The sequence below is a fragment of the Streptomyces sp. NPDC041122 genome, assembly GCF_055592445.1.
Map to the genome: position 1 here is coordinate 499,203 of NZ_JBVIYQ010000004.1, position 108,257 is coordinate 607,459.

Genomic DNA, 108,257 nt, shown 5'->3' on the forward strand with positions numbered 1-108,257 from the left:
GTGTTCCTTCGGGGTCGATCTCCAGCGGACACTCCGAAGTCAACCGGCCGTCACCGTGATCGCCAAGTGGCACTAGTGACAGGTTTCAACGGGAAATCGCCACCACCTTCAGGAGGCCTGGGAACTGCCATGGGCGGAGCTGGGCATGTCCCGGGCCGGAGACGTCGCGTTGGCGGGGAGGTATGTTTTCGCCATGCACACCGTCGCCGTTCTCGCCCTGGATCAGGTGATCCCGTTCGACCTGTCCACGCCGATCGAGGTCTTCTCCCGGACCCGCCTGCCCGACGGGCGGGCCGGCTATCAGGTCCGCGTGTGCGCCGAGCGTGACGAGGTCAATGCCGGGGCCTTCGCTCTGCGCGCCCCCTGGGGTCTGGAAGGCCTCCAGGGCGCGGACACGATCATCGTCCCGGGCGTCGCCGATGTCGCTGCCCCACTCCCCGCCACCGTGCGTGACGCGCTGCGGTCCGCCGCTGCCGACGGCACGCGCATCGCCTCCCTTTGCGTTGGCACCTTCCCCCTGGCCGCCACCGGACTCCTCGACGGGCTGCGCGTCACGACCCACTGGCGTGCGGCCGGGCTCCTGGCCGACACCCACCCGGACATCGACGTCGATCCGGACGTCCTCTACGTCGACAACGGCCAGTTCCTCACCTCGGCCGGCGCGGCCGCCGGGCTGGATCTGTGTCTGCACATGGTCCGCCGCGACTACGGCTCGGCCGTCGCCGCTGACGCCGCCCGCCTATCGGTGATGCCCCTCGAACGGGAGGGCGGGCAGGCGCAGTTCATCGTCCACGACCACACCCCCACGCCGCGCGGCTCCGAGCTGGAGGCGCTGCTCGCCTGGCTACGGGAGAACCTGGCCCGCGACCTCACCCTCGCCGACATCGCCGAGCAGGCCGGGACCAGCACCCGGACCCTGATCCGGCGCTTCAGCGACCAGACCGGCGTCACCCCGCTCCAATGGCTCCACCGGGCCCGCATCCGCCAGGCACAGCACCTCCTCGAAACCACGGAGCACTCCGTCGAACGCATCGGCGGTCAGGTCGGCTTCGGCTCACCCACCACCTTCCGCGACCGCTTCAAACGCACCACCGGCGTCAGCCCGCAGACCTACCGACGCACGTTCAGCTGAACCAGTGATCCATCGAACCGGCGCCCCTTGAACCAGTGATTCGCTGGACCAGCGATTCGTTGGACCAGCGATTCGTCTCGCGCAACAGGTCGCTCAGGTTGGGGAGTTGCTCATCCTGGCCCTCCGCAGGTCCTTGAGCGCGCCCTGCTCAGCCGCGCCCGGACCGTCGCCACCCGCCAGAACCCCTGAGCGATGTGCGCCTCGGCAAGGGGCGATGGCGACGCCGTTGGCCCTGGACCTTCAACGTGGGCAGGTGGGCGGGGCGTCGACGACGGGCACGGTCAACGCAGGGAGCGGATGGCCGGATTCGCGACGACCAGACCCGCGCACGAGAGGACGGCACCGCCACAGACCAGGAACAACGTCGTCGTGCCGTACGGGAGCAGGACTCCGGCGAGGACATAGGAGAACGGGTCGAACGCCACTGTGGCCAGAACGACGAGACTGAGCACGCGGCCCAGCAGTTGCTTGGGCACCCTCTCTTGCAGCGTGGCCACGATGACCACCCCGAGGAACGCGGATCCCAAGCCGATGACGGAGAGGACGGCCGTTGCGGCGACGACATGAGTGACGGCGGCGAGTCCGGCCATCCCTGCTCCGATCGCCGCGACCCCGCCGATGACGGTCCAGCCGCGCCGCGCCGGCGGCCGCCACCCGGCCATGAGCGAGCCGATCAGTGAACCTGCACCGAATCCGGACAACACGATGCCCAGTGCCCCCGCGCCACCGAGACGCTGATCGGCCAGCACCGCACCGCCCACGAGCACGGGGCCCACGACCGCGATGTTGATCAGAGCGACAGCCGCCAGCATTCCTCGAACCAGCGGTTCCTGCCAGGCGTACCTCAAGCCCGTGCCCAGGGCACGTGTACTGCTGAGCTGCTCCCCGCCGGGGGTGTCGGGGCCGGTGTAGTCCTTGACGCCTTCGCCCCTTCCTGCTGCTTCGCCCCTTCCTGCTGTTTCGCCCCTTCCTGCTGTTTCGCCCCGCCCTACTGCACGAATAAGGGTGCTGAGGGCGACGGCGGCCAACGCGGCCATCGCCGTGATAACACCGAGCGTCGCCTCGAAGCCGATGACGGCAATGGCTCCGGCGGCCACCGCCGGGCCGATCAGATCGCCCACGGCCTCCGCGCCCTGCACCAGCGCGTTGACCCGGGGGAGTTTTTCTGTCGGTGCGACGGCAGGTATCAACGCCAGAGCCGCCGGGAAGTACGCGGCGTCAGCGGCGCCGAGCAGTCCGGCGAGCAGAGCGACCGTCGTCAACGACGGTGAGGTGAAAATGACCAGAGCACCCAGGGCGAGCAGGACGGCGAGCCGGAGCCAGGAGGCGACCGCCGCGATCCGCGCAGGACCGAGGCGGTCGACCAGAACCCCTGCGGGAAGTAGGAGCACCGCTCGCGGAAGCGCCACGGCCAGGAGAACCAGCCCCGTTGCGATCCCGGGTTCCGCCAGTTCCAGCACGAAGAGCGTGATCCATACGAGGAACAGCGCATCGACCACAGCCGCTATCCCCTGCCCTATGACCAAACGGCGCAGGTGTGGCTCCCTGAGCGGCCCCCGCTCATGGGAACGAGCGGTCGGCTCCGTCGTCATTGATTGCTCCCCGGGCCGACGAAGAGCCGGTTTCGGCCGGTGAGCTCGGCATCCGCGTCGTCACCGCCGAAGTGGTCGCGTCCCGTCACACCGGGACGGAGATCACCGCATCGTTCGCTGATCGACATCGTGAACACATCCGCTCGCGGATTTCGGGAAGTCGAGCTCGGTTTCACGCTGCGTGTCACTATGCGATGTGCGTGCCGCCATCGACCGTGAGCGTGGTGCCGGTGATGTAGGACGCGGCGTCGGAGACGAGGAAGACCAGAGCGGCAGCGAGTTCATCGGGCCGCCCGATGCGGCCCGAGAGCACCCGCGGCATGATCGCGTCGAGGTAGCCCTCGGCGTAGCCGTCGGTCATGGCGGAGGTGAAGAGTCCAGGCGCGAGGGCGTTCACGCGGATGCCCTTCGTGGGTGTCCACTGCTGGGCGAGGTCGCGGGTGAGCCCGAGGAGGCCGGCCTTCGACGCCGAGTAGGCCGCCTGCGGCAGGCCACCCGTGACCAGCGCGAGGATGCTCGACACGTTGACGATGGCACTGCCGGGCAGCATCACCGCGCCCGCGGCCTGGGCCATCCAGTAGGAGCCGTTGAGATTGATGTCGACGACCTCGCAGAACTCCTCCGGCGTCTCCTCCGTCGCGGGTATCTCCCTGCTGACCCCCGCGTTGTTGACGAGGATGTCCACCCGCCCGTACGCGCGCATCGCCGCGTCGATCAACGCGCGGCAGTCCGTCGGCTCGGCAACGTCGGTGGTCACAGCGACGGCCCGGCGGCCGAGCCCTTCGACGGCCTTGCGTGTGGCCTCCAGCCCTTCGGAGCGCCGCGCCCCGAGCACGACGTCGGCGCCGGCCTCTGCCAACGCGGTGGCGAAGGCCACTCCCAGCCCGGCGGACGCACCGGTGACGACGGCGACGCGATCGTCGAGCCGAAAGCGATCGAGGACGCTCATGATCGCCCCGCCTCAGAGGGAACCGATCTGCGCATGGCACATCTCCCGAAGTGAGTTCCGAGTAGGTCGTGAGTTCCGAGTAGGTCGTGAGCTCTGAGTAAGTCGTGAGCTCTGCGTGAGGTCTGTTCGTTCAGGTGAGGTCTGTTCGTTCAGGTGAGGTCTGTTCGGCAGGGGGCGTGGTCCCGTGGCAGCGGTCACCTGTGGTCGCTGATGAAGTGCACCGCGTCCCCGACGGTTCTCCACTCCGCGGTCTCTTCTTCGGGGATCTTCACCTCGAACCTGTCCTCGGCCACCACGGTGATCTCCACCAGCGACAAGGAGTCGATGTTGAGGTCATCCGCGAGGGTCTTATCGGCAGTGATCTCTGCTGGGTCGATACCGGTGACCTCTTCGACGATCTCGGCCAGGGTATGGAGGATTTCGGCGCGGTTCACCACGGGGTCTCCTTGTCGCTCGGTGGGTGTCATCAGAGCCCGAGGCGCTGTCGGTAGGTGGAGAGGGTGCGCAGGAAACCGTCCATTTGCTCCTCGGTGTGGCCGGCGTGTGGAAACAAGCGCAACAGCGCCTGGTTGCGTGCGACGGCCGGGTAGGAGAAGACGGGTACGAGGTAGCCGTCCTCGACGAACCACTCCCGCATCTGGAGGGCGGCCGCATCGTTCCCGATCGGCACCGAGAGCATGTACGACTCGGTCGAGGTCGTCGGGGTGTCAGCCTCGTGGATCTGTCGGCGAAGACGGGCAGCATGGGCCAGGTAGTCGTCGACGATCTTTGGATTCCCGGCGAGGGCGTCGATGGTGTACTTGGCGGCGTGGGCGGTGGGCGGCTGGATGGCGGCGGTGAACATCGAGGTGCCGGAGAGTAGTTCGAAGGCATCGATGGCCGCCGCGGGCCCGGCGATCGCGCCGCCTTCCAGGCCGATGGCTTTCGACAACGAGACCATGACGAAGTCGGCCCGCTCTCGAATCGCGGCGGCCTCTCGGGCGTACGGACGGGTCTCGGGACCGTAGACCATGAAGCCGTTCGCGTCGTCGATCATGCTGATGGCGCCGTGCCGGTCGCACTCGTCGAGGATCTCCACGATCGGTCCCATGGTGCCGTCGGCCGAGTACACGCTCTCGGCGATCACCACGGTCTTGCCGCGGCGGATCCGGCCCAGGACGCGTGCCAGGTCGGAGACGTCGTTGTGGCGGAACGCGTGTACGTTGCGGCCGTAATCGAGGCCCTCGACGCCTTTCCAGATACTCCAGTGGACATCCCGGTCGACGACGAAGACGGTGTCGTGGTTGCGGACCTCGATCCCGGCGTCGAAGTGCGCGGAACTGCTCATGGCGTGGACGAACCCGATGTTGGCCAGGAGCCCCGTGGCGAAGCTGATGGCGCGCTCCTTGCCGGTGTGGCGGGCGATCGTGTCCTCGAGGACTTGGTGGGGGCGGCAGATTCCCTGGGTCATCCTGGACCCGCTGGTCGCCAGGCCGTGGGCGAGCGCTCCCTCGGCGAAGTGCCGTCGTACCGGGACGTGCCGTTCCAGATCGAGAAAGCTGATGCTGGCGAAGTTGACCAGCTCACGGCCGTTGCGGACGATGGTCGGCCCGACGGGGCCGTCGACCACCGGCGGCCGGTACGCCGTCTCATGGGTGTTCGCTTCGACGAAAGCGTCGAAGGCCCACGGGGCCAGTCGGTCCGCGGACGCTGCGGGGGGCTGGGGCGCGATCATGTCGGTGTCTCTCCTCCACGGGGGGCGCGGTGCGGTAAGGGCTCCAGAGCTGCGGCAAGGTGGCCGAGCGAGGCCGCTCCGGCCAGCTCGTCCGACGCGACCCCCGTGAAACCGGCCTGCTGGAGCAGCGCCAGGAGGCGGGGAACGGCGACCAGGGTGACCCCGTGGTCGGCGAGGCAACGGTTCATGTCCACGGCGACAGGAACGTCGGAGGAGTGGATCGGCGTACACCCGAGTCCGACCACGGTCACTGCGGCGGCCAGAGCCCGTTCGGCGTCCGTCGAGGGCGGGCGGAACGGGATGTGCGGGATGGACGTACGGCCGGTGGTGGGGCGGGGCCCGCCGGAGGGGCGGCCTGACGCGGAGCGGTCGGAGGTCAGGACGTAGCGGCCCGGGGCCAGGAGACCGGGTACGTCACCGAGGTGGTCCAGGACGTGGCAGTGCAGGTCGCCGGGGGTGACGTCGGGGGTGGTGCGGGCGTACGCGACGAGATGGGGTTCGTCTCCCTCCTCGCTGGGCGTCACCGTCACGTCGAGTACGCCGGGGTGATCGCGTAACACGTCCTCGGCCCTTGGCACGCTCACCCATCCCTGTGGTGCGCGCCACCAGCCGGCGGCGGCCGGTGTCGGCGCGTGTGCCGGAAGCGGGCACGGGGTGCCCGCGGCGAGCGCGCGCAGGAGTGCGCACAGGCGGACGGGCAACGCCAAGGCCTGCTCGGTGTCGAGCAGATGGTCTCCGACCGTGACGTCGAGGGTGACGACTCCCCCGTCGCGGCTGAAGTCGACATAGAGCGTCTCGCAGGGCTCGTCGGGCGCGCTGCTGATCCAGGTGGCAGCTCCGCCCACCGGCGTGTTCCGCACGGGAACCAGATACTCGCGCGGCCACGCGTAGCAGTTGTACTCGATGGTGGGCACGGCCACCACACCGCGGCGACGGTCCATCCGGGCCTGGGCCGCGACCAGTTCCGGAGGGCACCACTGACCGTGCCGGTAGGCCGTGGCGGACGCGTCGGTGACCGAGGCGACCACCTCGTCGAACCCGGAACCCGGGCGGAGATCGATCTGCACCGGAACCGTCAGGGCCCGCACGCCGATGCTGTGGCGCAGAGCGGCCCGGGCCCGGTTGGAGACCACCACCGAGGCGAGGAACCGGTGCTCGCCGGTGCGGGCCGCGACATCGTGCGCCAGCGCGGCGAGCATGATGGTTTCGGGGCTGACCCGGTGGCGCCGGGCCAGCCGGTCGAGGTCGGTGTGGGCGGGCACCGAGCGATGCTGGAGACGGTGTCGACCATTGCCGTTCTCGGTCCCGCCGAACGGGAACAGGACGCCGGTCGGGTTGCTCGCGAAGCGCGTGAGCCACTCGCGCTCCGCCGCGCGGGCGCGTTCCGGGCGCTGGTCGGCGAGCGTGTCGAGCAGGTGGGTGGTCGCCTCCGTCGCCACGCCGTCGCCGCGCAGTCGCTCGTACAACTGGTTGATCAGCACCGCGAGGCCCCATCCGTCGATCACCATGTGGTGGGCGGCCAGCAGGACAGCACATGGCTTTCCCGCTTCGAGCAGCACCCTGGCGAGCCAGGGTGGACTGCGTACGGGATCGATCGGGACGGCGGCCAGTGACGCTGTGGCGGCCTCAAGGGTGCCGACGTCGACGGTGGGTACGTCCACGCAGTCGACCGGCAACGGGGCCCAGTCCGCGGGGCGGACATGCTGCACCGCGTGGTGCGGGTCGATCGTCGTGCGCAGTGCCTCATGGCGCGCGGTGAGTGCCGCGAGCGCCGCGTGGACGTCGGCGACGGTCGCCGTGGCCGGGACGTGGCAGTGGTCGGCGAGCGGGGTCGGGTTCACCCGCCGTGACGCGGGAATGGTGTGCTCGAACCAGTGCCACTGCTGAACCCAGGTCAGCGGCCCGCTGCGGATGACGGTGGCGGGGCGCGGTGGCGGTTGCGGTTGCGGTTGCGGTTGCGGTTGCGGTTGCGGCGAGTGAGTCATGGCGGGGGCCTCACACCGCTCGGACCACGAGAGCGGCATTGTGACCGCCGAAGCCGAACGAGTTGCTCAGGGCGACCCGCAGTCCCTCGTGGTGCTGTGGCTGGTGCGGCACGAAGTTGATGTCCGGCTCGATCGGCTCGTCGCAGTTGACGGTCGGCGGAACGTCACCCGTGCGCAGGACCTGGATGGAGGCCACCAGCTCGACCGCTCCGGCGGCGCCGATCATGTGCCCGGTCATCGACTTGGTTGAGCTGACCGGGATCCGGGTGACGCGATCACCCAGCACCTTGCGCAGGGCGGCCACTTCGGTGGCATCGTTCAGGACCGTTCCGGTGCCGTGCGCGTTGACGTAGTCCACGTCGGCTCCCGCCAGGCAACCGTCGGACAGCGCCGCCTCGACGGCGAGGCACGCGCCCTGTCCTTCCGGGTGCGGGGCGGTCCAGTGATGAGCGTCGGAACTCGCGCCGTAGCCGACGAGTTCGGCCAGGGCCACCGCCCCTCGTCCGGCGGCCGTCTCCGCGGCCTCCAGCACCACCACGGCGGCCCCCTCACTCATCACGAACCCGTCGCGGTGCGCATCGAACGGACGGCATGCCGTGCTCGGGTCGTCGTTGCGCCGGGACAGTGCGCGGGCGTTGTCGCTGCCCGCGAGGTCAATGGTGGTGACGCAGGCGTCGGCCCCACCGGCGAGAACGATGTCGGCCTCCCCAGACCTGATCATGCGCATGCCCGCACCCACCGCATCGGTGCCGCTGGCGCATGCCGTGCTCTGTGCACGGCTGGGCCCCCGTGTGCCCAGCCGCATGCTGATCTCACCGACAGCGCTGTCCATGGCGGTCGTGACCTGGGTGAACGGGCTGATGGCCCGTGGCCCCTTGTCGCGCAGTATGTTCGCGGCGCGGTAGATCGATCCCACCGGGCCGTAGCCACTGCCAATGATCACGGCGACCCGTGGTGCCAGCCGCTCGTCGACGACGAGCCCGGCATGCTCGCACGCCTCCAGCGCCGCGGCCAGGGCGTACTGCGCGTACGGGTCGGCGCGGCGGCTGACCGGCACGGGCATGTACCGGCCGGGAGTGAAACCACGGACTTGGCCGCCGATCCGGACTCCGAGACCCGTCACGTCCATCGCGGTCACGGTGTCGATGCCGCTGCGCCCGGCCAGCATCGCCGCCCACGTCTCGTCGACGCTATGCCCCAGCGGTGTCACGGCCCCATATCCAGTGACCACCACCCGGCGCCGGGCTCGGTCGCGGCCGGCGCCGGGCTCTCCTGTCCCCGTCACTGGGGGACCACCTCCGCGTCGAGGAGGGAGGGAAGGATGTCGTCGGCGGCGACCGGCACCATGAGCACGGCCGTGCCTCCCTGCGCGCAGAACCCTCGCGCGGCACGGATCTCATCAGTGAGCGTGGCCTTGTCGCGCAGCACCCGGCAGCGGATGTCCGGTCCGTCGACCGCGGGCGGCGGCGTACCTGGGCGGGTGAAGGCGTAGCGCTCGGCGTCGAGGCCGAGACGGGCGCGTTGGGCGTCCAGCCAGCCGTAGCCACCGTTGCACAGCACCACGTACAGCACGCCACCGTGGGACGGAGCCGCGGCGGCGATGTCCGCACGGGCCGCGAGGAACGCCCCGTCCCCGATGAACGCGGTCACCTCATGGCCCGGGGCGGCCCGCTTGACGCCGATGGCTGCGGCCGCTCCGAAGCCCAAGGGGGTCTGCTCCGACGGCACGATGGAGCCTCCACCGGCGTGGAAGGGAAAGCAGTACGACCACATGTCCTGCAGCCCGTTCTCCTGGACCAGCACGCGACGCTCGCCCGCGGTGGCGTCGAGCACGGCGAGCAATTCCGGGATGCGGATCTCCGGCAGCTTCGCCGCGCGGGTCAACTCCGCTTCCACAGCGACGGCCATGGCCCCACGGGCGCTCGCGATCTTGTCGACCCAGGCCTCGGACGCCTTCGTGTCCACGTGCTCAGCTGTGCCGGCCTCCTTCAGCGCGCGCGACCAGCCGAGCACGGCATGCCGGGCGTCTCCGAGCACGCGAGGGCCCGGGAATTCGGCCGACAACCCGCCCGGATCGATGTTCACCTGCACCACAGGGGCTGGGGGCAGCGGCGTTCCGCCCTCCACGACCGTCTCCTCAAGGCGCCCGGCGAGAGACACCACCAGATCGCAGCACGACCACAACTCACGGGCGGGGGCCGAGGCGTAGAGGCCCGCGACACCGCAGAACAGCGAGTGCCGCTCGTCGACGACGCCGCGGCCGGAGGCCGTGGTGAAGAGCGCCGCGCCGAGGTGGTCGGCGAAGCGCTCGACCGCACCGTCACCGTTGCGATGCCGCATTCCGCCGCCGACCAGCACCACCGGACGCCGACTCGCGCGGAGCGCCGCGAATGCCGGGCCCGCTATCAGGGGAACGTACTCAAGGGCCAATGGTTCGGGCGGCGTTGGCAGCGCTCCGGTGACGAGGATCTCCGCCGTGCGGACATCATCGGGCACCTCCAGGTACACCGGCCCGGACGGCGGCCCCAGAGCTCGGGTCAGCGCCGTCACCGTCGCGGGGACGACCCGGTCCGGGTGACCGACCCGGTACGCCCCTCGCACGAGCGGCGTCGTTACGGCGACTTGGTCGAGTTCCTGGAATCCGCCGCTGCCCCGGCGCCGTTCGGGCGCGCCGGCGGCGAGCACGAGGACCGGTGCTCCGGACTCCCGTGCCTCCAGCAGGCCCGTGGCCGCGTGCGTGACAGCCGGTCCCTTGCCCAGGGCGCAGACGGCGAGCCGACCTGATTGCAGCGCGTAACCGGTCGCCATGTACATCGCGTTGCGCTGGTCACGGCAGGGCACGAGGTCCACGCCCGCGGCATCGAGGGCGCGCAGCAACTCGAGGTCGTCGCCCGGAAGTCCGAAGCAGGTGTCCACCCCGTTCGCCACCAGTACGTCGACGATCGCGGACCAAGCGTCGGGGTACCGCTTGTCCACCCGGGTCATTCGCCACGCGCCGCGGCAGGGACCGACATCGGGACGTTCTGGGCCACGGCCTGTGACATGAGCAGTGGTTCGGCGTGCCGCTCGCCACCGTAGGAGATGTAATTCGCCCGCACCCCGAAGCCGCCGAACGGACGGTTGCCGTCCTCAGCCTCGAGCAATGTGTGGTTGACACAGGTCTGGTGGCGCTTGGACAGCACCTTCACCGTCTCCGGGTCCTCTCCGTAGACCATCGCCCCCAAGGCGCGTTCGCTGAAGAACGGGCTCGACAGCCGCTCGCGCAGCCGCCTCGCGCTGGGATAGGACACGACGTTGAACACCGGGGCGAACATCTCGTCCAACGGGAACTTGTCGTCGTAACCCCACAGCAGCACCGTCGGCTCGACCCTGCGGGAGGGCAGATCGATGCGTCCGCCGTGCCGGATGCGGCTCACATGACGCACCAGGTAGTCCGAGCAGTTCACCAGCGCCGAGTCGTAGCAGATCGGGCCGTAGTCGGCAGCAGGGTCGGTGTTCCGGCCGAAACGCAGCGAGGAGAGATGCGCCGACAACAGGTCCACGAACTCCTCGGTCCGGCCCTGCGGAGCAAACACGACGTCGGGCCCGAAGCAGTCCTGTCCGGAATTGTAGAGCCGGAGTCTCACGACGTCCCGTACGGCATGCTTGAGATCGGCGTCGGGCGCAATCACGACCGGGTTGATGCCGCCGCCGAAGAAGAGGAGGAGTTGGTCCTCGGACAGCCCTTCGCGCACAGTCTCGGCATTGGCGAATTTCCCGGTGAAGACGATGACGTCCGCCTCTCGCACGGGCCCCGTCACGAACTTCCGACGACTGAGTCCGGAGAGCTCGATGGGCAGTTCATGGACCGGCGCAAGCAGGGCGTGCAGGCGGCGCATCTGATCCTCGATCTCGGAGGACGGCCGAAAGACGATGCGGTCGGTGTAAAGGGAAGCCACGAGCATGTAGAGCGCGTAGGAGTAGAGCGGAATATTGGATGGCGTGAATATCGCAGCCCGAGGAACACAGCCCGGCTGAGACCGGCGGATCTCATCCTCTGCTCCGTCGAGGGTGGCGAGAAATAATCGGGCCTCCGCGGCTGCCGTGTGGTGGGGCGAGATGTCGGTGAGGATGCGTATCACCGCCTCCTCGTGGTCGGCCACGTACCTGCGCACTGCGCGCAGGGCATCGAGGCGCTCGGCGAACGGGATACGGTAGTCGGTCGCCCCGACGGTCGAGCGGAGCGCGGTTGCGCCGCTCACCGTGCGGGACGACGCGGGCAGCGAGTTCATGGCGATCTTCTCCAGGACGGTACGGTCGGGCTTCCCCCTGCTGGTGAGGGGCAGTGAGGGAAGCACGACGACGTGATCGGGCTGCTCGTAGCCGGCAAGCACAGAGCTCAGCGCCCGCTTCCAGTACGTGGGTTCGTGGGCATCCGGGTCGACGATCACGAACACCAGACGACTGCCCAGACGCTCGTCGGGGACGGCAATGACCTCCGTCTGTGCGCCGACCGACTCGGCCCGCTCGGCGAGGTGGTCCGGGTAGAGCGTGTGGCCGTCTCGGTGCACGGCGTATGTGCGCCCGACCACGAAGACCCGGCCGGTGTCGTCGAGCCGCCCGATGTCCCCCGTGCGGTACACGGGGTCAGAGACCGGGACGGTCTCACCGTCGTCGCTTAGGTGGCCGGTCATCAAGCCTTCACTGCGGACGACGAGTTCGCCGAGCTGACCGTGGGGAAGCGGCGCGCCATGGTCGTCGTGAATCTCGACGGCCACGCCGGGCAGCGGTGTGCCGCACCCGACCGGATCGGTGGGTGGCGCCAGCGCGATGTTCCCCACCTCGGTCGCTCCGTAGCCGTCGAGCAGATGCCGGCCCGTACGGGCATGGAACCGGGCGGCCAGGTTGCGCCCCAACGGCGCGCCGCCCACGCACCAAGCTCGTACCGTCTTCAGCGCGTCCGCGAGCAGAGGCCGGCGGTCCAGGAGATTCAGCAGGCTGTGATAGGTGGACGGAGCCGCGTCCACGATGGAGAGACCGTGCTCCACGCCGACCGCGAGCGCACGGTCCAGGCGCGTGGTCCGCCCGTAGACGATGAGCGTTCCTCCGCCCAGCCACCAGCAGAGGACCAGCGACAGACCGTATTGGTGGGAGTACGGCAGGACGGGCAGGAAGACGTCGTCAGGCCGGTATCCCATGCGTTCCGCGCTGAGCTCGAGGTTGCGCAGAATCGAGCGGCCGGAACGGACAATGCCCTTGGGATCGCCCGTGGTGCCCGACGACCACGAGATCGCGGCGTCCTGACGGCGCGCCCAGGCCTTGAGGTCGGGGGCGGCCGCCATGCCGGTGGGGGGCCGTGGCGCTGCGGCGTCGCCCGTACTTTCGTTGATTTCGAGTACCGCGCGTGCCTGGGCGCGGATGCGCGCTCTCTGTACCGGAGCGGCTCGATGGTCGGCCAGCACCACTGAGGCATCGAGATGAATGAGCGCGAGCAGATCGACGACCCAATGCGCGGAATTGACAGCGCTCACCATCACCCGCGAACCGGGTCCGATGCCGTTGTGTGCCAGATGCTCAGCGACAGCGAATACACGGGCCACGATCTCGCTTGTCTCCCAGACGTGCCCCTCGGGCGAGACCAAACGCCTGACAATGGCCAACTGATGCTCCTCGGGGCTATTCATGGCCTTGCTCGGGCGGGCTCCAGAAGGCTGTGCGATCCGTGGCGCCTAAGAAGAGGGGTGCCGGACAATGCCTCCTGGTATCGGCGGGCACGCTCGGCTCCCCGGTCGAACAAGTCAACTGAATGGCGCCTGTTTTGCTCGCGTAGATTCGTCGAATACGAATATGACACGCCCGCCCCGCCTCCGGCGAGATCGATCTCGCCAAATGACTTGGAGGCCAGAGAAAATGGTGGTGCGGAAGTTGACTTGTGGGAGGCGCGGGCTCGGCCTCCGGTCGCCCGGGGGGCTGTGCAGTTGCCAGCAGGGTCGGCGCTGGCAGGGGGCCCGGGCCGACCGGAGACCATGGCCCCGGGCAGGGTGCCGATCGTTGCTGCGGAACGCCAGTGGGCAAGGTGGCGACAGGTGGCCAAATACCATGACGCACTTGCCGCGAAACCGAAGCGGATGCGCATGAGAGAGCGTTCTCACACACTATTTTGCCCCACAATGCCGCTTTGACGAAGCGGTAGGCCGTTTCTTACGGATCTTGGTTCTGTCTGCGCTGTACCGCTGGTGGTACTGCTGTTGCTCGCATCGCGGTTGGCATGCTGTCGCTGACCGACACAGTGGGCCAGGAGGCAGACGCCGGCCCGGGACAGCGGCTGTGGGCGACGCTGACGCTGTGGAATCCCCGGTTCCTGGGCGGCGGTCTCGACTACGGCCTGTCCGCCTGGGCGTTCGGAAGAGCCAGTGCCTCGGGGCGCGACGTCGGCCCAGTGCCGACGTCCGGGAGTCGGCCGTCCCTGATCTGGCTCGATCGGTGATCGACAAGACGTCCGCCGAGACGACCGGATACATTGCGCGCGCCGACAGTTCGGCCGCTCAAGGAGGGAAAGCGTGACCGACACCAGCGAGACTGGCTCCGCCGAGGAACCGGCGCACGCGAACCGGCAGAGCCGGCTGCGCCGCCTCATGCGCTACCTCCCGCTCGTCGCCCCCGTGCTGCTCTGGGCCGTCCCCTGCTGGTCGCTGCTGTACGCAGGCCAGCACTGGCCGCTGCCCGTCACTCTCCTCGGCACCGTGCTCTTCGTCCTCGGTCTGATCGGAATGCCGCTGGCGATGACGCGCGGCCACGGCCGTCGGCAACAGGACCGGGCGGCGATCCTCGGGAGCACTCTTCTCGGGGGCAGCTGGGTGCTGTTCACCTGGTCCGTCCTGCTCGGCGTCCTGCTGCGCCTCGCCCTGGTCGTGGCCGGCGCGGGTGGCGGGCAGAGTCGGGCACGGATCGTCGCCTGCGCGACCCTCGGCGTCACCGCCGTGCTTCTCGCCTGGGGGTACGTCGAGGCCCGCAGGGTGCCACGGGTGCGGCGTCTCGACGTGGAACTCCCGCGCCTGGGAGCCGGGTTGGACGGCACCCGTGTCGTCCTCATCACCGACACCCACTACGGTCCGCTCGACCGCGCCCGCTGGTCGGCAAGGGTCTGCGAGCGGGTCAACACCCTGGAGGCGGATCTCGTCTGCCACACCGGCGACATCGCCGACGGCACGGCCGAACGCCGCCGCGCACAGGCCGAACCGCTCGGCACCGTACGAGCCACCGGAGCCCGGGTCTACGTCACCGGAAACCACGAGTACTACAGCCAGGCCCAGGGCTGGGTCGACCTGATGGGCGAGCTGGGCTGGGAGCCGCTGCGCAACCGTCATCTGCTGCTCGCACGCGGCGGCGACACCCTCGTGGTCGCCGGCGTGGACGACGTCACCGCCGAGTCCTCCGGCCTGGCCGGCCACCGCGCCCACCTCGCCGGAGCCCTGGACGGCGCCGACCCCGACCTGCCGGTTCTGCTCCTGGCCCACCAGCCCAAGTTCATCGACCGGGCAGCGGCAGGCGGCGTCGACCTCCAGCTCTCCGGCCACACCCATGGCGGCCAGATCTGGCCCTTCCACCACCTCGTCCGTATCGACCAGCCCGCTCTCGCCGGTCTCAGCCGGCACGGCGCCCGCACCCTCCTCTACACCAGCCGCGGAACCGGCTTCTGGGGCCCGCCGTTCCGCGTCTTCGCCCCCAGCGAGATCACCCTGCTCGTGCTCCGCTCCCCGCAGGGGCCCCTCGCCCCTTAGCCGCCCGGAGCGCCCCGGAGCAGCGCAAGGTCAACAGCTCCGCGCTGCGGCGATACCCACGGGGTATCAGCGCCGCGGAAAGGGTCTTGGACACCGGCAGGACCCCGGCGGTGCACTGGTGCGCATGACGGAAACCGCACTGATCAGCGGGGCGCCCGCGACACCCCGCAATGAGTACTGGATCGTCGCCGGTCTGCTCGCCGCCTTCTCCGTCTGGGCCGGCACACTGAAGGTCATCCGCACGCCCGATCAACTCAGACCGATGATGGCCTGGGTCGACCGCATACCCTTGCCCGCGCTCAGGGCGCTGGGCACGGTCGAACTGCTCGGCGCGATCGGCCTCATCCTGCCGCCGGCCACAGACATCGCTCCCTCACTGGCGCCGGCCGCGGCCATCGGATTCGTCCTTCTGCAGGCCGGTGCGATCGCGGTCCACCTCACCGGCGAAGACCGCAGGATCGCACTCAACGTCGGGCTCATCGCCACCGCGGCCCTGACCGTCTGGCTGGCCACCGGACTGTGAGCGAGCACAGCCCTTGGTGACGTGCCCTTGCCCGTAAGGGCAGCGGAGAGGCCGCGAGGGCACCGCCTGTGACAGAACGAAGACGGCGCGGAGGAGCCCCTGTAACTCGGTGCGGGCTACAAATAGTTACGACCACACGCACCACACCGCACCCGACACCGCACACGCCGGTTTCCTTCTGGGGGAAGACATGAAGAACACGCGCATCACCGCTCTCGCCGCCGTCAGCCTCGCCGCAGCCCTCTCGCTCACCGCTTGTGGCGGTGACGACTCCGGCACGGACACGTCGTCCCAGGGCTCCTCCGCCTCGGACTCCTCCGGCAGCTCCAAGGCGGGCGACAAGCAGGCGGGATCCGGTGAGGAACTCACCACCGAGGCGGCCGCGGGCGGCACGAAGAAGGGCGGCGGCAAGGTCACGTTCTGCACGACGCAGGATCTCGCCATCGACGCCCAGGACGCCGCCCCCGACGAGAACACCGGCCGCATCGACATCACCATGATCAACCGGGGTTCGACCACCTGCTCGGCGACGGGCTTCGCGGGCGTCGACATCAAGGACGCCGACCACACCAGCAGCCCGATCGAGCGCGGCCGGGCCCAGCCCCGGGTCACCACCCTCAAGCCCGGCGCCGCCGCCGTCTTCAACCTCGCCTACGACATCGACACCAGCGGCGAGAGCCTCGCGTCGCCGACCCACATCCTGGTGACGCCCCCGAACGAGACCCACACCGTGACCCTGAAGTGGCCCGCGGGCGCCGGAGACATCAAGGGCGCCTACACCGACGTGCAGGTCTACCCCACGCACACGACCAACTAGTCCGTGTCCTCGGCGTCATGACCTCCCTGACGGTGAGCGGGGTGCCGGGTCGGACGCCGTCGGGTCCGGGCAGGGCGACTCCTCTCCCGGTGGCGGCTGGTGGGACGCTTCGGTGCCCGGTGAGGGGCTCGGCGACTCGGGCGGGCAGTCCTGCGGCGTGGACGGGCTCGGCGTCGGTGTCGGCGAGGGAGTCGGTGTCGCGGAGTCGGACGGGGAAGGCTGCGGCGGACGGGTGGGGTCCGGGTCCGGCGTGGACGGTGTCGGCCTCGGTGACGGTGCCGAGTGCGACGGAGACGGGGACGGGGTGGGCTTGCCGGGGTCGGGGCCGATGATGATGCCGCCGTCGCCCTCGCCATCCTTGTCGCCCTTGCCGCCGCTTCCCCTATGAGCGCCCTTGTCGGCCGGCTCGGTGGCCGGGGTGTCGCCGCCGGCTCCGGGAGACTTCGGGATGACGCCCTTGCCGTCGGGCACGGTGTGCACGCCCCTGCGGTAGAAGTCCAGCCAGGAGCGGACCAGTTCCAGGTAGGAACGCGAGTTGTTGTAGCTGAGGACCGCTCGGTCGAGGTCGGCCGCCCGGCTCAGGTCGCGCTCCCCGGCGCACAGATAGTGGCCGGCCGCCAGCGCCGCGTCATAGATGTTGTTGGGGTCCTCGCGGCCGTCCCCGTTGCCGTCGGCGCCCCAACGTGCCCAGGTCGACGGCAGGAACTGCATCGGCCCCACCGCCCTGTCGTACACCGTGTCGCCGTCGTGGACGCCGCCGTCGCTGTCCAGGATCAGGGCGAAGTTCCGGCCGTCGAGTGCCGGTCCGGTGATCCGGCCCAGTGTGGTGCCGTGCCGGTCGACCGCGCCGCCGCGCGCCTGCCCGGACTCCACCTTGCCGATGGCGGCGAGCAGTTCCCAGGGCAGGGCACAGCCGGGGTCCGTCCGGCCGACCGACCGTTGGGCCGCTCGGTAGGCGCGCAGCACGGTCCCCGGAATTCCGGCGGCGGCTCGCGCCTGGGTGACCCTTTCGCGGTGCGCCGGGGCGTCCGGAGCGACCAGAGGCGGCAGCTCGGTGTGGTACGAACCGTCGTCGGGTGGGGCGAGTTCGGAGTACGGGAGGTCCGCGGCCGGGGCGGTGGCCCCGTCATCGGCCGCCGCGCGGGCGCTCTCCTTGTGCGGGAATCCGGGGGCCTGGGAGGCGGTGAGCGCCGCCACCGCGGTCACGGCGATGGCGGTGGCGCGCAGCCCCCGCCGGGTCCGGACGGGCAGGCGTCGGGCGCGGTGTTCGGGCATGAGCTGTCACTCCCTGGTGGTGACGCAGGCAGGGCGTACTCGGGGGGCTGGACGTTCAGCGGCTGAAGGTGTCGATGGCCGAGACGAGCCAACGGCCGTCGTGCCGCTCGACGTCGAGGGCGAACATCGCTCCGGCGTACGTGCCGTCGTCTGCTGCCTTCTTGTCTCCGGCCGTGCTGACGCTGCTCTGGTCGGCGTAGACGAGGACCCGGGCCCGGTCGCCGTCGATGCGCTCGACCGCGCTGTCGGTGACCGTGGTGGTGATCACCACCTTCTGCTTGCCGGCCCGCTGACGGAGGTCACCGAGCAGGTTCCGGTGCTGGGCGACGGCACGCCCCGTCAGCCATTCCTTCGCGGCCGCGTCGAGCGCACGGGGTTCGGCGTGGTCGTACGAGAAGAGCGCGCCGACGGCCTTGGACGACTGGCCCTTGATCTCGCTGGTCCGCGCGGTGTCGGAGAGGGCGGTGTTGCGTGCGGCCGGGGCATCGCGGAGGGCCTCCGCACGGGCGTGTGCCCAGCCCGCGAAGCCCCCGAGGACAAGGATCACGAGGCAGAGGGCCACGAGTGTGCGGCGGGGCGCGGGCCGGCGCGGGGGTGTCTCGTGTGACGGGTCCGCGGCCTCGGTTCCCCCCAGCGGTGAGGCCCTGCGCGAACTCGGCGTCGCGTCGGCGTCGACCGGGGCACGCAGGCCTTTGCGGGATTCAGCCGCGGGGGCTGCGTCGGTCGCGTTGGTCGCGTTGGTCGCGTCGGTCGCGTCGGTCGCGTCGGTCGCGGGTGGCGTACGCAGGGCTTCGCGGGACCGGGTCCCGTCAGCGGTAACCGGGCGCACGGCCTCCCCGGGCCTCGTTGCCCCGTACGTGACCGACGGGCGCAAAGCCTCGCGGGCCTCACGAGCCTGGCGGCGGCGGAGGTTGTTCAGGTGGTGGCGGGTCGTCGGCATCGTGTGTCGTCCTCTCCTGCGGCCGGTCAGCCGGCCGACGTGCCGCCGACCGGAGCCTGGCCCAGCGCGCTGAGCTTCCAGTCGCCGTGGGTGCGGGTCAGTTCGCCGAGCATGCGGGTGTCCTTGTCGGTGCTCGCGTCGCCGGGCGCCTTCACCGTCACCCGCAGGGCGACCAGGACGCGGGCCCGGCCGGCCCGGGTGTCGAGTTCGGTGAGCGCGCCGGACAGCACTTTGGCCTTGGTCACGGTCTTGGCGGTCTTCACCTGGGTGGCGAACTTGTCGCGCCCCGACACCAGTTGTTCGTGCAGCTCACCGGTGGTGGAGGACTCCCAGAGATCCAGGCCTCGGCCGACGCCGCGGTGGTCGAGGGTGTTGAGGTTCTGGACAGACTGTTCCCCGGCGGCGAGTGCCGCGTCGCGCTGCTCCGCGTAGCCCGCGGTGTCGTCGTGCGCCGCGTGGTACCAGCCCCAACCCGCCCACGCGGCGAAGCCCCCCGCGATCAGGGCGAGTGCGAGGGCCAGGGCCGTGACCGGCGCCGCCCCGAGCCAGGCCGTTCCCCTGGTCCCACGTCTCATCTGCGTTCCCCTTCCCCCGCGCCCGCTCAGCGGGTCCTGATGTCGACGATGCGCCACCGGTCGTCCTCCCACCGCGCGGTCACCGTGAGCTGGGCCGCAGCGGAGGTGGTGCGGGCCTTGCCGCGGTGCGAGATCTGGTCGAGGAAGACCAGCAACCGCGCGCTGTCGGCGTCGAGTTCGACGACTCCGGTGCGTACGGCCTGGGTGCTCAGGGTGATGTGCCGCGCGGCGAGGTCCTCGCGGATCCGGCCCATCAGTTCCGCGTACTGGCGTTCCGCCCGTCCGGCGAGGACCGAGCGGGCCGCACGCTCGGTGGTCTCCAGGCCGTTCGGCGTGTACGAGAAGACGCGGGCGAGCGCGTTGCCGACGTCACCGGCGACACGGGTGGTCGCCTCGGCGTCGGTCAGCGCGTGGTTCTCGGCTGACGGGGTGGACCTCAGCTGATGGGCCCCGTACAGGAAGCCGGAGCCGACGACGACAAGCAGCGCGGCGCATACCGCGGGGGCGAGGCGCCTGACGAGACGGCGAGCGTGCGGGGCGCCACGGGTCTGCGACGGCTCCTCCCGCGGGGCGTCCTGCGGGGCGTCCGGGTCACGCTCGGGTTCCGCGTCGGCGCGGGACGGTGCGTCATCCGCGCCGGCGCGGGCCCCGCGATCGTCCGCGCTGATGCGGGGTTGCCCGTCCTCTTCCGTCCCGGCGCCCGCGGCGGCCGCGTTCCGGGACCGTCCGATGTGCAGCAACCGTGTCATCGGCTCTCGTCCTCCTTCACCGGCCGCGTGAGCGGTACCGCGCTCAGTGCCTTGACCTTCCACTCGTCCTCGCCGGTGCGGACCAGCACCGCCTCCAGGCGCTTGCGGTCCGTGGTCGGCTTCGTCGTTCCGGCGGGCGTGACCTCGACGCGCACGGTGCCGATGATCTTCGCCGTACCGGCGCGGGTGTCGAGGCCGGTGAGCGCCGCCTCGGTGACCGTGCCCCGTGCCGAAGCCCCCTTCTTGGGAGCGGTGCCGCCCAGTTCGTCCCGCAGCGGTCCGGTCGAGGCGGCGCGCCAGTCCCGGATGCTCGCCTGCGCCCGCTGCCGGGACGAGGCGTCGAGGGAGTTGAGGACGGTGAGCCGGTCGCGCCCGTCGGACAGCGCCTCGTCGCGTTCGCGGCCGTACGCGAGGGAGTCGTCGCCCCGCGCCTGTGCGTACGTCCACACGCCGGTGCCGCAGAACGCGAGCGCCAGCGCCAGTCCCGCGCCGGTGAGGACGCGCGCCCGCCTCATCGGCCCGGCTCCGGGTCAGCCCCGAGCAGCTGCGGCATCCCGTTCGCTCCGGCGGTGCCCGTGTCCGGCAGGGCCAGGGCGCCCGGCAAGGGAGCGGCGGACTTCGACGGCGCCGACGCGACACCCTTGCCGCTCGTGTCGCCCGTATTGCGTGCACTGCCCGACGGCAGGGAGCCGGGCCTGGCCGGGTCCGGTACCGGGCCGCCGCGGGGCGCGTGGGCGGAGCCCCGTACGTTGACGCCGCTCGCGGCCGGTGCCGTGCAGGAGGCGCCGGTGTTGAGAGCGGGGGCGGTGCCGAGGTCGAGGCCGGTGCGGTACCGGGTGCCGCCATAACCGTCGGTGCAGGGCAGGGGTTTGAAGAAGGTGACGGCCAGGCCGAGCTTCATGGTTCCTCCGTCGACGGCGGTGGCGCCGGCCGAGACGGCCGCCGGGTACTTCACGAGGAGTTCCTCGATGCCGCGCTGCCGGGTGAGGGCCACCTCGGAGGTGGTGAGCAGGTTGGCGAGGACGACGCCCAGGCTGGGGTCGAGGTCCCGCAGCACCCCGCTGACCTGCGTGGCCGCGTCCGGCGTGACGGTGAGGAGCCGGCGCAGATCGGCGTCGGAGCCCTTCAGGGTGCGGGCGAGCTCCGTGGCGCCGTCGGCGAAACCCCGGATGGCCTTCGCCTCCTCGGCCTGGGTGCGCAGCACGGTTTCGCCGTCGCCGAGCAGGCGGGTGGTCGAGGGCAGGTTCCGGTCGGCGGCCTCGACGAAGGCGCTGCCGTTGTCGAGGAGCACCTGAAGGTCGTCGCCGTGCCCCTCGAAGGTCTTGCCGAACTCGTCGACGACCGTGCGCAGATCCTTCAACGGCACGGACCGGACGAGGTCGTTCACGCTGGTGAGCACGTCGGTGACAGGCGCGGGCACGTCGGTCTCGGGCTGTTCGATCCGGGCGCCGTCGGCGAGGTGGGGGCCGGAGTCACTCTCGGGCCGCAGGTCGATGTACTGCTCGCCGACGGCGGAGAGCCCGGCCACCACGGCGCGGGTGTCGGAGGGGATGCGGGGGGCGGACTTCTTGATGCGCAGCTCCGCGACCACTCCGTCCTCGGTGAGGTCGATCGGCCCGACCCGGCCCACCGAAACGCCCCGGTAGGTGACGTCGGAGTGGGTGAAGAGCCCTCCGGTGCGGGCCAGTTCGACCTTCACGGTGTAGTAGTCGGCGACGCCCACGTACCGGCCGAGGTCGGCGTAACGGATGCCGAGGAAACCGAGGACGAGGACGGCGATGAGGAGGAAGGCCAGGTTCTTCAGGCGTACGGCGAGGGTGATCATCGCTTGGCGCCCCCGTCCCCGGAGTGCTCGCCGGGTGTCGGCGCGGAGGTGGGTGCCGGCACGGACGGCGGTGTCGGTACGGAGGGCAGGGGCAGCGGCGCCGAGGGGGAAGCCGTGGCCCCGGTGCCGGGTCGCCGCTTTCCGGGTGCCACGCCCCGCTCGCGCCGGCCCGTGGGGGCGGTGGCCGTGGCGGTGGGCGAGGGCCTGCTCTGCGGTACCAGGGGCGGGATCACCTGGGTGCCGGGAGCGGCCGTCATGTGCAGGTACACGTTGAGGTAGTCGCCCTTGACCCCGTTCAGCACCTCGTCGGTGAACGGATAGGTGAGCAGCACCTGGAGGGAGTCGGGCAGGTCACCCCCCGCGTCGGCGAGGGCCTTGAGGGTCGGGGCGATGGCTTTGAGGTCGGCGACCATGTCGTCCTTGCTCGCTTCGACGGTGGAGACGGCGACACCGGACAACCGGTCCAGGGAGCGCAGCATGGTCAGCAGTGAGCCGCGCTGTTCGTCCAGGGTCTTCAGGCCGGGCGAGAGGTCGGACAGGACGGTGCGTACGTCGTCCTTGCGGCCGGCCAGGGTCGTGGCGAGCCGGTTGACGCCGTCGAGGGCGTCGGTGATCTCGCCGCGATGGTCGTCGAGGTTGCCCACGAGTTTCTCGACCCGTTTCAGTACGGAGCGCACCTCGGGTTCGCGTCCGCCGAGGGCCTTGTTGAGTTCCCGCGTGATGGTCTTGAGCTGGTTGACGCCGCCGCCGTTGAGCAGCATGGACAGCGCGCCGAACACCTCCTCGACCTCGGTGTTGCGGCCCGTGCGGGAGAGCGGGATGACACCGCCGTCCCCCAGCCTGCCCCCGGCGGACGACTTGGCCGGCGCGATGAGACTGACGTACTTCTCGCCGAGCAGGCTGGACTGTTCCAGGCGGGCGCCGGCGTCGCGGGGCAGCCGGACGTCGCCGTTGATCTCCATGGTGACCCGGGCCGACCACGCGTCACCGTCCAGGCGGATGGAGTCGACGCGGCCGACCGCGACGTCGTTGACCTTGACCGCCGCGTGCGGCACCAGGCTGAGGGCGTCGTCGAGTTCGGCGGTGACGGTGTAGGGGTGGGAGCCGAGGTCGGCGCCGCCCGGCAGGGGCAGGTCCTCGAGTCCGTCGAAGCGGGGGACGGTGACGGAGAACGCGCCGAGGGCCAGCGCGAAGCCGAGGCCGAGGGCGAGGAGTCCGCCGAGGCCCGCACCGGTGGCGGCCGAGGTGGTGAGCACCCGCCGCCGTACGACGCGCTTCACCGCTCGCCCTCCCCCGAGGACGGGGACGAGGGCGAGGACGGTGTGGATGTGGTTCCGCCGGTCGCCGGCAGGGGCAGCAGGGGGCCTCCCATGCTGATCTCATTGAGGTTGGCACGGCCGTCGATCCTGCCGTGGTCGGTGTCGTAGGCCCCGACGAGGTTGCCCGCGGCGAGCGGTGCGACGTCCAGGGCCTCGGCCAGCGCGGTGCGCTGACGGACCAGGGTCTGGGTGATCGGGACGAGCCGCTCGACGTTCTTCTTCAGCTCGCCCCGGTTGTCCTTGATGAAGGTCTTCACCCGGCCGAGGGCGGTGCCGAGTTCCTTGAGCGCGCCCGCGAGGTCGTCCTTGTTGTCGGCGAAGTAGCCGACGACGGTGTCCAGTCGCTCCTGGGCCGTGCGGACGCCGCTGTCCTTCTTCTTGAGCATGGAGGTGAAGCTCTGGAGGCCGCGGACGGTGGCGAACAGGTCGTCGCTGGACCCGTCGAGGGTCTTGGTGGCCTTGCCGAACTCCTCGATGGTGTCGCCGATCTCCTCGCCGTTGCCGTCGAGGTTGGCGGCCCCGGTCTTCAGCAGCTCCGACAGGGCGCCGGCGGAGTTGGCCCCGTCCGGCCCGAGCGCCTTGCCGAGGTCGGTGAGCGAGGCGTAGAGCTGGTCGATCTCGACGGGGGTGCGGTTGCGGGAGGCGGACAGTACGGCGCCGTCGGCGAGGGCGGGTCCGGAGCGGTAGGCCGGGGTGAGCTGCACGTAGCGGTCGGAGACGACGCTGGGCGCGACCACCAGGGCCCGCGCCGACTTCGGTACGCGTACGCCGTCGTCCAGCGACAACTCGACCCGCACCCGCGTGCCCTGGGGCCGGACCGACTTCACCTCGCCGACCCGGACCCCGAGCACTCGCAGGTCGGAACCGGCGTAGATGCCGACGGCCCGGTCGAAGTAGGCGGTGACGCGGGTGCCGGCGGAGTCGAGGACGCGCACCGTGACGAGTGCCGCGGCGACGACGGCGAGGGCGATCGCCGCGGCGAGGAGTTTTCTGCGTTTGCTCATCGCTCACCGCTCCCCCGGGCGGCCGCCGACTGCTTGGGCGGCATGCAGGATGTCTTGGGCTGGGACTGCGCGGGCAGATAGTCGCGCGGCACCACGCCGCACAGGTAGCTGTCGAACCAGTGGCCGTTGCCGAGGGTGTTGCCGACGAGTCGGTAGTAGGGGCCGACGAGGGCGAGCGTCCGGTCCAGCTGGGTGTTGTTGGCCTTCAGTACGGTGGTGACGCGGCCGAGCGCCTTGAGGGTGGGGCCGAGCTGTTTCTCGTTGTCGTCCACCAGACCGCTCAGTTCGGTGCCGAGGGCGCGGCTCCCCTTCAGCAGGGCGGTGATGGCCGTGCGCCGGTCCCGCAGTTCACCGAGGAGGGGCCCGGCGTCCTCGATGAGGGTCTCGAAGCTGGACTTCTTCTCCTTCAGCGTCTTGGTGAACCGGGCGCTGCCCTTGAGGAGTTCGGACAGTTCGCGGTCCCGCTTGGAGACGGAGCGCGACAGGTCGGAGAGTCCCGTGGCCGCCTTGCGGACGTGCCGCGGCGAGTTCTCGAAGGTCTCCGAGATCGTCTCGAAGCTCTTGGCGAGCTGCTCGGTGTCGATGGCGTCGACGGTGGAGCCGAGGTCCTGGAACGCCTGGGTGACGTCGTACGGCGAGGTGGTCCGGTTTCGCGGGATGCGCTCGTCCGTGTCCTGTTTCCCGGTGCCGAGCGGGTCGAGGGCCAGGTACTTGTCGCCGAGCAGGGTCTTGATGGCGATGGCGGCGGTGGTCCGGTCGCCGATCCAGACATTCTCCACCTCGAAGGTGACCTTCACGCGGTCGCCGTCGAGGCCCACGCCGGTGACCTCGCCGACCTTGACGCCGGCGACACGCACCTCGTCGCCCTCGTCGAGGCCGGCCGCCTCGGTGAAGTCCGCGCTGTAGGTGGTGCCGCCGCCGGTGAGGGAGAGCTGGTCGGCGTTGTAGGCGAGGACGGTGAGCAGCGCGAGCAGGAGCAGGCCGACGAGGGCCACGGTGATCGGGTTGCGCTCCCTGACGGGCTTCAGTCGCGGCCGGCGGGAGCGCCGGGGCGCGGGGGCGGGCGCGGCGGGGCGCCCGGGCCGTTGCAGCAGCGTCATGCGCCGCACCTCGCTTCGGTGACCGCGATGCCGGTCGGCGGCTTCGCGCCGGTGGAGGTGGTCACGCCGTCCACCCGGGCCTCGCAGAGGTAGAGGTTGAACCAGGAGCCGTAGGAGGACAGCCGGCCCAGGGCGGTCAGCTTGGCGGGGGTCCGGTCGAGGAAGTCCTCGATCTGCGGGGTGGCGTCGCCGAGGTTGTCCGAGAGCCGGCCCAGTTCGCGGATGTCCTTCTTCAGGGGCGCGCGCCCCTCGTCGAGGAGGTCGGCGGTCACGGTGGTCAGGTCGCCCATGGCCGTGACGGCCTTGCCCAGTGGCTTGCGGTCCGCGTTGAACCCGCTGACGAGCTTCTGGAGGGTGTCCACCAGGTCGTCGAAACCGGCCTCGCGTTCGTTGAGGGTGGTCAGGATCGTGTTGAGGTTCTTCACCACCTGGCCGATCACCTTGTCCTTGGCGGCGACCGTCGTGCTGACGGAGCCGATGTGCCGGATGAGGCCGTCGACGGTGCCGCCCTCGCCCTGCAGGATCTGCACGATGGAGCCGGCGAGTTCGTTGACGTCCTTCGGGGACAGCCCCTCGAAGAGCGGTTTGAAGCCGTTGAAGAGCAGGGTCAGATCCAGCGCGGGGACGGTCCGGTCGAGCGGGATGGTGTCGCCGGCGTCGAGGGCGCCGCTGACATCGCCGCTGCCCCGGTCCAGGGCGATGTAGCGCTGCCCGACCATGTTGAGGTACTTCACGGCGGCGGTGGTCGAGGCGGGCAGGGAGCGGTCGTCGCGAACGGTGAAGGTGACCTGGGCGGTGCGCCGGTCGACGACGCGGACGTCGGTGACCTCGCCGACCTCGACGCCGGAGATCCGTACGCTGTCGCCGTCGATGACGCCGGTGGCGTCGGTGAACAGCGCCTTGTAGGAGAGGCTGTCCTCGCCGACGCCGGTGCCGGAGACGCTCAGCCCGAGGACGGCGGTGGCCAGCGCGGTGACGACGAGGAAGACGAGGGACTTCAGCACCGGGCCGGTCAGCGGACGGCGCCGGGTGTGGGCGGTGGGCCGGGCGGTCATCGCAGGGTCACCTCCGTGCCGCGCAGGGCCGGGCCCGCGAGGAGGCTGCTCCACTCGGGCAGGGAGGTGGGTGCCTTGCCGGTGGCGGGTGCGAGGAGTTCGTTGACGAGGTCGTTCTCCTGGGGGGAGTTGGCGGGGCCGAGGTCCTGCGCGGCCGCCCCGGAGGCCTGCACGGCGGGCTTCGCGGTGACGCCGAGGTAGGGCACGGGGTAGCAGCGCGGGCCGCCGCCGGCGCCGTAGGAGGGGGTGTCGCGGCCGGGCCGGTAGGCGCCGCGGGAGGGCACGGTGGTGACGTCGACGCGCAGGCCGGGCCGGTCCGTGCCCTTGCCGAGCGCCTTGTCCATGGCGGGGACGAAGTCGGCGAGGGTGCGCAGGGTGCAGGGGAAGGCCGAGGAGTATTCGGCGAGCAGTTCCAGGGTGGGCCGGGAGGAGGCGGAGAGCCGGATGATGTTGTCCTCGTTCTGCCGCAGGAAGGCGGTCATGTCCTCGGCCGTCGTGGTGGTGGCGCCGAGGGTGGCGGACAGTTGGCTCTCCTTCTCGGCCAGGGTCCCGGTGGTGGTGGTGAAGTCGGTGAGGGCCGTGAGGATGTCCGGGGCGGCGTCGGCGTAGACGTGGCTGACCTTCACGAGCTCTTTCAGATCCCGGTTGAGCGTGGGCAGTTGGGGGTTGAACTTGCGCAGGTGGGAGTCGAGGACGGCGAGGGTCTCACCGAGCCGGTCGCCGCGTCCCTCCAGCGCCCGGGAGACGGCGGAGAGGGTGGCGGAGAGCTTCTGCGGCTGGACGGCGGTGAGCGTGGGCAGCACGTTGTCGAGCACCTGCTGGAGTTCGACGGCGCTCGCGGAGCGGTCCTGCGGGATGACCGCGCCGGCCTCCAGCGGCCGCGCGGCGGGCGAAGCGGGCGGTACGAGGGCGACGAAGCGTTCGCCGAACAGGGTGGTCGGCAGCATCTGGGCGCGTACATCGGCCGGTATGCGGGCGAGGCTGCCGGGGCGCAGGGCGAGGGTGAGCCGGGCGCCGTCGTCGGTGGCGTCGATCTCGCGGACCTCGCCGACGACGACACCGCGCAGCTTCACCTCCGCGCCCCGGTGCATCTCGTTTCCGACGCTGCCGGTCTCCACGACGACCGGATCGGAGTCGGTGAACTGCTTGTCGTAGACGGCGATCGCGAGCCACACCAGCAGGGCGGGGACCACCAGGAAGACCACACCGGCGAACCGGCGGCGCACCGTCGCGCCCAGGGCACCGCTCATGTCAGCCAGCCACCTTCACGGTCGTGGTGGCGCCCCACAGGGCCAGCGAGAGGAAGAAGTCGGTCACGCTGATCAGCACGATGGCGTTGCGCACCGAACGGCCGACGGCGACGCCGACGCCGGCCGGGCCGCCGGAGGCGCGGTAGCCGTAGTAGCAGTGGGCGACGATCACCATCACGCTGAAGATCAGCACCTTCAGGACGGAGAGCAGCACGTCCGTGGGTGAGAGGAACAGGTTGAAGTAGTGGTCGTAGGTGCCGCGGGACTGGCCGTTGAAGAGGACGGTGACGTAGCGGGAGGCCAGGTAGGAGGAGAGCAGCCCGATCGCGTACAGCGGGATGATGGCGACGACGCCGGCGATGATGCGGGTGGTGACCAGGTACGGCAGCGAGCGGATGCCCATGCCTTCGAGGGCGTCGACCTCCTCGTTGATGCGCATGGCGCCGAGCTGGGCGGTGAAGCCGGCGCCGACGGTCGCGGAAAGGGCGAGTCCGGCGACGAGCGGGGCGATCTCCCGGGTGTTGAAGTACGCGGAGACGAAGCCGGTGAAGGCCGCGGTGCCGATCTGGTCGAGGGCCGCGTATCCCTGGAGTCCCACGACGGTCCCGGTGAACAGGGTCATCGCGATCATCACGCCGATGGTGCCGCCGATGACCCCGAGACCGCCCGTGCCGAAGGCGACCTCGGCGAGGAGGCGCTGCACCTCTTTGAGGTAGCGGCGCAGGGTGCGCGGGATCCAGAGCAGGGACCGTACGTAGAAGAGGAGTTGGTCGCCGGAGCGGTCGAGCCAGCCGAGCGGGGCAGCCACGGACGTCAGCCTCCCTTCGGCGGTACGAGTTGGAGATAGACGCCCGTCATCACCATGTTGACGAAGAAGAGCAGCATGAAGGTGATGACGACGGACTGGTTGACGGCGTCGCCGACGCCCTTGGGGCCTCCGCGCGGGTTCAGGCCGCGGTAGGCGGCGACGACGCCCGCGATGAACCCGAAGACCAGGGCCTTGAGTTCGCTGATGTAGAGGTCGGAGAGCTGGGCGAGGGCGGAGAAGCTGGAGAGGTAGGCGCCGGGGGTGCCGTCCTGGAGGTAGACGTTGAAGGCGTAGCCCCCGAGGATGCCGACCACGGAGACCAGGCCGTTGAGCAGGACCGCGACGCCCATGGTGGCCAGGACGCGGGGCACCACGAGGCGTTGCACCGGGGAGACGCCCATGACCTCCATCGCGTCCAGCTCCTCGCGGATGGTGCGCGAGCCGAGGTCGGCGCAGATGGCGGAGCCGGCCGCGCCCGCGATCAGCAGGGCCACGATCAGCGGGCTGGCCTGCTGGACGACCGCCAGCACGCTGGCACCGCCGGTGAAGGACTGGGCACCGAGCTGCTGGGTGAGCGAGCCGACCTGGAGGGCGATCACGGCGCCGAACGGGATCGAGACCAGGGCCGCGGGCAGCAGCGTGACGCTGGCGATGAACCAGAACTGCTCCACGAACTCACGGAACTGGAAGGGCCGTCGGAAGATCGCACGGGCCACCTCCGTGGCGAGTGCGAAGAGCCGGCCGGTCTGCCGCAGGCCACCGGCGATCATGCGCCGCTCCCGGTGGCCGGCATCGGGAGCGTCGCCGCGGTGCTGCTGTGAGCACCGGGAGCGCCGCCCCCGGGCTCGGCGGCGTAGGTGCGCTCGATGGCGGTGCGCGCGGCGGGCGGCAGCCGGTCGAGCATGCCGAGGACCCGTTCCCTGCGGCGGGCGACGGCGCGGCGCGGCGGAAGTCCGGGGGACGGCTCCAGCTGCGGAATGATCTCGCGCGGACCGTCGGCGCCCCGCGCTCCCGCGGCCTCGGCCGCGAGGGTGGCCGCGTCCTTCTCCTCCGACATCCCGATCGGGCCCTCGCGACGGCCGGACAGAAACTGCGCGACGACCGGTTCCTCGCTGGTGAGGAGCACTTCGCGGGGCCCGAAGGTGACCAGTTCGCGCCGGAAGAGCATGCCCATGTTGTCGGGGACCGTGGCGGCGATGTCGAGGTTGTGCGTGACGATGAGCATCGTCGCGTCGATCTGCGCGTTCAGGTCGATCAGCAGTTGGGAGAGGAAGGCGGTGCGGACGGGATCGAGCCCGGAGTCGGGTTCGTCGCACAGGATGATCTGCGGGTCGAGCACGAGCGCGCGGGCGAGCCCGGCCCGTTTGCGCATGCCGCCGCTGATCTCCCCCGGCAGTTTGCCCTCGGCACCCAGGAGTCCGACGACGTCGATCCGCTCCATGACGATGCGCCGGATCTCCGACTCCTTCTTCCGGGTGTGCTCGCGCAGCGGAAAGGCGATGTTGTCGAAGAGGGACATGGAACCAAATAGGGCGCCGTCCTGGAACATGAGCCCAAACTTTTTGCGCGTCTCGTAGATATCCCGTTCGGGACTGTTCGCCATGTCGACGCCGTCGATGAGGACGCGGCCGCGCTCCGGTTTCAGCAATCCGATGAGCGACTTCAGAAAAACGGTCTTTCCGGTACCGGAAGGACCGAGCATGACGCTCACCTCTCCGGCCGGCAGGGTGAGGCTCACGTCCTGCCAGATCTTCTGCGTGCCGAAGGATTTGGTAAGACCCTCGACCACCACTTCTATTCCCATATCACCTCCAAGGCGGGTGAGGGCATGCCGACGGAGGTCCCCTCCCGGAGGGAGGGCAGAGCGGGGAGCGAACCATCCGTCACGCCTCCTTGGTGGGGGCCCACCTGGAGATCAGCGCCGTGACCGGCACGCTACGACCGAGTAACCTGAGCGGGCAAGAGAAGGATCCGAAATTCCCGAAGGTTTGAGTTCAGCCAGGGCGTGTTTATCACCGTGGTGACAAGGACCGGCTTTGCCCTTGTCACTCGGTGAGCAATGCGGGCCCCAGGGGGTGGCGGGAAGCGATATGCGACCTGTTCCCGGGGGGCCTCTCGGCGGCCCTCCTGCGGTATTTTTAGCAGCGGATGACTAAGCGGAGCCCCGGACTGCTCACCTGGGGAACAGGCATTTCAGCTTCCCCAAAGAATCATGGGCAACGCCATTGTTCGGCTAAGTTTCCCGCAAGTAACGTCGTGGCTCGCGGTCGAGGATTTTCCGAGCCGCGGACCGTCCGTTCTTCCGCTCCACGAGTACGGGCGCGTCCTCCGCTCCACGAGTACGGGCGCGGTCCCCCTCTGCCGGTCAATCCACAAGGGAGTCCCCAATCATGAAGAAGTCTCTGGCAAGAATCTCCGCCGTGGCGGGCGCGGGCGCCGCCGCGTTCGTCATCGCCGTCGCCCCGGCATCGGCCGTCCCCTCCACGGTGTGGACCGTCACGCCGTCGCCCGCCAGCTTCTCGGCGGCCAACAGCGGGAACATCGTGCTGACCGCCAACATCCCGATGACGTGTACGACGTCCAGCGCCTCCGGCACCATGGCCAGCGCCACCGGCAACCCGGCGACGGTGGGCAACATCAACGCCATCAACTTCGGCACCAGTTCCTCGCCGTGCACCAGCGTCCTGGGCAACGTCACGACCATCGCGACCACCCCCTGGACCGTCGTCGCCGAGGACTACACCGCCTCGACCGGTGTGACCAAGGGACACATCGGCAACGTCAAGGCCAAGGTGACCGCCGGCGCCTGCGTGTTCACCGTGCAGGGCAAGGCCACCGGCACCTACACCAACTCCACCGGCATCCTCGCGGTCGCCAGCGTCACCGGTGACCTGGCCGTCACCTCGGCCTCCGGCTGCGGCAGCGTGGTCACCACCTCCACCAAGCCCACCTTCAAGGGCAAGTACGCGGTGAAGGTCACGGGCACGAGCACCATCCCGACGATCGTCGGTTCCAACCCGTAGGCAGCGCACGGCTTACCGCCGTCCGGCCGGCGCCTCCGGCCGGACGTGCGGACCGCCCGCGCCGCGGCGGCCGTCGGCCGGCCGGAGGTGGGACAACCCGAGCGGAGTGACAGATGACAGGCCCCCGCACCGCCGTCCGACGGACGGCCCGCAGCCGCGCCAGGGGCGCGGCGATCGCCGCGTTCGTCGTGCTGGCCGCCACCGTGCCCGCGGCGGCCGGGGCGTCCGGCACGCAGAAGGTCGACACCGACCTGCCCTACGTATGCCTGTTCCCCTCCGGGAAGCACTCCGCGACGGTACGGATCTCGGCGGCCCTCCCCGAACGGGTGGCGGCCGGCGAGCCGATCGAGCCCGAGGACGTGACCACGACCGTCGACCTGCCGGAGCAGGCCGTGGCGGATCTCGCGGCGCTGCACGCGACCGGTGTCCGCGCGGTGTCCCGGCTCGGGGTCGGCGTCACTCAGGGCGAGGCCACGGCCGAGGCGACCTGGCGGGGCGACACCGAACCCACGGCCCTGCCCCCGACCGGGCCGCTGACCCTGACCGCCACGGGCGACGTCCCCTCGGTGACCGGGCGGAGCGCGGGTGAACTCATCATGAAGGCAGGTGACTTCGCCCTCGACCTCGCCCTGACCACCGCGGACGGCAGCGCCACCGACCCCGCCACGGTCACCGTCGACTGCACCCTCGCCGACGGCGCCCCGGACGGGGGCCGGCTGGCCGGCGTCCTGGTCGGCACGGACGAGGACGGGGGCACGGACACCCCGAGCGGATCGCCGTCCGGGCCGTCCTCCGGCGCACCCTCCGCCTCCGGATCACCCGGGCAGTTGGAGAAGGGGAAGGACCCGGTGGACCGGCAGGGCCGGCGCGCCCCGGAGGTCACCGCACCGGGGCCGGGCGGTGGCGCCGCCGCCCCGGCCGCGCCGACCTGCAAGTACGACGAGAAGCACCCGGCCGGGCCGATGTCGCTGAACTCCTATCTCACCGGCTTCTCCAACGTGAACAAGCTCGACGGCGCCGCGTTGATCCCGCCGTTCTGCGCGCTCATCACCCAGGGAGAGCCCGAGTTCGTGTTCTTCCCGGACGGCACCGGCGCCACCATCACCCAGAGCTCCACCGCCGACCTCTACCACCGACAGCGTCAGCGGACCCCGCCCTTCGAGGCCACCTTCCTGACGTTCGACTTCACGCCCACCACGGCCACGATGGTGCTGGAGCAGACGGGTCCGATGACCATCGACTCGCACGGCACGACGGACTTCATGTTCACCAGTACGGACACCTACGTGCGCGCCCCGCTCGTGCTCCGGGTGACGTCGCTGAAGGTCAACGGCACCCCGCTGGACGTCGGGAAGACGTGCCGCACCAAGACGTCCCTCGCCTCCCCGGACCCGGAACCGGCGAAGCACCCCGGCGACCACCTGGTCCTGCACGGCCGGGGTGAACAGGTCACCGGCGAGCCCGCCACCGGCTATCTGCTGCTGTCCGGCGGCCCGCTGACCGGCAAGGTCACCATCCCCGCCTTCACCGGCTGCCGCACCGCCGACGGCGAGAATCTCGACCGTCTGCTCACGGCCTCGGTCTCCGGCCCCGACAACTACGTCAAGCAGATCCAGGGGCAGACCTGCTTCGTCTCGGCCGACGAGCTCAACCCCGACGAGTGCACCGACGACGCCCAGCCCCGCAAGGTGCCCGTGGCCGAACGCTGACCCCCTCCCCTGCACCCCCTTTCCTGCACCTCCTCTCCTGTACTCCGCCCCGCCCTCAACTCCCCGACCCGGAAGGCCACATGATGCGCTTCTCCCCCGGCGCCAGAGTCGCCACCACCGCCACCGCCCTGGGCGCCGCCCTCGGCGTCCTCGCCTCCATGGGCACCGCCACCGCTGCCGCGCCCGCGCCGAACGGTGAGTGGGCACCCTTCACCCGCTGTCCCGTGGACGCCCCCTCGATGCTCGCCGCCGACGGCCTGGCCAAGACCCCGCAGTGCGTGGTCTCCAGTTCACTGACGGGCTCCATCAAGCTGGGCAAGACCACGGTGCCCACCGGCCGGACCAACCTCCAGATGGGGGTCGTCCAGAACGCGGACGGCACCAGCTCCGTCGTGGCCCCGTCCGGCGGAGCCCTCATCGCCGACTCCGCGACCGTTCCCGGCGGGCTGCTGGGGCTGATGTGCCCGAGCAACATCCCCGCGATCAGCGACATCTGCAAGCAGCTCGACAACAGCTCGCTCAACAAGATCACCGCGACGGTGGAGTCCGTCGGCACCCCCTACGACTTCGACCAGACGGCCGGCATCGTCACCGACAAGCCGATCGTCGCCATACCGGTCCGCATCCACCTGGAGAACCCGTTCCTCGGCGCCAAGTGCTACATCGGCACGGCCGCCAAGCCCGTCGTGCTGCGCCCGAAGAACCTCCAGTTCCCCGAGTTCGGGATGTCGTTCTTCCGTGGTGACGGCACGGCCGACGACGAGGGCGAGATGAGCCGGATCAACCTCACCAAGGCCACCCAGAACGACAGCGCCTTCGCCGTGCCGGGCGCCAGTGGCTGCGGCCTCGGCCTGTTCGGTCTGATCGACGCGGCGGTCAACGCCAAGACCGGGCTGCCCTCCGCCACCGGAAACAACAGCCTGACGCTCAACGACACCCAGACGTACCTCGCCGGCCTGAACGCCCCCGGCACCTTCGCCCCCGACGCGGGCAAGCGCCTCGCGCAGAACTGGCACTCCGCCACCGGCTGACGGACCCGACGGGACAACGGGCACTCCGCCGTCGATAAATGGCCGCGCGACGGCGGTTACCAGCCGTCCCAGCAGCGTCACCACGTCCCACCGCGCCGAAATGTGCACGGACTGTGTACGTCCCATGAAAGTTGACCTAGCTTCAACAGCCCAGACACGCATCGTCTCAAGTCCGGTCGTGTGCCTCCCCGTTGGCGTGCCGAAGCACACGACCGGTGCACCATGGGCACCGAAGAGCAAGGGACGGCACTCATGCCCTCATCCACGCGACCACCTGAAGTCGGTGAACCGCTGGAACCCCTCCCCAAGGAGTTCGCCGCCTTCATGAGACCGGAATTACCCGGCCTCATGAAGGAGATCGGCGCCGAGGTCACCCGGGCCTACCCGGTGTACGGGCGGCTGCTCAACGGCCCCAACGCCGAGCCCATCCGACAGGGCGTCGAGCAGGCCCTCTCCGCCTTCGTGGACCGTGTCGCCGAACCCGGCAAGAACGCCGTGCTCCGCGACGAACTGCTGCGCAAGTTCGGCCGCGTGGAGGCCTACGAGGGACGCGCACTGGAGACCCTCCGGGGCGCGTACCGGCTCGGCGCCCGCATCGCGCTGCGCCGGGTCAAGGCGGTGGGCCGGCAGTACCGGCTCTCCCCCACCCTGATCCTGGCGTTCGCCGACGCCCTGTTCGCCTACGTCGACGAGTTGGAGCAGATCTCCCGCGAGGGCTACGTCGAGGTGCAGTCACGCGCCTTCTCCGAGGTTCCGGCGCGGCGCCGGCGGCTGCTCCACCTCATCCTGGCCGCTCCCCCGCTGCCCCAGGCGCTCACCGCGCTCTGCGAGGCCGCCGCCTGGCACCTGCCCGCCGACGTCACCATGGTCGCCCTGCGCACACCGGTCCCGGGCCACCTGGAGGCGGCGCTGGCCGACGACGTCCTCCTGGACCTGGACATCCCGCAGCCACACCTCCTGGTGCCCGGCACCCTCACCCCGGAGCGCCTGGCGATGCTGGACGCCGCGCTGGCGGGCGGGCGTGCCGTCCTCGGGCCGACCGTGCCGCTGGCCCAGGCAGCCGACTCCATCCGCTGGGCGCGCCGCACGCTCCAGCTGATCGACGAAGGCGTGGTGGCCGACGCCCCCCTGATCCGCTGCGACGACCACCTGGTGACGCTGTGGCTGCTGTCGGACCCGGCCCTGGTGGCCCACCTCGCGGCCGGGGAGCTGGCCCCGATCGACCACCTGCCGGCCAACCGCCGCGACCGGCTCGTGGAGACCCTGCGCGTGCACGTCTCCACGCGGGCGCCCGCGGAGCAGGTCGGCGAGATGCTGGGCGTGCACGCCCAGACCGTCCGCTATCGCCTGCGGAACCTGGACGTCCTGCTGGGCGACCGCCTCACCGACCCCGACCACCGCTTCGCCCTGGAAGCCGCACTGCGCGCCCTGCATCTGCTCTCCCGCGACAACAGGGAGTAGGAAGGGGCGCGGGAACATCGGCCGCCCGACGCCCTTCCGGGGCACCGCGCGGGCAGAGCCGCCGGTGACTCAGGCCGCGAGCCCCAGCGCCTGCCGGACCACGATCGCGTTGAGCCTGATCGCGTACTGGGCGACGTCGGACGCCTCCAGCACCCCGACGTCCGCCTTGTCCAGGGCCACGCTCACATCGATGCAGAAGGCGATCGCGTACATGTGCTCGCCCGTCTCCTCTCCCTGGAGGGCGAAGAACAGATCGCGGTAGTAGCTGGTACGCCCGGGGGCCTGCTCGTAGTAGGAGAGGCCCGGCTTGCCCTCCTCGCCGTCGAGAGCGGTGAACGCGCCCACGAGCTCACGCTCGATCGCCTCCCAGAACGCGGCATCCGCGAGCGCGTCCGGCAGCGCCTGGCGCACGGCCTCCTTCAAGGAGATCGCCATGACCCCGACGGGGGCGGTCTCCTGAAGGCCCCAGCCGTGGACCAGCTTCACGATGTCCCCACCGGGAATGGCGGCGACGGCTTCGCGGATGTGGCCGAAGTCGTAGCCGACCGTCGCCGGGGCGATCGCATCCTGGAACACCCGGTCGATCTCCTGGGCCTGTTCCCGGTACGCCGGGTCCACCGCGATGACGGTTCTGAAGCTGGCGGCCATGACTCACTCCTCCTACGGCACCGGGTCGGTGCCGTCGCTGGTCGGTTCGGGACGCTGATCAAGAAGGGGCAGTATGCCGAGCCTCCTCGGCGGCGGGCGGAACTGTCCGCCGTGCGGACACGGCACGGCGGATCCCGCGGTGCACCCTCCGGCTCCAGCGCGCTCCAGGTGACAGCGTGCGTGGCCGTACCTTCGGCTGATGTCCTTCGGGTGATGCCCCCGCCGGGCGCCGGAGCGGGCGCGGCATAGAGTCGGGGCCGCGGGTGTCGGCTCTTTTCTCCCCCGGGAGGCGGGCCGCACGCCCTTACACACCAGAACTGACCACGAGGAGCAGCAGCCGTGACCGATCCGGCGTCCATCACCCTGCAGCAGGAGATCGCACGGGACCTCCAGGTGTCCGCGAGTTTCGACGCGGAGACGGAGATCGAGCGCAGGGTCGCCTTCCTGGCCGACCGGCTGACGTCCACAGGACTGCGCTCACTCGTCCTCGGCATCAGCGGTGGCGTCGACTCGACGACCGCGGGCCGGCTCTGCCAGCTGGCGGTGGAGCGGGTCCGGGCCGCCGGGCACGACGCGACCTTCTACGCCATGCGGCTGCCGTACGGGGTCCAGGCGGACGAGCACGATGCCCAGCTGGCCCTGGAGTTCATCCGCGCCGACCGGGTCCTGACCGTGGACGTGCGGCCGGCGAGTGACGCCGCGCTGGAGGCCGTGGTGAGCGGCGGGGTGGTCTTCCGGGACGCGCACCACCAGGACTTCGTGCAGGGCAACATCAAGGCCCGGCAGCGGATGATCGCGCAGTACGCGGTCGCGGGCGCGCACGACGGTCTCGTGGTGGGCACGGACCACGCGGCGGAAGCGGTCTCCGGGTTCTTCACCAAGTACGGGGACGGCGCGGCGGACGTCGTACCGCTGACCGGGCTGACGAAGCGGCGGGTGCGGGCGGTGGCCGAGGCGCTGGGGGCGCCGGCCGCGCTGGTGGGGAAGGTCCCGACGGCGGACCTGGAGACGCTGGACCCCGGCAAGACCGACGAGGCCGCCCTCGGAGTGACGTACGACGAGATCGACGACTTCCTGGAGGGCAAGCCGGTGGGTGAGCGGGCCTTCCAGTCGATCACCAGCCGCTACCACCTGACCGAGCACAAGCGTCAGCTGCCGATCGCGCCCTGAGTACCCGAGCCCGTCAGGGCGTGGTGCCGAACCGCCGCGAGGCCTCGGACCACGTCGTGGCGGGCTCGGTCGCGAGCGGGCCCTGCGAACTGTCACCCGCTGGGCGCTTCGCGCAGGACACAGTGCCGACCGACATGTACCCCACCCTTCGGCGTGCTCGATATCGTGCTGAACGTGCCCTTGGACACCCCGACTTGGCGAACCCGACCGCCGTCCCCGGCCGAGGCCCCGGGAGCGGACCGACGCCCGCCCCGCGGTGCCGGCCCGGCGTCCCGACCTTGCCCGGAAGGGACTTCATGAAGGCCACGACGCCCTCCCGCACCGTCGGCCTCGTCGTCGGCGCCGTGATCGTCATCCTGGTCGCCGTCGTCGCCGGACTCGCCGTGTTCGGTGGCATCACCACGCCCGCCTCCGAGTCACCTGCGACGCCGGACCCGGCCCCGAGCCCGGCGGCGAGCTGCCTGCTGTACGACTTCGAGTGCCAGGCCGAAGGGGGTTCCGCCGCCGTTCCCCGGCAGCCGTCCCTGCCGCCCGACAGCACGGTACCGCCCCACTCCTCCGGCTCGCCGACCGGCAGGTAGCCTCCTCGGAACATCAGCTGTGACCAGGAAGCGTCGAACCACCGCTGTCCCCGGCCGAGGCAGCCCGGGAAGAGGAACGAGATGCCGGACGAACCGGAGGGCTCCGACCCGGAGAGCCCCGGATCGGAGGCCTCCGGGGTGGAACCGGGCCGGATACGCCGGTTGGCCCGCGGCCGGGGTGGTCTCGCGGTCATCGGCGTGCTCGTCGGGGCACTGCTGGGAGCCGGAGTCATGGCGTGACGCTCCGGCGAACTGCCCTTCCTGGAGCGGGACATGTGCCGGGGCTCGCTCTCCCCCGACGTCGGCCCCGGGTTGTTCTCCGACCCGCCGAAGCTCCCCCGCGCCCCCGGAGGGCAACGAGGTGCCGGATGCCGACGCCGACCGGCTCTGCGGGATCCAGGGCGTCCGACTGCCCGGGTGGGCCCGGGGGCCCGAAACGAAGGCGGTCCGCACCACGCCGGGCCGGAAGCGGGGCGCTTCCTCGGCTGACGGGGTGTGGGCATGCGACGTGCGCAGCCCCTTCGGCCCGAACCGGCTCAGGCTGACGACCGTGGCGGAACCGGAGCTGGCCGGCGTCGTCTCCCAGGTGCTCGGAGACCGGGCCGCACGTCTCGGCGGTGACGGGCGGGGCGCCTCCGCGGGCGGCCTGAGCGTCTGCACGGCAACTGCCGTTCCGGTCGGGTCGCGTTCGTGGCACACGAACCGCAAGGAGGCGGCGGGGCTGAGGGAGACGGCGCCTCGGGGGGGGAGGCGGCGCGTCGCACGACGACCAGTCCCCCGCCCTCGCCGTGCTGCCGTCGTACGTCAAGGCGGAGGCGGAACGCGTCGGCTGCGGCGAAGTGAACGGGAAGGTGCCCGCCGACGCGGCGCCGTGAGGGTGACGGATCCGGAACGGCGACGGCAGCGGGTCACCGCCCCGGCGCCGACCGGGTCACGCTGAACCCTGCGTGAACGCGGCCGTGTTGTCGGTGGCCCATTGACGGAAGGTACGCGGCGCCGTCCCGAGGATGTCGGCCACCGTAGTGGTGACGTACGCGGGTTGTCCGACCGCCGCGTTCCAGGCGGCGAGCAGCATGTCGATGACCGAGCTGGGCGTCGTGGCCTCCGACAGGCTCCGGAACTCGTCCGGCGTCATCTCCTCGAAGGTGATCCGGCGCCCCAGTGCGGCTCCGATGGCGTCCACCTGCGCGGCGTGGGTCAGCGACTCGGGGCCGGTGAGGACGTAGTCACCTCCCGCGTACTGGTCCTGATGGAGTGTCCGCGCCGCGACGGCTGCGACGTCGCGCTCGTCGACCGGGGCCGCCTCGGCAGCGCCGTATGGCCACCGGACGACCTCGCCCGCCCGGATCGCGGGACCCCACCAGGCAAGCGAGTTGGACGCGAACATCCCCGGCCGGATCATCGTCGACTCGACACCGGTGGCCGCGAGGAGCCGCTCGATCTCGGCGTGCAGCGCCGCCATGGGATTGGGCTGCTGGAAGAAGGGGTGCGGCGTCCGATGCGGGGAGGAGAGGAAGACGACCCGCCGCGCGTGGGCCGCCAGCCGCTCGACGGCTGCCGCGGCGGTCCGCGGCGGGGCGGTCCAGACGAGGAAGACCGCGCCGACGCCCCGCAACGCCGGGTCGAGCGACTCCGGCGCCGTGAGGTCGCCGGTGAAGACCTCGGCCTTCGCCGGCAGCGTCGCCGCCGCCTCCGGGCGTCGGACGAGAGCGCGGACCGGCACGCCCGCGTCGAGAAGCCGATCGATGACGACGCGGCCGATCCGCCCCGTGGCCCCGGTCACGAGCACGGGGGCACTGCTTGTCTGATGCATGCCTCTAAAGAAACATTACCAAGTCAGAAATGCAACCTGGTTAAGCAATGCTCCCGCTGCCCTGAGCCCGACGGCTCAGGGTTGGGCAGAGGGGCCGGATGAGTCGGAGGGGGCGGGCAACTCGTCGTACGGCAGTTCCACCGTCGTCACCACGCGGGTCAGGGAAGGGCGGCGAGGGACCGAACCGAAGCCGAAGCGGACCGGAGGGTGCACCGCTCTCAGCCCGCCCAGATCCTCACCGTCCCACTCCCCTCGCAGCCACGTGACGGTGCGCAGATCCCGCGCCGCGTACCACTCACGGCGCCCCGCCCCCGCGCTCCCCCGGGTCCGCACCCCCGGCATCAGCAGACGAGCCGGCACATCGCACAGCGCCGCCCAGCCGGGGCGGGCCGCCAGACGGCCCGGAACCAGCCTCAGCAGACGGCCCAGAAGGGTGGAGCGCCCGGGCCCGAACACGGCCCGCAGCGGACCGGCCGTCACGGTCCAGCGGTCCGGCGCCGGTTCGACCCGCACCGGACACACGACGATCTCGTCGAACCGGTAGGTGGCGGCGACGAACCGCGCCACGTCCGCGGACGGCGCCAGCAACGACCGCCGGCCGTCGGCCCTCTCCACCATGACGTCGGCGAACGCGCCCAGGGGAGACACCGGCCAGTACCCGACGACCACGCGCACGCCCGCGGCCGTGCCGAGCCCCGCGATCCACCCGTCGAACCGTACGCGCCGGGTCGCGCTCATCGGCTCTCCCCTCACTCTCCTCGCACCACGCCGCGCGCCACGCGGACCGCTTCCGGGCACATCGTGTCACCGCGCCGCGGCGGGCGCGCCGTCGCCGACGGCACCCGGAGCACCGGGGCCACCGGGTGCGGCGCGGGCGCCGGGGCGTCGCCGTCAGCCGTGCCCCCGCGGGATGCCGCCCCCTGTTCGGTCTATCAGCCCGTGCCGTCGTGCCCGCCCCGTTCAAGAGTGGTCGCATGACGGAGCAGCGTTCACGACGTACCCAGGCCACCGCGCGCCGGTCCGCCGAGCGCGGTGCCGTGGACATGGGGGAACTGGCCCGCGAGGCCTGCCGGACGTTGAGCGACCTCATCGGGCACCCCGCCGAAGGGGTGTCCGCCGTCTGTCCGACCGAGAGCGACGGGTGGCGGGTGTGCGTGGATGTGCTGGAAGTCCCGCGCATCCCGGACACCACCAGTCTCCTGGCCACCTACGAGGTGGATCTGGACGCGCACGGCCGCCTGACGCAGTACCGCAGAGTCCGCCGCTACCGTCGCGGCTGGGCGGACAGCTGAGGCGTCACCGCGTGCGCCGTCACCGGGACGCGTGCGCCGTCGAAAGGAGCAGGGCCCGCCATGACCACCACCTACAGTGAGGACGTCGTCGCGTGCGCACCACGCGCCGGCACCCTCTACGACGTCCTCGAGCTCATACTCGACCGCGGCATGGTGATCGACGTCTTCGTGCGCGTCTCGCTGGTCGGCATCGAGATCCTGAAGATCGACGCCCGTATCGTGATCGCGTCCGTCGACACCTATCTCCGCTTCGCCGAGGCGTGCAACCGCCTCGACCTCGAACACGACTCCCGCAGCAAGACCGTCCCCGAGCTGTTCGGCGGCGGTGGCCCCGTCGGGGCGATCGGCAGGGCGGGCGCCAAGAGCGCGGCACGGTCCGTGGGCGACAAGGTCAAGGACACCTTGGGCCTCGGCTCGTCCGACGACGGTGACGACGACTACGCCTACGACCATGACGGCGCCGACCACGAGCGCGGCGAACGCCGGGAGCGCGACGACTCCCGCTCCCGCCGGCGCGCCCCTTCGCGTACGCCCGCCCGCTCCCGCAGTGGCTCCGGCACTCGCGGCAGCCAGCGGCCGCGCTCACGCCGCCGTGACGAAGACGACGAAGAGGACTGACCGTGCCCACTCCCCCCGCTCCGTACGGCCTGTATGTGTACGCCATCGCCGGCTCCGACACGGCCGCCCACGCGAAGCGCTGCCGTGCCGTCGGGGACGCGAACGCCCCGGTCTCCGTCATGAGCCGGGACGGTCTCGCCGCCGTCGTGAGTGCCGTGAGCGGCCGGCCGCGGGCCCGGCGCCGGGACCTGAGCGCTCACCAGGACGTGCTCCGCGTGCTCGCGGACCACGGAGCCGTCCTGCCGATGCGTTTCGGGGTCATCGCCCCCGACGCCGAGACCGTCCTCGCCGGTCTCGACGCCGCACGGCCGGCGCATCTCGCCGCGCTGGAACGGCTCGACGGCAAGGCCGAGTGGAACCTCAAGGGCGCTCCCGTACCCGATGCCCTGCCCGATCTCCTGCGGGAGGACGCGAGCCTGCGTGCCCTGCGCGAGAGCACGCGGCGGCGGCCGGGGTACGAGGCCAACGTGCGCCTGGGCGAGGCCGTGGCCGCGGGACTGCAGCGGCGGGCCGAGCGGGCCGCCGCCGACGTCGTGACGGAACTGCGGCCGCTGGCGGCCGAGTTCAGCGAGGGGCGGGACGTCGCGGGCGGGGCGCTCAACGCCTCCTTCCTCGTGCCGCACCCCGCCGCGACCGCCTTTCGGCGGGCCGTCGACGCGCTCGCCGACCGGCATCGGGGACGGATCACGCTGACCCTCACCGGCCCCCTGCCCTGCTACAGCTTCGTCCCCGCCGACCCCGTCCCCACGGCTGTCTGACATGGGACTCATCAGCGGCCTGCTCCTGCTTCCCCTGGCTCCCGTACGCGGCGTCGGCTGGGTCGCGGACCGGCTGATCGAGGCGGCGGAGGACGAGATGTATGCGCCGGACGCCGTCAGGGCCCGGCTCGCCGCTCTCAACGAAGCGCTGGACGAGGGCGAGATGGACCTCGACCAATTCGAACGCGAGGAGGAGAAGCTGCTCGATCTGTTGGAGCGGCGACCTCGCCGACCGGCCACCTGACGTCCCCGCGACGTCGTCCGTCATCGATCCCGTACAGGACTTCCTCATGAACGAAACCAGCAAGATCGCTCTCGGCGCCGCCGTGGCGGGCGGATACCTCCTCGGCCGTACGAAGAAGGCGAAGCTCGCCTTCGCCGTGGGCACGTACCTCGCGGGCCGGAAGTTCAGCCTCTCGCCGCAGGAACTGCTCAACCAGGGCATGCAACGGCTGCGCGACACACCGCAGTTCGCCGAGCTGACCGACCAGGTGCGTGGCGAGCTGATGGGCGCGGGGCGTTCGGCCGTCTCCGCCGCCGCGGACCGGCAGCTGGCTTCCTTCGCCGACATGCTGCACGCACGCACGCAGTCCTTGCGCTCGGGATCGGGCGGACGGGACGAGGACGAGGACGACGAGCCGGACGCGTACGAGGATGAGGACGCGGACGACGAGTACGCGGACGAGGACGAGGACGACTACGGGCCGGAGGACGCGTACGAGGACGAAGAGGATGAAGAAGAGGATGAAGGGGATGACGGGGATGACGGCGATGAGGACGTCGACGGTGACGTGACCTCGTCGAGGCGTCGTCAGCCGTCGCGCAGGCATGGCCACACCCGAGCCCGCAACGAGCGCTCGCGCCGGGAGCCGGACCGTCAGACGTCGTCGCGCCGGGACACGGGCCGGGAACGTTCGGCCGCCCGGTCGGCGGCGAAGCGGGGCGCGGCCAAGAGGACCGCGGCGAAGAAGTCGGCGTCGGGCAAGGCCGGCAGAGCGGGCAGGTCCGGCCGGCAGGCGTCCGGCCGCTCCTCGCCGTCCGGCCGGGCGGGTGAGGCGGAGCCGTCGGGCGCGGGCCGTGGGGGTTCCGGCAGCGGTGGATCCGCCTCCGGCCGGCGTCCTGCCGCGAAGAGGTCCTCGTCGCCGGCGAAGAAGCCCGCACCGGCGACCAAGAAGTCCTCCCCGCCGGCGAAGAAGACGGCCGCCGCGAAGAAGACCGGCTCTTCCACGTCGACGACGAGGAAGGCCGCTCCGGCGAAGAAGGCCGCTCCGGCCAAGAAGGCGACACCGGCCAAGAAGGCGACACCCGCGAAGAAGGCCCCGTCCAAGAAGGCCGCCGCGAAGAAGACCGCGCCGAGCAAGACCGCGGCGGGCAAGACAGCTTCGGCGAAGAGGACCGCGGCGAGCAAGAAGACCGCGCCGAGCAGGAAGAGCGCCGCGAAGAAGACCGCGACGCGGAAGTCCGCACCGAGCAGGAAGACCGCCCAGGCGAAGAAGACCGCCGCGAAGAAGACCACGACGAAGAAGTCGACCGCAAAGAAGACCACCGCCAAAAAGACCACCGCGAGGAAGACCGGCGCCGCCAAGAAGGCAGCCGGGAAGTCGACGCCGCGTTCGAGGCAGAGGAGCTGACCGGCCATGGCCGAACGGAAACACAGCGCCGGGAACGGCAAGAAGGGCGGCGGCCAGGGGGGCGGGGGCGGCGGCGAGTCCGGCATGGACCGGCTCCGCAGCGAGCTCACGGACTTCCTCGGCGCTCAGGCCCAGCATCTGTCGGACCGGGCGGGCGACGCGTTGGGCGGCCTCACCGACAAGCTGCAGGACGCCGCCGAGAACGGCGGCACGCTCTCGCGTGTGGGTGCCCGGGCGGCGAAGGGCGAGTCGCCGGTGAAGGCGGCCCTCTTCGAGAAGGCCAAGGACGTCAAGGACAGCGTCGTCGGCAAGGCGAAGGACCTGTTCTCGTCGGGTGGCGGCGGAGGCGGTGACGCCAAGGTCACCAACATCGTCGAAACCGTCGACGTGGGCGTCCCGCTGCGTACGGCGTACGACCACTGGACGCAGTTCGAGGAGTTCAGCGGCTTCACCAAGGGCGTCAAGAGCGTTTCCACGTCGGACGAGGTGAGCTCCGACTGGAAACTGAAGGTCGGCCCGTCCAACCGGAGTTGGAAGGCCACGGTGCAGGAGCAGCTGCCCGACGACAGGATCGTCTGGTCGTCCGAGGGCAGCAAGGGCAGCACACGCGGTGCCGTCAGTTTCCACGAACTCGGCCCGACACTGACCCGCATCGTCCTGATCGTCGAGTACTACCCGGCCGGCTTCTTCGAGAAGACCGGCAATCTGTGGCGCGCCCAGGGCCGTCGCATGCGGCTCGACCTCAAGCACTTCGCCCGTTACGTGACGTTGAACGCGGACGAGGAGGTGGAGGGCTGGCGCGGGGAGATCCGTGACGGCGAGGTCGTCCGGTCCCACGAGGAGGGGCTGGAGGACGACGAATCCGACGGCGACAACGGCGGCGGCCGCGAGGGCGAGGACGACTACGCCGAGAACGACGAGGACCACGACGCCGAGGAGGGCGAGAGCGACGAGCCCGAGGACGAGGACTATCCGGAGGACGCGGACGAGCCCGAGGACGAGGACGAAGAAGCGGACGACGAGTACGAGGACGACGACGAACGGGACCGTCGCCGTACGCGTCGGAGGCGGTGACCGGCTGTCATGAGCGATCTCGACACCTGGCGCACCCCGCAGGCCCCGCACGCGGTGGGCCCCGCCGACGGCAGTCTCGCGGACATCCTCGAACGCGTGCTGGACAAGGGCATCGTCATCGCCGGTGACATCAAGATCGACCTGCTGGACATCGAGCTGCTCACCATCCGGGTACGGCTGTTCATCGCCTCCGTCGACACGGCGCGCAAGGCCGGCATCGACTGGTGGGAGACGGACCCGGCACTCTCCTCGCGTGCGGCCCGCGACGCCCTCCGCGAGGAGAACCGCCGCCTGCGCGAACGGCTGGACGAACTGGACCCGGCCGGCGACCACACGGACCGCAAGGACCGCGAACTGCGCCGGGACCGCGACCCCCGGCAGGAACGCGACTCCCGCGAGGACCGCGACTCGCGCCAGGACCGCGACCCCAGGCAGGACTGCGACCCCCGGCAGGACCGGACGAAGGAGACTCGCCGCTGATGGCCGACACGACGACCGCCCCGCACGCCGTGTGTGTGTTCGCCGTCCGCCGGGGCCGCGGCCCGGACCTTCCGCCGGGGCTGTCGGGCCACGAGGGCGGCGGCCCCCTGCGTCTCATTCCGGTGGGCGCGCTGTGGGCCGTGGTCCAGGACGTTCCGGCGGACACGTACTCGGAGGAGTCCCTGCACGGCCGGCTCTCCGAGCCGGCGACCCTGGAACGCTGCGTGCGCGCCCACCACGCGGTGGTCACGGCGTTCGCCGCGCGGGGAGTAGCGGTCCCGCTTCCGCTGGCGACGCTCTTCCACTCGCAGGAACGGGCCCGGGCCGCGCTGCTGGCGCACACGCCCCGCTTTGAACGCGGTCTGAACCGGATCGCGGGCCGTGCGGAGTGGGCGGTGAAGGTCAATCTGCTCGCGGCCTCTTCCTCTTCCTCTTCCCCGGAACCGACATCCGCGTCGGCCCCGGCTTCGGCATCGGACCCGGCGCCGGGTCCGGCTTCGGCGCCGGGTCCGGCCACCGGCCGCGCCTACCTGGCCCGTCTTCGTGAGCGCGGTCAGGCACGGGAGCAGCGCAGGGAACGGGCCGTCGAGGCCGCCGAGTTGCTCGACCGGGCGGTCCTCTCCCTCGCCGACGCCACCGTACGACGGCGGCCGCACAGCGCCGAGGTCACCGGCCGCGACCGCGCCCAGATCATGAACGCCGCCTACCTGGTCCCCGAAGGCCGCGAGACCGAACTCCTGGCACTCGTGGCGGAGTTGCGGGCGGCGCCCGAGTTCCGGGACTCCGAGGTCGAGGTCACGGGCCCGTGGGTGCCGTACTCGTTCGTGGACGCGGCCTCCTTCACCGAGGTCGTGGGTAGTCCGGGCGCTCGCCCGACGGCCCCTGCGGAACCGCGCGACGAAGGCCCGCACGAGAGCGTCCCACAGAACGCAGCGGGGAGCCGCGCATGAGCCCGCACACGACCGCCGAACCCGTCTCCTGGCAGGGGCCGGACAGCGGCGCCCCCATCGGCGTCCCCCTGGTCGACCTCCTCGACCGGGTTCTGGGCACCGGCGTGGTGGTCAGCGGGGACCTGGTCATCGCCATCGCCGAGGTCCCCCTCGTACGTATCTCGCTGCACGCCCTGCTGGCGTCGGTGAGCGAGCGTGTTCCCGCGCCGTGGTCGGACGGGGGCCCGTTGTGACACCTACCGCCCGCGTGGACCTCGATGCCGAGGAGGTCGGGCGTGACCTGGCCTCGCTCGTCCTGACCGTCGTCGAACTGCTCCGTCAGCTGATGGAGCGCCAGGCGGTCCGCCGGTTCGACGCCGGTGATCTGACCGCCGAGCAGGAGGAGCGGGTCGGCACCGCGCTCATGCTCCTGGACGAACGCATGACGGAACTCTGCGAGCGCCACGGTCTGCGCCGCGAGGACCTGAACCTCGACCTGGGACCGCTCGGGTCACTGCTGCCGTACGACTGACCTGCGTCGTCGCCGCGACCCACCGGAGCCCCCTTCTCTTCTCTCTCCATTTCGCTTGTAGAAGGTCTCCTCCAGACAGACGGCGTCGTGCGGCTGATAGGGCTCCTCCAAGTAGACGGCCTCGTCGCCGCCGCGTTCAATGTCCGCGGCGGCGACCGCGTCGGCCAGTTGGGCCGCGGCGCTGTACCCGTTGGCGGTGTCAGGGAAGGTAACGCCGACCTCAAGGGCTTGCTTGATCATGTCCCGGCTGGCGTCGGGGCCCACCGACCAGGGCCCGCCGCCCCGGCCCGGCTCACCGGAACTCATGAGCCCACCGACTCGGGGCTACTCACTGCCATGCGGCCCTTCCGCGGACACGGATGACACCACTCGGGCACTCCCACCGGCCCCGCCCGTTCGCAGGCCGAGGTACTGACCGGCACGCAGACGGACTCGGTCGACACGAACCCGCCGCAGCGGCACAGCCCCACACCCACTCACCCCGGTGCCTTGTTTCGCTGGGATGGGGGTACTCGGAAGGCCACACGCTGGAAGGAGGCGTATGGCCGACATGTCGATGAGGGCCGTGGGCTGGGCCCGGTCGTTCCCCGTGTCCAGCGGGGCGCGGGAGGGGCGGCGCTGGGCGCGCGAGCACCTGGACTCCCTGGAGTGGACCGCGCACGCCCCGGACACCGTGGACGACGTACTGCTGACCGTGTCGGAGCTGATCACCAACGCTCACGTGCACGCGCAGAGCGCCGCGCAGCTGATCCTGACCTGGGACAGCCAGTGTCTGCACGTGAGCGTGCACGACTCGGATCCCGGTCTCCCCGCGCCTCGCGCCCTGGACACCACCTCGCCCGGCGGACGCGGTCTCGCGCTCGTCGACGCGCTCGCCAGCGACTGGCACACGCACGAGCAGCCGGACGGCAAGACGGTCACCGCCTGCTTCACGCCGCCGGCCGAAGCGCTGGCAGGGCGGTAAGCCTGGGCCACCCCCACGCCCCCCAGCAACCCCCAAGTAGCCGGCACCTGACCCCGCCGGGGCCCGCCGGGGCCCGCATCCGTCGGCGCGGATATGAGACTTGACTCTCACAATATGTGAGAGGACCCTCTCACGTCATGGACACCGGTAACCCTTTGGGCGATGTCGAGGTCACTGATCCCAAGGCGATGCGGGCGCTGGCGCACCCCGTGCGGCTGGCGATCCTCGAGCGCCTGCAGCGGCACGGCCCGGCGACGGCGACCCAACTCGCGCCCGACGTGGGGGCCACCCCCTCGGTGACCAGCTGGCATCTGCGCCATCTGGCGGGCTTCGGGCTGGTCCGTGACGCCGAGCCCGGCCCGGACCGTCGCCGGCGGCGGTGGGAGGCGGTGGCGCGGGGCTTCCGGTTCGAGGCCCCGGCGGATCCGGACGACGAGGAGGGCAGGTCGGCTGCGTGCGTCCTGTCCCAGGAGATGTTCCTGCGCTCCGGAGCCGTGCCGGACCGGTGGGCCGCCGAGATCGAACCCACCCTCGAACCGGAGTGGCGACGGCTTGCAGGTCTGGCGGACACCCGTGTTGTCGTCTCCGCCGACGAACTCGCCGCCATCGAGGACGCGATCGAACGCGTCCTGGCCCCTTACGTGACGCGCGACGAGGCCGCGCGCCCGGCCGACGGCCGTGGCGTCCGGCTGTTGCGTTACGCCCTGCCGGAGGGCGCAGCGGAGCAGACCGGCGGGACGGCATGAGCGCCACGGACCCGTCCTTACCCCTCTCGCTGTGGCGTGACCGGCCATTCCGTCTCTTCTGGGCCGGCCAGTCGATCTCGCAGTTCGGCGACCGGATCACCGAACTCGCCCTGCCGCTGATCGCCGTGGGAGCGCTGCACGCTTCGGCCGGTCAGGTCGCGTGGCTGACAGCGCTCATCTGGACCCCGAACCTGCTCGCGATCGTCCTCGGCGCCTGGGTCGACCACCGGGTTCACAAGCGGCGCCTGATGGTTATCGCCGACTTGGTACGGGCGGCGGTACTGCTCTCCGTACCGGCCGCCCACCTTCTGGGGGAGGTGACGCTCGGTCAGTTGTACGTCGTCGCCCTGCTGGCGGGAGCGGCCGGGGTGTTGTTCAACAACGCCTATCCGCCGTTCTTCGTCCGCCTGGTCCCCCGGTCGTCCTACGTCGACGCGAACAGCAAGCTCAGTACCAGCCGTTCCGCGTCGTACGTCGCCGGACCGGCCATCGGTGGCGCTCTGGTCCAGGCGTTGACCGCTCCCGTCGCCGTCGTCGTCGACGCCCTGACCTTCCTGGCGTCCGCGGTTCTGGTCGGACGGGTCCCGGTCGACGAGTCGCCGGCCGCCCCAGAGCGAGCGGCAGCGACCTCACTGCCGAGGCGCGCCCGGGAGGGACTGGTGTTCGTCGTCCGCCACCCGGTGCTGCGGGCGAGCCTCGGCTGCGCGGCAACCGTCAACTTCTTCACCTTCGTCGCGGGCAGCGGACTGATCGTGCTGTTCGCCGACCGCAACCTCCAACTGACCGCGGGCGCCATCGGGGTGGCGTTCGGAGTCGGCGCCACCGGCTCGCTCCTCGGTGCGGTAATCGCTCCGAGGGTCTCGCGAAGATTCGGCGTCGGCCGCAGCATCGTCGTGGGCGTCGTGCTGTTCCCGGCACCGATCGCTCTCGTCGCTGCCGCGGGCGGCCCCCTCTGGGCTCGCGCCGGCGCCTTGTCCGTGGCCGAGTTCCTCTCCGGAGTCGGCGTCATGCTGTTCGACGTCAACCTCAACTCCCTCCAGGCGGAGGTGATCCCCGACGGGCTGCGCAGCCGGGTCGCGGGTGCGTACAGCACGGTCAATTACGGCGTACGGCCTGTGGGTGCCGTGGTCGGGGGCCTTCTCGCCACCGTCATCGGCCTCCGGCCGACTCTCCTCATCGGGGCCGTCGGTGGAGCGCTGTCCCTGCTGTGGCTCCTGCCGTCGCCGATACCGCGCATCCACGCCCTGTCCTCGGCGACAGCCGCCTCGGTGCCTCGGTGAGGACCAGAAGCAACGCATGACCGATCATGGATGTGGCGCGTCGCCCCTCAACTCCCAGGAGATTGCCCCATGTCCGTCACCGCTGACCCCACGAACCTCCACCCCATGCCCGAACAGCCGCGGGTGGTCCTGCTCAAACCCCTGGTGAAGTCCCCGCTGATCGAGGTCGGGGAGTATTCCTACTACGACGACCCGGACGATCCCACCGCGTTCGAGACCCGCAACGTGCTCTACCACTACGGCCCGGAGAAGCTGGTCATCGGCAAGTTCTGCGCGCTGGCGACCGGCACGCGGTTCATCATGAACGGCGCCAACCACCGTATGGACGGCCCCTCCACGTTCCCCTTCCCCACCATGGGCGGCTCGTGGGCCGACCACTTCGACCTGCTGGCCGGGCTGCCGAGCCGGGGGGACACGGTGGTGGGCAACGATGTCTGGTTCGGCCACGGCACGACCGTGATGCCGGGCGTGCGGATCGGGCACGGCGCGATCATCGCCTCCGGAGCCGTGGTCACCGGGGACGTACCCGACTACGGCATCGTGGGCGGCAACCCGGCCCGCCTCATCCGCAAGCGGTACGAGGACCGGGACATCGCCCGCCTCCTCGCCGTGGCCTGGTGGGACTGGCCCGCCGAGCACATTACCGAGCACGTCCGCACGATCATGTCCGGCAGCATCGAGGACCTGGAGAACGCGGCGCCCGCACGCCCGCTTGCTTGATCGGCCGCACTCGTACGGGGGCCGGCGCCCCAGGCCCCGACTGACCGTCCCCAAGGGTCCCCCTTCGATACTCGGACGCATGCCCGAAACCTGGAGATCGGACGGCCGGGCGAATGACCACGGCTGTACCTCTGTTTCAGGAGGACGTAGTCCATTCCCGAAAGCGCCCGCGCTGTCGCGAGCATGCCCATAATGGCAAGACGGGGGACGGCATCGGGGGGCCTACGTGGATGCACCTGACCTGGCGGCGATGGCTGCGCAAGCTCTCTCCGCCGCGGCGTCAGGCGCCGCCAATACGGCGGTCTCGGATCTCGTACGCGGCAGACTGAGCCGCTCCCCTCGCGGGCAGGCCGCCCTGGACGAGTTGGCCAACGCACCACGTGATCCCGAGGCCAGCAGTAACCTGCAAGCCACCATTGCTGACGAGATCGGCAGCGACGCCGAGTTCGCTGGACGGCTCGCAGTGCTGCTCCACGCACCCTCACAACAGCACACTGGCAGCGTCGTCATGACAGGCAGCAAGGTGACGCGCAGCCAGATAGCGCTCGGCCCGCTGACCATCAACAACACCCGTGTCGGGCGGCTGTCTTTCGCTGCCGGCGTCTTCTTGGTGGTGCTGATCGTCGCGCTCGCCGCCTACGGAAGTGTGCGGTTGCTCGACGACTCCGACGGCTCACCACCCCATGCGTCGTCGGAACCCGGCACTACACGCTCTGCCAGTCGCGCCGCTGCCCTTCCGCCCACGACCGATACGGTCCGCCAGATCCTGCCGGGTCGAAGCAGTATGGACGCCCATGACTACCCCTGGGCCGGGACACCAGAGGTGCGGACGTCAGCGGCTGGTGTCGCCCTCTGCCGGGCAGCACCTGCATGCGAGCGGGGTGCCACCGCGGCCGGCGCGGTGGAGTTCGGCCGGGGCGAGAACAAAGGGGAGAACCGTGCCGAGTTTTTGGTCCTGGCGTTCCCGGACGCTGCTGCCGCCCACCGGGCCTACGGCGACATCGTGCAGGACCTCGAAGAGGCCGACCGCGGGTTCAACGACTTCCGCAAGGTAGCGCTGGAGCGACGCGGCGAGGAGAGTCAGGGTTTCGATGCGGACGGCACCGATACCAAGACCAACCCGGCACCGCCACTCATCAATCGCGAGCTGATTTTCCGGCGGGGCGCCTTCATCGGAGTAGCGCACCAGCTGGACGATCCGACCGAGCAGCGGAGCACCCGTATCCTCCGTCTGTCCGCCATACTTGCCGACCGCATCGCGAAGGCCGACGCCGGATCGACTCTGTAGGTCTGCGCTGCACGGCCGCCGCTGTCGCGGTGACCCGCGTGATCCTCTTACCTCCGAGGTAATCGCCTCCGCGTTCCCGTGCGGTCAGAGTTGGCGATGTCTCCGCGTCCGAGGGCACGGACCGCGACGGAGACACGGACCAGGACGGAGAGGACGGCCATGTCCATAGCCACACCCACGCATACGCGCGCCGTGGTGGAGGAGTTGCTCCGCAGAATCGGCGAGGGCGACCCCGAGCGCATCGCCGAGCTGTATGCCGAGCGGGGCGACTGGAAACTCGACTGGCCGGAGGCCGAGCACGGGCGCGCCGCCACGCCGTGGATCCGTCACCGCTCCACCAGGGCCGACGCGGCCGCCCACTATCGCGAGCTGGCCGAGAACCACGTGCCGGAGCGTGTGGCGACCGCGGTCGAGCGGATTCTCGTCGACGGAAGCGACGCCGTCGTGCTGGGCGAGATTCGTCAGACCGCCCGGCCCACCGGACGTGCCTACAAGGCGCGATTCGCTCTGCACCTCACCGTCGCAGACGGCCTTGTCACCCGGCACCACGTCTACGAAGACAGCCTGGCCGTCGCCCAGGCTTTCGAACCGGTGGATCAGTGAGGGGCCACCGGCAACTCGCGAAGGCGACGGGCCTCTGTCCCGTCGGTCACCATGCCGACCGATGAAGCGGGCGGGACGGCTGTGGCCAAGGCGTGACACAGGCATGCACATCAAGTGACGAGTGTGGACGGCGTAACTTCGGCTCCGCGCCGATACCTCAGGGAGTCTCCCCATGACGCGTTCCACCCTCAGCACCCACCGCCGCATGGCGGATTGGCCACCGCCGCCTCACTGTCCCTGGGACTGCTGACCGCGTGCGGATCCGAGTCCTCGGACGCCGACACGTCGGGCGCCAGGTCGTCCCAGAAGACCGAGTCACCTGCCAAGCCGTCCCACGACGGCGCGAAGGGCGACCGCAACGGGAAGAGCGGCTCCCAGCTTTCCACCCGAGCCGAAGGCCTCCCGGGCGGCGACTCCCTCACCTCCCACAACTTCCAGTTCAACGTCGACGGCGGCTCCGAGTACCTGGCCGAGGTCACCGCACTGCAGGTCGACCAGCCCATGGAGCAGACCCCCTCGAACAAGCTCATCCCCGGTGGGCAGCAAGCCGGCACGGTCACCGTGGTCCGTGGCACCGAGCAGTCCCAGCAGTTCACCGACCTGATCAACGGCGCCACCCAACCCGCGACAGCGTCCCTCAGCGTGTTGGACTCCGCGGGCAATCCGACGAAGCAGTACACCCTGCAAGAGCCGAGGGTCATCAAGGTCGACAACTCCGTGGCATGCGACGCCCAGAGCGTCACGGTCAAGTTCACGAACCTGACGATCGGAGAGGGCGTTTCCGCGGGACACTGGGACGACCCCCGGCCGGATCAGGGCGGCGGCGACATCGCAGGCCGGTACGGCCGCAGCACCGCCAGCCCCTCCTCGGGTCCGACCCTCATGGCGAAGTCGAACCGGTCCACCTCCACGCACAGTTCCACGTCGTCGGGGTGAGTTCCCCTGCGGCGCCCCACCCGCAGATCGTCCGCGGCTGAGGAGGTGCGGGCCCGGTGCAGGTAAGGGCCGGGGTCCGGCCGCTCCCCCGCGACGCAACGGTCCAAGTACTGGGCGCAGGCCAGATCTTCGACGGCGTGACCCTCCTCGCCGGTGGCCACGAATGTCACCGATTCGGCGCCGGACTCCATCAAGGCCCGGGCCGTGGCACCGGCCACGGCGAAGCTCGCGCACAGTGCCAGCTCCGCCTCGACGACCGCCAAGGCGCCGACCGTTCCCGCGGTGGTCTTCTGGATCACCGTACGACCGGTGAGATCGGCCTCCCGGATCCGGCCGGGTGAATTGACCAGATCGAACCCGCTGGCCGGCGCGCCGTCCTTGAGCGCGAGCGAGCCGGGGTGACTCGCCTTGATCGCCAGCGCCTCGTCCACGTCCGCGGCGAGGACGATCTTGTCCGCGCCGCGGTGGAAAACCCACGCGGCGGTGGTGAACGCCCGCATCACGTCGATCACCACGACCACCCGCTCGGCGCCGTCCACCTCGGGTATTCCGATCGTCCGCGAGTCCATGCCGGAGATGATCGCAGCCCGCCGAAGCCGCCTACAAGGCGATTTGACGCGCCGGAGCGGACGAAACGGTACGTATGCGGGGAGGGGCGAGCGCGAAAGGGGCGAGCCAGGATCAGCGCCGCAAGGACGATCGCAAGGCGGGCCCCGAGCAGGGTGTGCTGCGGCTCCGCGCACGAGGCGGTGGTCCAGGGCCGCCGGCGAAGTCTCGGACTCCTCCGGATGGCAGCGGGCCTCCTTGCAGCCACCGCCCAAGGCCGCCAACTCGGCCTCCTGTTACGCCATTTGGTGCCGATGCCGTGCCGCGCTGAACTCCACCCGTCGCGCGCCAACTCCACTGCTCACAGGCAGGCCAGGATGACGCACTGCGTCCCAATGCGCCGCGTACGTGAGGACATCGGCTGCGCGACGGGGGGACTTCGGGCCGACCAGGGCCCGTACGTCCTCGAAGACCTCTGCGGGGCGGACATCGATGCTCATGGCCGCAGAATGTAGCGCCACGGCTGGCGCAATGTAAGTGCGACGCCCTGAAGAGTGGGCGCAGCGTTTGCAACCCCTCCGCATTTCGCCGCAGAGCCAATGCGGGAGGGCCCCTTTTTAACAGTTCCCTTGCTGTTCTGTTAAAAGCTCCCCTGGTCACGGGCCTTGTCCAAGGGAACGGCGCTGAGCCAGAGTTCATGCCGCGGCGAGCCCCACGCTCACCGCCGGGCAGGAACCCCACCTTCGGCGATACCTCACGTGGACACGCCCCACGTGTTTCCCCGTATTACCCGAGAGTTCCCGCCTGCCATCCGGAAGGAATGAATGTGTCGCATTCTCGTAGATACAGATTCGCCGCCGCGGCCGCCCTGCTCTCGGCATCAGTGGTCGTGGGAACCCAGGCCACGGCGCAGGCAGAAGCACCCGCCAAGGACGCCGCGCCCGTCTCGCGCTACCAGCCGGAGATGGTGCGGGCGCTCGCCGCGTCGCTCGGCGTGAGCGAGCGTGCCGCGGTCGGCCGGCTCGACCGGCAGGCCGCTCAGCAGGCCAGGCTCGCCGAGCTGAAGAAGGGCGGGATATCCGAGGACGGCGCGTTCTTCGACGCCGCCGGCCGGCTGACCGTCAACGTCGACGACAGCGCTGACACCGCCGCCGTCGAGAAGGCCGGTCTCGAAGCCCGCGTGCCGGCCCGTGGCGAGGACGAGCTCGACGGGATCAAGGCGGGGCTCGACGCCGCGGCCGCCCGGCGTGCCCCTGCCGGTGTCGTCGACTGGGCCGTGGACCTGGCGTCGGACAAGGTCACCGTGAAGGTCAACAGTGACCGCGGGGCTGCCGCGAAGGCGTTCCTCGCCAAGGCCGCGACGTACGGCTCCGCCGTCAAGGTCGTCCGGGACCAGGACAAGCGCGCACCGCAGGCCGCGATCGCCCCCGGCAGCAAGATGACGATCAACGACACCAACGGCTGGTGTTCCGTCGGCTACGGCGCCCACGACCGGTCCGGCCGTCAGTACCTCGTCAGCGCGGGCCAATGCATCGCCGGTCTGCCCACCCTGCGCTTCGACGGCACCGCATTCGCCAAGGGCTCCCACACCCGCTTCGCGATCGGCACCAACAGTGTCGACATGGGCGTCGCCACCATCAACTCGGGCCACTCGATCACGACGAAGGTCGGCACCTGGGGCCAGGCCGGGAACGTGGCCGTCAACGGCAGTCGCCGCGCCGCGTCCGGTGCCGCGCTCTGCAAGTCCGGGGCGACCACCGGCTGGACCTGCGGCAAGGTCGGTTCGTACAACGTCTCCGTCACCTACGTCGACCGCAACGGCGGCCCCGACACCGTCGTCACGGGGCTCGCGACCTCCAGCGTCTGCACCGAGGGCGGCGACAGCGGCGGCGCGTACATCTCCGGCAACCAGGCCCAGGGCATGACCTCCGGCGGCCCGGTCGACCAGGAGTGCACGGGAGGCGTCAACTCGCGCGGTTCCTCCTACTTCCAGCCGCTCGACGACGCCCTCTCCTACTACGGCCTGACGCTCAACACCGACTGACCGTCCTTCCAGGGACGACCAGGGGCCGCTCACCGGCTATGGTGGGCGGCCCCTGGTCGCCCGTGTGGCCGGAAACCGCCGTTGAGCCGCCTTCATCGGAGCGCGGGACCACCGCCCCAAGAGCCGATGGTGTCTCCCGCCCGCCGAAAGACGCCATGCCGAACACCCCCCACCCCGAAGGGTCCGACACGACGTTCGCCACCGTGTTCCGTCAGGCCCTCCAACAGCGCGGGCTGCCGCTGGAACGCATACGCGACCACCTCAGGGCCCAGCAGATCACCGTCAGCCTCGCCACCCTCAGCCACTGGCAGCGCGGCCGCAGCCAGCCGGAGCGGGCCCAATCACTGCGCGCCGTGGACGCGTTGGAGCCACTGCTCCATCTCCCCGCCGGCACCCTGCGCTCGCTGCTGGGCCCGCATCGCCCGCGCGGCGGTCCCCCGCCCCTCGATCCGGCCGTCGCCCGCACGGTCTACGGCGAGAACTCCGACGTGGAGCAGGCGCTCGGCGACGCGTTCCCCCGCTTCAACGAGGGGCTGCGGCCCTTGACCATCCAGGAGACGGTGAGTCTGGACGAGCACCGCTCCATCCACGAGACGTCGATCACCACGGTCGTGCAGGCCGTCCGCGACGCCGTCCAGCATCTGACCGTCGTCCACTTCCTCGACTCCCCGAAGGCCGGGACGGTGGACCTCGTCGTCCCGTACGGGCCGGCGCCCCGCATGCGCTTCCTGCCCGAACTCGGCTGTGTGGCGGCCGACATCCCCCTCGGGCGGCAACTGGCCCGGACGGAGACCGCGGTGGTGGCCTACACGCTCCGGGCCACCTCGGACGTCTCCCACCAGCACGAGCGCCGCGTCACCACGCCGCTGCGGGCCTACTTGCTGCACGTGCGGTTCCATCCCCGGGCGCTCCCCGCCAGCTGCTGGAGCTATCACCGCCGGCAGATCGGCGCCGAGCCCCAGCACCGGCATCGCACCTCGCTCGACGCCTTCCACACGACCCATCTGCTGCCCACGCACTGCAAGCCGGGCGTCTACGGGATCGAGTGGAAGTGGCCCGAGTGACGCGGCGCCCGACGGCGCGGCGGTGAGTGAGGCGTGGCGGTGAGTGGGGTGGAGCGGCGCCCCGGGCGCGGCTGCAGCCCGGCTACAGCCCCAGGTCCAGGGCGAGGCACGAGTAGTACTTCCACGAGCCCTCGGAGTGGTAGGTGCCGGCCTCCCTGCCGCTCCGTCCGGCCTCCATCTCCTCGGTCATGTCCTCGAAGCGGATGCGCTCGGGCAGGCGGCCGTACCGTTCGTGTCGCGCCGCGGCGGCGGTGTCGGAAGCGGCGGTCCCGGTGCCGGCACCGGTGAGTTCCCTGTTCATGACGAGCTCCCCTTCGATGTGCATGCGCGTGCGGATGTGGACCCCGTTACGCTCGTCACCACTTTAACCAGTGACGCACTGTTCCGCACCACCTGAGCGCCGACGCCCACCATCTCGGCGCCTGGGGCGAGTTCGGGCACACTCGGACGTCCGCGCGCGTCTGAGACCGGAGAAGCGTCATGAGTCCTCACCAGCAGTGCCCGCACGAGGAGCGCAGGGTGATCATCGATCCCGCCTTCAAGGCCGACGCGCCCGCGCGCTACGCCCGGCTCCGCGAGCTGGGCCCCATCCACCCGGCGGAGTTCCACCTGGGCCTGAAGGGCTGGGTGGTCGTCGGCCACGAACTGGCCAGACAAGCGCTGACCCACCCCGCCCTCCTCAAGGACGCCACCCCCGCCGCCGACGCGCTGGCCGCCGCCGGCTACGTCCTGCACAAACCCTCGGTCGGGCTCGGCGCGCAGATGATGGAGGCAGACCCGCCCGAACACACCCGGCTGCGGCGGCTGGCCGCGGCGGCCTTCACGCCGCGCCGCACGGCCGACATGGCACCACGCGTCGAACGGATCGCCCACGGTCTCATCGACGCGATGCCGGCGTCCGGCGAGATCGACCTCGTCGAGGCGTTCAACGCCCCCTTGCCCGCCAAGGTCATCGCCGAGCTCCTCGGCATCCCGGACGAACACCACCTCGACTTCAGCCGCTGGTCGGGGCAGGCCCTCCAGGTGGCGTCGCCCGAGCACCGGACGGCACTCGCCTCCCTGCACGGACTGCTGGCCGACCTGGTCGCGCGCAAGCGGCGCCGGCCCGCGGACGATCTACTGTCCGCCCTGGTGGCCGTGCGCGACACGGACGACGGTCGGCTCTCCGAGGAGGAGCTGGTCGGGACGGCGATGATGCTGGTCGTCGCCGGGCACGAGAGCACCGTTCATCTGCTCGGCAACGCGGAGCTGGCGCTCCTGCGCCGGCCCGACCAGCTGGAGTTGTTGCGCGGGCGGCCCGATCTGATGCCCGGTGCGGTGGAGGAGTTCCTGCGCCACGACACGTCCGTCGAGCGCTCGACGAGCCGGTACGCCGCGCGGGACATCGAGCTGGGCGGGGTGCCGATTCCCCGGGGAGGCATGGTCGTCGTCGCTCTCGGCTCGGCGGGACACGACGCCCCGCAGGCCGACGGCGACGGCGTCGAGCGAGCGGCCCCGAACGCGCCCGACGCGCTCGACGTGACCCGCAAGGGCGCCCGCCACCTCGCCTTCGGCCACGGCATCCACCACTGCCTGGGCGCCCCGCTCGCCCGCCTGGAGACGGCCATCGCACTGCGCACCCTGCTGTCCCGCGTCCCCGAACTGGAGCTCGCCGTACGACCGGAGGCGCTCGACTGGATCGGTTCCGGAATCATCCGCGGGGTGCGGTCCCTGCCGGTGCGCTACCGCGTGCGGGCCGCCTGACCGGTTCGGCCGGTGACGGAACGGTCGGGTTTTCGCTGGACGAAATGGAGACGTAGCAGGGATCGACGCCTGCTACGCTCCGAATGAGCGCACGTGGCGATCACATGGGTCACGGCCGCGCGGATGCGAGACTGATCAGCACTGATCATCGGCGTATTGATCGAGGAGTCACAGACGTGGTGGGTGAAGACGACATCTCCGGATGAGATCCGGGTGTGACAGGCCACCGGCCGGCGCGTACGTGTGCCGCTGCCGTGGCCTTGTTCGTCGTTCCCTCCCCCACCCTGCCCAGGGCAGAGGTCTGTCCGCCCTCAACCCCTCGAGGTCATCTCCATGTCCGACGCCGCCATCACCTGCTCGAACCTCTCCTTCGCCTGGCCCGACGACACCCCGGTCTTCGGCGACCTGTCCTTCACCCTGGCCACCGGCCGTACCGGCCTGATCGCCCCCAACGGCTCCGGCAAGAGCACGCTGCTCAAGCTGATCGCCGGCGAGCTCAGGCCCGCCACCGGCTCGGTGTCGGTCAGCGGCACCCTCGGCCACCTCCCCCAGAGCCTCCCCCTGTCGGGATCCCTCACCGTCGCCGAGGTGCTCGGCGTCGCCGCCGTCATCCGCGCCCTCGACGCGGTCGAGTCCGGTGACGTGAGCGAGGCGCACTTCGCCACCATCGGCGACGACTGGGACATCGAGGAGCGCACCCGCGCCCAGCTCGACCGCCTCGGCCTGGCCGGCCTCGACCTCGACCGCGCTCTGAGCACGCTCAGCGGCGGTCAGATCGTCTCCCTCGGCCTCGCCGCCCAACTGCTCAAGCGCCCCGACGTACTGCTCCTCGACGAGCCGACCAACAACCTCGACCTGGAGGCCCGGCACAAGCTCTACGACGTCCTGGAGAACTTCACCGGCTGTCTGCTGCTGGTCAGCCACGACCGCCCGCTGCTCGACCGCATGGAGCGCATCGCCGAGCTGGGCCGGGACGAACTGCGCTTCTACGGCGGCGACTTCAGCGCGTACGAAGAAGCCGTGCGTGCCGAGCAAGAGGTGGCCGAGAAGAACATCCGCAACGCCGAACAGGAGCTCAAGCGCGAGAAGCGCGAGCTGCAGCAGGCCCGCGAGCGAGCCGAACGCCGGCAGAGCAACGCCGCCCGCAACCTCAAGAGCGCCGGACTTCCCCGCATCTTCGCCGGCAACATGAAGCGCGGCGCCCAGGAGTCCGCCGGCCGGGCGGGCCAGCTGCACGCGACCCGGGTGAGCGAGGCCAAGGCCCGGCTCGACGAGGCCGGACGTGCGCTCCGCGACGAGCAGCGCATCACCCTCGAACTGCCCGACACCCAGGTGCCGGCCGGGCGCAACCTCTTCCTCGGCGAGGGCATGCAGGTCCACCACGCGGGGCGGGCGGTGTTCGCCGAAGGCGGCGTCGACCTGTCCGTGCGCGGACCCGAGCGCATCGCGCTGACCGGGCCCAACGGCGCCGGCAAGACCACGTTGCTGCGCCTGATCACCGGCGATCTCGTCCCGGAGGGTGGCGCGATCAAGCGCAATGACGGCCGGATCGCCTATCTGTCACAGCGCCTCGACCTGTTGGACCTGGAGCGCACCGTGGCGGAGAACTTCGCCGCGTTCGCCCCCGAGCGGCCCGAGGCGGAGCGGATGAACCTGCTCGCCCGCTTTCTCTTCCGGGGCCCGCGTGCCCACCTTCCCGTGGGCGTGCTCTCCGGCGGGGAGCGGCTGCGGGCCACCCTCGCCTGCGTGCTCTGCGCGGAACCGGCGCCTCAGCTGCTGCTGCTCGACGAGCCGACGAACAACCTCGACCTCGTCAGCGCGGGCCAGTTGGAGAGCGCACTCAACTCCTACCGGGGCGCCTTCGTCGTGATCAGCCACGACGAGCGCTTCCTCGCCGACATCGGGGTGAGCCGCCGGCTCCGGCTTGCCGACGGCGTGCTCAAGGAGACCGGAGCACCCACGGTGTGAGCCGCCGGTGCGTGCAATGGCCCGCGCCGAGGCGTGCCACGCCCCGCAGGCCGACCACCGATCGACGCCCGACCGGCGCCCGATCGACACCGTAGAACGGTTTCCCGTGTCGCCATCTCGCTTCCAGCCCCAGTCCCCGTCCCCGTCCCCGTCATGCGTCCGGGCACAGTCCCGGCGTGGGGCCCAGCCCCAACCCGCCCTGCTCGCCCACGAGATCGTCCGTGTTCTCGGCGGGCGGCGGGTTCTCGACGGCATCTCCCTGACCGCCTCCCCAGGCCACCGCATCGGTCTGATCGGCGAGAACGGTGTCGGCAAATCCACCCTGTTGCGGGTGCTCGCCGGCGCGGACGAACCCGACACCGGAAGCGTCACACGCCCCGCCGACGTCGGCTTCCTGCACCAGGAGATGCCCTTCGACGCCGGCTCGACCGTCGCCGCGGTCCTCGACGAGGCGCTGCGCGAGGCCCGCGAGGACCTGGCGGAGCTGCAACGGCTGAGCGAGGAGCTCGCCCTTAGCGCCGAGGACTCCCCCGGCCATCAGGATCTCCTCGTCGCGTACGGCGGACGCCTCGAACAGGCCCAGGACCGCGAGTCCTGGGACGCCGACCGGCGGGCCGCCCTGATCCTCGACGGGCTGGGCCTCGGCGCGATCGCCCACCACCGCGCGCTCGGCACGCTGTCGGGCGGTGAGCGCGGCCGGCTCGCCCTGGCCGCGCTGCTCGTGCGACGACCGACGGCGCTGCTCCTCGACGAGCCGACCAACCACCTCGACGACGGTGCCGCCGCCTTCCTGGAGGAGCAACTCGCCGCCCTGCCAGGCACCGTGGTGGCCGCCGGCCACGACCGGGCCTTCCTCGACGCGGTCTGCACCGACCTGATCGACCTCGACCCGGCGGTGGACGGTCCGGTCCGCTACGGCGGCAACTACACCGCCTACGTGGGCGCGAAGCGTGCCGAGCGGGCGCGATGGGAGCAGCGTCACGCCGAAGAGCAGGCAGAACTGAGGGAGTTGAGGCACGCGGCGGGTGTCACCGCGCGCCGGGTGGCGCCGGACCGCGGGCCGCGCGACAACGAGAAGATGGGGTACGGGCACCGGGCCGGCCGGGTGCAGAGCCAGATCTCGCGCCGGGTGCGCAACGCCACGCGGCGCCTTGCGGAGCTGGAGCGGGTCCAAGTGGCCGCGCCGCCCCGCCCCCTGCGGTTCGCCGCCGAGACGCTGGCGGCGCAGGCACCGGCCACCCGGTCGGTGGAGGTGGAGCCGGTACGGGAGGGTCCGGTGACGGAGGATCCGCGGCCGCTGGTGTCGCTGCGAGGGGTACGGGTGCCGGGCCGGCTCGCGCTGGACGCCCTGGACGTGTCGCCGACCGACCGGCTCCTGGTCACGGGGGCGAACGGAGCGGGCAAGTCGACGCTGCTCGCCGTGTTGGCTGGGTGTCCGGCCGCCGAGGGCGAGGTGAGCCGACGGCAGCACGTGACCGTGGGGCTGCTCACCCAGGACACCGTGTTCGACCGGCCCGGCCGTACGGTCCGGGACACGTACGAGCTGGCACTGGGTCCGCAGCGGGCCGAGGCGGTACCGCTGGCCTCACTCGGCCTGATGCACGCCGCCGACCTGGGAAAACCCGTCGGCCTGCTGTCCGTCGGGCAGCGTCGACGGCTCGCGCTCGCCCTCCTGGTGGCCCGTCCGCCCCATCTGCTCCTGCTCGACGAGCCCACCAACCACCTCTCCCCGCGCCTGTGCGACGAGCTGGAGGATGCGCTGGGAAGCGGTCCCGGCGCGATCGTGCTGGCAAGCCACGACCGCTGGCTCCGCCGCCGGTGGCAGGGCCGCGAGCTGCGGCTGGGGCGGGGACAGCGGCCGGGTGAGGAGGGGGCGCGCGGCTGACGGGAGGAGGCAGTCCGCGCCGAGGTGGCCTTCGTTGCGGCTCGCGAGGGTCACCTGTCAGGATGGTGACGTGAATCTCGATCATGTCTTCGTCTGCGGACACCCGGCCCTCGACTTCGCGGCCACGCTCCGCGCACGACGCTCCACGCGGTTCGAGATGTTCACGGCGCCGGAGCGGCTCAACGCCTGGTACCTGCAGTCCGGGCTGGTGGACGCGATCACGCCGGCCGCCGAGAGCGACGTGCGGGAGGCGACGACCGTGCGCGAGGCGGTCTACCGGCTCCTCACCGACCGCCGCCTCGGCGAGAGCTTCGACCGCGAGGCGCTCGCGGTGCTCAACGCGGCGGCCCGCCGGACCCCGGTGACACCGCAGCTCACCCTGTCCGGGCGGCACAACGAGGCGACGCCCGAACAGGCCCTGGCGACCGTCGCCCGACTGGCCGTCGAGGTGCTCGGCGGACCGGACGTCCCGCTGCTCAAGGAGTGCGGGAACCCCGAGTGCACCCGGATCTACCTCGACCGCTCCCGCGGCATGCGGCGCCAGTGGTGCGGCATGGAGTCCTGCGGCAACAAGATCAAGGCGGCGGCGTACCGGGCCCGCAAGAAGACGGGCCCGGCCGCGACGGTGTAGTCCGCCCGGTTCACCGGGAGCACGCGGCTCACCCGACGGCGGTCCCCTCCAGCTCGACCAGCAGGCCGGGGACGGCCAGCCGTGTCACCCCGAGCATCGTGGTGGGCGGCGCCACTCCGGCGGCGGCCAGCCTCGCCGCCAGTACGCCGTAGTGCGGGAAGAGCAGGTCGACGTCGGTCGTGTGGACATTGAGCCGGACCAGGTTCCCGAGCGTCATCTCCGCCTCGGCGAGCACCGCCTCCAGGTTGTCGACGGCAAGCGCCAACTGCGCGGCCATGTCCCCCTCGTGCCGGGGCCTGCCGTCGCCGCCCATCGCGGTCTGCCCGGAGATGTAGAGGGTCCTGGTGTGCCCGGAGACGATCTCGCCCTGGTTGAATCCCATCTCCAGGGACCATGTCACCGGGTTGACCGCCATGCGTTCCACTGCCACGTCAGCTCCATTCGATGCGTGCGGAGTACGTACGTTCCGCGGCCCGGCAACCGCCGGCCACGACGTCGTGGGGAGGAGCCTCGCAACGAATCACGACATCCTTGGTCACGTATTCCGTTCGAGGGGGTTCTCGCATGCGCGCCGACCGGTTGGTCTCGCTGGTACTGCTGCTGCGTCAGCGCGGCCGGCTCACCGCGGACGCGCTCGCCCGCGAGCTGGAGGTCTCCACCCGCACCGTGCTGCGCGACATCGAGGCGCTGTCCGCGGCCGGTGTTCCGGTCTACGCCGAGCGCGGCCGGCACGGCGGCTTCGCCCTGTCACCCGGCTTCCGGACCGACCTCACCGGTCTCCACCGTGACGAGGCCCTCGCCCTGCTGGTCGCCGGATCGCGGCGCGGCGCGCAGGCGTTCGGCCTCGGTTCAGCGCTCGCCTCGGCCATGCTCAAGGTCATCGACGCACTGCCCGGGGACCAGCGGCACCGCGCGGTCGACATCACCGAACGCGTACTCGTCGACCCCGAGACCGACCTTCTCTCCCGTCGGCAGGTCACCGAGGAGATGCCCGCCTCCGTGGCGGCCGCGGTCCGGCACGCGGTGTTCGACGGGCGCAAGCTGCGCATCCACTACGCGGCCGTGGGCCAGGACCCGATGTGGCGCACGGTGGACCCGATCGGCCTGGTGACCGTGCGCGGCCAGGGCTACTTGCTGGCGACGAGGTCCGGCGAGGACCGCACCTACCGGCTGTCCCGGATCCTGGCCGCCGAGGCGGCAGCCGAACCGGCGCAGCGCCCGGACCGGGTGGACCTGGAGCGGGCATGGCAGGAGCGCGGCGCCCGGTTCCGTACCGGAGGCGACCACCTCACGGTGCTGGTACGGGTGTTGCGGGCGCGGCGGGACGAACTGGTGGGAACGGCGCTGGCCGTCCGCGCCGAGGAGCCCGACGCGGACGGCTGGCTGCGCCTGGAGGTCGCCTTCCAGGACGCGCGGCACGCGGAGTGGGCGCTGTGGCAGCTCGGCACGGATGCGGAAGCCCTGGCTCCGCGCTCCTTGCGCACGGCTCTGCGCGATCGTGCCGCAGCCATTGCCGCTCGCTACGACGGCTCGTCGCCCTGAGACCGGCGCACCGGCCGCCCCTGCCGGGTCGCCTGCGGGAGCGGCCCGGATGGGCGGGTCGGGTGGTGACAGCGGGTCAGGTGCGGGTCGGTGAGCGCTCGCCCTTGGGTTCCCGTGGCCGGCGGGTGGTCACGCGGCGTTCGTCCACGCGGCGCGCAGTGCCTTCTTGTCCACCTTGCCGACCTTCGTCGTCGGCAGCGTGTCCAGCAGGACCGTCTTGCGGGGCGTGTACAGGTCCCCCAGCTCGGCGGTCACCGCCGCGCCGACCTCCTCCGGATCGACCTCGGCGTCCTCAGCCGTGGCGAGGAAGATCTGGACGGCCTCCCCGAACTCCTCGTCCGGGACGCCGAGCGCCGCGGCGTTGCGCACGCCGGGCAGCGTCAGCAGGAAGTCCTCGAGGACCCTGGAGTAGACGTTGTCGCTGGTGCTGCCGGTGACGATGATGTCCTTCGCCCGGTCGACGAGGTAGAGGTAGCCCTCGGCGTCGAGGTAGCCCATGTCGCCGGTGCGCAGCCAGCCGTCCCGCATCGCCTGCGCGGTGCGCTCGGGGTCCTCGTAGTAGCCGAGCATCACCGTCTCGCCTCGGACGCACACCTCGCCGACCTGCCGCACGGGGAGCGCCTGCGTGCTGTCCTCGGCGCGGATCTCGATCTCGACGTCGCAGATGGCGCGGCCGCAGCTGCGCCAGAGCTCGGGGCGGCGGGCACCCTCCGAGGCGAGGTCGTCCACGCCGAACGCGGCGATGCCGAGCGCCTCCGACTGGCCGTACCCCTGGCCGAGCACCGGGCCGAACACCTCGACGGCCTGTTGCAGCCGGCTCGGCGACGTGGCCGCGCCGCCGACGACGACGCGTCGCAGGGCGGGGAAGGAACCCGGTACGGACTCGGGGTGGTCGAGCACCGCGTACATCATCGGCGGCACGAACATCGTGGTGGTGATGCGCTCCTCGCGGAGCACCCGCGCCGCCGCGCCCGCCTCGAACTCGGGCAGCACGACGAGCGCGGACCCCGTCACCAGCGCCTGGATGGAGGTGAGGTGTCCGCTGCCGTGCGTGAGCAGGGTCGCGGCGAGCACGCGGTCGGTGTCCGCGGCCATGGCCGGGAAGAAGGACGAACCGGAGCCGTCCTGGTCGTCGTCCATGCGGCCCACCAGCGCGTCGTACAGCCGGTGGCTGTGCGCGGCGAGCTTGGGGCGGCCCAGGGTGCCGCCGGTGTACAGGACGGTGACGGCCTCGTCCGCCGCCGGGGCGGGCACGCCCTCGGGGCGCTCCGTCGGGCACTCGGCCGCCTCGACCAGCAGGTCCGTGCACGGCTGCGCGCAGGGCCCGAGGCTGAGCAGTACGGGGGCGTGGACGCTGCGGCCCGCCGCGTCGGCGGCGCGCTCGGCGAAGAGCGGGTCGGTGACCACGGCGCGCGCCCGTGACTGCTCAACCAGCGCGGCGAGCTCGCCGGGACCGGGCTCGGGCGGCAGGAACACGACACGGCAGCCGATGAGGTGAACCGCGAGCTGGACCAGGACGGAGTCCACGCGATTGGCCAGGAACAGCCCCACTCCGTCGCCGGGCCGCAGCCCCTGGCGGCGCAGCGCGTGCCCCAGGCTGAACAGCCGGCGCCTGGCCTGCCCCCGGGTGAGGCGCTGAGCGCCCTGGACGAGGGCCTCGGCGTCCTCGTTCTCCTGCCAGTGCTCCAGGATCCGGTCCACGTACGTCCGTGGATTCGATGTTTGCTGCGCGTTAACGATCATGGACATATGCAAACATGCCGCGAGGGAACCGCGGTATCGCAGGGGGCGACTTTGGCCAAGAGCCGACGGAGTACTATTCGGCCCCGCTCACCCGCCTGTTGTGCGGCCCGCCGCGCCGAGGCGCTGACGGCGTCGACGCCCTGTTCGCAACCAACATGGCCGAAACCCAGAATGTGCCAGGGCACCACCGGGGTCCCGACCTGCCGAATGGCTACGGGCCTTGCCCTGGCCCGCCTGCTGCGTGACGCGCCGTACCAGGCGCCCGCCCAGTAGCCCGCCGCAGGGACCCGGTGCGTCCGGGTCGACGACGAAGGGCCCGCGCCGACCGTCTCGGCGCGGGCCCTTCGTCGTCTGCGGCGTTCCTTCGGCCTCTGCTACGCGGTGGCGACGGGGCCGTCCCCGACCTGAGCCGCGGAGAGCTGGCGGCGGGCGGCGGCGAGGGCGGCGGTGATGTCACGGGTGCCGGTGGACACACAGAGCGTGTAGGCGACGTCCTCCATGCGCTGGCGCGCTTCCTTGGTGCCCTTCTCGGCGTGCAGGGTACGCAGCGTCTCGTACTGCTCCACCAGGTTCTTCAGCACGATCGGATGTGCCATCAGCATCAGAGGCCTCCCTCATAGCCACTCATCGCCACCACTCACACGGGGCATCACTGCGCCCCTTGTGCCCCGGATCCAGGTCGGCACTCCCCCGCCCTCCAGCATTGTCACCCCGGCAACCCGGCCGCTCCAGTCGAGGGCCGCACGCCCCGCGGCGACCGGCAGGACCCGCCACCCCGATGCCGTTCCTCACTTGATCGTTTTCATCCAAAAGCCGGTTTGCCGCCGGGGACGCAGGGCAGGCGGTCGTCGAGTGCTTGGGACAACAGGCGCTCCTCCAGGAGAAGGCCACGGCTCTGCCGTGGGCCACCCCCCGCTGACCCCAGTGATGAGGAGTGCTCATGACTTCCCGCCATGCCCATGACGATGCCCCCGACACCGAGCAGGCCTTTCGCCGTCTCGCCGGCACCCCTGTGGGCCGCGAACGCGATGTACTGGTCGAGGAGTTGGTCGAGGCCTGGCTGCCGATGGCACACCGCCTCGCCCGCCGCTTCCGCAACAAGGGCGAGAACCTCGACGACCTGAAGCAGGTCGCCGCCCTCGGCCTGCTCAAGGCCGTCGAGCGGTACGACCCGGACCGCGGCGCGTTCCAGTCGTACGCCATCCCCACCATCACCGGGGAGCTGCGCCGCCACTTCCGCGACCACAGCTGGGACGTGCACGTGCCGCGCCGGGTGCAGGAGCTGCGCAACAAGGTCCGCGTCGCCCACCAGGACCTGATGAACCGGCCGGGCCACTCCCCCGAGCCCGGACTGGAGGAGCTCGCCGTGCAGGCCGGCCTGACGCTGGACGAGGTCCGCGACGGGATGGAGGCCCTGGAGAGCCACAGCAGCCTCTCCCTGGACGCCGAGATCGGCGCCGCGCAGGACGGGTACAGCCTCGCCGACACCCTCGGCGCCACCGACCCCGGCTTCGATCTGATCGCCGACCGGGAGGCCGCGAGGAGCGGCCTGGAGAAGCTTCCCGAGCGCGAACGCACCATCCTCTATCTGCGCTTCTTCGAGGACATGTCGCAGTCCCGGATCGCGGAGGAGATCGGCGTCTCGCAGATGCACATCTCCCGTCTGATCAACCGCAGCTGCGAGCAGGTCCGCGCCCACGCGCTCGGCCACGCCTCCGCCCGGCAGGCGGCCTGAGAACCCCTCGAAGCGCCGATCCGGCCCGGGGGCGCGGCCATCTCCGCGAAGCCGGGCCGGGAGTGGCGGGTGACGAGGTCCGAGGTCCGGAGGCCGCCGGACAATTTGCCGGTCGTCCCTGGTCGGCTCAGACTTGCGGCGACACGGCTTCCTCTCGGCAGGCAAGAGGAGAAAAGCTCCATGGTGAAAGGCCCCTCACGCCGCACGCCCCGAACACCCCGTGCGGCGGAGAGCGAATCGCGCGCCTCGCGGTCTGCGACGGACCGTATGGCCCGTACGCTGCTGCGCCGCCGGAAGAAGACGCTCACCGCCGAGGACGTGATGGTCTCGGACCGTCCCAAGGTGCGCCGCGCCGTCACGGCCGCCGCGCTCGGCAACACCATGGAGTGGTTCGACTTCGGTGTCTACGCCTATTTGGCGGGCACCATCGGAAAAGTATTCTTCCCCTCCAGTTCGCCGGGCGCCCAGGTGGTCTCCACCTTCGCCACCTTCGCCGCCGCATTTCTGGTCCGTCCGCTCGGCGGCCTCGTCTTCGGACCGCTCGGCGACCGCATCGGCCGGCAGCGGGTGCTCGCCGCGACCATGATCATGATGGCGGTCAGCACCTTCGCCGTCGGCCTGCTCCCCACGTACGCCTCGATCGGCTTCGCCGCCCCGCTGCTGCTGCTCCTGTGCCGACTGGTCCAGGGCTTCTCCACGGGCGGCGAGTACGCCGGCGCCACCACCTACATCGCCGAGTACGCACCCGACCAGCGGCGCGGATTCCTCGGCAGCTGGCTCGACTTCGGCACCTTCGTGGGCTACTCCCTGGGCTCCGGTCTCGTCACGGTGCTGACCCTGACCCTGGGGACCGACGGCCTGGAGAGCTGGGGCTGGCGCATCCCGTTCTTCGTCGCGGGACCGCTCGGCCTCATCGGTCTCTACATGCGGATGAAGCTGGAGGAGACGCCCGCGTTCCAGCAGGAGGCGGCCACCTCCGCGACCGAGCGCGAGGCCGAGTCCGAGGGCGGCGAGGGCGACCCCGTCGAGCAGGCCCGCCAGTCCGGCCACGGCCGTCTCCGGGAGATCTTCGCCCGGCACTGGCAGGCGGTGCTGATCTGCATGGGCCTCGTCCTGCTCTACAACGTCACCAACTACATGGTGACGTCGTATCTGCCGACGTTCATGACGGTCACCCTCGGGGAGAGCGACACGACCGCGCAGCTCCTGGTCCTCGGGACCATGCTGCTCGTGGTCCTCGCCATCACCACCGTGGGGCGCAGCTCGGACCGGTGGGGCAGACGCCCCATGTTCATGGTCGGCAGCATCGCCATGATCATCCTCGCCGTGCCCGCCTTCCTGCTGATCCGGGAGGGCGGGATCCTGCTGCCCGCGTTCGGCTGCGTGATCCTCGGACTGCTCCTGGTCTGCTTCGCCGGAACGGCCGCCGCCACCCTGCCCGCGCTGTTCCCCACCCGGCTGCGGTACGGAGCCCTGTCGATCGCCTACAACATCTCTGTCTCCCTCTTCGGCGGTACGACCCCGCTCCTCGCCTCGTACCTGGTGGACTCCACCGGCAACACGCTGGTCCCGGCCTTCTATCTGATGGTGGCCGGGGCGATCGGCCTGGTGTCGACGTTCTTCCTGCACGAGACGGCCGGCCGCCCCCTGCGCGGCTCCGGCCCCATGGTCGAGACGGACGACGAGGCGCGCGAGGTGGTGGCGCGCAGCCGTACGGAGGCGGGCCGGCACGCCCGTGACGTGTGGCTGCGGCTGTGGCATCCCCGGGGCGGCCGGCGCGGGGACGCCAAGAAGCGGCGCTCCGGCAAGGACGGGGAATGACATGGGGACGGTGAGCGCCATGCGGGGCTCCGCCGTCCCCCGCCCGTGCCTCCACCGGACCGTGCCCCGTTCTACGCTGGGCCCATGCGGCTTCTGCTGACCTCGGACACCCATGTGCCGGCGCGGGCGAAGCGTCTGCCGGACGCCCTGCTCGCGGAGATCGACCGGGCCGACGTGGTGATCCACGCCGGTGACTGGATCGACGAGCCGACGCTCGATCTGTTCGCGTCCAGGTCGCGCCGGCTGATCGCCGTGTACGGGAACAACGACGGAGCGCCCTTGCGACGCCGGCTCGCCGAGGTCGAGCGGGCCGAGCTGGCCGGGGTGCGGTTCGGTGTCGTCCACGAGACGGGGGCGGCCACCGGGCGCGAGCGCCGGTGCGCCGAGCGCTTCCCCGACCTCGACGTCCTGGTGTTCGGACACAGCCATATCCCCTGGGACACCCGGGCGCCCGGCGGCCTGCGGCTCCTCAACCCGGGTTCTCCCACGGACCGCAGGCGCCAGCCGTACTGCACGTTCCTCACGTTGACGGTCGCGGACGCGGCGCTGCACGAGGTGACCCTGCACCGGCTGCCGCCGAGGAACTGAACACGCCGACGGGACGCCGACCGGCGCGTGCACGGTCGACGTCCCCAGGGCTGCCGCGGGTCAGCGGGCTCCCCCGCCGAGAGCTGTCGGGCCGCTCAGAACTGCAGCGACCAGGACCCGATCGTCCCGGTGTCGTTGGTCCAGTTGTCGCTCACACGCAGCTTCCACGTGCCGTCGGCGGTCTCGGCGGAGGCGTCGACGCGGTAGGTGGCCCGGACGTCGTCGGCGCCGTCGGCGCTGTCGTAGTTCTTCAGGAGGTAGGTGGTGCCGCCGGGCGCGACGAGCTCGACCTTCAGGTCGCCGCGGTAGGTGTGCCGGATGTCCACGGTCACGGCCAGGCCCGCGGGGGCCCTGCCGGTGACGCCGGTGACGGGGAGCGGCGATTCGACGGTGGCGTTGTCGCGGATCGGGTAGTCGTCGGTGTTCTCGAACTTCTTGCCGGTGGGCGGGGTGCTGTCGCCGCCCGTGTGCAGGAGCTTGTTCGGGGAGCCGGTGCGCGGGTCGGTCACCTTGCCGGAGGTGGCGTCGGCGACGAGCTGGTCGCGGACCTGGGCCGGGGTCCAGGTCGGGTGGGCGGCGAGCAGCAGGGCGGCGGCGCCCGCGACGTGCGGGGAGGCCATGGAGGTGCCGCTCATCGTCTGTGCGGCGCTGTCACCGGAGTTGGAGGAGGAGACGATGCTGTCGCCCGGGGCGAAGATGTCCAGGCAGGAGCCGTAGTTGGAGCCCTGTCCGTTGGACCAGCCGGTGGCACGGGCGTCCCGGCTGTTGGTGGCGCCGACCGTGATGGCCGAGGGGGTGGAGGACGGGGAGTACGAGCACGAGTCGGCGTTGTTGTTGCCGGCCGCCACGACCCACGTCACCCCCGGAGGATATGGAGGTGGCCACGGCGTCGTTGACGGACTGGGTCCTGCCGCCGCCGATGCTCATGTTGGCCACGGCCGGCTTGACCGCGTTCTTGGTGACCCAGTCGATGCCGGCGAGGACCGGGGCCCAGGTGTCGCCCGAGGTGCCCTGGCAGTTCAGCACACGCACGCCGATCAGCTTGACGCCCTTGGCGACGCCGTACGCGCCGCCGCCGACGGTCCCCGCGACGTGGGTGCCGTGGCCCTGACAGTCGGAGGCGTTGGAGTCGTCGTCGATGAAGTCGTAGCCGCTCACCGCGCGGCCGCCGAAGTCGCGGTGGCTCATGCGGATGCCGGTGTCGACGATGTAGGCGTTCACGCCGGAGGCGGTCGTGTCGTACGTGTAGCTCTTGTCGACCGGCAGGTCCCGCTGGTCGACGCGGTCCAAGCCCCAGGAGGGCGGGTTGGTCTGCGTGTCGACCGCGTGGGCGACGGCGTCGGCCTCCACACGGGCCACCATCGGGTCGGCGGCCAGCTCCTCGGCCTCGCCTTCCGGCATCCGCACGGCGAAGCCGCGCAGGGCGGCGGTGTAGGTGTAACGCAGGCTCCCCGCATGCTCCTTGGCCAGGGCTTTCGCCGAGGCGGGGACGTCGGCGCGGGCGACCGAGTTCTTGAAGGTGACGATGTACGAGCCGTCGACGGCGCCGGGGCGGTCCGCCCCGACGATGCGGCCTTCGCCGTCGCCCGGTGGTACGGGAGCGGCGACGGCCCCCGAGGTCGCGGCGACTCCCGCGAGCAGGGCGGTACTTGCGCCGACGGCGAGCAGGCGCCGGACGACGCGAGCGTCGAGTTTCATGAGGTCTCCTTGGGACGTATGGGGGGCTCCGCACGGTGCGGTGCCGCTCACAGAGGTGGGCGGCACGTCATGCCCATGACAGGCAGAGCCATGTGCGGACGGGACGCGGGGTCACGAGTGGTGAGGGGGCCGGACGTACGAGGTGGCGTCCTCGGACCACGAGCTGTCGTCGTCGGACGGGGCAGAGCTTCGGCCCCGGGAAGGCGGCACAGCAATCCGTAGCGCTACCCAATGAGTGGGGTGCGGGCCGGGGCGCCGGCCCGCACCCCTCGCCGTTCCGGCCCGCCGGACGACCCGCCGGCCCACCTGACGGCGGGCGTCGTCATTCCGTAGGTGGTGGACCCCTATTGCGAGGCCACCTCACCGCCGGGTAGACCACCGTTCAACGAACGCCGTGCACCGGCGAGAGGCCGGCTCCTCACCGAGGGCGGATCCCCGGGGTGCCGGCAGGCGAGAGGCGGAGCCGTGACCCGACGTTTCTTCGATGCGGACCGTTCCTTCGACTCCGCGTGGGACGTGGAGTCGGCGGTCGACGCGGGAGGCGGTGCCGTCGGCCGGGCCGAGGAGACCCGACGCCTGCGAGAGGCGCTGCGCGCGGGGCCGGCCGTCGCTGTGGTGCGAGGGGAGTCCGGGACGGGAGTGGCCCGTCTGGTGGACGAGATCCTGGGCGTGCCGGAGTTCGCGGGATGGACACAGCTGCGCGGGACGTGCCCCGGGGTGCCGGGAGCGGGGTGGGACGGTGTCGGCACCGGCCCGGCCGCCGGGACGGAGCGGGGGACCGGCGCGTCTGCGTTCGGGCTCGCCCCCATCGCCGACGCCCTCGCCGGTCTGCCGTGCCGTCCCGGTGGCCCGGCGTGGTCCCTTCCCGACATCACCGGGATCGTGGGACTCCTCGTACCCGAGGTGGCCGAGCGATTGCCGGAACCGCCCGCCGCGGCGGCCGAGCCCGCGTCAGGGCGTGCGCTGCTGCCGCGTGCCGTCGAAGCGCTGCTCGACGCGCTGGGGGACGCCGTCCTCGTCGTGGAGGACGTCCACCACGCCAACCCCGCCACCCTCGCCCTGCTCCACCATCTGATCGGCGCGATGCCGCCCCGGCTGCGGCTGGTCCTCACCGAGGACGCCGCGCCGGGGCTGCCGCTCTTCGGGATCGGCTCGGCGGTACGGGTCCCGGTGGCGGAGATTCATGTCCGGCCCTGGACGTGTGAGGAGACGGAGGAGTTCGTACGCCGGTGGCTGCACGCCCACCGGCCGCAGCGCGTCGAGGAGTTGCACGATCTGGTCCTCCTGGTGCACGAGTGGACCGGCGGTCTCCCGGAGGTGGCCGAGGTTCTGCTGCGGGCCGCCGCGGAGCTGCTGCGCGCTCCGGCCGAGGGCGGCCGGCGAGCGCCCCTCATGGCGGTCGACAGCCGGAAGGTGCGGGACATCGGGGCCGGAAGGGCCGACGCCTGCGGAGCGCACGGTACGGCACCCGCCGATGACCTCACCGACGGCACGGGAACAGCGCCGGCTCCCGTCGGCGACCACTCGCCTCCCGCCGCGGACTCCGTACTCGCGGCCGTGCGGTCCGTGGGTGTTCCGCCCCCGCTCCGGCGGGACTTCGCCCTGCGGTACGCCCGCCTCGACGAGGACGCCCTGCGCGTCGTCGAGGCCGCGGCGGTGCTCGGCCGCCCCGTGCCGGTCGCCGTGCTCGCCGACGTGGGCGAGGTCGCCGCCGACCGCGCCGAGGCGGCCGTGGAGCTGTGCGTGCGGCGAGGCGTGCTGCGGGCCGACGGCCACCGCCCCGACTTCCGTCATCCGCTGGACCGCCGTGCCGCGCTGGCGCGGCTGCCGGGGCCCCGGCTGGCCCGGCTGAGTCTGCGCGCCGCGCGGGCCCTGCACCGGGGCGGTGACGGCCCGTTGCCGCTGGTCGACCTCGCCCGCCTGTACCGGGCGGCCGGACGCGTACCCGAGGGGGTGCGCTGCCTCGTCGCGGCGGCCGACCGGGCGGCCACGGCCGGCGACTATTCCACCGCGACCAGCCTCTACACCCGCGCCGTCGACGAGGACCCACGCGCCGCCGGCCGCATCCGTACCGCGGCGAAACTCGCGCGCACGGCCCAACTAGCCCGCGCCGACGGGCGGGTGGTCGCCGCGGTGCGGCGCGTGCTCGACGAGGACGCCCCGCCGGCGCGGCTGCGCGGCGAGATCCGGCTGCACCTGAGCGTCGTGCTCCGCAACCAGAGCGGTGGGGCGCTGGACAGCCTGAACGAGGTGGCCCGCGCCATACCCGACCTGGAGCTGACGGACCCGCAGACCGCCGCCCGCGCCATGGCGGTAGCCGCCATTCCGTCCATCAAGGGCTGGCCCGTCGACCGTCACCTGCACTGGCTCGGCCGGTGCGAGGCGCTGGACGGCCAGGTCACGGAGCCCGGTGCCCGCGCCGCCGTCGCCGCGAACCGCGCGACCGCGCTGATGCTGCTCGGCGACCCCCGCGCCTGGACCGCCGCCGAGGCGCTGCGCGGTCCGGCCACGACCGCGATGGAGGCCGCGCACCACGCCCGCGGCTGGACCAACCTCGCGCACGCGGCCACCGCGCTCGGGTACGACGCGCGGGCCCGGGACTTCCTCGCGCGGGCCGCCCACGGCCTCGCCGAGACCAGCAGCCCGTATCTGGAAGGGCTCACGCGGACCGCCCGGCTGGTGCTCGGCTGGCACGAGGGCCGCTGGGACGGACTGCACGACGCGGCCGACCGCACCACCCGGCTCTACGCGGAGATACCCGACCTGACCGCCGAGGCCATGCTGGTCCGCGGGCTGACCGCGCTGCACGTCCTCGGCGACGTCCCGCGGGCCCGCCGCGACCTGGCGGAGGCCGCCCGGACCACGCGCTACGACACCGGCGTCATCCTCACCGCCGCTGCCGCCGCCACCGCCCGCGTCCACCTGGAGGCGGGGCGGCCCGGCCAGGCGTGCGAGGCGGTGGAGGAGGCCCTGCACCGCCTCGAGCGCACCGGCGGCTGGGTGTGGGCGGGCGAGGTGGCGCCCACCGCGGTGGAGGCCCTGGTCGGCAGCGGGCAGGGCGGGCGGGCCCGGCGGCTCGTCGCCGAGTTCGCCGCGGCGACCGAGCGGCTGGACGCGCCCGCCGCCCGTGCCGCGCTGACCATGTGCCGGGCGCTGCTCGCCGAGGCCGACGGGCGTACGGACGAGGCGGTCGCTCTGTGGGAGGACGCGGAGGTGCGGTGGCGCGGGCTCGGCCGGCCCTTCGACGCCGCGCGGGCGGCGGAGGCGCGCGGGCGCTGTCTGCTCGAACCGCCCGGCGCGGCGGATGACGTCGTGTCCGCGGCCGGTGTCGTCCAGGACGTCGTCGAGGCCTACCGCGCACTGGGCGCGCGCTGGGACGTCGCCCGCTGTCAGCGGCTGCTGCGCCGCCACGACATCGTCACCACTCACCGCCGCGGCCGCCTCGGATACGGCGACCAGCTCTCGCCCCGCGAGCGGGAAGTGGCCGAACTCGTCGTCCAGGGGCGGGCGAACCGGGAGATCGCCGAGAGCCTGGTGCTGTCGACCCGGACCGTGGAGCACCATGTGGCGCGCATCATGCGGAAGTTGAACGTAGCGTCGCGGACCGGCATCGCCCTGGCCGGCGGTACGGGCGAGGACGACTTTTCGGCCAGAGTCACACGCGCCCAGGGTGCCCCGCGCGAGTCACCGCGACAATGCACGTGAGCCCGCCGCGCCTCCCGCGCGCAGCGGGCGGACGGCCGGACTTCCCCGGCATCACGCACCTGAATCGAAGGAGGGCACCACCCTCATGCAACGGTTCACACGACTCTGTTCCGCCGTCGGGCTCGCCGCGGCCGGCGTACTCGTAGCGGTTCCCGCGGCCCAGGCGTCCACGGCTCCGGCGGCGACGGATGTGTCGGTCACCGCGTACCAGGACTGCCCGGTCGGCTGGTTCTGCGCCTGGGAGGACGCCGGAGGGTGGGGCCGGATGGCGCGGTTCCAGGTGGGCTCCGACGACCTGCGCGACTTCAATCTGAACGACCAGATCTCCTCGGTGTGGAACAGGACCGGCAAGACGTTCTGCACCTGGCTGAACATCAACCGGGACGGCGCCACGTGGCCGGTGGGCAACTGGCGGGGCGACACCTCCCAGTACAACCGGAACGACAACATCAGCTCGCTCCGGGTCGGGGCGTGCTGATCCGACCCGGAGGCCCGGACTCCCCGGGGACGTGAGAGCCTGCGTCGGGGCGGCGGCGTCGCGCGAGCGCCGGCCGCCGGAAGCGCCCCGACCCGCACCGCTGTCGCTGTGATCCGCTTCCGTCCAGCCTGAGTTTCCCGGCGCCCGGCGGCGCCGCGCAGTTCGGAGTCCCGGCCCGTGCTTTTCGACGTCACCCGCGGCGGCCTCGCCGACCTCTTCGGCGAGGGCCGTCTCGCGACGCTGCCCGCCACCGCGTTCCCGCCCGCCGCCGCCGGCACCGACGGCGCCCGCCTCCTGCAGACCGTCGGCGTCCCCACCGGGACGTTCCATCTGCGGGAGCCGGACGAGGACACCGGCGGGCTGCCCCTCGTGCGGGACGTCGTCCACGCCGAGGACCACGAGGACGTCTCGCCGGACGCGGGCGGGTGGCCCGTCATCGGCTGGCTGCTCAACGCCCACGTCGCCCTCGACCCCGCTTCGGGCACGGTGTACGCCTTCGACGCCGACGAGGGAACCGCCGAGGAGCTCCACACGGACGTCTCCTCCCTGATCCGGCTCACGGTCCGGCTCCAGCACCTCCTGGAGGAGTTCACCTTCAGCGGCGACGACGGCGACGAGGAGGCCGACTTCGAGCGCCTGGACCGCGAGGTCGCGGTCATCCGCGCCGAGACGCACGCCCTCGACCCGCTCCCCTTCCGGGACGACGAGTCGACCTGGTCGGTGGTCGGCGACGAGATCGCCGCAGGCCAACGGTTTACGGGCAACACCCCGGCAGCCCGCTCGCTCTATGGGTGACCGCCGGTCCTCACCACCCACCGGCGGCCGGGCCTCCGCACCCGCCGCCGCACTCCCCGCATCACCCCGATGGCATGATCGGTCCGTGTTTTCCTCCCGAATAAGCCAGGCAGCGCACCTCTCCCCGGACCGCAGACCACGGGTCGCCCTTTGGACCGCGGCCGGTGTCGTGGCCCTCGGGTTCCTCGTCGCGCTGGAGATCGCCGCGCGGCACTACGGCAGCCCGGGCCCGATCACCGAGCAGGCACGCGAGGTCATCCTCCCGCCCAAGCCGGGGCCGCTCTACGGCGGCATGGCGCTGACGATGGTGGTCCTCACCTGGCGGGAGCGGTTCATCGCGGTGGGCGCCGCCGTCGGGATCGACCTGATGTTCGCGCTGGTGCGCTGGGCGGCGGGCCTGCACACCCCCTCCGATCGCCTCTTCGGCAACGGCGCGCTGTGGGTGATCCTGGGCTGCGCGGTCATCGCCCTCACCCGCCGCAGCGGCCCAGAGCGCGTCCTGCTCCTGAAGGGCGTCGGACTCGGCCTGCTGCTGGTGACCGGGCGCAAGACCGGTGACACCTGGCTGCTCATCACCGCGAAGGCCCACCCGAACGTGCTCGACCCCTACGTGGCGACCGCCGACCACGCGCTCGGCAACCCGTCGTGGCTGGCCGGCCGGCTCCTCAAGGCCACCGAGCCGGTCGGCACCCACGTCCTCGACCTGGTCTACGCCCAGCTCGCGGTGGCCGCGATCGTCGTCGCGCTCTACCAGCTGCGCAACGTGGCGACCGAGCGCCGCTTCCCGAGCCACCACCTGGTGCGCACGTTCCTGGTGATCGGCCTCATCGGGCCGGGCATCTACATGATCTTCCCGGTGGTCGGGCCGATCTTCGCGTACGGCCCCGGCACCTCGGGGACCGGCGGCGTGGAGTGGGCGGTGGCCGATCTGTGGCCGCACACGCCCCCGGCGCTCGGCATCCCGCACCCGGTGCCGTACGACGGGATCACTCCGCGCAACTGCGTGCCCAGCCTGCACACGGCGTGGGCCACCGCGATCTTCATCCACTCCCGCAAGGGGCCCCGCCTGCTGCGCTACGCGGGGACGTTCTGGCTGGTCTGCACGCTCGGCGCGACGCTCGGCTTCGGCTACCACTACGGCGTGGACCTGCTGGCCGGCGTGGTGTTCGCGCTCACCATCGAGGGAGCCCTGCGCGCCCTCGACCGCGGCTGGGACCGGTCGGCCACCCGGTTCGTCGCCTACGGCACGACCGTCTTCGCCGCGCTCCTGGTGTCGTACCGCTATCTGCCGGTGGAGATGGCCGAGCACGCGTGGCTCGCGGGTCCGCTCCTCGTCCTGGCGATGGTCTCGGTGATCTACGGCTACGTACGCACCACCAGGCAGTGGGAACCGAAGGCCGCACCGCCGAAGCAGCCGGAGCCCCAGCCCGCGCTGGTCTGAGGCGCACGGCGTCAGCGGCGCTTCACGGGGTGCGGAAACCGCGGAAGGTCACCGCGGCACGGGTCTTGAAGCCGAGGCGTTCGTAGAGGGCGATGGCCCGGGTGTTCGCCTCGGCCACGTGCAGGAAGGGCTGCTCGCCTCCGGCGAGGATCCGCGCGACCAGCTCGCTCACCAGCCGGGCGGCATGGCCTTGGCCGCGCGCCTCGGGGGCCGTGCACACGGCGCTGATCTCGGTCCAGCCCGGCGGCCGGAGCCGCTCGCCCGCCATCGCCACCAGCGTCCCCCGCGCGCGGATCCCGAGGTAGGTGCCGAGCTCGCGGGTGCGGGCTCCGAACGGGCCCGGTTCGGCCCGCTCCACGAGGTCGAGCATCTCGGGCACGTTGTCCGGGCCGAGCTCCACCAGCGAGACGCCGTCCACGGCCGGGCGCGGCTCCCCGGACGGGCGACCGCCGCGCCACAGCATCTGGCGCCCTTCGAGTTCGAAGACGGGCTCCCAGTCCGCGGGCGGCGCCGCCGCGCTGCTGAACATGTCGGCGAATCCGCCGTGGCCGAGCAGCCGCGCCAGGTCCGCCCAGTCCGCCGGCCCCGGCTCGGTCGGCAGGGCGCAGAAGGTCGCGACGCCCGGCAGGTACGTCGCCGCCTGCCCGGTCCGCCGGGCCAGATGCGTGTGCGCTCCGAGCAACGACTCGGCCACGGGGTTGTCGAGCACGGTGAGATCACTGTTCACCCGCCGGATCCTCGCATCCAGGGGTCCTCGCCGGGACGGCGGGGGCCGCCCGCGACCACGGCCGCCAACCCGCCTCCCGCCCGCCACAGCGTGAAGGCCCGGACCTCGTGGTCCGGGCCTTCACGCTGTGGGGTGCGGGACGTGCGAGGGATCAGACCTGGCCGCGCCAGGCGCCGGTCGCCACACCGTCACGCCGCTCGATGAACTCCTTGAACCGTCCCAGGTCCCCGGTGACCTGCCGCTTGACGAAGCCGAGCTTGTCGCCGGCCTTCTCGGTCAGGCCCTCGGGGTCGTAGTGGAGCTGCAGCATGACCTTGGTGCGCTCGTCGTCCAGGCGGTGGAAGGTGACGACGCCGGCCTGCTTGGCCTGTCCGTCCACCGTGGTCCAGGCGACCCGCTCGTCGGGGATCTGCTCGGTGACCTCGGCGTCGAACTCCCGCTCCACACCGTCGATCTTCGTCACCCAGTGGGTGAGCGTGTCGGTGCGCTGCTCGATCCGCTGCACACCGTCCATGAACTCGGGGAACGTCTCGAACTGGGTCCATTGGTCGTATGCCGTACGCACCGGCACGTTGACTTCGATGGACTCTTCGACCTGCGACACGGATGACACCCTTCCTCGTGAACCGGTGAAGTGGTGGATCACCACTCTCCTTCACGCGGGTGCCCTGGACCCCCGGGCTTCACTCCCGTACCGCCCCATCGATCTCGCGCGGGCGGCCGGCGTACTCGGCGAGCCCGACCGCCATGGCCCCCATGAACCGGCGGAGGTACCACTGGAAGAGCCGCCGCGTCCCCCGGCGGCCCACGTAGGTGCCGTGCCAGTGGATCCTGGTTCCGCCGCCGGGCAGCTCGTGCAGTTCGATGGTGGCCCGGTACCGCGACATCTGCGCGATCTGCACGCCCTCGTAGTGGAACCGGTGGACGGGTTCGAGGCCGGTGATCCGCTCCTTGGTCACGACCTTTCCGGTGCGGAAGGCCCGGGTCGCACCGACTCCGTCGCGTCCGTCGGGTGACAGGTCGCGGGATTCCGCCGCCTCCAGCGCGTCGATGCGCGACCACTCGGGCCAGCTCAGCGGGTCGAGCAGCAGTGACCACACGGCCGCGGGCGGGGCCGTCGAGTCGGCCGTGACGTCGTACGACTGCATTCCGGGACTCCTCACGATGTCCGGCTGACCGAACCGGGCGGGGCCGGGCCGGTCAGGGATTGATCATGGGGCAACCCTAGGGACGGACCGGCACCGATCCCATGCGTGGAATTGCGGTGCCTCGGTCAGGAATTGCTGGGCCAGGAATCGCGGTACACGGAGGGGCGCACTCCGGTCTGTCGGAGGAAGGCGGCCGACAGGGCCCCCGGGCCGGCGAAGCCGCACCGCGGCGCGATCCGGGCGATCGGCAGGCCGGTGCCGCGCAGCAGCCGTTGCGCCTCCTCGACGCGCAGCCGGGTGAGGTACCTGTACGGGGTCGCTCCGGTCGCCGCCCTGAACACCCGCACGAAGTGGTAGACGCTCATGTGCGCCTCCCCCGCGAGCTCGGCCAGGGTGACCGGGTCGGCCAGGCGGTCGTGCATCATCGCGACGGCCGCGCGGACGCGTGCGTCCTCCCGTGCCGCGGGGCGCGGGTCCGTTCGTCGTTTCCGCCCGCGCGCATGGCGGGTCAGCAGGTGCGTGGTCAGGAAGGCGGCCGCGGACTCGGCGTAGAGCTCACCGCCGTCGTCGCCGCCCGGTGTGCCGAGCGCGCGGACGGTCTCCTCGATCAGCGGGTCCCCTGCGGCCAGGGACGCGGCCATCGCCTCGAAGTCCACCGGGCCACCGCCCAGCCGCGCCGCGACCGACTCGACCGTGTCGCGCGGAACATGGACCTGCACGCTCCGCATGGCCCCGTCCCCGCGGTAGCGGCGCAGGACGGGCCGGTCCGGGATCCCCATCTGCACCCGTCCCGGGGTCCAGGCGGAGCGCACCGTCCGGCCGTCGCCGCGCGTCTCCATCTCGGCCCGCCCGCCGACGGGCAGCACCAGGTGCAGGTCGGCCGCGCCGGGGAGTTCCATGTCGTCGGCCACGGGGACGTGTTCGAACCGTTGGACCAGCAGGGACCGCCAGCCGAAGGCTTCCCAACTGCAGTGCGTGCGCCGCACGTAGCGAGCCATGTCGAAGCCGGCGTAGGGCCGGAGATCGAAACGGGTGGAGTCGAACACCATGGCGCCGAGGCTACCGACCGCCGTCCCGCTACGCCCCGTTCCGGCGGCCCGGCTCCGCTCCGTGCGGCCCGGTTCTGTTGTGCGCGGCGAGGTTCCGCACCGTCAGGCCCCGCGTACACCGTCGGCACGGCGCCTGCGGTACGCAGCGACCGCGCCCAGCACCACCCCCACGCCCAGGACGATCAGTCCGCGCACCCAGACGTCGCGTTCGACCTGTGTGGCGAGCAGGACGCACGAGGCGGCACCGAGCACCGGCAAGGCGGTGGGCACCCGGAAGTGCTCCCGCTCCCCCGGGTCCTTGCGCAGCACCAGGACCGACACGTTGACCAGGAGGAAGACCACCAGCAGGAGCAGGACGAGCGTCGAGGCGAGCGTGGCCACGTCGCCGGTCAGCGCCAGCAGGAGGGAGAGGAGGGCGGTCACGGCGATGGCGGCCCACGGTGTGCGCCGGCCCGGCAGGACCAGGGTCAAAAAGCGCGGCAGCAGACCGTCCCGCGCCATGCCGTAGGCGAGCCGCGAGGCCATGATGCCGGTGAGCAGGGCGCCGTTGGCCACCGCCACCAGAGCGATCGCGCTGAACAGCTCCGTCGGGACACCTCCGGCCGCGCGGACCACCTCCAGGAGCGGCCCGCTGGATTCGGTCAGAGTTCGCGTCGGCACCGCCGCGGCGGCCGTGATGCCGACCAGGGCGTACACGACGCCCGCCGTGACCAGCGCCCCGAACAGCGCCCGGGGGTAGGAGCGGCGCGGATCGCGGGTCTCCTCCGCCACGTTGACCGAGGTCTCGAAGCCGACGAACGAGTAGTAGGCGAGGACCGCTCCGCTCAGGACGGCCGCCGCGGGCCCCTTGTCCGCGGTGCCCAGCTTCGTCAGCCGCCCCAGGTCCCCGTCGCCCCGCAGCACGATCCAGGCGCCGAGCCCGATGACGAGCAGCAGCCCACCGACCTCGATCACGGTGGCGACGACGTTGGCGCGGGTCGACTCGCTGATGCCCCGTGCGTTCAGGAGCGCCAGCGCGGCCAGGAACAGGATCGCGACCAGCACGACGGGCAGCGTGACGAACTCGGTGAGGTAGTCGCCGCCGAAACCGCGGGCCAGGGCGCCGACGGAGACGATGCCGGAGGCGAGCATGCAGAACCCCGCGAGGAATCCGGCGAAGGGGCCGAACGCCAGGGTGGTGTAGTGCGACGCGCCGCCCGCCCTCGGGTACTTGGTGACGAGTTCCGCGTACGAGGCGGCGGTCAGCAGGGCCAGGCACAGCGCCACGAGCAGCGGCACCCACACGGCGCCGCCCGCGTCGGCGGCGACCTGGCCCACCAGGACGTACACGCCGGCGCCGAGGACGTCGCCGAGGATGAAGAAGTAGAGCAGCGGTGTGGTGAGGGCCTTCTTGAGGGACGGCTGGGCGTCCTGGGCCGTGGGGGCCGGGTGGGGAGCGTTCACGGGGGGCCATGTACCCCGTCCGGGGCGCGGCAGGCGGCGGTTCCCCTGGATGCCGGGGGGCCGGGGTCCGCTGTCCGGCCGAGGTCCGCCCGGCAGTCCGACGCGGCGGGCGGATGGCCGATGTGAGGTGGTCGGCGCTCCCGCGGGTCCGGATGGCAGCGCTCGCCGGGTGCGGATCGGCGCGGGCAGGGAACCTGCTCGTCAAACGTGTTCCCGGCGCACTTCAGGTGCAGAAGTGGAGACGAGCGATGGCCACGACCACGGGTGAGGCCCGAGCCCACACCTCATCACCGAGGAGCCTCCAACTTCCGGGCATCGTGCTCGGGGTGGGCATGGGCGGCTTCGTGGACGGCATCCTGCTGCATCAGCTGCTGCGCTGGCACCACATGCTGAGCAGCACCAACCAGGACCACATCGGTGTGAAGTACTACAACCCCCACACGGTCTCCGGGCTGCAGATGAACACCTTGTGGGACGGCGTCTTCCACACGGTGTGCTGGCTCGCGGTGCTGTTCGGCCTCGCGACGCTGTACTCGCGGGTCACCCACGACCGGCTGCGGGTCTGGGGCTCGCGGGTGCTGTGGGGCTGGATGCTCGTCGGCTGGGGGCTGTTCAATCTGGTCGAGGGCATCCTCGACCACCACATCCTGGGGATCCACCACGTCTACGCCGGTGACGGCCAGGTCTGGTGGGACATCGGCTTCCTCGTCCTCGGCGCCCTGCTGGTGGCCGGCGGGCACCTGCTCCAGCGCGGCGGCACCCCCTTGGACGCCGACGCGCCCACCGGCCACCGGGAAGGCCGGTGAGCCCGGTGGACCACCCCCTGCACGGCCACGACCACGCCACCGGCGGCGGCGTGCTGCCGGTGGCGCTGCCCGCGCTGGTCCTCTCGGCGGGCGCCGTCGGCTATCTGCTCCTCGCGCACCGGGCCCGCCGGCGCAACCCCGCGCTGGGCTGGAGCCCGTGGCGCACGGGGTGGTTCCTGACCGGGATCCTGCTGCTGGGCGTGGCGCTGCTGCCGCCCGTGGCGCCCTTCGCGCACGAGGACTTCCGCGGCCACATGGTGCAGCACATGCTCATCGGCATGTACGCGCCGTTGGCGCTCGTCCTTTCCGCGCCGGTGACCCTACTGCTGCGCGTACTGCCCGCGGCGCGGGGGCGGCGGCTGACCGCCGTACTGCACAGTCCACCGGCCCGTTTCCTCACGCATCCCGCCGTCGCGCTGACGCTGTCCACGGGCAGTCTCGCCGTGCTCTACTTCACGCCGCTCTACGACGCGACCATGACCCGGCCTGCGGGCCACTGGCTGCTGCACGCGCACTTCCTGCTGGCGGGCTGCCTCTTCGCCCACGTCATCGCGGGCCCCGACCCCGCGCCGACCCGGCCCGGCGCGCGTGTGCGGCTCGTCTGCCTCGGTGCCGCGATCGCCGGGCACGCGGTGATCTCCCAGCTGATGTACGGCGGCTTCTGGGTCCACGTCCACGCGCCCATCGACCAGGTGCAGGGCGGGGCGGAGATCATGTACTACGGCGGTGACATCGCCGAACTCCTGCTGGCCGCCGCCCTGGTCGCCACCTGGCGGCCCGAGCGGGTGCGCCGCGCGACCGGCCGCACCGTCGCCCCGGCCGACGGCGGCTCAGCCGGTGCGCTCCTGGGCCGGCAGTAGGGCGAGCGTGGCGATGACCGCCCGGTGATCCGTTCCCGGCACGGTCCGCTCGCCGACCGAGACGCCGACCAGGCCGGAGCCGTGCACGACGTGGTCGAGCTGGACCAGTGGCGGCAGCGGGGTCCCGCCGGCGGGCCAGGTGCGGGCCCAGCCGCGGCCCAGTTCGGCGTGGATGTCGGTGAGGTGGCCCCCGTCGAGCAGAGCGCGCAGGGGCGCGTGGTCGACGGTGGCGTTGAAGTCGCCCAGGAACACCGTGTCGGGACCGCTCGCGCGGGCGGCGGAGGTGAGGGCGGTCATATCCCTGTTCCAGCGCCCGGCGTCACCGAGGGGGTAGTAGGTGTGCACGGCCACCAGGCGCACCGTGCGCCCGCCGACGGTGACCCGCGCGGTGGTCTGGGGCCAGGCCGTGTCGGCCTTCAGCTCGCCGCCGTGGGTCAGCGGGAGCCGTGAGTAGAGCGAGGAGTCGTTCTCCGGGTGCAGTTCCCGGTACGGCAGCGCCTTGGCCAGGCCGGCGTCGGCGAGCGCGGCGATGCCCGCGGCGGGCAGTTCCTGTACGGCCAGGAGGTCGACCCGCTCCTCCCGCACCAGCCGGACCACCGCCCGCGCGTCCGCCGCGCCGACGTGGGTGTTGAGGGTGGCCACGCGCAGCTCGGGGGCGTGCGCCGGTATCGGCGGACGGTCGTCCGGGACGAACCGCGGTGCCAGCAGCGCCAGATGGACCGCCGCGAGCAAGCCGGCGACGGCGACCCGCCGGACCGAGCGCAGCGGCGGAACCGCCACGACGGTGACGAGGACGAGCAGGCTGACCCCTCCCGCGTAGGGGAAGAGGACCACCGGCACGGCGAGCGGTGTGCCCGCGTCGAGCCCGGTCAGCCGTACGACGGGCAGGACGCACAGCGCCCCGAGCAGGACGGCACAGCCACCCCTCCCCCACCGGCGCCACCGACTGCCCCGACGGCGGTCACCCGCCCGCTCCCCGCCCGCGCGGCCGTCGTCCACCGCGGTGTCCGTCATCCCTGGCCATCCTCTCCGTCAGGAGCGCGGACGGCGGTCACGGACGACGTCGATGATCACTCCGGCTCCTCGGGGAGGAGGACGATCACGGTTGACCTGCGGTTGCGCGCGGCACCTCGAATCACGGGGGCCACGATGGAGCCCATGGAACCGTTTCTGGCCCGCCTCCCGTCCGCCTTCTGGACCGTCCCGTACGCCGGGGCACGCCATCCGGGTGCCGCCGCCGTGACGGAGCGGCCCAGACTGGCGGCGGGCGCGAACTGCCAGCTGTTCGCCTACGCGGTGCTCGGCCACTTCGGATGGGCCCCGCCGCCCCTGCGGTCCAGCGAGTTGTGGGAGGACACGGAGGCCACCGTCCGCGTTCCGGTGCCGGAGGCCCTCGACCTCCTGCTCTTCAACGGCTCCCATGACGCCTACGGCGCGCACGTCGGCGTGTGGGCGGCCGAAGACGCGGTCCTTCATCTCTGCGCGGAGGTCGGCCGTCCGGCCGTGTGGAGCCTGTCCGACTTCGCGGGCCGTACGCGGTACCGCGTCCTGCTGGGCGCGAAGCGGGTGACCGCGCGGCCCGGCGTCCGGTGGCCGAGGGCCTGACGGCTCCTGAGCTGACGTCCATGCGGACGCGGCGCCGCGGCGCAGACGGGCCCTCGGCGCCGCAGCGCCGAGGGCCCGTTCCGCTCCGGCCGGTCAGCCGGGACCCGCGCGGTACATGCCCCGCTTGCTGCCGCGGCTCGCGCCGGGCTCGCCCTGCCGGGCCGCCGCGCTGGCGGCCAGGGCGAGCAGCAGCGCGACGCCACCGGCGATGACGTTGCTGACCACGGTCCTCGTGGTGCTGACGTCACCCGCCACGGCCCAGGGCGCGACGATCGTCCAGACGCCCAGCGCACAGGCGGCCCACGCCATGCTGTGCGTGCGGTCGTAGGCACGGCCGAAGCCACCGCTCATCAGCAGGGCGTACGCGATGCCGACGATGAGGTTGGTGACCGTGAGCCGCGACAGGCCCTCGAAGCCCACGATCCAGGGCGACGCGGCCAGGTAGAGCCCCGTGAGGAAGGCCAGCGTGTCGATGGCCTGCACCTTCGGCGAGCTCGCCGCACGCTCGGCACTCTCGTGACGGGCACGGATGTCGGCGATGTCCGGGTGCGTTTCCATGGACGGGGACAGGGGAGACGTTGTCACTGCGTCCACCTCCAGTAGGTGGTTCATGGGATGCGGACAGGGCCGCGGCGACGACGTCACGCGGCCGAACACAGGACTCGGGGCGGTGGCAGCGCCGGAAACGGCTGCCGGAGGGGCCGGGCCGAGTCGGACGGTGTCCGTCCCGCTCGGCCGGAGGGGCTCACGTCGTCTCTTCGAAGCGACGGGTCTTGAGATGGAGTTGCTCGGCGGAGCCCGCTGCGGCGTCGGCTCCGCCCTAAACCGAGAATACTGCGCATCACCCGTCTTGTCGTACGGCGGCCGCGCGGCCCGTGGGTCCGTCGGGGCGCATGGCGGCACGGCTGCTACCGCGTCCACCGGCGTAGCGGCCGGGCGGGATCCCCACCACCCGTTTGAAGTGCCGGCTCAGATGTGCCTGGTCGTAGAAGCCGACCGCGGTCGCCACCTCCGTGGCCGGCCGGCCGTCGAGGAGCAGCCGGCGGGCGCGTTCGACCCTGCGGGCCATCAGGTACTGGTGCGGGGCGATACCGAAGGCGGCGCTGAACGCCCGCACGAGATGGGTGGGGTGCGCGTGGACCTGCTCCGCCGCCTCGCCCAGGGTGACGCCGCTCAGCAGCCGCTCGTCGAGCAGCTCCCGCAGGCGGTGCGCCACGCCGCCACCGGGCCGCGGGTCCGCCACGGCGAGCCGGGGCCGCAGGTGGCCGCGGAGCCGTTCGCCGACCAGGGCCAGCCGGCTCTCCGCCTCCAGCTCGTCGCCGCGCCGGGCGAGGGCCGTGTGCAGCTGCCCGATGCGGCGGCGCAGCAGGGGGTCGGCGATGTCGGGGGCGTCCACGGCCGGGCCGATGAGGCTCTCGTCGAGCAGGGGCGCGTCCAGGTACAGGACCCGCTTGCGGAAGCCGTGCGCGGTGGCCGGGGAGCCGTTGTGCGGCACCTGCGGCGGCAGCAGCGAGACGGTGTCCCGCGGGGTGCCGCGTTCACGCCGGTCCAGGTCGTAGCGGACCGCACCGTCGTCGACGATCAGTAGCGTCCACACGTCGTGGACGTGCATCGGGTACGCGTGCTCGGTGAAGTGCGCGTGGAAGACCTCCACGACGCCCGGGACCTGCGGGCGCCACGCGGAGACCTCCTGCGGGGACGGCATGCAAAGAACGTACAAGACGCGTGGGCGGTGCGATCGGCAGCCTGGTGCGCATGACGACCGACACCACGCAGAGCACGCCCGTACGTTTCGACACCAAGATCGCAGTGGTGCTGCACGAGGACCTGGAGACCTGGCAGCGGCTGAACGTCACCGCGTTCCTCGTCAGCGGCCTCGGCACGCAGGTCCCCGAGGTGGTGGGCGAGCCGTACGCCGACGCCGACGACACCCCGTACCTGCCGATGTTCCGCCAGCCGGTCATGGTCTTCGAGGGCACGAAGGAGTCGGTGACGGCGGCGCACGGCCGCGCGCTGGGCCGCGACCTTCCCCGGGCGGTCTTCACCTCCGACCTCTTCGCCACCGGGAACGACACCGACAACCGCGCGGCGGTGCGGGCCGTGCCGGCCGGTGAGCTCGATCTGGTCGGGGTCGCCGTGTACGGGCCTCGCAACGCGGTCGACAAGGTGATGAAGGGGTCCCGTATGCACCCCTGAACAGGCCGCACATGCAGCAGGGCCCGGATCCTCGGGGGATCCGGGCCCTGCTGTCGCAGTAGCGGGGACAGGATTTGAACCTGCGACCTCTGGGTTATGAGCCCAGCGAGCTACCGAGCTGCTCCACCCCGCGTCGGTGAACCCAACAGTACGCCATCGCGAGGGGTACCGGGGAGCACGTGCGCGGGGAGCCGCCCGGCCGTCCGCGGGAGCCGGGTGTTCAGCTCCCGAAGGGGACGTCGTCGGTGGTGGCCATGCGGCGGGTGTCGGCGTGGTCCCTGACGAACGCCTGGATGTGTGCGAGGGCCTGCCGCGCGGACGACTCGTCCTTGCCGCAGCCGCGGGTGCCGGAGACGCCGTCGGGGTAGCAGGACGCCCGGTGGCCGTAGATCAGCCCGTCGGCGTCGCCGCCGTCGGCCGACAGGAGGCGGCGGGTCGCCTCGTCGTCGCCCGCGGCGGTCGTCCAGCCGAAGACGCGGGCGATGTCGCCCCGGTCCCGTGCGGCCGCGCCGAGGCGCAGCTGGTCGGTCACCTTGTTCAGGACGGTCGGCAGCCCGAGGTTGAACAGACCCTTGTCCATGACCCGTTGGTTGTGGGCGACGGCTGCGCCGTGCTCGCCGAACTGGCTCTCGACGTCTGCCGCGTCGCCGCTGATGTCCACGCCTTCGAGGTGGTTGAGGTCCCCGCTGACGTCCTTCCATCCGGACCCGCCGGCGGTGCCGTAGAACCCGTACAGGACGCGTACTCCGGCGCTCTCCAGCTTGGTGCGGGCCAGGTCGCGCAGGGCGGCGAGAGAGCAGTGGCGCGTGGCGGCGTCATCGCTGTCGCAGTGGTCGGGGTTCTTGATGTCCAGCCAGACGAACCCGACGTTCTTGCCGGCCCTGCGCTGCTGCGCGATCCGGTCGAACATGTCGGCCATGGTGTCGCCGGCGCTGGTGGGGAGTCCGTCGTGATCGGCCCACCAGCCCTTCTTCCAGGCGGTGGCGTCGATCTCCATCGCGTTGGCCCCGTGGTCGAGCGCCTTGTCCACGCCCTCGACGGTCAGGACGCGGTGGGCGATGGCCCAGACCGGGCGCTTCGTCTTCGACCCGGCCGCGTCCGCGGGTGCGGTGCTGTCCGCGGGGGCGTCGGCGTCAGCGGGTGCCTTGGTGTCAGCGGGTGCGGTCCTGGTGTCGGCCGGTGCGGCGCCGGCCGGGGCGGCGGCCAGGCCCATCATCGCCAGGGCGCCGCAGGCGACGCCCAGCTTCGCGGCTCGAGCGGTCGAGCTGGTGCGGGCTCGAGGTATCACGGTTGTCTCCCCATCCGTTCCTGTGCGCTCCCTCCGGGGCGCGTCGCCGGGAAGCGGCGCCACGGAAGGGAGCGGGCCGGGCGCTTGCTCGCGCACCCGGCCCCAGTTGCCCCACCTGCCCATCCCGTCGCAGGTGAAACGCACCATGAGGTTCCGTGAGGGGGGCTCTACGGGACCCTACGGATCCGCCGGACCGCAGCCGCTGTGCGGCGCCACTGTCAGCCCTTGCCGCAGAACTCCGCCTCGAAGACGTTCTCGTAGAGAGTGCCGTCCTCCAGCCAGTCGCCGTTGAGGTGGAACGTCAGGCTGTGCTTGCCGTCGGCCGTCGTGGCCGTGCTGGTGAGCGAGCCCCAGACGATGCCGTCGTGGCCGTAGACCTTCACCCCGCACGAGAGGGTGCGGACGATCAGGCCCGCCCCGTAGTCGAAGAAGGTCCCCGTCTTGACCGTGTCCAGCAACTCCCGCTGCTGCGCGGGGCGCAGGAGCTCTCCGCGCAGCAGGGCGCTGTAGTAGCGGTTCAGGTCACCCGTGGTGCTGATGACCTCGCCCGTCGCGCCGGACCACGCCGGGTTGTACTCCGTGGCGTCGTGGACCTCCGGTCCCGGCTGCTCCGCGTACAGCTTGGAGTAGCCGACCGCGGACGGGGCGGGCATCTTCGGGTCGGTGCCGGGGAAGGTGGTCTCGCGCAGTTTGAGGCGCTTGATGATGCGCCGCTCGGCCTCCTGCGCGTAGGTGTGGCCCGTGACCCGCTCGATGATCATTCCCGCGAGCACGAAGTTGGTGTTGGAGTAGTTCCAGCTCGTGCCGGGCTCGAAGTCGGGCTTGTACGTGAGCGCCAGGTCCACGATCTGCTGCGGCGTCCAGGCGTCGTAGCGGTGGGCCAGGAAGCCCGGGCCGTTCATGTGCTTGCGCCACTCCGGTGTGGACACCATGTCGTGAACACCGCTGGTGTGGTTCAGCAGTTGACGTACCGTCACCTTGGTTCCGTCGTAGCCGTTGCCCTGCAGCACGCCCGGCAGCCAGCGCTCGACGGAGTCGTCCAGGCGGAGCTTCCCTTCGCCCTCCAGCTGCAGAAGCACCACGGAGACAAGGGACTTGGTGTTGCTGCCCGCGCGGAGGTGGTCCGCGGCGGTGCGCTTGCGCTGGGTCGCGGTGTCGGCGTAGCCGGCCGATCCGAACCATCTGCCGCCCGGGCCGGTCGCCTCGGCGGCCACTCCCGGTATCCCGGACCGCTCGATCGCGTCGAGCGCCCGCTGGGTGGCGCCGTTGCCGCCGGGCGCCTCGGCCGCGGCGCCGGTACCGGTCGCGCTCGTCAGGGCCACCGCGGCGCCGAGCGCCACGGCGAGGCTCCTGAGAAGCCCGCGGCTCCCCCGAGTTGTACGCGTCGCACGAATGGACATGCGTTTCCCCTCCCCCAATGCGGTGAAGCATGATCATTTGACGGGGGCAGTGTACGGGGCGGGTGTGACACGCCGGGGTGACCTCCCGGCGCCCGCACCCCGCACACCCACGCCCAGGCCCACGCCCACAGCGACAGCGACAGCGCCGAACTGCGGTAGATGCACCGGCTCTTGGTCTATACCAGCCACCCCTCCCCCAGTATTCTCGTCCTGCGCCGACAGCACACCATCCCCACCTCCCCCCACCCGGGTTGCACGCCGGCGCAGGCGACACCACCCCGCACTTCCCCCAGCAGCCGGGTGAACTCCCCCCGTTCGCCGCCTCCAGGAGGATCACGGTGAAAGTTCGCACCAGAAGCTCGGCGATCGTCGGCACCCTCTGCCTCGTCGCCTCTCTCGCCCTGACCACGGCGTCCGCCGATGAACCCGCGGCCCACCGCCGGCCCGCGAAGGTCGCGCTCACCAAGGTGGCCATAGCCAAGAACCCGTCCGCCGGCACCGCAGGACCCGGCGGCACGGTCTGGATCGCCGAACGCGCGGGCACCGTACGGGTCCTGGACAAGCAGGGGCTCGGTGAGCCCGTCCTCGACATCTCCGCCGAGACCACCACCGACGGCGAACGCGGGCTGCTCGGTGTCGCGTTCGACAAGAACTTCGCGCACTTCTACATCTCGTTCACGAACCTCGAAGGCACCAGCACCGTGGACGAGTTCGCCGTACGGAAGGGCACGATCCAGCCGGCCACCCGGCGCACCGTCCTCACCCAGACGCAGCCGTACTCCAACCACAACGGCGGCGACGTCAAGTTCGGCCCCGACGGCTACCTCTACATCGCGCTCGGCGACGGCGGTTCGGGCGGTGACCCGCACGGCAACGGACAGAACCTCGGCACCCTGCTCGGCAAGCTGCTGCGCATCGACCCAAGCGGCGGCAAGCCGTACGCGATCCCGCCGGACAACCCGTTCGTGGACGACCCGAAGGCCAGGCCCGAGATCTGGGCGTACGGGCTGCGCAACCCGTGGCGGTTCTCCTTCGACGCGGGCACGGGCGACCTGCTCATCGGCGACGTCGGCCAGAGCGCCTGGGAGGAGATCGACTGGGCCCCGGCGCGCAGCCGGGGCGGCGAGAACTACGGCTGGTCCCAGATGGAGGGCACGCATCCGTTCCGCGACGGCACCGAGCCCGCGAACCACGTGCCGCCGGTCCACGAGTACGACCGCACCGGGCTGGGCTGCTCGGTGACCGGCGGATTCGTCTACCGGGGCAAGACCATCCCGGCGCTCCGGGGTCAGTACGTCTACAGCGACTACTGCGACGGCACCCTCCGCGCACTGCGGTTGAAGGACGGCAAGGTGACCGGCGTGAGCGATCTCGGGGTCAACGGCGGCGAGGTCGTCTCGTTCGTGCAGGGCGGCCACCGTGAGCTGTACGTGCTCGACATCGGAGGCAGCGTCTACCGCGTGGATCCCGCGGCGGCGTAACGGCTCCGCGGAGCCGTCGTCTGCGGGTCACCCGCGTGCACGGGTGACCCGTACCGCCCCTTGGAGCCCCCGCAACGCTTTGCCTTCATTTTCCTTTTCTCCGTACAACCTTTACGCCTTTCCCTCCGTTCGGATTTCCCCGCAGGGAATTCGCGGAATTCGGGAACCGAATCGGCGCCGACGCTGTCTTTACCGGCGTCATCGGCACCATCGACCGCACCCTTTGTGCGGGACCGAGATAAACGGGGAAGGTTCCATTCACATGTACGCTCGCGTTTCTCGCACCACGCGCACCGCTCGCACCTCCCGCAAGCGCACCGTCCTGTTCGCCGCCACCGCCGCCGCGGCCGCCCTCTCGGTCGCCGTCGTCACGCCCGCACTGGCCGGGACGTCGTCCCAGCCGGCGAAGGCCACCCACAGCGCGGCCGCCGCGCCCGCCGCCAAGACGGGTGACCCGCGCAGCACGACCGACCGCGTCGCCAACTTCTACGGCGCCTACATCGACTCCGTATGGGCGAACGAGGACCCTGCGGCGGGCGGCCAGTCCAAGGCATTGCGCGCTTTCTACCTGAGCGCCGCCGCGCAGAAGAAGGTCGCCGCGTTCGAGGAGAGGGAGCACGCCGACGGAATTCTGTTCGCGCAGAACGTGCCGGTGAAGTGGAAAGTCACCTACACCGGTTCCGGCGCCGGCCACGCCACTTCCCTGGTGACGCTCACCTGGAGCGACGGGCCGAGCGCCGAGGTCAGCAAGATCAAGGTCCAGTCGGACCTCAGGACGCAGAAGATCACCGACCTCGCGCCCGCGGAGTAACCCTCGACGCGAACGGCAGGCCCCGGCGATCAGTTGTTCGGACATCGACGGATGGTGTCGCCCCCCCATGGCGTGGCGGGGACCGGCGTATCGGACGGTGGGCGGGGAGCGGATCGACGGGGCCTGGTGTCATGTCTGGCGACGGGCCGCCTCGCCCCGACCGACCCCGAGGCCGCTGCCCTGCCCGAGCCGTCGTCGAGGTGGGTGGGCGTCGCGGGGCGGCGAGTCGCTGACCGCCGACGGCTTCCTGGTCGAGGTCGCCGACCGCGTCGATGAGCTCTGCGGACGGCCCACCACCGCGCAGCGGTGCCATGACGCGAGCGGATCCTGTCACCGGAGATCGGTGCCGCCATCGACGGTGTCGGGCCCGTGCGACGGAGCTCTAGTCCGGCACCGCGTTCCCCGAAGGTGCGTCGCTGCGGCCGTAGTGGTGGGTGGTGAACATGTACACCAGGCCCGCGCCGATCACGACGCCGCCGCTCAGGAGCACGATCCAGTTGTCGTACCAGGGGGCCTCGGGGGTGCGCGGCCAGGCGATGTTGACGATGGCGAAGATGCCGTACGCGAGCGCCCCGATGTTGACCGCCATGCCCCACCGGCCCAGCCGGTACTCGCCGCTCGGCTTCCAGCCCTTGAGGCGGGCCCGCAGCGCGGCCAGCACGACCATCTGGAACGCCGCGTAGATGCCGAGGATCGCGAAGGACACGATCTTCGTCAGGGCGTCCGCGGAGATCAGCGAGCCGAAGGCGATCAGTGCGGGGAGGACCGCGGCGAGCAGCAGCGCGTACGGCGGGACCGCGCGCGCCTCGGAGAACTTCCGCAGCAGGCGGTGTCCGACGATCATCTCGTCGCGGGCGTAGGAGTAGATCAGCCGGCCCGCGGCGGCCTGCAGGCTGATCGTGCAGGACAGGAAGGAGATGAGGACGACGGCCATCACGGTGCGCGCGCCCGCCTCGCCGAGGGCGTCGAAGAGGACGTTGACCACCGGGTCGGTGTCCTTGCCCGAGATCACCGCCCGGTAGTCGACGACGGAGAGGAGCAGCGTCAGACAGGTGAACGTCGCCGCGATCCCGCCGACGTAGATGGTGCGGCGCATCGCCTTGGGGATCACCGTGCCGGGATGCTTGACCTCTTCGGCGACGTCGCCGCACGCCTCGAAGCCGTAGTACTGGTAGAAGCCGATGATCGCCGCGCCGAGGAAGACGGGCAGGTAGGAGCTGTCGCCGGCCGCGCCGTAGTCGTCGAAGAGGACGCCGAGGCCGTGGAAGCGGTGGGTGGTGAGCAGGATGACGCCGACGACGAGCGCGCCGAGCAGCTCCGCGCTGAAGCCGATCAGCGCCGCCCACGAAAGGGCCTTCGTACCGGCGTAGTTGATGAGGACACCGATGACGATCAGGGCGACCGTGCAGAGCACCGTGGTGTGCACGGTGGGCCGGAAGCCGAGCAGGATCGCGATGTAGGGCCCCGCGCCGTACGCGACGCTGGTGATCGTGACGAGCAGTGCCCACATGTAGACCCAGCCGGTCATCCACGCCCAGCGCACGCCCCACAGCCGGCGTGCCCACGGATAGACGCCGCCCGCGACCGGGTACTGCGCGACGACCTCGCCGAAGACCAGGGCGACGAGGAACTGCCCGCAGCCCGCCATCACGAAGGCCCAGATCATCGGCGGTCCGCCGTCGGCGAGCGCCGTGCCGAAGAGGGTGTACGTGCTCACCACCGGCGAGAGGTAGGTGAACCCGAGGGCGAAGTTCGCCCAGGGGCCCATCTCCTTGCGGAACTCCGACTTCTCCTCGCCGGGCGCGGCGTCCGCGGTGCCGTCCGGTGTACCGGGAACGGTCATTGGTTCCCCCCTTCCGCGGCCAGGGGCTCGGGAGCCGGCCGGGCGCTGATGAGATCGGCCGCGCGCTCGGCCGCGAGCAGCACGGTGACCATCGGGTTGATGGTCGGCATGGTCGGGAAGATCGACGCGTCGACGATGCGCAGCCCGTCGTGCCCGCGCAGCCGCAGCTGCGGGTCGACGACCGCCATCGGGTCGTCCTCGGCGCCCATCCGGCAGGTTCCCGCCGGGTGGTACACGGTGTGCGCGGCGCGGCGCCCGTACTCCGAGAGGTCCGCGTCGGACTGGACGTCGGGGCCCGGCGCCACCTCGCGCAGCAGCCAGTCGCTGAACGGGGCGGTGGCGGCCACCTCGCGGGCGATCTTCAGGCCGTCGACGATGGTGCGCTCGTCGTGGCCCTCCGGGTCGGTGAAGTAGCGGAAGTCCAGGGCGGGTTTGACGCTCGGGTCCGCGCTGCGCAGCCACATCCGGCCGATGGAACGGGCGCGCGGCACGTTCGGTGTCATGCAGACGCCGTGCTCGGGGACGGGGTAGCCGAGCCGTTCGGTGTTGACGGTGAACGGCACTTGGTAGAAGTGGAACATCAGGTCGGGGCGTGGTCCGCCGTCCGCGTCGCGGCGCAGGAAGAGCCCGGCGTCGGAGTCCATGGCGGAGTTGGGCGGCAGCGGGCCGCGGGTCTCCCACACGATCACCGACTCGGGGTGGTCGAGGAGGTTCTCGCCCACTCCCGGCAGGTTCGCGTTGACCTCGATGCCCACGTCCCGCAGATGGTCGGCGGGGCCGATCCCGGAGAGCATGAGCAGCCGGGGCGTGTCGATGGCACCGGCGCAGAGCAGCACCTCCGCCTCGGCCTCCAGCGTCGACTCCGAGCCGTCGGGATTGCGGACCTTCACCCGGGTGAAGCGGCCCTCCTCGTCGCGCAACAGCCGGTACGCCCAGGTCTCCAGACGGAGCGTCAGGTTGGGGCGGTCCATGATCGGGTGGAGGTACGCGACCGACGCGGAGGAGCGTTTGTTGGTCTCCGGGTCGTAGGCGAGGGAGAAGAACCCGGCGCCGTCGGTGAAGGGGCGGGCGTTGAAGTCCTCGACGACCGGGACGCCGAGCCGGGAGGTGGCCGCCGTGACGAAGTCCTGGGCGATCGCGTTCCGGTCGGCCGCGCCGACCGGGACGATGTTGTTCTGCAGTCTCGTCCGGTACGGCAGGATCGTTTCCGGGCCCCACCCGTCGCAGCCCATCCGCACCCACTCCTCGAGGTCCTGCGGGAACGGCAGGAAGCTGATGAGGGTGTTGTGCGAGGAGCAGCCGCCGAGCACACGCGCCCGGGAGTGCAGGATGTGGGAGTTGCCGCGCGGCTGCTCCTCGGTGGTGTAGCCGTAGTCGAACTCGCCGCCGAGCAGGTTGATCCAGTTGCGCAGGCGCAGGACGCGGTCGTCGCCGACGTCGCTGGGCCCGCCCTCCACCACGCAGACCCGGCAGCCGGGGTCCTCGCTCAGCCGGGCCGCCAGTACGGAGCCCGCCGTACCGCCGCCGATGATCACGTAGTCGTAGGTCGTCGTCTCGTCGTGCATGCCGTCGCCCTCTCTCTCGCCCTGCCCGCTCAGCCCTGGAACCAGCCGCCGGGAGCCGGCCTCAGGTTCTGGTAGATGTGCTTGGCCTCCTGGTACTCGCGCAGACCGGTGGGCCCGAGCTCCCGGCCGAAGCCGGAGCGGCCGAAGCCGCCCCACTCGGCCTGCGGCACGTAGGGGTGGAAGTCGTTGATCCAGACGGTGCCGTGCCGCAGTGCGGCCGCGACCCGCTGGGCGCGGCTCGCGTCGTTCGTCCAGAGGCCGCCGGCCAGGCCGTAGCGCGTGTCGTTGGCCAGTTCGACGGCTTCCTCCTCGGTACGGAAACGTTCCACCGTCACCACCGGGCCGAAGACCTCCTCCTGGACGATGCGCATGGAGCGGTCGCAGTCGGCGTAGATGGTGGGCAGCAGGAAGAAGCCGCGGGACAGCTCGGGGCCGTCGGGGCGGCGGCCGCCGCAGACGAGCCGGGCACCGTCGTTCCTGGCGATCTCCAGATAGCTCTCGACCTTCTCGCGGTGCTCCGCGGAGCTGAGCGGGCCGCTCTCGGTCTGCGGGTCGAGGCCGTTGCCGAGGCGGATGGCGCTCGCGCGTTCGGCGAGGCGCTCCACGAACCGGTCGTGCAGGGAGTCCTCGACGATGAGCCGGGAGCCGGCCGAGCAGACCTGGCCGGAGTGGAGGAAGGACGCTTCCAGCGCGTGGTCGACGGCGGTCTCGAAGTCGCAGTCGGCGAAGACGACGTTGGGGTTCTTGCCGCCGAGTTCCAGCGCCATGTTCTTCACGCCCGGCGCGCAGGCCTCCATGATCCGGCGGCCGGTGGCAAGTCCGCCGGTGAAGGAGACCAGGTCCACCTCCGGGTGGGCGGACATGGCCGCGCCGACGGTGGCGCCCGGGCCCAGCACGAGGTTGGCGGAGCCCGCCGGGGCGCCCGCCTCGGCGATGAGCCGCATCATGTGGATCGTGGAGAGCGGCGTCGTCTCGCTGGGCTTGAGCACGAAGGTGTTGCCCGCGGCCAGGGCCGGGGCGACCTTCCAGGAGGCCTGCAGCAGCGGGTAGTTCCACGGCGCGATGAGCGCGCAGACCCCGATGGGGTGGTAGGTGACCCGGCTGAGCACGTCGGGGCCGACGTCCACGACGCGGCCGCCGTCCTTGTCGGCGATCTCCCCGAAGTAGCGGAAGGCGTTCGATACGTCCTCGACGTCGATCCGCGCCTCGGCGAGCGTCTTGCCGGTGTCGAGGGACTCGACGTGGGCGATCTCCTCCTGGTCGCGCAGCAGGAACCGGGCCACTCTGAGCAGCACGTCGGCCCGCTCCCGGGTGGGCGCCCCCGACCAGTCGCCGCGGTCGAAGGCGCGCCGGGCGGCCTGGACGGCGAGATCGACGTCCGTTTCGTCGGCGTCGTCGACCTGCTGGATGACGGACGCGTCGTACGGGTTGACCACATCCCGCCGCGCCCCCTGGACGGCTCCGGTCCACTCCCCGTCGACGAACAGTTCCGGCATCGTGGGCTCCCTCGCTCTGGTACCTGTCCGGTGCCGAGGTCATCCACCGGCACGCACGCCGGGCACCAACATCGTCCGGTCGGCGCGCACCGGCGGCGGGGACGCACCGGGCGGGCGAGGGTTGGGGGGCAGATTGGACCTGGTTGGGCTAGGGCCTCTCCTCCGGACCGGGCGGGGTGTGCACCGCTGCCGGGTGCGGGGTGCCCGTCGGTCACACGGGTCGGCGCTGGGACCGGGGCAGCGGGTCCTCGGTGAGGCTCCCCGCGCACTCCAGGAGCAGGGCGTGGACGAAGGCCTGCGGGAGGTTGCCGCGCAGCTGGCGCTGGGTGATGTCGTACTCCTCGGAGAACAGCCCGGGCGGTCCGCAGGCCGCCCGGTTCCGCTCGAAGAGGCGCAGGGCGCGGTCGGTATGGCCCTGCTGGTGCTCGGCCAGCGCCATCATGAAGCCACACAGCAGGAACGCGCCCTCGGCTTCGCCGAGCGGGCGCCGGTCGTGCCGGAAGCGGTAGACGTACTCGTCGCGGACCAGTTCCTGCCGGACGGCGCGCAGGGTGGCGAGGGTGCGGGGATCGTCCGCCGGCAGCGCGCCGCGGACCGGCGGGAGCAGCAGCGCGGCGTCGACGCCGGGGTCGTCCGGGGACCGCTTCCAGTGGCCGTCGGGGTGCAGGCCGGTGCGGGAGGTCTCGGCGAGGACGGCTTCCGCGAGGGAGGTGAGGCGGGCGACCTGGCGGCCGGCGCCGGGCAGTGCGGCGATCGCGCGCAGCCCGGCGACGCAGGTGAGCCGGGAGTGCGTCCAGGGCCGGTCGTCGATCTCCCAGATGCCGGCGTCGGGCCGGTTCCACAGCTCTTCGACGGCGCTGACACCGGTCTGCACGGCGCGCCATGCCTCGGAGTCGAGGCGGTCCACACGGCCTGCGGCGGCGAGGAGTTGGAGAGCCTCGCCGAACGCGTCGAGCTGGAACTGCTGGTTGACCCAGTTGCCGATCCTGTCGGTGCCGCCGGGGTAGCCGGGCAGGTCCAGGGTCTGCTCGGAAGGGACCGGGCCGCCGGTGACGGTGTAAGCGGGTTTGAGCTCGGGGCCGTCCTGCAGGAGCCGTCCCGAGACGAAGCCGACGGCGGAGTCGAGAAGACCGGTGGCACCGGCTCCGGCCGCGGCGATGCCCGCGTAGCACTGGTCGCGGATCCACGCGTAGCGGTAGTCGTAGTTGAGGCCCGCGCCGGAGCGTTCGGGCAGGCACATGGTGGTGGCGGCCACCATCCCGCCGCCGCTGCTGGTGAGGCCGCGCAGGACGGCGAGGGCGTGGTGCGCGTCGCGGGTCGCGAGGGTCTCCGGCGGCTTGGGGCAGGCCCGCGCCCAGGACGCCTCGGTAGCGGCCCAGGCCGTGCCGGCGTCCACCGGTGCGCCGGGGAGGGTGTGGGGCGACAGCTCCAGGACGAAGTCGTGGTGGCCGCCCCGGGGCACGGTCAGTTCGAGGGTGAGCAGCTCACCGTTGCCGTCCGGGGCACGGCTCGTGTGCGCCGCCTCCGCGCCGGTCCACCGCCAGTGCAGCGGCCCGGTCTTCCCCGCCCATACCCCGTCGTGCTGCCGGACGTGGCTGCTGCTGTCGCCGCCGAACGCGCCGCGGGGTTCTAGGACGACCCTGACCCGTGCCGGGCAGTCGGTGGCGAGCACCCGGCGCAGCAGCACCACCCGCTCGGCCTCGCCGGGGAAGGCGAGGGCCTCCCGGCACTCGACGGGCCCCTCGTCGGTGATGAACCGGCTGCGCCAGATCAGGCTGCCGGTCTCGTAGAACCCTCCCCAGACGTGCCGGGGGTCGAGCGGGGTGACGGCGTAGGTTCCGCTGCCGCCGACGAGCGAGGAGAAGACGGCATCGGAGTCCCAACGGGGCGCGCACATCCAGGAGATGTCCCCGTGCGGACCGACCAGGGCACCCCGTTCCCCGTCGGCGAGCAGCGCGTACTCGCGCAGCACGTGCGGAGGGAATTCCGGGCCGGTGTCGATCGCTTTCGGCGTCGGCATGATGGGGGTCCTCTCCGGTCGGACTCGGTGCGGGGGTCGAAGGGGCTGGGAGTCGGCGGGCGAGGGTGTTGAGGCTCAGGTCATCCGACAGGGATCGGCCGCCCGGTGCCGGGAGGCCGGGCCGAGCCCGGTAGGACCTCCGTGACGTGCGCGCGGGGCTGCCGTGGACGTACGCGCGCGGCTGCCGTGCCCAAGCCGCACCTCGGCGTCCCGCCGCTCCCGCGGTGCTCGTTCCAGACCGACGACGTCCATGGATTCATTCACTCCCCTGTCGCGCCGCACGACAACCGGAACCCCGTCGGGAGCCCGCACACGTGCCACGTCCAGGTCGGTCCGCGCTCCGGGTGACCGCCCGTACGGGGCATTCCGCCCCTCGTCGGCCGGGAAATAGGTGCGGTGGCGACCAGGAGGTCCGGGCCGGCGAGCGGAGCATCACGGAGCCGAAGAGGAGCGGCAGGGCCGGTCCGCGTTCAGATCGCCTCGATCACCTCGCGGGCCCCGGAGTGGCGCAGCAGCTGCCGCTCCAGCTCATGCCGTATGTCGGCGCAGAGGGAGCCGGTGCGGCCCCACTCGACGACCAGCTGAGCGACGTGGAACGGCTTGATGTCCGTGGCCAGCGAGACCCTCCGCAGGATGTCCCGCGCCTCCGCGGCCGTGCACCGGCCGACGCTCACGAGCACGCTCGCGGCCCGCTCGACGGCGGCCCTGGACGCGGCTGCCCGCCGGCTCACGTCGTCCGTCTCCACCGGTTCCGGCGCTCCCCGCCGCGTCGCGGCCCGCGGCCGCCCGGCGCCGCGCAGCCCTGCACCCTCTGATGGCACGGTGCCCTCCGCTCGTGACAACGCCCCCAGCTCATGGTCGGGCCCCGACCGGCGCCGGGCAACCGGACGGGGTCTCCCCCCGCCCGGGTACGCCCGCTCACCTCAGTAGGTCCACCGCAGCAGGGCGCCCAGGCCCCCGGCCGGAACGTCGGCGGCGTCGGGCGCGCCGACGTCCGGGCCGCCCGCCGGGTCGGTGTCGTCCGCCGCGCCCGGCTCCGGACCGTCGGCCCGGGAGGCGCCGGGCAGCGGGACGACCCGTACGTCGGCTCCGGTAACGGTGGCCGACCGCAGGAGGGCGTCGTCGGCGCGCACCGGGACGGGGTCGCCGACACCGAGCGTCTGTGCGTCGGTCCGCCGTACCGCGATCTGGTCGGGCCCGGTGCCCACCCAGACCTCACGGCTCAGATCCGGGCCGCCGGGCCGGAGGAGCAGCGTGCCGACGCGGTGTTCGCGGGCGGCCTCCACCACGGCGGGAACGCCTTCGACGGCGTCCGTCGGCCGGTCGGTTCCCACGCGTCCGGCCCGGAAGCGGTCCAGGGCCTCCTCGACGCGACGGCCGGCGAGCCGTCGGCGGGCCCGCGCGATGTCCTCTTCCAGGGGCGGCGAAGCGGAACCGGCGGCCCGGCCCCCGTGCTCGGTCTCGACGGTCACCTCACGGACCGCGTCCGGGAGTTTGGCGTGCACGGACGGGCGTTCCCGGGGATCGCCCACGAGGACCACCAGTTCGGCGCCGGACTCCTCGTACGCCTTCGCCAGCGCTTCGGCGATCTCGACCGCGTTCTGCTCCCAGGCGTTCTCCACCTTGAGCTGGAAGCGGCGCTCGGACCAGTCCGAGGAGGCGGTGCGGTGCACGGGCCACTGACGGCCCTCCACTCCCCCGGCGTCGCGGGCGCCGGCTGCTCCGCGCAGTTCGAAGTCCGCGCCGGTCCGGTCGATGTAGGCGACGAGGCAGACGGGATCCTGGCCGGCCAGCTCCAGGAGTGGTGCGAGCCGGGGCAGCGGGGCCCAGCAGGCGATCTGTCCCTGCGGCGGGCGGGAGAGCCGGTGGCTGACCACCACCTCGCCGCCGGTGGCGAAGACGACGCGGCCCGCGGGGTACTCCGCGGCGGCCGTGTCGGTCAGGACGTCGGCGACCGCCCGCACGGTCGCCGCGTCGGCGCCCTGCTCCTCCAGCGTCCGGCAGACCTCCCGTACGGACAGCTCACGCCGTTTCGCGCCGGCCTCGTCGTTCTGGCCGGGGTCGAGGTAGACCGTGGCCCAGGGGCCCGCGCGGTCGAAGAGGGGGCCCAGGAACGACAGCTGCATGTTTCCTCCTTGTTCATCCCGGTTGCTCCGGGTTCAACCCGGCTCGTGGGGCGCGTACCCGTACGAACGAGGGGAAACACTCATCGGCGATCTCGCCGGCGGATCAGGCCTGGTACTCGGTGAGGTCGATCGCGTGGACGCTCAGCGGATAGCCGTACTCCGGGTGGTCCGTGACGCGCTCGGGGGTCATGCCCAGCTTGGCGATGACGTTGGCGGAGGCCCGGTTCTCCGGGCGGTCGATGCTGATGACCCGGTCGAGGCCGCGGTCCTGGAGGGCGAATTCGAGCGTGGCCTGGGCGGCCTCGGACGCGTACCCCTGGCCCCAGAACGGGGTGCCGAGCCGCCAGCTGACGGCGACGGCGGGCATGACCTCGGGCAGGAACTCGGGGACGGTGAGGCCCGTGAACCCGGCCAGCTCGCCCGAGGCCAGGAGCTCGACGGCGAAGAGGCCGAAGCCCTCGTCGTCCCACTCGTCCTCCCAGCGCTCGATCTCGTCCGCCGTGCGCTCCAGGTCGTGGACCGAGCCGTCCTCGATCCAGTGCATGACGCGGGGGTCCGCGTTGATGTCCGCCATGGGCACGAGGTCGTCGTCGTGCCAGCGGCGCAGGAGGAGGCGGGGCGTGCGGATCTCTGTCATGCGCTCATCCTGCCGTCGGCGAGGGCCGCAGCGGTAATCAGCGGGGAGCGGTGGTCCGGCTCCCGGGAGCGGCGCCGGGGCTCAGGCGGCGCAACACACGTGCGGGTGGCCCGAGACCGCTGCGGGTCTCCGGCCACCCGGAACGGTGCCGTGCACGTGCGACCGGTGCTCAGCGGCCGAGCGCCTGCTTGAGCTGCTTCTTGTTCATCGAGGAGCGGCCCTCGATGTTCTTCTTCCTGGCCTCCTCGTACAGCTGGTCGCGGGTCGGGCCCTCGGCCCCGCTGTGCGAGCGCTCGCCGCCGCGCTCGGAGGCGGACTTCTTGTCGCGCGTCGAGGTCTTGGAGGCCGTCTTCGACTCACCGGAGCGTGCGCGCTCCTTGTTCACCGTACGGGCGGCGATCTCCTTGGCGCGCCCCTCGGAGACTCCACGGTCCTCGGCGCTGTCCTTGATGTGCTCGAACTGTCGCTCGCGCTTCTTGCTGGATCCAGCAGGCATGGGATGCCCCTTTCCGTGTCGGTCTCCGTGTCGGGTCTCGATTTCAGCGGTCGGCCGGCGGGCCACCGGTCACGCCGGACGCAGCCACAACGTTCCCAGCGGCGGCAAGGTCACACGCAGGCGTCCCGGCCCTTCGCCGTCCGCGGGCCGCTCGGGCTTCAGCGGCCCCGGGTTGCGGACGTCGGCGCCGCCGTAGCGGGCCGCGTCCGTGTTGAGGGTCTCCTGCCAGGCGCCGACGGAGTCCGGCACCGTCAGCGCGTAGTCGTGGCGGACCACCGGGGAGAAGTTGCTCACCGACAGCAGCGGGGTGCCGTCCTTGGCGTACCGCAGGAAGGCCACGACGTTGTCCTGCGCCGCGTCCACCACGACCCAGGAGAACCCGGCCGGCGTCGTGTCCTGCTCCCAGAGGGCGGGCGCGGTCCGGTACTGGTGGTTGAGGTCCGCCACCAGCTCCTGCACGCCGAGGTGGTCGGGCCGGGCCGGCCAGGCCTCGTCCAGGAGTCCCCAGTCGAGTCCGTGCTCCTGCGACCACTCGGCGCCCTGGGCGAACTCCTGTCCCATGAAGAGGAGTTGCTTGCCGGGGTGGGCCCACATGTAGGCCAGGTAGGCGCGGTGGTTGGCGCGCTGCTGCCACCAGTCGCCGGGCATCTTGGAGACCAGCGAGCGTTTGCCGTGCACGACCTCGTCGTGGGAGAGGGGCAGCAGGTAGTTCTCGCTGTACGCGTAGACCATCGCGAAGGTCAGGTCCGAGTGGTGGTACTGGCGGTGCACGGGCTCGTGCGCGACGTACTGCAGGGAGTCGTGCGACCAGCCCATGTTCCACTTGAGGCCGAAGCCGAGGCCGCCGTAACCGCCGGCGCCGGTCTCGTGGGTGGCCCGGGTGACGCCGTCCCACGCGGTCGACTCCTCGGCGATGGTGACCACGCCGGGGCAGCGCCGGTAGACGGTCGCGTTCATCTCCTGGAGGAAGGCGACGGCGTCCTCGTTCTCCCGGCCGCCGTGCGCGTTGGGCGCCCACCGGCCCTCCTCGCGGGAGTAGTCGAGGTAGAGCATCGAGGCCACGGCGTCCACGCGCAGGCCGTCGATGTGGAACTCCTCGCACCAGTAGGTGGCGTTGGCGACCAGGAAGTTGCGGACCTCCTTGCGGCCGTAGTCGAAGGTGAGCGTCCCCCAGTCGGGGTGTTCCGCGCGCCGCGGGTCGGCCGGTTCGTACAGGTGCTCCCCGTCGAACGCCGCCAACGCCCAGTCGTCGCGCGGGAAGTGGGCGGGCACCCAGTCCATGAGCACCCCGATGCCGGCCTGGTGGAACGCGTCGACGAGGAACTTGAAGTCGTCGGGGGTGCCGAGGCGGGCGGTCGAGGCGTAGAAGCCGGTGACCTGGTAGCCCCAGGAGCCGCCGAAGGGGTGCTCGGCGACGGGCATCAGCTCGACGTGGGTGAAGCCCAGGTCGGACACGTACGCGGGAAGCTGCTCGGCGAGCTGACGATACGTCAATCCGGGCCGCCAGGACGCGAGATGGACCTCGTACACCGAGAACGGCGCCTCGTGGACCGGTACGTCGCCGCGCCGCCGCATCCACTCGTCGTCCCGCCACTCGTACGCCGAGACGTCCACGATCGAGGCGGTCGCCGGCGGCACCTCCGTACGGCGGGCCATCGGGTCCGCCCGCATGCTCCGGGAGCCGTCGGCGCGCGTGATGTCGAACTTGTACAGCGTGCCCTCGCCGATCCCGGGCACGAACAGCTCCCACACGCCGCTCGCGCCGAGGGAGCGCATGGGGTGGGCGGTGCCGTCCCAGTGGCAGAAGTCGCCGCACACCCGCACGCCCCGGGCGTTCGGCGCCCAGACGGTGAAGCGGGTGCCGCGCACGCCCTGGTGGGTCATCGGGTGTGCGCCCAGCGCCCGCCACAGCTCTTCGTGGCGCCCCTCCCCGATGAGGTGCAGGTCGAGTTCGCCCAGGGCGGGCAGGAACCGGTAGGGGTCCTCAAGCTCGGCCTCACCGCCCTCGTACGTCACGCGCAGCTCGTACGCGGGGATCGGGGTCACCTGCTCGGCGGCCGGGTCCGGGGCGTCGGAAGCCGGTGGCAGGACGCCCGTGAAGAAGCCGTCCCCCACACTGTCCAGCCGCAGGCTCCGCCCGTCCTCGACGACGACCCGCACCGCCTCGGCGAACGGGCGCAGGACCACGAAGGCGATCCCGCCGGGCACCGGGTGCGCGCCGAGCACGGCGTGCGGATCGTGGTGCGTGCCCGACAGCAGCCGGGCGCGGTCCTCGGGGGCGAGCAGCGCCTCGGCCGGGACGGTGTCGAGCGACGCGTCGGGACGGGTGTCGCGGTCCGCCGCGCGCCGCTTGACCGCGCGGACGGGCCGCGTGGGGCGCGGGCGCTCGAGGAGGGCGGCCGCCGGGTCGGGAGCGGACGTATCGGTGGTGGCCACGGATTCAGCTCTCCTCTGGTGAGGGGTGGGGACGGGTCGGGGGATCGGCGGGGCGGTGGATCGAGCGGGCGGCGCGTCGGGCGAGCGGATCCGGCGAGCAGAAACGTTTCGTCAGAGCGGTGGCCGGGGCGTGGGTCATGGGCCCTCCGCCAGCCGGGCCAGCGCCGCCATGGGCACGGGCAGCCATTCCGGCCGGTGCCGGGCCTCGTACAGCGCCTCGTACACGGCGCGGTCCGTTTCGTGGGCCCGCAGCAGCGCGGTCTCCGCGCGCGGGTCCCACGCCGCCGCCGCGGCATAGCCCGCGCAGAACGCCTCGCGGCAGCGGTGCGCCCACTGCGGCTGCCAGGGGCGCTCGCTGTGGGCCGCGTAGTCGAACGAGCGGAGCATGCCGGCGATGTCGCGCACCGGGGCCTGCAGCTGGCGGCGTTCGGTGAGCGGCCTGGCCGGTTCGCCCTCGAAGTCGATGACGTACCACCGGTCCCCGGCCCGCAACACCTGGCCCAGGTGCAGATCGCCGTGGATCCGCTGGTCGGGCCGCTGCCTGGCGCCCGCGGCGACGACGTCGTAGGCGCCGCGCAGGCGGGACACGTACGGGGCGAGCGCGGGCACCTGGCCCGCGGCCGCCTCCAGGCGTTCGGCCATCGCGGCGGCCAGCTCCGCGCCCTCGCGGCGGTCCGGCGGCCGGGGCTCGAAGACCTGGGCCAGGGCGAGGTGCACCTCGGCGGTGGCGCGCCCGAGCTCGTACGACTCGTCGGTGAACTCCTCGCCCGCGTCGAGGGATTGCAGCGCCATCGTCCAGCCGTCCGTCGCGTCGCGCAGGAAGGGCTGGAGCACGCCGAGGGTCGTCCTGCGCGGCTGCTCGGTCCAGAACCAGGCCACCGGAGCCGGCACCCGCGCGCAGCCCTCACCGGCCAGCGCGCGCGGCACCTCCAGGTCCGGGTTGGTGCCGTACTGGATGCGGCGGAAGAGCTTCAGGATGAAGCGGTTGCCGTACACCAGTGAGGTGTTGGACTGCTCGCCGTCGAGCAGCCGTGGCGTGAGCCCGGCCGGCACCTCGCTGCCCGCGTCGCGTTCGAAGCGCAGCGGTCCCGCCGCGCCCGGCGTGCGCAGCCGATCGAGCAGCAGCCCTGCCGAGCGGGGGTCCAACAGGGCGTCGTACACGCTGAGTCCGGCGAGCGGGCCCGCGGTGGGCCTGCCGATGACCGCGTGGTGGAGCCGGGGCGGCAGTTCCTCGCGGATGCCGAGGACGAGTTGGTAGCAGTGCGGGCTCGTCCCGTCGTGCCGGGTGCTGATCAGCAGATGGAGACAGCCCGGGTGCAGCGTGGTCATCGACACCACGGAGAGGTCCGTGATGGGCCATCCCTTGGCCGCGAACCACCGCTGTTTCGGGAGCCATTCCCGGAGCAGCCCGGCCAGTGACCTCAGCACCAGGGGCGGGCTGAGGCTGTCCTGTGTGAGCGGTGCGGTCTCGAGCATGCGACACGTCCCTTCAGAGGCGCACGGCGGGGGCCGCCGGACGGGGCGGAGGAAGGTCGTCGCGCAGGCGGAACCAGTAGAAGCCGTGTCCCGCGAGAGTGAGCAGATAGGGGAGTTCACCGATGGCCGGGAAACGGACGCCGCCGACGAGTTCGACGGGGTGGTGTCCTTCGAAGGTCTGGAGGTCGAGTTCGGTGGGTTGGGCGAAGCGGGAGAAGTTGTGGACGCACAGGACGAGGTCGTCCTTGTATTCGCGCAGGAA

98 protein-coding genes, 1 tRNA gene and 3 pseudogenes are annotated in these 108,257 nt (G+C 71.6%); 48 read left to right on the forward strand and 54 right to left on the reverse strand.

Features of this window, described 5'->3' with window-relative positions; translation table 11 throughout:
* The first annotated feature begins 193 nt into the window (after positions 1-193).
* Positions 194-1,132 (forward strand): GlxA family transcriptional regulator, encoded by a 939-nt coding sequence (locus ACZ6B8_RS18355; RefSeq protein WP_471082892.1) that lies wholly within the window; start codon positions 194-196, stop codon positions 1,130-1,132.
* 281 nt (positions 1,133-1,413) lie between these two features.
* Here ACZ6B8_RS18355 and ACZ6B8_RS18360 read toward each other — a convergent pair whose 3' ends face one another.
* The 8 genes from ACZ6B8_RS18360 to ACZ6B8_RS18395 form a co-directional block, all read right to left on the reverse strand.
* Positions 1,414-2,724, reverse strand: coding sequence for an MFS transporter (locus ACZ6B8_RS18360; RefSeq protein WP_471607844.1), 1,311 nt, complete (start codon positions 2,722-2,724; stop codon positions 1,414-1,416).
* A 187-nt stretch (positions 2,725-2,911) separates the two neighbouring features.
* Positions 2,912-3,673, reverse strand: coding sequence for an SDR family NAD(P)-dependent oxidoreductase (locus ACZ6B8_RS18365; RefSeq protein ID WP_471082886.1), 762 nt, complete (start codon positions 3,671-3,673; stop codon positions 2,912-2,914).
* A 194-nt stretch (positions 3,674-3,867) separates the two neighbouring features.
* On the reverse strand, positions 3,868-4,140 hold the full coding sequence (locus ACZ6B8_RS18370) for an acyl carrier protein (protein WP_471082883.1): 273 nt from the start codon (positions 4,138-4,140) through the stop codon (positions 3,868-3,870).
* A complete protein-coding gene (locus tag ACZ6B8_RS18375) occupies positions 4,140-5,387 on the reverse strand; it encodes an aminotransferase class I/II-fold pyridoxal phosphate-dependent enzyme (protein WP_471082880.1) in 1,248 nt (415 codons plus the stop codon). The genes ACZ6B8_RS18370 and ACZ6B8_RS18375 overlap by 1 nt, the downstream gene beginning before the upstream one ends.
* Positions 5,384-7,228: a condensation domain-containing protein gene (locus ACZ6B8_RS18380; protein ID WP_471607845.1), complete on the reverse strand. Its 1,845-nt coding sequence runs from the start codon at positions 7,226-7,228 to the stop codon at positions 5,384-5,386. The genes ACZ6B8_RS18375 and ACZ6B8_RS18380 overlap by 4 nt, the downstream gene beginning before the upstream one ends.
* 154 nt (positions 7,229-7,382) lie before the next feature.
* On the reverse strand, positions 7,383-8,657 hold the full coding sequence (gene fabF / locus ACZ6B8_RS18385) for a beta-ketoacyl-ACP synthase II (protein ID WP_471607846.1): 1,275 nt from the start codon (positions 8,655-8,657) through the stop codon (positions 7,383-7,385).
* Positions 8,654-10,357 carry a thiamine pyrophosphate-binding protein gene (locus ACZ6B8_RS18390; protein WP_471607847.1) on the reverse strand — a complete coding sequence of 568 codons (1,704 nt, stop codon included), beginning with the start codon at positions 10,355-10,357 and terminating at the stop codon, positions 8,654-8,656. Before ACZ6B8_RS18390 ends, fabF begins: the two co-directional genes overlap by 4 nt.
* Entirely contained in the window at positions 10,354-13,011 is a 2,658-nt protein-coding gene (locus tag ACZ6B8_RS18395; RefSeq protein ID WP_471607848.1) for an aldehyde dehydrogenase family protein, read from the reverse strand. The genes ACZ6B8_RS18390 and ACZ6B8_RS18395 overlap by 4 nt, the downstream gene beginning before the upstream one ends.
* 900 nt (positions 13,012-13,911) lie before the next feature.
* Between ACZ6B8_RS18395 and ACZ6B8_RS18400 the strand changes: the two genes are divergently transcribed.
* The 3 genes from ACZ6B8_RS18400 to ACZ6B8_RS18410 all read left to right on the forward strand — a co-directional run bounded on the left by ACZ6B8_RS18400 (position 13,912) and on the right by ACZ6B8_RS18410 (position 16,472).
* Complete coding sequence (locus tag ACZ6B8_RS18400; protein WP_471607849.1) at positions 13,912-15,132, forward strand: metallophosphoesterase; 1,221 nt, start codon at positions 13,912-13,914, stop codon at positions 15,130-15,132.
* A gap of 124 nt (positions 15,133-15,256) precedes the next feature.
* Positions 15,257-15,655, forward strand: coding sequence for a DoxX family protein (locus ACZ6B8_RS18405; protein WP_471607850.1), 399 nt, complete (start codon positions 15,257-15,259; stop codon positions 15,653-15,655).
* Positions 15,656-15,845: 190 nt separating this feature from the next.
* Positions 15,846-16,472 carry a DUF4232 domain-containing protein gene (locus ACZ6B8_RS18410; protein ID WP_471607851.1) on the forward strand — a complete coding sequence of 209 codons (627 nt, stop codon included), beginning with the start codon at positions 15,846-15,848 and terminating at the stop codon, positions 16,470-16,472.
* 15 nt (positions 16,473-16,487) lie between these two features.
* Here the strand turns inward: ACZ6B8_RS18410 and ACZ6B8_RS18415 are convergent, their stop codons facing one another.
* From ACZ6B8_RS18415 to ACZ6B8_RS18480, 14 genes are read right to left on the reverse strand one after another with little or no spacing between them, the layout of a single operon-like run.
* Positions 16,488-17,747, reverse strand: coding sequence for a lytic transglycosylase domain-containing protein (locus ACZ6B8_RS18415; RefSeq protein ID WP_471082855.1), 1,260 nt, complete (start codon positions 17,745-17,747; stop codon positions 16,488-16,490).
* 55 nt (positions 17,748-17,802) lie between these two features.
* Positions 17,803-18,687 carry a hypothetical protein gene (locus tag ACZ6B8_RS18420; RefSeq protein ID WP_471607852.1) on the reverse strand — a complete coding sequence of 295 codons (885 nt, stop codon included), beginning with the start codon at positions 18,685-18,687 and terminating at the stop codon, positions 17,803-17,805.
* Positions 18,688-18,713: 26 nt separating this feature from the next.
* Entirely contained in the window at positions 18,714-19,262 is a 549-nt protein-coding gene (locus ACZ6B8_RS18425) for a hypothetical protein (RefSeq protein WP_471082849.1), read from the reverse strand.
* Between the two features lie 26 nt (positions 19,263-19,288).
* Complete coding sequence (locus ACZ6B8_RS18430; protein WP_471082846.1) at positions 19,289-20,011, reverse strand: hypothetical protein; 723 nt, start codon at positions 20,009-20,011, stop codon at positions 19,289-19,291.
* Positions 20,008-20,526, reverse strand: a complete 519-nt coding sequence (locus ACZ6B8_RS18435) for a hypothetical protein (protein WP_471607853.1) — start codon at positions 20,524-20,526, stop codon at positions 20,008-20,010. Before ACZ6B8_RS18435 ends, ACZ6B8_RS18430 begins: the two co-directional genes overlap by 4 nt.
* Positions 20,523-21,836 (reverse strand): MlaD family protein, encoded by a 1,314-nt coding sequence (locus ACZ6B8_RS18440; protein WP_471082840.1) that lies wholly within the window; start codon positions 21,834-21,836, stop codon positions 20,523-20,525. Before ACZ6B8_RS18440 ends, ACZ6B8_RS18435 begins: the two co-directional genes overlap by 4 nt.
* On the reverse strand, positions 21,833-23,116 hold the full coding sequence (locus ACZ6B8_RS18445; RefSeq protein WP_471607854.1) for an MCE family protein: 1,284 nt from the start codon (positions 23,114-23,116) through the stop codon (positions 21,833-21,835). The genes ACZ6B8_RS18440 and ACZ6B8_RS18445 overlap by 4 nt, the downstream gene beginning before the upstream one ends.
* On the reverse strand, positions 23,113-24,159 hold the full coding sequence (locus ACZ6B8_RS18450; RefSeq protein WP_471607855.1) for an MCE family protein: 1,047 nt from the start codon (positions 24,157-24,159) through the stop codon (positions 23,113-23,115). The genes ACZ6B8_RS18445 and ACZ6B8_RS18450 overlap by 4 nt, the downstream gene beginning before the upstream one ends.
* The gene (locus tag ACZ6B8_RS18455; protein ID WP_471607856.1) at positions 24,156-25,259 is read right to left on the reverse strand and encodes an MCE family protein; all 1,104 of its coding nucleotides are present in this window, start codon (positions 25,257-25,259) and stop codon (positions 24,156-24,158) included. The genes ACZ6B8_RS18450 and ACZ6B8_RS18455 overlap by 4 nt, the downstream gene beginning before the upstream one ends.
* Positions 25,256-26,314 (reverse strand): MCE family protein, encoded by a 1,059-nt coding sequence (locus ACZ6B8_RS18460; protein WP_471607857.1) that lies wholly within the window; start codon positions 26,312-26,314, stop codon positions 25,256-25,258. Before ACZ6B8_RS18460 ends, ACZ6B8_RS18455 begins: the two co-directional genes overlap by 4 nt.
* On the reverse strand, positions 26,311-27,564 hold the full coding sequence (locus ACZ6B8_RS18465) for an MCE family protein (protein ID WP_471607858.1): 1,254 nt from the start codon (positions 27,562-27,564) through the stop codon (positions 26,311-26,313). Before ACZ6B8_RS18465 ends, ACZ6B8_RS18460 begins: the two co-directional genes overlap by 4 nt.
* 1 nt (position 27,565) lies before the next feature.
* Positions 27,566-28,372 (reverse strand): MlaE family ABC transporter permease, encoded by an 807-nt coding sequence (locus ACZ6B8_RS18470; protein ID WP_471082823.1) that lies wholly within the window; start codon positions 28,370-28,372, stop codon positions 27,566-27,568.
* A gap of 5 nt (positions 28,373-28,377) precedes the next feature.
* The gene (locus ACZ6B8_RS18475) at positions 28,378-29,142 is read right to left on the reverse strand and encodes an MlaE family ABC transporter permease (protein WP_471607859.1); all 765 of its coding nucleotides are present in this window, start codon (positions 29,140-29,142) and stop codon (positions 28,378-28,380) included.
* The gene (locus tag ACZ6B8_RS18480; protein ID WP_471607860.1) at positions 29,139-30,176 is read right to left on the reverse strand and encodes an ABC transporter ATP-binding protein; all 1,038 of its coding nucleotides are present in this window, start codon (positions 30,174-30,176) and stop codon (positions 29,139-29,141) included. Before ACZ6B8_RS18480 ends, ACZ6B8_RS18475 begins: the two co-directional genes overlap by 4 nt.
* 586 nt (positions 30,177-30,762) lie before the next feature.
* On the opposite strand from ACZ6B8_RS18480, the gene ACZ6B8_RS18485 reads away from it, so the two are divergent.
* From ACZ6B8_RS18485 to ACZ6B8_RS18500, 4 genes are all read left to right on the forward strand, one after another.
* Positions 30,763-31,395: a hypothetical protein gene (locus ACZ6B8_RS18485; protein ID WP_471082818.1), complete on the forward strand. Its 633-nt coding sequence runs from the start codon at positions 30,763-30,765 to the stop codon at positions 31,393-31,395.
* A gap of 113 nt (positions 31,396-31,508) precedes the next feature.
* Complete coding sequence (locus ACZ6B8_RS18490) at positions 31,509-33,104, forward strand: DUF6801 domain-containing protein (RefSeq protein WP_471607861.1); 1,596 nt, start codon at positions 31,509-31,511, stop codon at positions 33,102-33,104.
* A gap of 80 nt (positions 33,105-33,184) precedes the next feature.
* Complete coding sequence (locus tag ACZ6B8_RS18495; protein WP_471082812.1) at positions 33,185-34,135, forward strand: hypothetical protein; 951 nt, start codon at positions 33,185-33,187, stop codon at positions 34,133-34,135.
* 252 nt (positions 34,136-34,387) lie between these two features.
* Positions 34,388-35,596: a PucR-like N-terminal domain-containing protein gene (locus ACZ6B8_RS18500; protein WP_471607862.1), complete on the forward strand. Its 1,209-nt coding sequence runs from the start codon at positions 34,388-34,390 to the stop codon at positions 35,594-35,596.
* Between the two features lie 69 nt (positions 35,597-35,665).
* Here the strand turns inward: ACZ6B8_RS18500 and ACZ6B8_RS18505 are convergent, their stop codons facing one another.
* Positions 35,666-36,244 carry a Type-2Aa cytolytic delta-endotoxin gene (locus ACZ6B8_RS18505; RefSeq protein WP_471082806.1) on the reverse strand — a complete coding sequence of 193 codons (579 nt, stop codon included), beginning with the start codon at positions 36,242-36,244 and terminating at the stop codon, positions 35,666-35,668.
* Positions 36,245-36,583: 339 nt separating this feature from the next.
* Here ACZ6B8_RS18505 and nadE point away from each other — a divergent pair, with 339 nt between their 5' ends.
* The 3 genes from nadE to ACZ6B8_RS18520 all read left to right on the forward strand — a co-directional run bounded on the left by nadE (position 36,584) and on the right by ACZ6B8_RS18520 (position 38,235).
* Positions 36,584-37,414: an ammonia-dependent NAD(+) synthetase gene (nadE, locus tag ACZ6B8_RS18510; protein ID WP_471082803.1), complete on the forward strand. Its 831-nt coding sequence runs from the start codon at positions 36,584-36,586 to the stop codon at positions 37,412-37,414.
* A gap of 296 nt (positions 37,415-37,710) precedes the next feature.
* Positions 37,711-37,995: a hypothetical protein gene (locus ACZ6B8_RS18515; RefSeq protein WP_471607863.1), complete on the forward strand. Its 285-nt coding sequence runs from the start codon at positions 37,711-37,713 to the stop codon at positions 37,993-37,995.
* Positions 37,996-38,076: 81 nt separating this feature from the next.
* Positions 38,077-38,235: a hypothetical protein gene (locus ACZ6B8_RS18520; RefSeq protein ID WP_471607864.1), complete on the forward strand. Its 159-nt coding sequence runs from the start codon at positions 38,077-38,079 to the stop codon at positions 38,233-38,235.
* Between the two features lie 691 nt (positions 38,236-38,926).
* Here the strand turns inward: ACZ6B8_RS18520 and ACZ6B8_RS18525 are convergent.
* Complete coding sequence (locus ACZ6B8_RS18525) at positions 38,927-39,808, reverse strand: SDR family oxidoreductase (RefSeq protein WP_471082792.1); 882 nt, start codon at positions 39,806-39,808, stop codon at positions 38,927-38,929.
* Between the two features lie 75 nt (positions 39,809-39,883).
* Positions 39,884-40,546, reverse strand: a complete 663-nt coding sequence (locus ACZ6B8_RS18530; RefSeq protein ID WP_471607865.1) for a hypothetical protein — start codon at positions 40,544-40,546, stop codon at positions 39,884-39,886.
* A 236-nt stretch (positions 40,547-40,782) separates the two neighbouring features.
* On the opposite strand from ACZ6B8_RS18530, the gene ACZ6B8_RS18535 reads away from it, so the two are divergent.
* The 10 genes and pseudogenes from ACZ6B8_RS18535 (at position 40,783) to ACZ6B8_RS18580 (ending at position 47,122) form a co-directional block, all read left to right on the forward strand.
* Entirely contained in the window at positions 40,783-41,100 is a 318-nt protein-coding gene (locus ACZ6B8_RS18535; protein WP_471607866.1) for a gas vesicle protein GvpO, read from the forward strand.
* Between the two features lie 60 nt (positions 41,101-41,160).
* Entirely contained in the window at positions 41,161-41,718 is a 558-nt protein-coding gene (gvpJ, locus tag ACZ6B8_RS18540; protein ID WP_471607867.1) for a gas vesicle protein GvpJ, read from the forward strand.
* A 2-nt stretch (positions 41,719-41,720) separates the two neighbouring features.
* Positions 41,721-42,476 carry a GvpL/GvpF family gas vesicle protein gene (locus tag ACZ6B8_RS18545; protein WP_471607868.1) on the forward strand — a complete coding sequence of 252 codons (756 nt, stop codon included), beginning with the start codon at positions 41,721-41,723 and terminating at the stop codon, positions 42,474-42,476.
* Between the two features lies 1 nt (position 42,477).
* A complete protein-coding gene (locus tag ACZ6B8_RS18550; protein ID WP_471607869.1) occupies positions 42,478-42,720 on the forward strand; it encodes a gas vesicle protein GvpG in 243 nt (80 codons plus the stop codon).
* 46 nt (positions 42,721-42,766) lie between these two features.
* Complete coding sequence (locus tag ACZ6B8_RS18555; RefSeq protein ID WP_471607870.1) at positions 42,767-44,107, forward strand: histone protein; 1,341 nt, start codon at positions 42,767-42,769, stop codon at positions 44,105-44,107.
* Between the two features lie 6 nt (positions 44,108-44,113).
* Positions 44,114-45,181, forward strand: a complete 1,068-nt coding sequence (locus tag ACZ6B8_RS18560) for an SRPBCC family protein (protein WP_471607871.1) — start codon at positions 44,114-44,116, stop codon at positions 45,179-45,181.
* A gap of 9 nt (positions 45,182-45,190) precedes the next feature.
* Positions 45,191-45,517, forward strand: a pseudogene (gvpJ, locus tag ACZ6B8_RS18565) (gas vesicle protein GvpJ); the annotation flags it as partial.
* Positions 45,518-45,660: 143 nt separating this feature from the next.
* A complete protein-coding gene (locus tag ACZ6B8_RS18570) occupies positions 45,661-46,611 on the forward strand; it encodes a GvpL/GvpF family gas vesicle protein (RefSeq protein WP_471607872.1) in 951 nt (316 codons plus the stop codon).
* Positions 46,608-46,844: a gas vesicle protein gene (locus tag ACZ6B8_RS18575; protein ID WP_471082762.1), complete on the forward strand. Its 237-nt coding sequence runs from the start codon at positions 46,608-46,610 to the stop codon at positions 46,842-46,844. The genes ACZ6B8_RS18570 and ACZ6B8_RS18575 overlap by 4 nt, the downstream gene beginning before the upstream one ends.
* A gap of 14 nt (positions 46,845-46,858) precedes the next feature.
* Positions 46,859-47,122 (forward strand): gas vesicle protein K, encoded by a 264-nt coding sequence (locus ACZ6B8_RS18580; RefSeq protein ID WP_471082759.1) that lies wholly within the window; start codon positions 46,859-46,861, stop codon positions 47,120-47,122.
* On the opposite strand, the gene ACZ6B8_RS18585 is transcribed toward ACZ6B8_RS18580, so the two are convergent.
* The gene (locus ACZ6B8_RS18585; RefSeq protein ID WP_471607873.1) at positions 47,102-47,428 is read right to left on the reverse strand and encodes a hypothetical protein; all 327 of its coding nucleotides are present in this window, start codon (positions 47,426-47,428) and stop codon (positions 47,102-47,104) included. The two genes, ACZ6B8_RS18580 and ACZ6B8_RS18585, sit on opposite strands and share 21 nt — an antisense overlap.
* Positions 47,429-47,663: 235 nt before the next feature.
* Between ACZ6B8_RS18585 and ACZ6B8_RS18590 the strand changes: the two genes are divergently transcribed.
* From ACZ6B8_RS18590 to ACZ6B8_RS18620, 7 genes and pseudogenes are all read left to right on the forward strand, one after another.
* Entirely contained in the window at positions 47,664-48,086 is a 423-nt protein-coding gene (locus ACZ6B8_RS18590) for an ATP-binding protein (RefSeq protein WP_471082754.1), read from the forward strand.
* A gap of 137 nt (positions 48,087-48,223) precedes the next feature.
* Positions 48,224-48,832, forward strand: coding sequence for an ArsR/SmtB family transcription factor (locus tag ACZ6B8_RS18595; protein ID WP_471607874.1), 609 nt, complete (start codon positions 48,224-48,226; stop codon positions 48,830-48,832).
* Positions 48,829-50,112 (forward strand): MFS transporter, encoded by a 1,284-nt coding sequence (locus tag ACZ6B8_RS18600; protein ID WP_471607875.1) that lies wholly within the window; start codon positions 48,829-48,831, stop codon positions 50,110-50,112. The genes ACZ6B8_RS18595 and ACZ6B8_RS18600 overlap by 4 nt, the downstream gene beginning before the upstream one ends.
* Before the next feature lie 69 nt (positions 50,113-50,181).
* A complete protein-coding gene (locus ACZ6B8_RS18605) occupies positions 50,182-50,832 on the forward strand; it encodes a CatB-related O-acetyltransferase (RefSeq protein ID WP_471082745.1) in 651 nt (216 codons plus the stop codon).
* A gap of 226 nt (positions 50,833-51,058) precedes the next feature.
* Positions 51,059-52,120 carry a hypothetical protein gene (locus ACZ6B8_RS18610; RefSeq protein WP_471607876.1) on the forward strand — a complete coding sequence of 354 codons (1,062 nt, stop codon included), beginning with the start codon at positions 51,059-51,061 and terminating at the stop codon, positions 52,118-52,120.
* Positions 52,121-52,279: 159 nt separating this feature from the next.
* Positions 52,280-52,723, forward strand: coding sequence for a nuclear transport factor 2 family protein (locus tag ACZ6B8_RS18615; RefSeq protein WP_471607877.1), 444 nt, complete (start codon positions 52,280-52,282; stop codon positions 52,721-52,723).
* A 123-nt stretch (positions 52,724-52,846) separates the two neighbouring features.
* Positions 52,847-53,476 (forward strand): annotated as a pseudogene (locus tag ACZ6B8_RS18620) (phage tail protein); the annotation flags it as partial.
* A gap of 59 nt (positions 53,477-53,535) precedes the next feature.
* Here ACZ6B8_RS18620 and ACZ6B8_RS18625 read toward each other — a convergent pair.
* A complete protein-coding gene (locus tag ACZ6B8_RS18625) occupies positions 53,536-54,228 on the reverse strand; it encodes a 2-phosphosulfolactate phosphatase (protein ID WP_471607878.1) in 693 nt (230 codons plus the stop codon).
* 797 nt (positions 54,229-55,025) lie between these two features.
* Between ACZ6B8_RS18625 and ACZ6B8_RS18630 the strand changes: the two genes are divergently transcribed.
* Together ACZ6B8_RS18630 and ACZ6B8_RS18635 are read left to right on the forward strand one after the other, a co-directional pair.
* A complete protein-coding gene (locus tag ACZ6B8_RS18630; protein WP_471607879.1) occupies positions 55,026-56,249 on the forward strand; it encodes a S1 family peptidase in 1,224 nt (407 codons plus the stop codon).
* A gap of 155 nt (positions 56,250-56,404) precedes the next feature.
* Positions 56,405-57,313: a hypothetical protein gene (locus ACZ6B8_RS18635; protein WP_471082731.1), complete on the forward strand. Its 909-nt coding sequence runs from the start codon at positions 56,405-56,407 to the stop codon at positions 57,311-57,313.
* An 82-nt stretch (positions 57,314-57,395) separates the two neighbouring features.
* Here the strand turns inward: ACZ6B8_RS18635 and ACZ6B8_RS18640 are convergent, their stop codons facing one another.
* Positions 57,396-57,614, reverse strand: coding sequence for a hypothetical protein (locus tag ACZ6B8_RS18640; protein ID WP_471607880.1), 219 nt, complete (start codon positions 57,612-57,614; stop codon positions 57,396-57,398).
* Positions 57,615-57,793: 179 nt separating this feature from the next.
* Here ACZ6B8_RS18640 and ACZ6B8_RS18645 point away from each other — a divergent pair, with 179 nt between their 5' ends.
* The 4 genes from ACZ6B8_RS18645 to ACZ6B8_RS18660 all read left to right on the forward strand — a co-directional run bounded on the left by ACZ6B8_RS18645 (position 57,794) and on the right by ACZ6B8_RS18660 (position 63,540).
* Entirely contained in the window at positions 57,794-59,056 is a 1,263-nt protein-coding gene (locus tag ACZ6B8_RS18645) for a cytochrome P450 family protein (protein WP_471607881.1), read from the forward strand.
* A 333-nt stretch (positions 59,057-59,389) separates the two neighbouring features.
* Complete coding sequence (locus ACZ6B8_RS18650; RefSeq protein WP_471607882.1) at positions 59,390-61,024, forward strand: ABC-F family ATP-binding cassette domain-containing protein; 1,635 nt, start codon at positions 59,390-59,392, stop codon at positions 61,022-61,024.
* A 16-nt stretch (positions 61,025-61,040) separates the two neighbouring features.
* Positions 61,041-62,909 (forward strand): ABC-F family ATP-binding cassette domain-containing protein, encoded by a 1,869-nt coding sequence (locus ACZ6B8_RS18655; protein ID WP_471607883.1) that lies wholly within the window; start codon positions 61,041-61,043, stop codon positions 62,907-62,909.
* A 70-nt stretch (positions 62,910-62,979) separates the two neighbouring features.
* A complete protein-coding gene (locus ACZ6B8_RS18660) occupies positions 62,980-63,540 on the forward strand; it encodes a CGNR zinc finger domain-containing protein (RefSeq protein WP_471607884.1) in 561 nt (186 codons plus the stop codon).
* Between the two features lie 28 nt (positions 63,541-63,568).
* Here the strand turns inward: ACZ6B8_RS18660 and ACZ6B8_RS18665 are convergent, their stop codons facing one another.
* Positions 63,569-63,964 (reverse strand): RidA family protein, encoded by a 396-nt coding sequence (locus tag ACZ6B8_RS18665; RefSeq protein ID WP_471090724.1) that lies wholly within the window; start codon positions 63,962-63,964, stop codon positions 63,569-63,571.
* Between the two features lie 140 nt (positions 63,965-64,104).
* On the opposite strand from ACZ6B8_RS18665, the gene ACZ6B8_RS18670 reads away from it, so the two are divergent.
* A complete protein-coding gene (locus ACZ6B8_RS18670; protein ID WP_471090714.1) occupies positions 64,105-65,082 on the forward strand; it encodes a helix-turn-helix transcriptional regulator in 978 nt (325 codons plus the stop codon).
* 129 nt (positions 65,083-65,211) lie between these two features.
* Here the strand turns inward: ACZ6B8_RS18670 and ACZ6B8_RS18675 are convergent, their stop codons facing one another.
* Complete coding sequence (locus ACZ6B8_RS18675) at positions 65,212-66,825, reverse strand: class I adenylate-forming enzyme family protein (RefSeq protein ID WP_471090712.1); 1,614 nt, start codon at positions 66,823-66,825, stop codon at positions 65,212-65,214.
* Positions 66,826-67,199: 374 nt separating this feature from the next.
* A complete protein-coding gene (locus ACZ6B8_RS18680; protein ID WP_471090710.1) occupies positions 67,200-67,427 on the reverse strand; it encodes a DUF5133 domain-containing protein in 228 nt (75 codons plus the stop codon).
* Between the two features lie 338 nt (positions 67,428-67,765).
* Between ACZ6B8_RS18680 and ACZ6B8_RS18685 the strand changes: the two genes are divergently transcribed.
* The 3 genes from ACZ6B8_RS18685 (at position 67,766) to ACZ6B8_RS18695 (ending at position 70,969) form a co-directional block, all read left to right on the forward strand.
* Positions 67,766-68,560: a SigB/SigF/SigG family RNA polymerase sigma factor gene (locus ACZ6B8_RS18685; RefSeq protein WP_471607885.1), complete on the forward strand. Its 795-nt coding sequence runs from the start codon at positions 67,766-67,768 to the stop codon at positions 68,558-68,560.
* 267 nt (positions 68,561-68,827) lie between these two features.
* Complete coding sequence (gene proP / locus ACZ6B8_RS18690; RefSeq protein ID WP_471607886.1) at positions 68,828-70,381, forward strand: glycine betaine/L-proline transporter ProP; 1,554 nt, start codon at positions 68,828-68,830, stop codon at positions 70,379-70,381.
* Between the two features lie 84 nt (positions 70,382-70,465).
* Entirely contained in the window at positions 70,466-70,969 is a 504-nt protein-coding gene (locus tag ACZ6B8_RS18695; RefSeq protein WP_471090704.1) for a metallophosphoesterase family protein, read from the forward strand.
* 95 nt (positions 70,970-71,064) lie between these two features.
* Here the strand turns inward: ACZ6B8_RS18695 and ACZ6B8_RS18700 are convergent.
* A pseudogene (locus tag ACZ6B8_RS18700) lies at positions 71,065-72,667 on the reverse strand (S8 family peptidase).
* 465 nt (positions 72,668-73,132) lie between these two features.
* Here ACZ6B8_RS18700 and ACZ6B8_RS18705 point away from each other — a divergent pair.
* The 4 genes from ACZ6B8_RS18705 to ACZ6B8_RS18720 all read left to right on the forward strand — a co-directional run bounded on the left by ACZ6B8_RS18705 (position 73,133) and on the right by ACZ6B8_RS18720 (position 79,086).
* Entirely contained in the window at positions 73,133-76,372 is a 3,240-nt protein-coding gene (locus ACZ6B8_RS18705) for a LuxR C-terminal-related transcriptional regulator (protein WP_471607887.1), read from the forward strand.
* A gap of 85 nt (positions 76,373-76,457) precedes the next feature.
* Positions 76,458-76,850: a peptidase inhibitor family I36 protein gene (locus ACZ6B8_RS18710; RefSeq protein ID WP_471090699.1), complete on the forward strand. Its 393-nt coding sequence runs from the start codon at positions 76,458-76,460 to the stop codon at positions 76,848-76,850.
* Between the two features lie 177 nt (positions 76,851-77,027).
* Positions 77,028-77,645, forward strand: coding sequence for an SUKH-4 family immunity protein (locus ACZ6B8_RS18715; RefSeq protein ID WP_471090698.1), 618 nt, complete (start codon positions 77,028-77,030; stop codon positions 77,643-77,645).
* Between the two features lie 100 nt (positions 77,646-77,745).
* Entirely contained in the window at positions 77,746-79,086 is a 1,341-nt protein-coding gene (locus tag ACZ6B8_RS18720) for a phosphatase PAP2 family protein (RefSeq protein ID WP_471607932.1), read from the forward strand.
* A gap of 22 nt (positions 79,087-79,108) precedes the next feature.
* Here the strand turns inward: ACZ6B8_RS18720 and ACZ6B8_RS18725 are convergent, their stop codons facing one another.
* From ACZ6B8_RS18725 to ACZ6B8_RS18745, 5 genes are all read right to left on the reverse strand, one after another.
* Positions 79,109-79,813: a GNAT family N-acetyltransferase gene (locus ACZ6B8_RS18725; RefSeq protein WP_471090696.1), complete on the reverse strand. Its 705-nt coding sequence runs from the start codon at positions 79,811-79,813 to the stop codon at positions 79,109-79,111.
* Positions 79,814-79,964: 151 nt separating this feature from the next.
* The gene (locus tag ACZ6B8_RS18730) at positions 79,965-80,417 is read right to left on the reverse strand and encodes an SRPBCC family protein (RefSeq protein ID WP_471607888.1); all 453 of its coding nucleotides are present in this window, start codon (positions 80,415-80,417) and stop codon (positions 79,965-79,967) included.
* A gap of 79 nt (positions 80,418-80,496) precedes the next feature.
* A complete protein-coding gene (locus tag ACZ6B8_RS18735) occupies positions 80,497-80,961 on the reverse strand; it encodes an SRPBCC family protein (RefSeq protein ID WP_471607889.1) in 465 nt (154 codons plus the stop codon).
* Positions 80,962-81,086: 125 nt separating this feature from the next.
* Entirely contained in the window at positions 81,087-82,010 is a 924-nt protein-coding gene (locus tag ACZ6B8_RS18740; protein ID WP_471607890.1) for a helix-turn-helix domain-containing protein, read from the reverse strand.
* A gap of 102 nt (positions 82,011-82,112) precedes the next feature.
* Positions 82,113-83,453, reverse strand: a complete 1,341-nt coding sequence (locus ACZ6B8_RS18745; protein WP_471607891.1) for an APC family permease — start codon at positions 83,451-83,453, stop codon at positions 82,113-82,115.
* A gap of 248 nt (positions 83,454-83,701) precedes the next feature.
* Here ACZ6B8_RS18745 and ACZ6B8_RS18750 point away from each other — a divergent pair, with 248 nt between their 5' ends.
* Both ACZ6B8_RS18750 and ACZ6B8_RS18755 read left to right on the forward strand, forming a co-directional pair.
* Complete coding sequence (locus ACZ6B8_RS18750) at positions 83,702-84,259, forward strand: DUF2243 domain-containing protein (protein WP_471607892.1); 558 nt, start codon at positions 83,702-83,704, stop codon at positions 84,257-84,259.
* A gap of 5 nt (positions 84,260-84,264) precedes the next feature.
* Positions 84,265-85,119 carry a cytochrome c oxidase assembly protein gene (locus ACZ6B8_RS18755; RefSeq protein WP_471607933.1) on the forward strand — a complete coding sequence of 285 codons (855 nt, stop codon included), beginning with the start codon at positions 84,265-84,267 and terminating at the stop codon, positions 85,117-85,119.
* Here the strand turns inward: ACZ6B8_RS18755 and ACZ6B8_RS18760 are convergent.
* Positions 85,090-86,133, reverse strand: a complete 1,044-nt coding sequence (locus ACZ6B8_RS18760) for an endonuclease/exonuclease/phosphatase family protein (RefSeq protein ID WP_471607893.1) — start codon at positions 86,131-86,133, stop codon at positions 85,090-85,092. The genes ACZ6B8_RS18755 and ACZ6B8_RS18760 overlap by 30 nt on opposite strands.
* Before the next feature lie 144 nt (positions 86,134-86,277).
* Between ACZ6B8_RS18760 and ACZ6B8_RS18765 the strand changes: the two genes are divergently transcribed.
* Entirely contained in the window at positions 86,278-86,724 is a 447-nt protein-coding gene (locus ACZ6B8_RS18765) for a hydrolase (RefSeq protein ID WP_471607894.1), read from the forward strand.
* Between the two features lie 93 nt (positions 86,725-86,817).
* On the opposite strand, the gene ACZ6B8_RS18770 is transcribed toward ACZ6B8_RS18765, so the two are convergent.
* Positions 86,818-87,282 (reverse strand): SPW repeat protein, encoded by a 465-nt coding sequence (locus ACZ6B8_RS18770; RefSeq protein ID WP_471090720.1) that lies wholly within the window; start codon positions 87,280-87,282, stop codon positions 86,818-86,820.
* Positions 87,283-87,565: 283 nt separating this feature from the next.
* The gene (locus tag ACZ6B8_RS18775) at positions 87,566-88,429 is read right to left on the reverse strand and encodes a helix-turn-helix transcriptional regulator (protein ID WP_471607895.1); all 864 of its coding nucleotides are present in this window, start codon (positions 88,427-88,429) and stop codon (positions 87,566-87,568) included.
* A gap of 50 nt (positions 88,430-88,479) precedes the next feature.
* On the opposite strand from ACZ6B8_RS18775, the gene ACZ6B8_RS18780 reads away from it, so the two are divergent.
* Positions 88,480-88,920, forward strand: a complete 441-nt coding sequence (locus tag ACZ6B8_RS18780; protein WP_471607896.1) for a DUF2000 family protein — start codon at positions 88,480-88,482, stop codon at positions 88,918-88,920.
* A 59-nt stretch (positions 88,921-88,979) separates the two neighbouring features.
* Here the strand turns inward: ACZ6B8_RS18780 and ACZ6B8_RS18785 are convergent.
* The 3 genes from ACZ6B8_RS18785 to ACZ6B8_RS18795 form a co-directional block, all read right to left on the reverse strand.
* Positions 88,980-89,053 (reverse strand) — tRNA-Met (locus ACZ6B8_RS18785).
* A gap of 87 nt (positions 89,054-89,140) precedes the next feature.
* A complete protein-coding gene (locus ACZ6B8_RS18790) occupies positions 89,141-90,208 on the reverse strand; it encodes a PI-PLC domain-containing protein (protein ID WP_471607897.1) in 1,068 nt (355 codons plus the stop codon).
* 218 nt (positions 90,209-90,426) lie between these two features.
* Complete coding sequence (locus ACZ6B8_RS18795) at positions 90,427-91,548, reverse strand: serine hydrolase domain-containing protein (protein ID WP_471607898.1); 1,122 nt, start codon at positions 91,546-91,548, stop codon at positions 90,427-90,429.
* Between the two features lie 398 nt (positions 91,549-91,946).
* On the opposite strand from ACZ6B8_RS18795, the gene ACZ6B8_RS18800 reads away from it, so the two are divergent.
* Together ACZ6B8_RS18800 and ACZ6B8_RS18805 are read left to right on the forward strand one after the other, a co-directional pair.
* The gene (locus ACZ6B8_RS18800; protein WP_471607899.1) at positions 91,947-93,089 is read left to right on the forward strand and encodes a PQQ-dependent sugar dehydrogenase; all 1,143 of its coding nucleotides are present in this window, start codon (positions 91,947-91,949) and stop codon (positions 93,087-93,089) included.
* A gap of 262 nt (positions 93,090-93,351) precedes the next feature.
* Positions 93,352-93,900, forward strand: a complete 549-nt coding sequence (locus ACZ6B8_RS18805) for a hypothetical protein (RefSeq protein WP_471607900.1) — start codon at positions 93,352-93,354, stop codon at positions 93,898-93,900.
* 382 nt (positions 93,901-94,282) lie between these two features.
* Here the strand turns inward: ACZ6B8_RS18805 and ACZ6B8_RS18810 are convergent, their stop codons facing one another.
* The 11 genes from ACZ6B8_RS18810 to ACZ6B8_RS18860 all read right to left on the reverse strand — a co-directional run.
* The gene (locus tag ACZ6B8_RS18810) at positions 94,283-95,743 is read right to left on the reverse strand and encodes an APC family permease (RefSeq protein ID WP_471090666.1); all 1,461 of its coding nucleotides are present in this window, start codon (positions 95,741-95,743) and stop codon (positions 94,283-94,285) included.
* Positions 95,740-97,308, reverse strand: a complete 1,569-nt coding sequence (locus ACZ6B8_RS18815; protein WP_471607901.1) for a GMC family oxidoreductase — start codon at positions 97,306-97,308, stop codon at positions 95,740-95,742. The genes ACZ6B8_RS18810 and ACZ6B8_RS18815 overlap by 4 nt, the downstream gene beginning before the upstream one ends.
* A 29-nt stretch (positions 97,309-97,337) precedes the next feature.
* Entirely contained in the window at positions 97,338-98,804 is a 1,467-nt protein-coding gene (locus tag ACZ6B8_RS18820; protein WP_471607902.1) for an aldehyde dehydrogenase family protein, read from the reverse strand.
* Between the two features lie 211 nt (positions 98,805-99,015).
* Entirely contained in the window at positions 99,016-100,824 is a 1,809-nt protein-coding gene (locus ACZ6B8_RS18825) for a glycoside hydrolase family 15 protein (RefSeq protein ID WP_471607903.1), read from the reverse strand.
* Between the two features lie 470 nt (positions 100,825-101,294).
* Complete coding sequence (locus ACZ6B8_RS18830) at positions 101,295-101,555, reverse strand: ANTAR domain-containing protein (RefSeq protein WP_471607904.1); 261 nt, start codon at positions 101,553-101,555, stop codon at positions 101,295-101,297.
* A 192-nt stretch (positions 101,556-101,747) separates the two neighbouring features.
* Complete coding sequence (locus ACZ6B8_RS18835; protein ID WP_471090656.1) at positions 101,748-102,950, reverse strand: baeRF2 domain-containing protein; 1,203 nt, start codon at positions 102,948-102,950, stop codon at positions 101,748-101,750.
* 103 nt (positions 102,951-103,053) lie between these two features.
* Complete coding sequence (locus ACZ6B8_RS18840) at positions 103,054-103,587, reverse strand: GNAT family N-acetyltransferase (protein ID WP_471090654.1); 534 nt, start codon at positions 103,585-103,587, stop codon at positions 103,054-103,056.
* Between the two features lie 169 nt (positions 103,588-103,756).
* Positions 103,757-104,083: a plasmid stabilization protein gene (locus ACZ6B8_RS18845; RefSeq protein WP_471607905.1), complete on the reverse strand. Its 327-nt coding sequence runs from the start codon at positions 104,081-104,083 to the stop codon at positions 103,757-103,759.
* 69 nt (positions 104,084-104,152) lie between these two features.
* The gene (gene glgB, locus ACZ6B8_RS18850; RefSeq protein WP_471607906.1) at positions 104,153-106,519 is read right to left on the reverse strand and encodes a 1,4-alpha-glucan branching enzyme; all 2,367 of its coding nucleotides are present in this window, start codon (positions 106,517-106,519) and stop codon (positions 104,153-104,155) included.
* Positions 106,520-106,654: 135 nt separating this feature from the next.
* A complete protein-coding gene (locus tag ACZ6B8_RS18855; RefSeq protein WP_471090648.1) occupies positions 106,655-107,995 on the reverse strand; it encodes a maltokinase N-terminal cap-like domain-containing protein in 1,341 nt (446 codons plus the stop codon).
* Positions 107,996-108,008: 13 nt separating this feature from the next.
* Positions 108,009-108,257 (reverse strand): alpha-glucosidase C-terminal domain-containing protein (locus ACZ6B8_RS18860; RefSeq protein ID WP_471607907.1); only part of this gene is annotated, 249 nt, incomplete at its 5' end.

Excerpts from the sequence above, each read along its gene's own strand:
- ACZ6B8_RS18355 (WP_471082892.1), top strand. The coding sequence starts at position 194 with ATGCACACCGTCGCCGTTCTCGCCCTGGATCAGGTGATCCCGTTCGAC.
- ACZ6B8_RS18360 (WP_471607844.1), bottom strand. The coding sequence starts at position 2,724 with ATGACGACGGAGCCGACCGCTCGTTCCCATGAGCGGGGGCCGCTCAGG.
- ACZ6B8_RS18365 (WP_471082886.1), bottom strand. The coding sequence starts at position 3,673 with ATGAGCGTCCTCGATCGCTTTCGGCTCGACGATCGCGTCGCCGTCGTC.
- ACZ6B8_RS18370 (WP_471082883.1), bottom strand. The coding sequence starts at position 4,140 with ATGACACCCACCGAGCGACAAGGAGACCCCGTGGTGAACCGCGCCGAA.
- ACZ6B8_RS18375 (WP_471082880.1), bottom strand. The coding sequence starts at position 5,387 with ATGATCGCGCCCCAGCCCCCCGCAGCGTCCGCGGACCGACTGGCCCCG.
- ACZ6B8_RS18390 (WP_471607847.1), bottom strand. The coding sequence starts at position 10,357 with ATGACCCGGGTGGACAAGCGGTACCCCGACGCTTGGTCCGCGATCGTC.
- ACZ6B8_RS18405 (WP_471607850.1), top strand. The coding sequence starts at position 15,257 with ATGACGGAAACCGCACTGATCAGCGGGGCGCCCGCGACACCCCGCAAT.
- ACZ6B8_RS18410 (WP_471607851.1), top strand. The coding sequence starts at position 15,846 with ATGAAGAACACGCGCATCACCGCTCTCGCCGCCGTCAGCCTCGCCGCA.
- ACZ6B8_RS18415 (WP_471082855.1), bottom strand. The coding sequence starts at position 17,747 with ATGCCCGAACACCGCGCCCGACGCCTGCCCGTCCGGACCCGGCGGGGG.
- ACZ6B8_RS18420 (WP_471607852.1), bottom strand. The coding sequence starts at position 18,687 with ATGCCGACGACCCGCCACCACCTGAACAACCTCCGCCGCCGCCAGGCT.
- ACZ6B8_RS18425 (WP_471082849.1), bottom strand. The coding sequence starts at position 19,262 with ATGAGACGTGGGACCAGGGGAACGGCCTGGCTCGGGGCGGCGCCGGTC.
- ACZ6B8_RS18430 (WP_471082846.1), bottom strand. The coding sequence starts at position 20,011 with ATGACACGGTTGCTGCACATCGGACGGTCCCGGAACGCGGCCGCCGCG.
- ACZ6B8_RS18435 (WP_471607853.1), bottom strand. The coding sequence starts at position 20,526 with ATGAGGCGGGCGCGCGTCCTCACCGGCGCGGGACTGGCGCTGGCGCTC.
- ACZ6B8_RS18440 (WP_471082840.1), bottom strand. The coding sequence starts at position 21,836 with ATGATCACCCTCGCCGTACGCCTGAAGAACCTGGCCTTCCTCCTCATC.
- ACZ6B8_RS18450 (WP_471607855.1), bottom strand. The coding sequence starts at position 24,159 with ATGAGCAAACGCAGAAAACTCCTCGCCGCGGCGATCGCCCTCGCCGTC.
- ACZ6B8_RS18455 (WP_471607856.1), bottom strand. The coding sequence starts at position 25,259 with ATGACGCTGCTGCAACGGCCCGGGCGCCCCGCCGCGCCCGCCCCCGCG.
- ACZ6B8_RS18460 (WP_471607857.1), bottom strand. The coding sequence starts at position 26,314 with ATGACCGCCCGGCCCACCGCCCACACCCGGCGCCGTCCGCTGACCGGC.
- ACZ6B8_RS18465 (WP_471607858.1), bottom strand. The coding sequence starts at position 27,564 with ATGAGCGGTGCCCTGGGCGCGACGGTGCGCCGCCGGTTCGCCGGTGTG.
- ACZ6B8_RS18475 (WP_471607859.1), bottom strand. The coding sequence starts at position 29,142 with ATGATCGCCGGTGGCCTGCGGCAGACCGGCCGGCTCTTCGCACTCGCC.
- ACZ6B8_RS18480 (WP_471607860.1), bottom strand. The coding sequence starts at position 30,176 with ATGGGAATAGAAGTGGTGGTCGAGGGTCTTACCAAATCCTTCGGCACG.
- ACZ6B8_RS18485 (WP_471082818.1), top strand. The coding sequence starts at position 30,763 with ATGAAGAAGTCTCTGGCAAGAATCTCCGCCGTGGCGGGCGCGGGCGCC.
- ACZ6B8_RS18490 (WP_471607861.1), top strand. The coding sequence starts at position 31,509 with ATGACAGGCCCCCGCACCGCCGTCCGACGGACGGCCCGCAGCCGCGCC.
- ACZ6B8_RS18495 (WP_471082812.1), top strand. The coding sequence starts at position 33,185 with ATGATGCGCTTCTCCCCCGGCGCCAGAGTCGCCACCACCGCCACCGCC.
- ACZ6B8_RS18500 (WP_471607862.1), top strand. The coding sequence starts at position 34,388 with ATGCCCTCATCCACGCGACCACCTGAAGTCGGTGAACCGCTGGAACCC.
- ACZ6B8_RS18505 (WP_471082806.1), bottom strand. The coding sequence starts at position 36,244 with ATGGCCGCCAGCTTCAGAACCGTCATCGCGGTGGACCCGGCGTACCGG.
- ACZ6B8_RS18515 (WP_471607863.1), top strand. The coding sequence starts at position 37,711 with ATGAAGGCCACGACGCCCTCCCGCACCGTCGGCCTCGTCGTCGGCGCC.
- ACZ6B8_RS18520 (WP_471607864.1), top strand. The coding sequence starts at position 38,077 with ATGCCGGACGAACCGGAGGGCTCCGACCCGGAGAGCCCCGGATCGGAG.
- ACZ6B8_RS18525 (WP_471082792.1), bottom strand. The coding sequence starts at position 39,808 with ATGCATCAGACAAGCAGTGCCCCCGTGCTCGTGACCGGGGCCACGGGG.
- ACZ6B8_RS18530 (WP_471607865.1), bottom strand. The coding sequence starts at position 40,546 with ATGAGCGCGACCCGGCGCGTACGGTTCGACGGGTGGATCGCGGGGCTC.
- ACZ6B8_RS18535 (WP_471607866.1), top strand. The coding sequence starts at position 40,783 with ATGACGGAGCAGCGTTCACGACGTACCCAGGCCACCGCGCGCCGGTCC.
- gvpJ (WP_471607867.1), top strand. The coding sequence starts at position 41,161 with ATGACCACCACCTACAGTGAGGACGTCGTCGCGTGCGCACCACGCGCC.
- ACZ6B8_RS18550 (WP_471607869.1), top strand. The coding sequence starts at position 42,478 with ATGGGACTCATCAGCGGCCTGCTCCTGCTTCCCCTGGCTCCCGTACGC.
- ACZ6B8_RS18555 (WP_471607870.1), top strand. The coding sequence starts at position 42,767 with ATGAACGAAACCAGCAAGATCGCTCTCGGCGCCGCCGTGGCGGGCGGA.
- ACZ6B8_RS18560 (WP_471607871.1), top strand. The coding sequence starts at position 44,114 with ATGGCCGAACGGAAACACAGCGCCGGGAACGGCAAGAAGGGCGGCGGC.
- ACZ6B8_RS18570 (WP_471607872.1), top strand. The coding sequence starts at position 45,661 with ATGGCCGACACGACGACCGCCCCGCACGCCGTGTGTGTGTTCGCCGTC.
- ACZ6B8_RS18575 (WP_471082762.1), top strand. The coding sequence starts at position 46,608 with ATGAGCCCGCACACGACCGCCGAACCCGTCTCCTGGCAGGGGCCGGAC.
- ACZ6B8_RS18585 (WP_471607873.1), bottom strand. The coding sequence starts at position 47,428 with ATGAGTTCCGGTGAGCCGGGCCGGGGCGGCGGGCCCTGGTCGGTGGGC.
- ACZ6B8_RS18590 (WP_471082754.1), top strand. The coding sequence starts at position 47,664 with ATGGCCGACATGTCGATGAGGGCCGTGGGCTGGGCCCGGTCGTTCCCC.
- ACZ6B8_RS18595 (WP_471607874.1), top strand. The coding sequence starts at position 48,224 with ATGGACACCGGTAACCCTTTGGGCGATGTCGAGGTCACTGATCCCAAG.
- ACZ6B8_RS18600 (WP_471607875.1), top strand. The coding sequence starts at position 48,829 with ATGAGCGCCACGGACCCGTCCTTACCCCTCTCGCTGTGGCGTGACCGG.
- ACZ6B8_RS18605 (WP_471082745.1), top strand. The coding sequence starts at position 50,182 with ATGTCCGTCACCGCTGACCCCACGAACCTCCACCCCATGCCCGAACAG.
- ACZ6B8_RS18615 (WP_471607877.1), top strand. The coding sequence starts at position 52,280 with ATGTCCATAGCCACACCCACGCATACGCGCGCCGTGGTGGAGGAGTTG.
- ACZ6B8_RS18625 (WP_471607878.1), bottom strand. The coding sequence starts at position 54,228 with ATGGACTCGCGGACGATCGGAATACCCGAGGTGGACGGCGCCGAGCGG.
- ACZ6B8_RS18630 (WP_471607879.1), top strand. The coding sequence starts at position 55,026 with ATGAATGTGTCGCATTCTCGTAGATACAGATTCGCCGCCGCGGCCGCC.
- ACZ6B8_RS18635 (WP_471082731.1), top strand. The coding sequence starts at position 56,405 with ATGCCGAACACCCCCCACCCCGAAGGGTCCGACACGACGTTCGCCACC.
- ACZ6B8_RS18640 (WP_471607880.1), bottom strand. The coding sequence starts at position 57,614 with ATGAACAGGGAACTCACCGGTGCCGGCACCGGGACCGCCGCTTCCGAC.
- ACZ6B8_RS18645 (WP_471607881.1), top strand. The coding sequence starts at position 57,794 with ATGAGTCCTCACCAGCAGTGCCCGCACGAGGAGCGCAGGGTGATCATC.
- ACZ6B8_RS18650 (WP_471607882.1), top strand. The coding sequence starts at position 59,390 with ATGTCCGACGCCGCCATCACCTGCTCGAACCTCTCCTTCGCCTGGCCC.
- ACZ6B8_RS18655 (WP_471607883.1), top strand. The coding sequence starts at position 61,041 with ATGGCCCGCGCCGAGGCGTGCCACGCCCCGCAGGCCGACCACCGATCG.
- ACZ6B8_RS18670 (WP_471090714.1), top strand. The coding sequence starts at position 64,105 with ATGCGCGCCGACCGGTTGGTCTCGCTGGTACTGCTGCTGCGTCAGCGC.
- ACZ6B8_RS18675 (WP_471090712.1), bottom strand. The coding sequence starts at position 66,825 with ATGATCGTTAACGCGCAGCAAACATCGAATCCACGGACGTACGTGGAC.
- ACZ6B8_RS18680 (WP_471090710.1), bottom strand. The coding sequence starts at position 67,427 with ATGCTGATGGCACATCCGATCGTGCTGAAGAACCTGGTGGAGCAGTAC.
- ACZ6B8_RS18685 (WP_471607885.1), top strand. The coding sequence starts at position 67,766 with ATGACTTCCCGCCATGCCCATGACGATGCCCCCGACACCGAGCAGGCC.
- proP (WP_471607886.1), top strand. The coding sequence starts at position 68,828 with ATGGCCCGTACGCTGCTGCGCCGCCGGAAGAAGACGCTCACCGCCGAG.
- ACZ6B8_RS18695 (WP_471090704.1), top strand. The coding sequence starts at position 70,466 with ATGCGGCTTCTGCTGACCTCGGACACCCATGTGCCGGCGCGGGCGAAG.
- ACZ6B8_RS18710 (WP_471090699.1), top strand. The coding sequence starts at position 76,458 with ATGCAACGGTTCACACGACTCTGTTCCGCCGTCGGGCTCGCCGCGGCC.
- ACZ6B8_RS18735 (WP_471607889.1), bottom strand. The coding sequence starts at position 80,961 with ATGCAGTCGTACGACGTCACGGCCGACTCGACGGCCCCGCCCGCGGCC.
- ACZ6B8_RS18740 (WP_471607890.1), bottom strand. The coding sequence starts at position 82,010 with ATGGTGTTCGACTCCACCCGTTTCGATCTCCGGCCCTACGCCGGCTTC.
- ACZ6B8_RS18750 (WP_471607892.1), top strand. The coding sequence starts at position 83,702 with ATGGCCACGACCACGGGTGAGGCCCGAGCCCACACCTCATCACCGAGG.
- ACZ6B8_RS18760 (WP_471607893.1), bottom strand. The coding sequence starts at position 86,133 with ATGACGGACACCGCGGTGGACGACGGCCGCGCGGGCGGGGAGCGGGCG.
- ACZ6B8_RS18765 (WP_471607894.1), top strand. The coding sequence starts at position 86,278 with ATGGAACCGTTTCTGGCCCGCCTCCCGTCCGCCTTCTGGACCGTCCCG.
- ACZ6B8_RS18770 (WP_471090720.1), bottom strand. The coding sequence starts at position 87,282 with ATGGAAACGCACCCGGACATCGCCGACATCCGTGCCCGTCACGAGAGT.
- ACZ6B8_RS18775 (WP_471607895.1), bottom strand. The coding sequence starts at position 88,429 with ATGCCGTCCCCGCAGGAGGTCTCCGCGTGGCGCCCGCAGGTCCCGGGC.
- ACZ6B8_RS18780 (WP_471607896.1), top strand. The coding sequence starts at position 88,480 with ATGACGACCGACACCACGCAGAGCACGCCCGTACGTTTCGACACCAAG.
- ACZ6B8_RS18805 (WP_471607900.1), top strand. The coding sequence starts at position 93,352 with ATGTACGCTCGCGTTTCTCGCACCACGCGCACCGCTCGCACCTCCCGC.
- ACZ6B8_RS18810 (WP_471090666.1), bottom strand. The coding sequence starts at position 95,743 with ATGACCGTTCCCGGTACACCGGACGGCACCGCGGACGCCGCGCCCGGC.
- ACZ6B8_RS18815 (WP_471607901.1), bottom strand. The coding sequence starts at position 97,308 with ATGCACGACGAGACGACGACCTACGACTACGTGATCATCGGCGGCGGT.
- ACZ6B8_RS18820 (WP_471607902.1), bottom strand. The coding sequence starts at position 98,804 with ATGCCGGAACTGTTCGTCGACGGGGAGTGGACCGGAGCCGTCCAGGGG.
- ACZ6B8_RS18825 (WP_471607903.1), bottom strand. The coding sequence starts at position 100,824 with ATGCCGACGCCGAAAGCGATCGACACCGGCCCGGAATTCCCTCCGCAC.
- ACZ6B8_RS18835 (WP_471090656.1), bottom strand. The coding sequence starts at position 102,950 with ATGCAGCTGTCGTTCCTGGGCCCCCTCTTCGACCGCGCGGGCCCCTGG.
- ACZ6B8_RS18840 (WP_471090654.1), bottom strand. The coding sequence starts at position 103,587 with ATGACAGAGATCCGCACGCCCCGCCTCCTCCTGCGCCGCTGGCACGAC.
- ACZ6B8_RS18845 (WP_471607905.1), bottom strand. The coding sequence starts at position 104,083 with ATGCCTGCTGGATCCAGCAAGAAGCGCGAGCGACAGTTCGAGCACATC.
- ACZ6B8_RS18855 (WP_471090648.1), bottom strand. The coding sequence starts at position 107,995 with ATGCTCGAGACCGCACCGCTCACACAGGACAGCCTCAGCCCGCCCCTG.